Genomic DNA, 111,425 nt, shown 5'->3' on the forward strand with positions numbered 1-111,425 from the left:
CCCGAGACGCCCAGCACGATGAGCACGGCGTCGGATGCCGCGCAGATGGCGGCGACGAGGACGACGTGCTCGCGGCGGAGACCTTGGCGCAGCACGAAGAGGTTCTGCGCGCCGATCGCGACGATGAGCGAGAGGCCGAGGCCGAGGCCGGCGAAGAGGGACGGGAGCACGTCCTCGAGGCTAGGGCGGTTCTCGTGATCAGCCCAGTTCACGATTCTGACGATGCGTAAGCTGTGCTTATGGCGCGCATCCCCTTCGACCTGGCCGAGACGCTCGCCGCGGTCGTCGACGAGGGCACGCTCGATGCGGCCGCCGCCCGACTGCACGTGACGCCGTCTGCGGTGAGCCAGCGCGTCAAGGCTCTGGAGCAGCAGCTCGGGCAGGTGCTGCTCGTGCGCTCGAAACCCGCCCGGCTCACCGATGCCGGTGCGGCGGTCGTGCGCCTGTCGCGGCAGGCGGCGCTGCTCGAGCACGACACCCTCGCGCAGCTCGGCGCCGGCACGGACAGCGCGCGGGCGACCGTGTCGCTGGCCGTCAACGCCGACTCGCTCGCGACCTGGTTCCTCTCCCCGCTCGCCGCGCTGGGGGAGCGGCATCCGGTCGTCTTCGATCTGCACCGCGACGACCAGGACTTCACGGCTGGGCTGCTCACCTCGGGCACGGTGATGGCGGCGGTGACCTCGCAGGCCGCACCCGTCGCCGGGTGCCGCGTCGACGCGCTCGGGCTGATGCGGTACGAGGCGGTCGCCACGCCGGCATTCGTCTCGCGCTGGCTCGGCGGGGGAGCGACGGCCGAGGCGCTCGCGGTCGCCCCGGTGATCGACTTCGACCGCCGCGACGAGCTGCAGACCCGCTGGCTGCGTGCGCAGGGCGTCGATGCGTCGCTGCCTCCGCGTCACCGCGTTCCCGCATCGAACGACTTCGCCGCGGCGACCCGACTCGGGCTCGGGTGGGCCCTCCTGCCGGCGCTCCAGTCGGCGGATGCCCTCGCGTCAGGCGAACTCGTCACCCTCGGGGGCGCCGCGGTCGACGTCCCCCTCTACTGGCAGCAGTGGAATCTGCACTCGACCCTGCTCGACGCGGTCGCGGGGGCGGTCGTGGCCGAGGGGCGCCGCGTGCTCGGCGCCGTCAGTCGTCGCTGACCCGCAGCACGATCTTGCCGCGGGTGTGACCCTGCTCGAGCTCGGTGTGCGCGTCCTGCGCATCGCCGAGGTCGAACACGCGGTCGACGTACACCTGGATCGCGTTGGAGTCGAGCAGGCGGCCGATCGTGGCGAGCGCACCGCCGTCGGGGATCACCTTGTACGACGTCGCGCGCACCCCCGCCGCGGCGGCGGCCTCGGCGAAGCCGGGCCACGAGCCGGTGGGGACCACGATGTACAGGCCGCCCGGGCGCAGCACGCCGAGCGAGCGCGATCCGGTGTGATCGACGCCCTCGCCCACGAGGTCGATCACGACGTCGACCTCGCCGACGACCTCTTCGAAGCGCGTCGTGGTGTAGTCGACGACGACGGATGCTCCCATCTCGCGGAGCCACGCGGAGTTGCGGCCGGAGCCGGTCACCGTGACGTGGGCACCGAAGTACGCGGCGATCTGTACCGCGAAGTGGCCCACGCCGCCGCTGCCGGCGTGGATCAGCACCCGCTGACCCTCGTGCGCGTGAGCGGTCTCGACGACGAGCCCCCAGGCGGTGAGGGCGGCGAGCGGCACGCCGGCCGCCTCGACGTGCGAGAGCGAGGCGGGCTTGCGGGCGACCGACAGCGTCGGCGCGACGACGTACTCGGCGTAGCTGCCGGGGGAGCGGGGGAACGAAGCCATCCCGAACACGGGCGTGCCGGGCGGGAACGGATGCGACTCGTAGGGGCTCTTCACCACGATGCCGCTGAAGTCGTACCCGAGGGTGGCGGGGAGCGCAGACACTGCGCCGTGCACGCCCGTGCCCGAGCGGGTCTTGGCGTCGATCGGGTTGACGCCCGCGGCGACCACGCGCACGAGGAGCTCGCTCAGCACCGGCGCGGGCACCGGCACCGTCGCCTCGTGAAGGGCATCGACGCCGCCCGGCGCGTCGTAGACGATCGCGCGCATCGCTTCGGGCGGTTCGGGCATCGCGACCGGTTCGTCGGCGGTGGTCTGTGCAGATCGCAGCGGCCGGAATCTCATGGTCGCTCCCTTCCACGTGCGTGTCGTCATCGGCAGCACTCGTTGCTACGCAAACAGTCAACCGCGCGAATGTCTCGCACGTGTTACGCCGGTGCTACCGCGTGCGAAAGAGCGCCCGTCCGGTCGTCGACGAGCGCTCTTTCACGGGATGCCTGGCGTCAGATCGCCGGGTTCTCACCGGCCGTCAGGGCGTGGAGCAGTCGGGTGAGGTTGCGGATGTCGTCGATCGGCCACTCCTCCAGCGCATCCACCAGCGAACTCTCCTGCGGCGCGCGGGCGGCGGCCAGACGCTCGAGACCCACGGTCGTGGGGGAGAGCAGGCTCGATCGGCCGTCGGAGGGATCCGGTGTGCGCTCGACGAGCCCGAGCTGCTCGAGTTCGCGGACCGTTCGGCTGATCTGGCCCTTGTCCGACATGAGGGACTCGGCCAGCGCCGAGAGCGTGATCGACTCGCGCCGCACGATCGTGGTGAACACCTTGTATGCGCCCGGCAGCATGCCCGGGCTGACGCGGTGGGCGTTCTCGCTGATGATCCGGCGGAAGCGGTTGATCAGCTCGCCGAACTCCGCCTCGAGGGCGCGCACCGCGTCGGTGCGCGCCAGTCGGGTGTCGTCGGAGGCCATCGCGATCGACATTAGCGGGGTGAGACGGATGCGTCGTCAGCCGCGTCGGCGGATGCGGAGCCGGAGTCGGCCGTCATCGTGCGCACGGTGCCCGTCGCCGTCACGGCATCCATGCCCTGCGGCACGGACACGGTCGCGAGGTCCGCCTCGCTCGCACGCATCCGCTCACTGGTCGTCATGCGGGTCAGCGATGCGTTCGGGAGGAACACGATCGCGATCAGGCTGATGACGGCGAACGGCACGGCGATGAGGAACGAGTGCGAGATGCCCTGCGCGTAGATGTCCTCGAAGATCACGCGGACGACCTCGGGCATCGACGACACCTGCGGGAGCGTGCCGCTCTGGATCTGCTCCGCGATCTCGGCACCGCCGGCGCCGAGGCTCACGATGGCGGCGGTCAGCTGCTCCTTGGCGTCCGACAGCAGGTCGGTGACGCTGGATGCCAGTGCGGCGCCCATGACGGAGACGCCGATCGTACCGCCGAGGCTGCGGAAGAAGGTGACGCCCGAGCTTGCGACGCCGATCTCGCTCGGGCTCGACGTGTTCTGCACGACGAGCACGAGGTTCTGCATGGTCATGCCCACGCCCGCGCCGAGAAGGAACATGTACAGCGAGACCAGCGCGAAGTTGGTGTCGTAGTGGATCGTCGAGAGCAGGTACGAGCCTGCGATGAGGAACACGCTGCCGACGATGAGGTAGGGCTTCCAGTGCCCGAACCGCGTGATGAGCGCGCCGACGCCGATCGACGAGAGCAGCAGGCCGGCGATCATCGGGATGGTCATGAGCCCGGCCTCGGTCGGGGTGGCGCCGCGAGCGAGCTGCATGTACTGGCTGAGGAACACCGAGGCGCCGAACATCGCGATGCCGGTCGCGATCGACGCGATGACGGCGAGCGTGAACGTGCGGTTGCGGAACAGCGACAGCGGGATGAGGGGCTCCTTCGAGCGGAGCTCGACGACGATGAACAGCGCCGTGGCGACGATCGCCCCGCCGACCATGAGGATCGTCTCGGTGCTCCACCAGTCGAAGGAGTCGCCGGCGAGCGTCACCCAGATGAGCAGGAGCGACACCGCAGCCGACAGCAGGATGATGCCGATGTAGTCGATGTTCACCTTGCGCTGGACGCGAGCGGGCAGGTGGAGCGTGCGCTGCAGGATGATGAGCGCCAGGACCGCGAAGGGGATCGACACGTAGAAGTTCCAGCGCCATCCGAGGGTGTCGGTGATGAGACCGCCGAGGAGCGGGCCGCCGACTGTGGCGACCGCCATGACGGCGCCGAACAGGCCCATGTACCGGCCGCGCTCACGCGGGCTCATGATGTCGGCCATGATCACCTGGCTGAGGGCGGCGAGGCCGCCGGCGCCGAGGCCCTGCACCGCGCGCCACGCGATCATCGTTCCGGGGTCCTGTGAGAACCCGGCTGCCGCCGTCGCGAGGACGAAGATGACGATCGCGATCTGGATGAGCAGCTTGCGGTTGTACAGGTCGGAGAGCTTGCCCCAGATCGGGGTCGAGATCGCCGTGGTCAGGAGGGTCGCGGTGACGACCCAGGTGAACGCCGCCTGGTCGCCGTCGAGGTCGTGGATGATGACGGGGAGCGACGTGGAGACGACGGTCGATGCGAGCATCGACACGAACATCCCGAGGAGGAGTCCGGACAGTGCCGGGAGGACGCCCCGGCGTGGGCCGGCGGTCTCCTGCACGGGGGAAGAGGGCGTGGACATGCGGTTCCTTCGAGTGAGGATTCTGGGAGGGTGTGCGGCAACGACGGCGCAAGATGGTTGACGTGCGTCAACAGTTGAGATCGGTCAACTATATGGCAATCGTTGATGTGAGTCAACTATTCCCGCCGGTGCGAAGCCGGATCGCTGCGGGTGCTCGCCGGCGGCACGGCGCGGGCCGGCGGTACTGAGTCGGCTGGCTTCAGCCGGACGTGCTCAGTCGGCGAGCTTCAGCCGGGCGCGCTCAGTCGGCGAGCGCGAGTGCGCGGAACGGCTGGCGCGGCGCCGTGGGCTGCGGCATCCGCTCGCCCGTCGCGGGGAGGGAGCGGCCGGTGGTGCGCTGGTACAGCTCGTCGATGAGCGCCGTCGCGAGGCCGACCAGTCTGCCGATCTCGACCTCGTCGCGGTCGACCCACGCGCACCGCGGCTCGTCTCCGACCGGCACGAAGTCGTCGTGCTGCTCCCACGCCACGAGTGTGCGTTCGGCCCCCAGCACGTGCTGCTGCCACCACACCTGACGCAGATACGAGCGCGGGATGCTGCGCCACGACTTGTTCGTCGTCTTGATCTCGGCCAGGAGCACCCGCCCGCCCTCGTCGACGGCGATGCCGTCGGGCGTCGCGAGGTGGCGCTTCTCGACCACGGCGTGGAAGAGGGCGGACGAGGGCTGGATGCCGTGCGTCGCAGCCACCCAGGCGGCGATCTCGGGCTCGCGGGCGCGCCCGTGCGCGGTGAAGGCGTTGCCCGAGAACCCCGAGCCCATCAGCTTCGCGTCGGCTGCCCGGGCGATGGCGTTCTCACTGGTGAGGGTCGCGACATCCGTCGCCGTGATCCCGCGGGAGCGTGCTCGCACCCACGCCACCCGGTCGCGGGAGTCGGCGACGATGCGGGCGGCGAGCTCAGGGGAACGTGCGGCGAGCTCGGGTGTCACCGTTCGAGGGTAACCCCGCCTCCCGACGCCCACCGCAGCGACGCTCCGCAGGGGGTTGCGATCCGCGCTCACGGTGGCATCCTCGGGAACATGGACACCCTCACGAACGACGACTTCCGTGCTTTCCCCGGGGTCGACGACTGGCGTCCGCGCATCACCGGCGCGTTCGCCCTGTTCCGCACCGGCAGCTTCGCGACCGGATCGCAGCTGTTTGCGGCGATCGCCGAGCTCGCCGATGCGGCCGACCATCATCCCGATGTCGACGTGCGCTACGCGACGGTGCGGGTGCGGCTCGTCACGCACTCCGCGGGCGGTCTGACGGCGAAGGATGCCGCGCTCGCCGCGCAGATCTCCGAAGCCGCGCGCGAGCTCGACGTGCGCGCCGAGACCGAGCGGATGAACGACCTCATGTTCGCCGTCGCGACCCCCGACCCCGACGCCGTCGTGCCGTTCTGGAAGGCCGCGACCGGATTCGACGAGGTCGCCGACGGCGTGCTCTTCGACACCGACGGGCGCGGGCCGCTCATCTGGTTCCAGCATGTCGACAAGCCGCTGCGCGGGCGTTCGCACCTCGATGTCAACGCGCCGCGCGATGTGATCGAGGAGCGCCTCGAGGCGGCGGTCGCCGCCGGCGGCGTGGTCGTCGACGACTCGCACGCTCCGCGCTGGTGGACGCTGGCCGACGCCGACGGCCACCGGATCGACCTCAGCCCCTGGCGCGGCTGACGAGGACGATCGGCCCCGATTTGGCGGACGCGGGCCGGTCACGTAAACTTGTCGGAGCCAAAGACCGCCGGTCATCATCACGCGTGCAAACGTGTGAGATCGAAGCACTGCAGTTGCAGAGGCCCGCGCAGGTGTCACGAACTTCTCCCAGATTCGGGAATCCAGCTCCGTGCGCTTGCGCCGGAGCTTTTCTGTTGTCGCAGTGAAGCGACCAGATGATCACGGTGCCGAGGCGGCGCCCCGCCATCGCGGAGCGTCTCGTAGACACACTTCGCGGGATCCGTCCCGCGAGGCGACAAGGAGTGACCATGGCGCAGAAGGATGCATCGGTCGCCGAGCTCACGAAGAATTTCGAGAACTCGAACGCCGTCCTGCTTACCGAGTACCGCGGTCTGACGGTTGCCCAGCTCAAGCAGCTGCGCAACACGATCCGTCAGGACGCGGAATACGCCGTGGTGAAGAACACGCTGACCAAGATCGCCGCGAACAACGCGGGGATCACGGCGCTGGACGACGACCTCAAGGGTCCGTCGGCCATCGCATTCGTGCACGGTGACTTCGTCGCCACTGCCAAGGCTCTGCGTGACTTCGCCAAGGCCAACCCGCTTCTCGTGATCAAGGGCGGTGTTTTCGAGGGCAACGCCCTCGACGCCGCTGAGGTCGACAAGTACGCCTCGCTCGAGAGCCGTGAGGTTCTGCTGGCGAAGGCTGCGGGCATGATGAAGGCCACGATGGGCAAGGCTGCGGCCACCATCGATGCTCTTCGCGAGAAGCTCGAGACCGCCGAGGCCGCGTAAGCGTCCGGCGATTTCCTCACCACAAACCCCATCTATCTAGGAGATACATCATGGCGAAGCTCACCACTGAGGAGCTGCTTCAGCAGTTCGCCGACCTGACCCTCGTCGAGCTCAGCGAGTTCGTGAAGGCGTTCGAGGAGAAGTTCGACGTCACCGCTGCTGCTCCCGTCGCCGTTGCCGGCGCCGCGGGCGGCGCAGGCGCTGCCGAGGCCGAGGAGGAGAAGGACTCGTTCGACGTCATCCTCGAGGCTGCCGGCGACAAGAAGATCCAGGTCATCAAGACGGTCCGCGAGCTCACCTCGCTCGGCCTCGGCGAGGCGAAGGCTGTCGTCGACGGCGCTCCCAAGGCCGTGCTCGAGGGCGCGAACAAGGAGACCGCCGAGAAGGCCAAGGCCGCTCTCGAAGAGGCCGGCGCGACGGTTACCCTCAAGTAATCCCGCGCTGCATCTCGCAGCGATCCACGAAGGCCCCGCATGCTCCGGCATGCGGGGCCTTCGTCATGCCGTCACCTTCTCCGCTCACCACCAGCCGGTCGGAGATTGCGCATGCTGAGATAGCCCATTCTCACGGTCCGGTAACGGATGATCCTTGATTTTCCGGGACTGCTTGCATCGATAGCCGGTGCCTGCTAGAAAGAGAATGCGCATTCCAGAAAGCGCATTCTCACATCGAAGACGATGACCGGAGGACACACGGTGACGACGACGCACCACTCGATCAGCAGGGCCCGCACCTGCACCGGGGTGGCGACATGAGCGCTCTCGGGGAGCTCGGAAAGCTCAAGACGGCCAAGAGCGACGGCAAGAAGCAGAACAAGACGGCGTTCCTGTTCCTCCTTCCGTGGTTCATCGGGCTCGTGCTGGTCACGATCGGCCCGATGGTCGCCTCGTTCGGCCTGTCGTTCACGCGCTACAACCTGCTGAGCCCGCCCAAGTGGATCGGCTTCCAGAACTTCGCGCGCATGCTCGAGGACGAGCGGCTGTGGACGTCGCTCCAGGTGACGTTCACATACGTGTTCGTCTCGCTCCCGCTGCAGCTCGCGGTGGCGCTGTTCCTCGCCATCGTGCTCGACCGGGGTCTGCGCGGCCTGGCGTTCTACCGCTCGGTGTTCTACCTGCCGTCGCTGCTCGGTGCGAGTGTCGCGATCGCGATCCTCTGGCGCCAGATCTTCGGCACCGAGGGGCTCGTCAACCAGGTGCTCGCCGTGTTCGGGATCGAGGGGCAGGGCTGGATCTCGAGCCCCGACACCGCCCTCGGCACCCTCATGATCCTCAACGTCTGGACGTTCGGCTCTCCGATGGTGATCTTCCTCGCGGGCCTGCGTCAGATCCCGACGATGTACTACGAGGCGGCAGACGTCGACGGTGCGAGCCGGCGGCAGCAGCTCTTCCGCATCACGATCCCGCTCCTGACGCCGATCATCTTCTTCAACGCCGTCCTGCAGCTGATCGGCACGTTCCAGTCCTTCACCCAGGCGTACATCGTCTCGGGGGGCACGGGCGGGCCGGTGGATTCGACGCTCTTCTACACGCTGTACCTCTACGACCAGGGGTTCCGCAGCTACAACATGGGCTACGCCTCGGCCATGGCCTGGCTCCTGCTCGTGATCATCGGTGTTCTGACGGTCCTGATGTTCTGGACCTCGAGGTATTGGGTTTTCTACGATGACCAAGATTGACGACGCGCCCGTGTCCGCGCCCCTGGCAACCGAGACGATCGTCACCGGTCGCCGTGCCGTGCCCCGCCGACGGAGCCCGTTCCGCAAGCCCCTGGCGAGCGTGATCCGTCACGGACTGCTGATCCTGCTCGCGGTGGGCATGCTGTACCCCGTGATCTGGATGGTCGTCAGCTCGCTGCGGCCGAACGACGAGATCTTCCGCGACCCGAGCATCATCCCCGACAGCTTCGAGATCTCGAACTACACCGACGGCTGGACCGCCCTCGCGGCCCCGTTCGGCGCCTACATGTGGAACTCCGCGGTGATCGTGCTCGGCTGCATCATCGGAAACCTGGTGTCGTGCTCGATGGCGGCCTACGCGTTCGCCCGTCTGCACTTCAGCGGCAAGCGGTTCTGGTTCGCGGTGATGCTGCTGAGCATCATGCTCCCGATCCACGTGATCATCGTTCCGCAGTACGTGCTGTTCTCGCAGCTCGGGTGGGTCAACACCTTCCTGCCGCTGATCGTGCCGAAGCTCCTCGCGACCGACGCGTTCTTCATCTTCCTGATGGTGCAGTTCATCCGCGGCATCCCGAAGGAGCTCGACGAGGCAGCCCGCATCGACGGGGCCGGCCACCCGCGCATCTTCCTGCAGATCATCCTGCCGCTGATGGTGCCGGCGCTCGCGACCACCGCGATCTTCACCTTCATCTGGACGTGGAACGACTTCTTCTCGCAGCTGATCTTCCTCACCAAGCCCGAGCTGTACACCGTGCCCCTGGCGCTGCGCTCGTTCGAAGACGCGCAGAGCAGCACCAACTACGCGCAGATGTTCGCGATGAGCGTCGTCTCGCTCATCCCGATCTTCCTGATCTTCCTGTTCGGCCAGCGGTTCCTCATCAAGGGGATCGCGACCACGGGAATCAAGTGACGGCCCGTCGTCACTGAGTCCTTCGCGGGCCTCGGCCCACCCTCATCACACGCACCACCCTTCACACCCACACGACGACTTCGGTCGAAAGGAATGAAAGACATGCGACGCACCAGAAGCGCACAGCGCTGGTTGATGCTCACCTCTGTCGGCGCAGCGACGGCGCTCGCGCTGACCGCATGCGCCGGGTCAGCGGAGACCCCCAGCACTGCACCCACGCTGTCCGACGAGCCCGTGACCCTCACCTTCACCTGGTGGGGCAACGACGTGCGCCACGGCATCACGGAGGAGCTCATCGCGGCCTTCGAGGCCGAGCACGAGAACATCACCATCGAGCCGCAGTTCACCGACTGGGCCGGCTACTGGGACAAGCTGGCCACGACGGTCGCAGCCGGCGATGCGCCCGACATCATCCAGATGGATGAGAAGCAGCTGTCGACCTATGCCGCGAACGGCGTGCTCCTCGACCTCGGAACCCTCGGCGAGGGACTCCCGACGTCGGACTTCCCCGAGGCCGTGCTCGGCACGGGTGCGCTCGACGGAACGCAGTACGGGGTCCCGGTGGGCATCAACACCTACACCTACATGGCGAACGCCGACGTGCTCGCCGACCTCGGCATCGAACTCCCCGACGACGAGACGTGGACGTGGGATGACCTCAACGCGATCGCCGAAGAGGTCAGCGCGGCCGGCGGCGGAACCGTGGTCGGATCGCAGTCGTGGGGCTTCGAGGACGGCGGACTGAACAACTGGCTGCGTCAGAACGGCGAGTCGCTGTTCGCCGAGGACGGCTCGCCCGAGGTCGCTGCGACCGAGGCGACCCTCGCGGCGTGGTGGCAGAACCTGCTCGACGTGACCGAGGCGGGCGGCACCCCTGAGCCGTCTGCGACGATCGAGCGCGAGTCGGCAGGTCTGGCAGAGTCGTTCACCGCGACCAACCAGTCGGCGTTCGGTCCGTGGTGGTCGAACCAGGTGGCGGCGCTGCGTGAGGCGAGCGGTCAGAACCTCGTGCCGCTGCGCGTCCCGACCCTCGAGGGCGGCGACGACGGCGCGGCGTACTACAAGCCGTCGATGTTCTGGTCGGCCTCGGCGAAGACCGAGCACCCCGGCGAGGTCGCACTGTTCCTCGACTTCCTGGCCAACAGCGAGGAAGCGGCCGATCTGCTGCTCGCCGAGCGCGGTGTGCCCGCCAACGAGAAGATCCGCGAGTACATCACCCCCAAGCTCGACGAGGTCAACCAGGAGGTCGTGGACTTCCTCGACCTGATCGCCCCGCGCGTCGGCGACGCGCCGCCGGCCACGCCCCCGGGCGGTGGCGCGATCGAGACCATCATCGACCAGCAGACCCAGCGTGTGCTGTTCGGCGAGGCCACCCCGGAGCAGGCCGCGGCCGACTTCATCGAGGAGCTGCAGCGCGCCCTCGACGACGCCGCGATCTGAGGACCGATGGGCGGGCGGTGAGACCCCGGACGCCGCCCGCCCATCCACCAGACGCCCGGGATCGGATCGAAGTGATGAGGGGTCCGATCCCGGGTGGCACCCGAAAGGGGTGGCGCTGAATGCGCCCCCCGCGCCCCGTCACGCCCACAATTGACACAGGAAGGAGTCCCGGTTGACCGAGGTCACGTCGCGCCCCATCACGATGGCGCAGGTCGCGCAGCACGCAGGAGTCTCGCAGGCATCCGTATCGCGAGTGCTCAACGGTGTCGCCACCGTCGACCCTGCGATCGTGGCGAAGGTCAACCGCGCGGTGGCGGCGCTGAACTACTCGCCCAGTGAGGCTGCCCGCAGCCTCGTGCGGGGGAGCAGCCACACGATCGCCCTGCTCGTCCCCGACCTCGAGAACCCGCTGTTCCAGGGCGTGCTCAAGGGGCTCACCATGGCGGCAGTGCGCGAGGGCTATCGCGTGCTCGTCGCCGACAGCGCCGAGGCCGTCGGCGTCGAGGCCGAGATCGCGAGCGAGGCGCGCAGCAAGTGCGACGCCCTCGTGCTCGTCTCGCCCCGCATGCCCGATGCCGAGCTGCGCGACCTCATCCAGCGCACCGCGCCCGTGGTCGTGGTGAACCGCCGCGTCGACGCGCCGGCCGCTCAGCTGTCGGTCGACTACGTCTCGGCGGTCAAGGAGCTGGCGATGCATCTGCACGGCTTCGGCCACCGCCGCATCGCCTACGTGGCCGGCCCCGCGCTCAGCTATGCCAACGAGCAGCGGGCACTGGGCCTCGGCGAGGTGGCGCGCGAGCATCCGGAGCTGGAATTCCTCACGATTTCGGCGGGATCGAGCATGGAGGCGGGTTACGACGCCGCCGACGCCGTGCTCGAAACGGGGGCCACCGCCGCGATCGCCTTCAACGACCTCGTCGCCCTCGGGCTGCTCTCGCGCCTGCGCGAGGTCGGGGTCGGCGTCCCCGAGCAACTGTCCATCGTCGGGATCGATGACATCCCGCAGTCACGTTTTGCCGCCCCGCCGCTGACGACGATGTCGGTGCCGCGGATCGAGATCGGGCGGCAGGCTTGGAATCGCATGCGTCAAGCACTGGACGGCGAGAACGCCGACCACCCCCTCTTCTATCGTCCCGTCCTCGTTCCCCGATCGAGTTCGGGCCCCGCCTCGCACGCGAGCGGCTGGGTCGGCCCCGCCCGGCCCGTGCTCCGACTCGGCTCGACCGTCGTCGCGCAGTACGACGAAGGCACGACCGTCGACTCGGTGCTCTCGCCGCGCCCGTTCCTCGACGCGGTGATCTCGCGTCAGGGCACGCCGCTGACGGTGACCGAGCCGACGGATCACCCGCATCACCTCGGGGTGAGCCTCGCCATCGCCGATGTGAACGGCACGTCGTACTGGGGCGGCCGCACCTACGTGCGCGGCGAAGGCTCGGTCATGGTCCCCAACCACGGCCGTCAGCGTCGTGATCGGCTGCACATCGACGGGCACTCGCTCGACGAGCGCCTCAGCTGGGTGGACCACAACGGCGTCACGCAGCTCGTCGAGGTGCGTCAACTCGAGTCGGCCGAGCTCGACGGCGGCTGGGCGCTGCGCTGGCGCAGTCACCTGAAGGCGACGCTCGACGCGATCACCTTCGGATCCCCGGCCACGAACGGCCGCGAAGGCGCGGGCTACGGCGGCATCTTCTGGCGGTTCGCCCCCGAGATCGCGCGGGTGTTCAGCCCGGCCGGCGACACCGAGCGCGCCGTGCACGGAGCTGCGACCCCGTGGGTGGCGTTCACGTTCCCCGAGCGGGGGAGCACCGTCATCCTCGCGCAGGGCGGCGACGAGCAGATGCCGTGGTTCGTGCGGTTCGCCGAATACCTCGGAGCCGGGCCGTCGGTGGCGTGGGATGAGGCGCGCACCCTCCCCGAGGGCGGCGAGCTGAACCTCGAGCTCACGGCGTTCGTCCTCGATGAGGAACTCGCCGATGCCGCGGCCGTCGAGCGCGCTCTGCCGTCGCTGCGCGAGCAGTCCGGCCTGTGAGCGACCCCCTGCGGATCGGCATCGCCGGCGTGCACGGCCACGGCCGGTCGCACGTCGAGGCGGCGCTGTCGCTCGGTGACGCGGTCGACCTGGCCGCCGTCGCCGATCCCCGCGGACCGGGAGAGGTTCCGAGCACGACGCGCCATTTCGCGGATGCGGCGGCGATGATCGCCGACGAGAGCCTCGACATCGTGGTGCTGAGCACTCCGATCCCGACGCACGCCGAGCTCACCATCGCCGCGCTCGGTCGCGGCTCCCATGTGCTGCTCGAGAAGCCGCCGGTGCCGTCGGTGTCCGACCATCACGCGGTCGTCGACGCGGCGACGGCGTCGGCGCGCACGGTGCAGGTCGGCTTCCAGTCGCTCGGCAGCGACGGGGTGCAGGCGACGGTCGATGCAGCCGCGTCGGGTGTGATCGGCGATGTGGTCCACTACGGCGCCGTCGGGCTGTGGTCGCGGTCGGAGGAGTACTGGCGCCGGGCGCCGTGGGCCGGCCACCGGGTGCTCGACGGCCGCCTGGTCGCCGACGGGGCGGTGACGAACCCCCTCGCGCACGCACTGATGACGGCGCTCGCGATCGCCGGGGCGGAGCATCCGGATGCCGTCGCCGATGTCGATCTCGACCTGCGGCGCGCCAACGACATCGCGGCCGACGACACCTCGTCGCTCGTCGTGACCCTCGCCGACGGGCGACGGATCGCGGCCGGGCTAGCCGTCACCGCCCCGCGGCGCCACGAGCCGTACGTGCTCGTGCGCGGCACGCGCGGCCACCTCGTCTACCACTACACGCTCGACCTCCTCCACGTGTTCCGCGACGGCTCGGCCCTGCCGCGCACGTACGAGTTCGCGCGTCGCGGTCTGCTCGCCGACCTGGTCGCGCACGCCAGCACGGGCACGCCCGCCGCCGTTCCGATCGCCCGTACGGGAGCGTTCACGGGCATCCTCGAGGCCGTCGTCTCGGGCCCCGAGCCACTGCCGATCGCGGCATCGCTCATCACACGCGTGCAGCACGACGCGGAGTGGTTCCGCCTCGTCGACGGGGTCGGGGATGCCGTCGAGCGCGTCGCGTGGGAGGGGCGGACCTTCCGCGGCCTCGGCCTCCTCTGACGCCCTGCTGCCGTTGCAGCGACGGCTCGAGCGGGCGTGAGCGTCAGGTGCGCCGGCGCGACGCGCCGACGATGGCGGATGCCGCGTCACTGACCGCGGCGGTGGAGTTGCGCACGACGAGTCGGGGCGCCTCGAGCAGGTGCCGCGGGGGCGCGACCTCGCCGGCCAGCATGTCGAGGAGCAGTCGGGCGGCGGTGCGGCCCTGCTCGTCGGGACGCTGCTGGAGGGTCGTGAGCGCGAACATGTCGGCGTAGCTGTGGTCGTCGATGCCGACGACGCTCAGATGCTCGGGCACGCGCACGCCGAGGCGACGCGCGGCGATCATGGCGCCGACCGCGACCTCGTCGCAGACACCGACCAGCGCCGACGGGCGGGTGCGGCGATCCGCGAGCATCTCGACCGCGGCGCCGTAGCCGCCCGGGAGGCTGACCTCGCACGGGATGTGTCGTGCAGCCGCGCCGAGGCCGGCATCCGTCATCGCCGACCGGTACCCGAGCAGCCGCTCACCGTCGCCGACGCTGGTGCGCCGGCCGTCGGGGTCGCCCCCGAGGATCACGACGTCGGTGTGGCCGAGCCCGAGGAGATGCTCGGTCGCGATGCGCGCGGCGGCCCGGTCGTCGATGGAGATCGACATCGCGCCACCGTCGTGGCCGACGCTCACGATCGGGCGAGCGAACGCCGCCAGCTGCTCGCGCTCGGTCTCATCGGGCTCGACGCCGACCGCGATGAGACCGTCGAACCGCTTTCGGGCGAGGGAGTGCGCGAACATGCGGCGGCGTGAGTCGGAGCCCGGGGGAGCGCAGCACAGCACCAGGTCGTATCCGTCGGTGAGGAGGGCCGACTGGATGCCCTCGACGACGCTCGCGAAGAACCAGCGGTCCAGGGACGGGACCATCACGCCGACCGTGTTGGTTCGCCCGGTGGCAAGACTCACCGCCCACATCGTCGGCACGTAGCCGAGGGCGCTCGCTGCTGCGCGGACGCGCGCTCGCGTCTCGTCGGAGACGTACCCGCTGCCGGTCAGCGCACGCGACGCCGTGGACTTCGACACGCCCGCGCTCCGCGCCACATCGGCGATGCCCGCCATGGCGCCTCCTCCTGCTCCGCCGTCATTGGCCTGCGCATTGTGGAACCGGTTCCTTGTGCCCTGTGACAGACCTGAGCGGACCGGTGCCAGCACACAGTACCGGGTTATCGACTTGTGATCCAGGGTGATTGTGCGCGAATGGTGCATCGCCTAGCGTGTGCATGGAATCGGTTCCCGAGATCACTCGCCTGCGGAGTCCGAGCAATATGGCTCCGCACGCTCAATGAGGAGGCAGACCATGAAAGCAATGCGATCGCACCGTCGCACATCGCTCGTGCTGGGGGTGACGGCCGTCGCGGCGCTGGCGCTCGCCGGCTGCGCCGAAGGCGGAGACAGCGGCGACAGCGATTCGGTCGAAGGCGAGACCGTCGAGATCTCGGGAGGCATCACCGGGACCGAGGCGGATGCGCTGCAGTCGACGTTCGACGCGTTCACCGAAGACACCGGCATCATCGTCAAGTACACCGGCGACAAGGGCTTCGAGGGCAACATCGTCACCAAGGTCGCCGGCGGCAACGCCCCCGACATCGCAATCGTGCCGCAGCCGGGCCTTCTTCGTGCCCTCGTCGACACGGGCGAGGCCAAGCCCGCGCCCGACGGCGTGGTCGCGAACGTCGAGGCGAACTGGTCGCCGTCGTGGAAGGAGTACGGCACCGTCGACGACACGTTCTACTCGGCTCCGATGCTCGGAAACATCAAGGGCTACGTCTGGTACTCGCCCAAGAAGTTCGCCGAATGGGGCGTCGAGGTGCCGACCACCTGGGACGAGATGATGACGCTCGCGACGACCATCAGCGAGAAGACCGGCGAACCCGCGTGGTGCGCCGGCTTCGCATCGGGCGATGCGAGCGGCTGGCCGGGCACGGACTGGATCGAGGACCTCGTGCTCCGCCAGGCGGGCACCGAGGTCTACGACAGCTGGGCGGCGGGCGAGACCCCGTTCACCGACCCCGACATCGCCGAGGCCTTCGACACGGTGGGGACGATCCTGCTCGATCCCGAGATGGTCAATGCCGGATTCGGCGACGTGACGAGCATCAACTCCACGGCGTTCGCCGATGTCGCGGCGAAGGTCGCCGACGGCTCGTGCGCGCTGACCCACCAGGCGTCCTTCCTCACGGCCAACTTCCTCACCGTGCAGACGGCCGACGGAGCGACGCCCGAGGTCGAGGCCGACGGCGACGTGTACGCGTTCGTGCTCCCCGGCTTCGAAGAGGAGCTGAGCGCGGTCGAGGTCGGCGGCGAGTTCGTCACCGGCTTCTCCGACGACGCTGCGACCGTCGCGGTGCTCGAGTACATGTCGACGCCCGAGTGGGCCGACGCTCGAGTCGAACTGGGCGGGGCGATCTCGGCGAACATCAACGCCGATCCGTCCCTCGCATCGAGCCAGTTCCTCACCGACGCGATGGAGCTCCTCCAGAGCCCCGACGCCCGATTCGACGCCTCCGACCTCATGCCGGCCACGGTCGGCTCGGGATCGTTCTGGCGCGGAATGGTCAACTGGATCGACGGCCGTCCGACCGAGCAGGTGCTGGAAGACATCCAGGCCGGCTACGACGACTGAGTCCCGGCCGGCCCTCCCGCGTGCCCACGGCACACGGGAGGGCCGGCCACCCTCCGGACCACCCATCCACTCTCCTCCGTGAGCAGAAGGGCACCTCATGTCGGACACCGCAACGACGACGTCGCAGACCGACGCCGAACAGGCACCACCACCGGGCCCGCGCAAGGTCCACTCGCAGGCGACGACGCGCATCGTCGTCACGGTCGGATTCGCCGCGATCGCGGCGCTGATCATCTTCCTGCTGATGGGAACGCCGCAGCCCGACGCCCGGCCGGTGTCGCTGGGGTTCTCGCTCAACTCGTTCTTCGTCTGGATCGGCGGACTGGGCCCGATCCTGCAGATCCCGATCGTCCTGGCCGCGTTCGCCGTCGTCGTCGTGGTGCTCCTCGTGCTCGTCGAGTACGCGCCCCGCAGTGGCACGCGCTACTTCTGGCTGCGACTGATCTCGTGCTTCGCGATCCCCTTCCTCGCGATGATGCTGCTGCGGCCCTACCAGAACGCGGTGATCTACGTCATCCTGATCGCCCTGATCTCGGGCGGTCTGCTGTTCTACGCGGACTACCGCGCCCGTGAGGGGGCGGGCTACCTCTACCAGCGGTTCCTGTTCCTCACCCCGGCGCTGGTGATGCTGCTGATCGGCCTGATCTACCCGGCGATCGCGACCATCATCCAGTCGTTCTTCGACAAGACGGGCGAGGAGTTCGTCGGCCTCGAGAACTACGTCTGGGCGTTCACGAACCCCGAGGGCTTCTGGTCGGTGGTCAACTCGATCATCTGGGCGCTGTTCGCCCCGATCTTCGCGACGGTGGTCGGACTCGCCTACGCCGCGTTCATCGACCGGGCGCGCGGTGAGCGTCTACTGAAGGTGTTCGTCTTCATGCCCTTCGCGATCGCGCCGGTGAGCGCCGGGATCATCTTCAAGTTCGTCTACGACTACCGGCAGGGCGATCAGATCGGCCTCCTGAACGCGATCGTCGTCGCATTCGGCGGAGAGCCGGTGCCGTGGCTCGACACCACGCCGTTCGTCAACACGTTCCTGCTGCTGTTCGTGTTCGTGTGGGCGCAGACCGGATTCGCGATGGTCATCCTCTCGGCGGCGATCAAGGCGATCCCCGACGAGCAGCTCGAAGCCGCCCAGCTCGACGGGGCGAGCGCGTGGCAGCGGTTCCGCAACGTGACGATCCCCGGCATCCGCACCTCACTGGTCGTCGTGCTCACCACCGTCACGATCTTCGCCCTCAAGGTGTACGACATCGTCGCGGTGATGACCGGCGGCCGCTCGAACTCGAGCGTGCTCGGCTTCGAGATGGTCAACCAGCAGCAGCGGTTCCAGAGCTACGGGCACGCCGCGGCGCTGGCGGTGCTGCTGTTCATCTTCGTGTCGCCCTTGATCATCTACAACATCGTCCAACTCCGCAGGCAAAGGCAGGTGCGATGATGACCGCCACCCAAGCGATCACCACGTCGGACCCCCAGTTCGACAAGGCTGCGGCCCGCCGGGTCGCGCGCGAGACCCGCCGTCACGAGGCGCAGGCCCGCAAGCGACTGACCTCGCCCGTGGCGACGATCGTCGCGATCGCCATCGCGCTGCTGTGGACGATCCCGACACTCGGGCTCCTCATCACCTCGTTCCGCCCGGGCGCCGACTCGTCGAGCACGGGGTGGTGGACGGTGTTCACCAACCCGGACTTCACGCTCGGCAACTACCAGGAGGCGCTCACCGCGGGCGGCACGGCGCTGACGCTCGGTCAGTCGTTCCTGAACTCGCTCGCCATCACGATCCCGGCGACCCTCATCCCGATCGCGCTGGCGACGTTCGCGGCGTATGCCTTCGCGTGGATCGATTTCAAGGGGCGCACGTGGATGTTCGTGGCGATCTTCGCGCTGCAGATCGTGCCGATCCAGATGGCGCTGGTGCCGCTGCTGTCGATGTTCTCCCGTGGGCTGGAGATCGGCGAGGTCGGGATCTTCCCCGGCTTCTCGCTGCGCGACGTCGACCACAGCTTCGCGACGGTGTGGATCGCGCACTCGATCTTCGGGCTGCCGCTGGCGATCTTCCTGCTCCACAACTTCATGGCCGAGATCCCGGGCGACGTGATCGAGGCTGCGCGGGTGGACGGCGCCGGTCACGGACAGGTGTTCTTCCGCATCATCGTGCCGCTGTCGATGCCGGTGATCGCCTCGTTCGCGATCTTCCAGTTCATCTGGGTGTGGAACGACCTGCTCGTCGCGACGATATTCGCGCCGACATCGTCGCTGCCCATGACCCAGACGCTGAACTCGCTGTCGGGCTCCTGGGGCGACAGATGGTATCTGCAGTCGGCGGGCGCGTTCCTGCTGCTGATCGTGCCGCTGGTCGTCTTCTTCGCACTGCAGCGGTTCTTCGTTCGCGGACTGCTCGCCGGAGCGACGAAGGGGTGACCCAGGAGTGACGGATGCCGCGGCGTCGCGCGTGACGGATGCCGCGGCTCCGCACCTCGTGCAGACCCGCGGTCGGCAGCGGTTCAGCCGGTGCAGCCCAGGCGGGCCTGCATCGACTGCATGGCCGCGATCTCGGAGGTCTGACCGGCCTTGATCGCCTCGGCGACCTGCAGCGCCCGCTTGTCGGAGCCGAGTTCGAGCAGCGCTTCGGCCATGGGCACGGCGCCTTCGTGGTGGCGGATCATGAGCTCGAGGAAGAGGCAGTCGGCAGCCTGGCCGTCGGCCTGGGCGAGGGCATCGAGCTCGGCATCCGTGGCCATGCCCATCGCCGCTTCGGCCTCGTCGTCGGTGAGGGCCTCGTCGGTCACACCGTGATCGTGCCCGGCATCCGATGACGACATCCACTGCATCATCGGGCCGCCCTGGCGGGGGAGTCCCCACTTGACCAGCCAGTCGTACATCTCGCCGCGCTGCCCGGCCTGGCCGGTGGCGATGTCGTACGACAGTGCGCGCAGGTCCTCGTCGTCGGTCTTGCGGTAGATCTCCATCGCCATGGCGATCGCCTGGGCGTGGTGCACCTGCATGTCGCGCGAGAAGCCCGCCTCGGGCGACGTGGTGCCGGGGGTCGACGCCTCGCCCTGCGAGCCGAACGTCGAGAACCGACCCACTGCGAACGCGAGCCCGGCGATGAGCACGAGGGCGACGACGACGAGCCACCAGGTGCTGCGGCCCGTCGGCGTGGGAGTCGTCGCCGACCCGTCGGTCATGGGGAGTCCTACTGCTTGCCGGCCGCGTCGAGGCCGCCGCTGCACGCGGCGCCCGGCTCGGGGGCGTTGGTGCTCTGCCAGAACGCGGTGATGAACTCGTCGATGCGCTCGTCGTCGGCCGAGTCGACCTTGAGCTGCGCGTTCCAGGCGCTGACGGCGATGGGGGTGTCCATGCCCTCGTACGGCGAGAGGATCGTGTACGTCGACGGAAGCTTCGCGTCGAGGGCGGCGATGTCGCCCTCCGACACCTGGGCGGGGTCGTAGGTCACCCACACCGCGCCGTGCTCGAGCGAGTGCACGGCGTTCACGTTCGGAACCGGCTCGGTGTAGACGCCGCAGTTCAGCCAGATCGCGTTGTGGTCGCCGCCGGCGGGAGGCGTCTGCTCGTACGCGACGTCGCCGTCGACGTGGTTCGCCGTGTGCTCGAACGTCTCGACGCCGGTGATGGCGGAGGCGTCGCTGTCGCCGCGCTCGCGCGGCTGCGGTGCGAAGACGATCGACGCCACGATGAGGGCGACGACGAGGAGCGTGGCGGTGATGCCGACCGTCCACCAGACGATCTTGCCGCGGCGGCGCTTGGCGAGCTGGCGCTGGTACTCGGCCAGCTTCTCCTGCTTCTTCTGCTCGCGCTGCTGCTTGACGGTCAGGTTGATCGTGGCCTGCGTGGCGGGGTTGCCGCTCGCGCGCTTGTCGGACGGGCGCTGTGATGTCGGGGTCATGGTGTGATCTCGGCTCTCGGTGCCCGCACGGGGCGATGGGTCGGGTGCCCTGTCATCCTATGCGAGCGAATGCGCTTCGGGCCTGGGAGGAGGCCGAGCGGATGCCGGAGGAAAGCGGCATCCGCTACCATTGAGGCCGGACATCCGAATCGATTCGACGGTTCGCCTCTCCGCATCTCACCCCTCTTCGCCGCCGAGCGCCCGCCGACATCCGGCCCGTGGCCCGGCCGATCGCCGCTGAAACGAAACGTCTGTGCTCGATACATCACCTGTCCCCACGCGCAACTCCGAGAACCACCCCACGCCCGCTGCCGGCGAGGCACACCGCTCCACGGCGACGGGGGCGATCCGCACGCTCGGGCCGAACCCGGCCACCGCGCCGATCGTGCTCCACCCCGGCGACTCCATCTCCGGTCGTCGCCGCGTGCTCTACATCGTGCTCCTGGGCGCGCTCACCGCGCTCGGCCCCTTCACGATCGACCTCTACCTGCCGGCGTTCCCCACGCTCGAGGCCGACTTCCAGACGACGGCCGCCGCCATCCAGCTCACCCTCACCGGCACGATGCTCGGCTTCGCGCTCGGTCAGCTGATCGTCGGGCCGCTCTCCGACAAGGTCGGGCGCCGTGTGCCCCTGGTCTCGGTGACCGCGCTGCACGTGGTCGCGAGCATCGCGGCATCCCTCGCTCCGACGCTCGAGCTCCTCTCGATCGCCCGGGTGTTCCAGGGCGCGGGCGCCGCTGCCGGCGGCGTCGTGGCCGCCGCGATCGTGCGCGACCTGTTCGGCGGCCGACGACTCGTGGTGATGCTCTCGCGCCTCGCGCTCGTCTCGGGCGTCGCCCCGGTGCTCGCGCCGCTCGTCGGCTCGGCGCTCCTGCTGGTCATGCCCTGGCGTGGCGTCTTCGTCGTGCTCGCCGTGTACGGCGCGGTCATGCTCATCTCGGCGATCCTCTTCATCCCCGAGACGCTGCCGCCCGCCCGTCGCCACGACAAGGGCGCGACGACGGTGTGGCAGCGATACCGCAGCGTCTTCAGCGACCGTGTGTTCATCGGCGTGCTGATCATCGGCGGCATGACCTTCTCGGGCCTGTTCTCATACCTCTCGAGCTCGCCGTTCCTCTTCCAGGGCACATACGGATTCGACCCCCAGCAGTACGGCATCCTCTTCGCCGTGAACTCGCTCGGTGTGGTCATCGGCGTGCAGACGGCATCGCGACTTGCCGCACGATTCGGCCCGCAGTGGGTGCTGGCGTTCTCGACCGCGGTGCTCGTGGCCGCGGCATCCGCCCTCATCATCACCGACCAGCTGGGCCTCGGCCTGTGGGGCACGATCGTGCCGCTGTTCGTCTTCATGACCGCCTGCGGGTTCACCTTCCCGTGTGTGCAGGTGCTCGCGCTCGACCGCCACGGCAAGGCAGCGGGGACCGCGCAGTCGATCATCGGCGCGACCAACTTCGGTGTGGCGGGGATCATCTCTCCGCTCGTCGGCTGGATCGCCCGCGACGCCGGGATCACGGCCACCACGATGGCGACCGTGATGGTCGGCTGCGCCCTCATCGGCGTGCTCTCGCTCTGGCTGATCGTGCGCCCGCGCACGGTCGAGCGTCTCGCCCCCTGAGCCGGGTGGCTGAGGCCGGCGGTCTCGGGGTGCCGGCGGTCTGGGTACCGCCGTCGGGAGGTCAGGACGAGCGCACCGGCTGCAGCCGGAACACCCGCACGGTGCGACCCGACGCGCGCTCGTAGCCGCGGTAGCGCGGCCACTGGCGCTCGATCGCGAGCCACGCCTGTTCGCGCTCGTCGTCGGGGAGGAGCGTGGCGTGCACGTGCATCGTGCGACCGCGGACCGAGATCGTCGCGTCGGGATGCGCGAGGAGGTTCGCGGACCACGCCGGATGCCTCTCGCCGGCGAAGTTCGAGCCGGCGACGAGCGCCCGGCCGTGCCCGTCCGGCGTGTACATCAGCACCGCGTCGCGGGGCTCGCCGGACTTCGCGCCGACCGTGTGGAGCACGAGCGACGGCACGAGGATGCCGCTGACCTGCAGCCTGCCGCCCGAGAGGCGCGCGAGGATGCGCTCGAGCACAGGCAGCACGTGCGGCGCGACGCGGCGGAACACGCGCGTCTGCGTGAGCGGCGCCACCAGCGCCCGGACGACCGCGACGGTACGGGACATGGGGCCATCATGCCGTGCGCGAGCCGTGCCGGCGACCCGGGGCACGCACGGCATGATGGGGCGATGGACACGGCACAGCAGTCGCACCGACGGCGCACGATCGCGCTGATGCTGGGTGCGGGAGCTGTGCTCGTGCTGCTGGCCTGCCTTCTCGGCGCCTGGATCCTCGCCCGTGGCGACGAGCCGTTCGCCGTCGACAGCTGGTGGAACTCGCTCCTGGTCGAGGTGTCGTCGCCGGTGCTCGCGGGGTTCGCACTCGTGATGGACCGGATCGGCGGCGGCTGGATCGGCGTGCTCGCGGTGCCGATCGGCGGCGCCCTTGCCCTCATCCTGCTTCGGCGCCCCTGGTCGGCGGCGTACTTCCTCGCTGCCTCGGCGGTGTCGGCCGCGCTCGTGCAGGTGCTCAAGCACCTGTTCGGCCGGGTGCGCCCGGAGGAGATCATCGTGGTGTCGGACTACGGCTCGTACCCGTCGGGGCACGTGGCGAACGCCGCGACGATCGCGGTGGCCGCGGTGGTGATCTTCCCGCGGGCGTGGGTGGCGGTCGTCGGCGCCGCGTGGGTCGTGCTGATGGCCTTCAGCCGCACCTACGTGCACGCGCACTGGCTGAGCGACACCCTGGGCGGGGCGATCCTCGGCGCGGGTGCAGCGCTGCTTGTCGCGGCGGCGTTCGAGGTCGTGCTCGCGAAGGAGCGCGGCGAGCGGACGGATGCCGCCCGCTCGGCCCCTGGCTAGGCTGAGCGCATGACTGCGCCGACGACGCCCGATCCCGCTGTTGCCGCCGCCGAAGCCGAACTCGCGCGGCTGCGGGCAGAGGCGGAGGCTGCCGAGGCGCTGCTGAAGGCGGCGCAGGCTCGGGCCGCGCTCGCCGCCGCCGAGGCGGCCGCGGCGAAGGCCAAGGCCGGGGGTGCGCCCGCGGGCGAGGTTCCGGTCGTCGAGCCTGTCGAGGCTGTCGAGCCGCGGCCCTCGGCCGCTGCGCCCGTCGAGTCGCCTCCCGCCGCGGCACCGGTCGAGTCGCCTCCCGCAGCGTCCGTCGCGGGGCCGCTCGACGCCGACCAGGTCGCGGCAGTCGTGAAGGGCTACGCCTTCGAGGGGCTGACGGTCGACGTCGGTGCCCTCGTCAACGGCGACCCGGTCCCCGACGCGCAGGTGCGCATCCCGATCGCGATGATGAACCGTCACGGTCTCGTCGCAGGGGCGACGGGAACCGGCAAGACGCGCACGCTGCAGGGGCTCGCCGAGCAGCTCGCCGCCAAGGGCGTGCCCGTGTTCGCCGCCGACATCAAGGGCGACCTCTCCGGTGTGGCGACGCCGGGCGAGTCGAGCGACAAGCTCCTCGCGCGCACCCGCGCCATCGGGCAGGACTGGAAGCCCGAGGCATCCGTCACCGAGTACTTCGCTCTGGGCGGCGTCGGCAAAGGCGTGCCGGTACGGGCGACGGTGTCGGGGTTCGGGCCGCTGCTGCTGAGCAAGGTGCTCGGGCTCAACGAGACCCAGGAGTCGAGCCTCGGGCTGGTGTTCCACTACGCGGACAAGGCGGGGCTCGCGCTCGTCGACCTGTCGGACCTGCGTGCCGTGCTCAGCTTCCTCACCAGCGACGAGGGCAAGCCCGAGCTGAAGTCGCTGGGCGGGCTGTCGTCGGCGACCGCGGGCGTGATCCTGCGCGAGCTCATCACCTTCGCCGACCAGGGCGCCGACGTGTTCTTCGGAGAGCCCGAGTTCGAGGTCGCCGACTTCCTGCGGGTGGCCGCCGACGGACGCGGGGTGATCAGCCTGCTCGAGGTGCCGGGCGTGATCGACAAGCCGGCGCTCTTCTCGACGTTCCTCATGTACCTGCTCGCCGAGCTGTTCGAGATCCTCCCCGAGGTCGGCGACGCCGACAAGCCGAAGCTCGTGTTCTTCTTCGACGAGGCCCACCTGCTGTTCAAGGATGCGTCGAAGGAGTTCCTCTCGGCGATCGTGCAGACCGTCCGCCTCATCCGGTCGAAGGGCGTGGGCGTGTTCTTCGTGACCCAGACGCCCAAGGACGTGCCGAGCGACGTGCTCGCCCAGCTCGGCTCGCGCGTGCAGCATGCGCTCCGCGCGTTCACCCCCGACGACGCCAAGGCGCTCCGGGCCACCGTCGGCACCTACCCGAAGTCCGGCTACGACCTCGAGCGGGTGCTGCAGGAGCTCGGCACCGGCGAAGCGATCGTCACGGTGATGAGCGAGAAGGGCGCGCCGACCCCCGTGGCCTGGACGCGGCTGCGCGCGCCGCAGGGACTCATGTCGCCCACGCCCGAACCGCAGATCCATGCCGCGGTGAAGGCCTCGCCCCTTCTGGCGAAGTACGGCACGGCGATCGACCGTGAGTCGGCGCGCGAAGTGCTGACGGCGCGGATGAACGCGGCGACGGCGGCGGATGCTGCTGAGCAGGCGGCGCTCGACAAGGCCAAGGTCGACGCCGACCTCGCCAAGCAGCAGGCGGCGATCGACAAGCAGCAGGCGACCGCCGAGAGGAAGGCGCAGCAGGAGTACGAGCGGCTGCTCAAGAAGACGGCAGGCACGTCGCGCACGCCGCGCTCGGGTGCGGCGGCGAAGTCGCCGATCGAGCAGGTGCTGAACTCGAAGTCGACCCAGACCATCCTCAACGGCGTGATCCGGGGCATCTTCGGCACCGGACGCCGCTGACGGTGCGCAGGACCGTCCTCGCCGTCGCGCTGGCGGCGGCGCTCACCGCCGCGGGCGCCGGGATCGCCGTCGTGCTGTGGTCGGCCGGCGCCGAGGATCCCGCCGACGTCGTGGCGACGGCATCCGGATCTCCCACCGCCGAGCCCGTGTCGGCGTCGGACTTCTGCTACGTCGAGGCGATGATCTTCTACCGCGTCGAAGCAGAGGAGCTGGCGACCGTCGTGCTGGCGGCGGACGGCGTGGACGACGACGTGCGCGACTTCGCCGAGAAGGTCGCGGCTGCCCAGGCGACCGAGCTCGAGGGCCTGCGCGAACGGTACGTCGAGTGGGTGCCGGCGCGCCCGCTGGAGCAGACCGACGACGGAGCGTGCTCCGGTCACGGCGAGCACGCCTCGATGCCGGGCATCCCCACGCGTACTCAGCGCGGCGAGCTGTCGGCCGCGGACGGCGCGGCAGCCGAGGATCTGTTCCTCGAGCTGATCGCCGGACTGAACGCCGGCGTGCAGGATCTCGCCGCGCAGACGCTCGATGCACCGTCGCACCCGCTCGTCGCGGAGTCGGCACGACGCACCCTCGACGAGGCAGTGGCCGAAGCCGCGGTGATCGCGCAGCTGCGCGGCTGATCGCCGATCGCCGATCGCTGATCGGCTGATCGGGCGGGATGCGCCTAGCCTGGGGGCATGGCGAAGCGGCCCCCGACCACCGACATCGACGAAGCGCGGGTGCGCGTCACCGGCACGGAGAAGGTCGCCGTCGGTGTGCCTGCCGTGCTGCATGCGCTGCAGATCGCGCACGAGCAGATGGGCGTCGCGCGGTCGGTCCAGACGCTCATGCGCGTCAACCAGAAGGACGGCTTCGACTGCCCGGGCTGCGCCTGGCCAGAGGAAGACAAGCGGCACGTCGCGGAGTTCTGCGAGAACGGGGCGAAGGCCGTCGCTGAGGAGGCCACCCTGCGTCGCGTGGGCCCGGAGTTCTTCGCGGCGCACTCCGTCGACGAGCTGCGCGGGCACGACGACTGGTGGCTCGGCCAGCAGGGCAGGCTGACGCATCCGATGCTCCTCGAGGAGGGGGCATCCCACTACCGTCCCGTCGCGTGGGACGACGCGCTGCGTCTCGTCGCCGGCGAGCTGTCGGCGCTCGACGACCCGGACCAGGCGGTGTTCTACACCTCGGGCCGAACGTCGAACGAGGCGGCGTTCCTGTACCAGCTGCTGGTGCGCGGGTTCGGCACCAACAACCTGCCGGACTGCTCGAACATGTGCCACGAGTCGTCGGGTTCGGCCCTCACCGAGACCATCGGCATCGGCAAGGGAACGGTGTCGATCGACGACATCCACGAGGCCGACCTGCTGATCGTGGCGGGGCAGAACCCGGGCACGAATCACCCGCGCATGCTGTCGGCGCTCGAGAAGGCGAAGCAGCGCGGAGCGACGATCATCGCGGTAAACCCGCTTCCCGAGGCGGGGCTGATGCGGTTCGAGAACCCGCAGACGGTGCGCGGGGTGGCGTTCGGCGGCACCAAGCTCGCCGACGAGTTCGTGCAGATCCGTCTCGGCGGCGACCAGGCGCTGTTCCAGGCCATCGGCAAGCACCTGCTCGAGGCCGGCGACGACGTGCTCGACCACGAGTTCATCGCGGAGCACACGAGCGGCTTCGAGGAGTATCGGAAGGCGATGACGGATGCGCCGTGGCGCGAGTTCGTCGCGGCGACAGGCCTTCCCGAGAAGACCCTGCGGCGCGTGGGCGAGGCCGTGCGCATCTCGAAGGCGACGATCGTGTGCTGGGCGATGGGGCTCACCCAGCACAAGCACTCCGTGGCGACGCTCCGCGATGTCGTGAACGTGCTCCTGCTGCAGGGGAACATCGGCCGTCCGGGCGCCGGGGTGTGCCCGGTGCGCGGCCACTCGAACGTGCAGGGCGACCGTACGGTCGGCATCTACGAGAAGCCGTCCGAGGCGTTCCTCGCGGCGCTCGACTCCGAATTCGCGTTCACGGCGCCGCGTGCGCACGGCTTCGACACGGTCGAGGCGATCCGCGCGATGCGCGACGGGCGGGTGGGGGTGTTCCTCGGCATGGGCGGCAACTTCGTGTCGGCGACGCCCGACACCGCCGTCGTCGAGGCGGGCATGGCGCGCGTGGGGCTCACCGTGCACGTGTCGACCAAGCTCAACCGGTCGCACGTGGTCACGGGGCGCCGCGCGCTCATCCTGCCGACCCTGGGGCGCACCGACCGCGACCGGCGGGGCGGCCGCGAGCAGCGGGTCACGGTCGAGGATTCGATGGGCGCGGTCCACTCCTCGCGCGGGCGCCTCGCGCCGCCGTCGGAGGAGCTGCTCAGCGAGGTGGCCATCGTCGCGCGGCTGTGCGCGCTGCTGTTCGGCGGCGCGGCGGATGCTGCGTCGATCAACCACGGTGTGTCGCGCGCGGAGGAGATGAGGCGAGCGGAGGATGAAACTGCGGTCCCCGGTCCGCCGCCGGTCACATCACCTCCGCCCCCCAGCGCATCGGGGTCGACTGACGGGGTCGACTCCTGGCAGAACAGTGCGCACGCCGGCGACGTGGATCGCGGCCAGGCCGAGCGACCCGCCGCCGAGCAGGCGAGCGAAGCCGACCCGGCTGCGGTGAGGCATCCGTCGACCGCTCCGCAGGCGGACTGGGCCGCGCTCGAGGCGGACTACGCGCTGATCCGCTCGCACATCGAGCGGGTGATCCCCGGCTTCGACGACTATGAGGAGCGCATCGACAAGGGGCGCACCCTCCACCTGCCGAACGGACCCCGCGACGCCCGGCGGTTCGCGACGGTCGACGGGAAGGCGCGGTTCACCGTGAACCCGCTGGAGTATCCCGTGATCCCGCGCGGGCGGCTGCTGCTGCAGACGTTGCGGTCGCACGACCAGTACAACACCACGATCTATGGGAAGGACGACCGGTACCGCGGCATCCACGGCGGCCGCCGCGTCGTGCTCGCCAACGCTCGCGACATCGCCGAGCTCGGCTTCGTCGAAGGCGACGTGGTGGACCTGGTGTCGGAGTGGACCGGCGTCGACGGCGAGATCCAGGAGCGCCGGGCGGAGGGCTTCCGGCTCGTGCCGTACTCCACGCCGCGCGGCAATGCCGCCGCGTACTACCCCGAGACCAACGTGCTGGTGCCGCTGGACTCGGTAGCCGACGTCTCGGGCACGCCGACGTCGAAGTCGGTGATGGTGAGGTTGGAGCGGCGCTGAGGTCGCATCGCGCCCCGTGGTGGCGCCCGGTGGTGCCCGGTGGCGGCGGCGACGAGCGGCCGTCGCGGGTTTCGCGGGTTGGCCGCGTGCCTGATGCAGGATGAACCGTGGGCGGGCCGTCGCGTATGCGCATGATCACGCGGAGCCGGCGGGCGGGTCGTGGCATCCGTCCTGCATTAGGCACGCGCGGCCCGGCCGCCGACCTAGGCTGGACGTCATGAGCCAGCGCGCAGCCGTCATCACGGTCTCCGACCGGTCGGCCGCCGGCGAACGGGTCGACGCGAGCGGCCCGGTCGCTGTTGCAGCGCTGCGCGGGCGCGGGTTCACGTGCGACGACGCGGTCGTGGTCGCCGACGGGGCCGACAGCGTCGAACGGGCGATCTCGGCCGAGGTGCTCGCCGGTGCGAAGCTCGTCGTCACCACCGGCGGCACGGGCGTCGCCCCGCGCGATCAGACTCCCGAGGGCACCGCACGGGTCGTCACCCGCGTGGTGCCCGGCATCGCTGAGGAGCTCCGTCGACGCGGGGCCGAGGAGAAGCCCGCCGCGCTGCTCAGCCGGGGCATCGCCGGTGTCGTCGACCCGTACGGGGCGCTCGTGGTGAACCTGCCCGGCTCGCCCGGCGCCGTCGCCGACGGGATGCCGGTCGTGCTGTCGGTCGCGCGGCACGTGATCGACCAGCTCGGCGGAGGAGACCACTGATGTCGGTCCGACTCGCCGCGATCAGTTCCAAACCGCTCTCGCTCGACGCCCACCTCGCCGCCGTGGACGACCCGGCGATGGGTGCCGTCACGACGTTCGTCGGGCGCGTTCGCGATCACGATCCGGATGCCGCCGGGGCCGTCGTCGCGCTGGAGTACTCCGCGCATCCTGATGCGGAAGCAGCACTTCGGGCGATCGCGGAGCAGGCGGTCGGCGAGACGGATGCCGTCGTCGCCGTCTCGCACCGCGTCGGGAGGCTCGGCGTCGGCGACGCCGCCGTGGTGATCGCCGTAGCCGCACCGCATCGCGCCGCCGCGTTCGAGGTGTGCCGCACCGTCATCGAGACGATCAAGACCGGCCTCCCGGTGTGGAAGCGCCAGCTGGAGCAGGACGGCACCGCGACCTGGCTCGGCCTCGGGGGCTGAGCCGGAGTCGGGTCAGTCGCGATCCGCACGCCCGCGTGAGGGCCTCGGAGCGCCCGCGTCAGCCTCCGGCGAACGGCGGCAGCACGTCGACCAGGTCGTCGGCGCCGAGCATCGCCGTATCGTCGACCCGCGATCCGCCGACGAGCACTGCGCAGCGGGGGAGGATGCCGCCGAGCCCCGGGTGGTCGGCGGCCACGGCGGCGCGCAGCGCCCCGAGCGTGGTCTCGCCCCGGTGCTCGCGGTCCATGCCGGTGGCCTCCTGCGCCGCAGCGAAGTAGCGGACGACGGCCATCAGCCCTCCCAGCTCGCGGCGAGCTCGGTGATCGCGGCCGCGGCGGCACGGGTGTCGTCGGGCGTGCCGCCGGCCCTGCCGGCGACCAGTCCTGCGACGAAGGCGCTGAGCGGAGCCGCCGGCCGTGCGACGCCGATGGCCGCTTCACGCGCGAGGTCGAGGATGAGCGCGATCGGCACGTCATCGGGGCGGAGATCGAAGTGCTCGCGCAGGGCGGCTGCCCAGGCATCGAGCGCCTCCGGCGGGAGGGTGCGGGACTGCTCGCTCATCGGTGCTCCTCGGTCGCGACGCCGGCGGCGCGTGCGCGCGCCTCTTCCAGATCCTCCCACGTGTCGACATCCCGCGTGAGGGCGTCGGGCGCGGCGATGACGGCGATCGCCAGCTCGGAGACGAGCGCGCGCACGGAAGCGTCGCGGCCGCCGTCGGGGAGGTCGGATGCCGCGCGCTGGAGTGCGGCGGTGCGGTACACGCCGATCAGCCACTGCGGCCGACTCGATGCGTCGCCGAGGCAGAGGCCATCGGTGTCGGAGGGGAGGAGCACCATGTCTGCAACGAGTCGCGCCACGGCGGCGTCGACGGTGGGGAGGTCGCATGCGAGCAGCAGCGTCCACGCGGGCGCGAGCCCCGACGCCGCCCAGGCGTCGAGCGCCGTGACGGCGGCTGCGACAGGACCGCCGAACGGCGGATCCTCGCGCACCCAGTCCACGGCGAGGGCCGGGTCGAGCAGGGGCGCGGCGACGGTGATCGGGTCTGCTCCGGCACGTCGGGCGGCATCGACTGCCGCCGCGAGGAGGGTTCGGCCACCGACGTCGAACATGGGCTTGGCCGCGCCGTCGACGCGCGTGCCGCGACCGCCGGCGAGCAGGATCGCGCCGAGCGATGGATGCGACGGATTCGGCGGATGCCGTGGTCCGGTGCTCCGCCGTTCGGAGATCTCGTCCGGGCTCATGTGTTGCAGCCGTCGATCGTGACCATCGGGGTGCTCACCGCTCGTCGGGCCGGTGCCAGTCGCCGCTCTTGCCGCCGGTCTTCGCGACGATGCGCACGGACTCGATCGAGGTGCCTTTGTCGAGGCCCTTGACCATGTCGACGATGGCGAGGCCCGCGACCGACACGGCAGTGAGGGCCTCCATCTCGACGCCCGTGCGGTCGGCGGTGCGCACCGTGGCCTCGACCTCGACGCCGTCGTCCACGATGACGAGGTCGACGACGGCGCCGTGCACGCCGATGACGTGCGCGAGCGGAAGGAGCTCGGGGGTGCGCTTGGCGCCCTGGATGCCCGCGATCCGGGCGACCGCGAGCACATCGCCCTTGGGGACGGTGTCATCTCGGAGCGCTGCGACCACCTCGGGCGAGCAGCGGACGAACCCGCGCGCGGTCGCAGATCGCACCGTCGGGCTCTTCTCGGTCACGTCGACCATCCGAGCGCGTCCGGCGGAGTCGAGGTGCGTGAAGGTCATGAGATCAGCATGACATCGACGGGGTCGCCGGCGGTGACCGCGTCGACGTCGGCGGGCACGATCGCGTAGGCCTCGGCGCGGCCGAGTCCGCCGGCGAGGTGCGACCCGCCGCTCGTGGCGGGGACCGCCCGCCACACCGCAGGATCGGCGCGGTCCACGGTCACCGGAAGGTACTGACGGCGGCCCGGGGGGGTGCGCCACCCCGTCGCCGCAGGCAGACGGACGACGGGCCGCTGCAGGTCGGCGCGCCCCTGCAGGCGCAGCAGCGCCGGGCGCACGAACACCTCGAACGACACCGCGGCGCTCACGGGATTGCCGGGCAGCCCGAACAGCAGCGTGCCGCTGGGGAGCACACCGAAGCCCTGCGGCTTGCCCGGCTGCATCGCGATCCGGCGGAACGCCATCGTGCCCGCGAGCGACTGCTTGACGACCTCGTACGCCCCGGCGCTCACGCCGCCCGAGAACACCACGGCGTCGACACCGGCGGCGGTGAGCTCGGTGAGGAGGGATTCCAATGCGTCGGGTTCGTCGGGCACGCTCGCCCGGGCGATGACCTCGGCCCCCGCCTCCGCGGCGAGCCCCGCGAGCAGCAGGCTGTTCGACTCGGGGATCTGGCCGCGGTGGAGCGGCATCCCGGGCTCGACCAGCTCACTGCCGGTCGACACGACGGCCACCCGGGGTCGGTGCGAGACCGCCACGGTCGCGACTCCCGCCGCCGCCGCGGAGGCGACCTGCAACGGGCCGAGCACGATTCCGGACGGCAGCACCTCGGCGCCGCGCGCGGCGTCCTCGCCCGCGCGGCGGATGTGCGCTCCGATCCGCACCGGCGCACGCAGCACGGTGACCGTGTCGAGGGAGTCGTCGAGTCCGCCGGCGGTGTCTTCGAACGGCACGACGGCGTCGGCATCCGTCGGCAATGCCGACCCGGTCATGATCCTCGCCGCTTGGCCGGATGCGATCGGCGGATCCTCCGCCGTGCCCGCCGGGAGATCGGCGACCACCCGCAGCGACACCGGTGCGTCCGCACCCGCGGCCGCGACGTCGGCGAAGCGCACCGCGAACCCGTCCATCGCCGAGTTGTCAAACACCGGGATGTCGACGGCGGCATGAACGGCACCGTGCAGCGTGCGCCCGGCTGCCGCCGAGATCGGCACCTCTTCTGCGGGGAGTGCGACGAGCGCGTCGAGGATGGCGCCGAGGTGCTCCTCGACGGTGAGCAGCCCGCTCACGCGGGCACCGTCGCACGGTCCCAGGCGCGGATGCCCCCGGCGAGGACGGATGCGTCGACCCCGACGGCGCGCAGTGCTGAGGCGGCGCGTTGCGCGCGCACCCCGACCTCGCACACGACCACGGCCTGCTGCGCGTCCAGCCGCCGAGGATCGGCCAAGAGCGCTGCGAGCGGAATGAGCGCCGACCCGGGGATCACCCCGCGCGCCGTCTCGTGCGGCTCACGCACATCGACCAGTGCCGCCCCGGCGGCGACGGCCGTGCGCGCCTGGGCGGCGGTGAGCTCCGGCGGCTGCGTTCCCGCGGAGATCGGCGCGGCGTCCACGGCCGAGGGCGAAGGCGACGTGGCGGATGCCGGGCGAAGCGCAACCTCGGTGGTGCGGCCTCGGAGCGCGTCGATCACGAGAACGCGGCCGAACAGGGGCTCGCCGACACCGGTGAGGAGCTTGATCGCCTCCGTCGCGAGGATCGATCCGACCTGCAGGCACAGCGGACCCAGCACGCCCACGGCCGAGCACGACGGCACGTCGCCCACCGATTCGGGCGGATAGAGGTCGCGCAGCCGGATGCCTGCGCCGCCGGGCGGTGACGACCAGAACACCGTCGCCTGGGCATGGAACTCCTGCACCACGCCCCACACGAGAGGCACGCCGAGCGCCTCGCAGGCGTCGGCGACGATGCTTCGGGTCTCGAAGGTGTCACTGCCGTCGATGACCACGTGGGCGTCCGCGAGCAGCCGCTCCGCGCTGTCCGCGCCCAGTCGCTCCTGCCGAGGCACGACGACCGTCTCGGGAGACAGGCCCGCCGCCACCCGCACCGCGGAGTCGACCTTGGGTCGACCGACGTCGCCCACGCGGTGCATCACCTGGCGCTGCAGGTTGGACGCGTCGACATCGTCGTCGTCGATCACCGTGATCGTGCCGACGCCGGCTGCGGCGAGGGCGAGCACGACGGGCGATCCGAGCCCTCCGGCGCCGACCACGGCGACGCGGGATGCCGCGAGCCGCCGCTGCGCCTCGTCGCCGAATCCTGCGAGCACCGCGTGACGCGCCGTGCGCACTCGCTCCGCGTCGCTCAGAGCGCCGAGGGGCTCGACCAGTGGGGGGAAAGCCATGGGGACAGGCTACGGCCGACCGCCGGTGCCGGGTTCGTCGTCGTGATTCGCACTGCAACAATTCCGCGAAAGCGGTCGAAATGCGGCCGAAGCACCCGCATCTGCGGTGCTAGGTTGAGCGTCATGCCGAGCTACAAGATCGCCGAGGCGGCCCGCCTCCTGGGAGTGAGCGACGACACGGTGCGCCGCTGGGTCGACAGCGGCACACTGACCACGACCGGCTCCAGCCCCGCCGAGATCCCCGGCGACGCGCTTGCCGCGCGGGCGGCCGAGCTCGCCGGCGCGCCCCGCGATCCGGCAGACGTGCTCTCGAGCGCGCGCAACCGCTTCGTCGGCATCGTCACGCGCATCCAGCGCGACGGGCTGATGGCGCAGATCGACATCCAGGCGGGTCCGCACCGCGTGGTGTCGCTGATGTCGGCCGAAGGCGCCGACGAGCTCGGCTTAGAGGTCGGCTCGCTCGCCACCGCCGTCATCAAAGCCACCCACGTCATCGTCGAGACCCCGAAAGGCTGACTCCGGATGCCTCGCACCCGCCGCACCGCCCTGGCACCCCTCTCCGTGGCGATCCTCGTCGCACTGTCGCTCGCCGGATGCGCCCAGACGCCCGACGCGGCGACCGAGACCCCGGCTTCCGAGCCGACGGTCGCCGAGGAGCAGCTGACCGGCGAGCTCACGATCTACGCCGCAGCCTCGCTCGGCACCGCGTTCGACGAACTCGCCGAGCGGTTCGAGGCGCAGCATCCGTCGCTCGGGGTGCTGCCGATCTCGTACGACGGATCGAGCACCCTCGCGACGCAGCTGATCGAAGGCGCCCCCGCCGACGTCTTCGCGTCCGCCGACGAGAAGAACATGCAGAAGGTCGTCGACGCGGGTCTCATCGCCGATCCGCAGCTGTTCGCGACGAACACCCTCGTCATCGCCGTGCCCGCCGGGAACCCCGGCGAGGTCGAGGCGATCGACGACCTCGCTTCCCCCGACCTCACGGTCGTGCTGTGCGCGCCCGAGGTGCCGTGCGGGGCGGCATCCGAGACCCTGCTCGCTGCGAACGATGTCACCGTCACGCCGGCGAGTCTCGAGCAGAATGTGACCGCCGTGCTGACCAAGGTCGCCGCCGGCGAAGCCGACGCGGGGCTCGTGTACGCGACCGACGTGCGCGGCGACGACCGTGTCGAGGAGGTCGACGCCGCCGGTGCCGAAGAGGTCGTGAACCGGTACCCCGTCGCTGCCCTCACCGAGTCGTCGAACCCCGAGGCGGCCGATGCCTTCGTCGCGTTCGTGCTGGGCGATGAGGGACAGGACGTGCTGGAGAGCCTCGGCTTCGGAGCTCCATGAGCGCCGTGAGCGGCGTGGACGCCGCGGGCGCCATGCGCGGCGACGCGGCGACGCGCGCCGGGTTCGTGCCGCGGGTTCTCGCCGTGCCCGCAATCGTCGGGCTCGCCTTCCTGGTGCTTCCGCTCGCGGCGCTCGTCGCTCGCGTCGAGTGGTCGTCGCTGTGGGGCGACGTCACGTCCGACACCGCGATGTCGGCCCTCGGGCTGTCGCTGCTCACCGGTGCGATCGCCACCGCGCTGTGCATCCTGTTCGGTGTGCCGCTGGCCCTCGTCATCGCGCGCAGTGCGGCGCGGACGGCGGCGATCCTCCGCGCCGTCGTGACCGTGCCGCTGGTGCTGCCGCCCATGGTCGGCGGCGTCGCGATGCTCTTCCTGTTCGGGCGCACGAGCTGGCTCGGCGGCATCCTCGGAGAGTGGGGCATCCGTCTCCCCTTCTCGACCGCCGCGGTGGTGCTCGCTCAGGCCTTCGTCGCCCTGCCCTTCCTCGTGCTCGCCCTCGAGGGGTCGCTCCGCGCCACCGGCGTCGGGTACGAGGAGGCGGCCGCCGCACTCGGCGCCGGACGCTGGCGCATCCTCGCCCGGGTGACGCTGCCGCTCGCCGCCCCGGGCCTCGTCGCCGGGGTCGTGCTGTGCTTCGCGCGCGCCATCGGCGAGTTCGGGGCGACGGCGCTCTTCGCCGGGAACGCGCCGGGTGTGACCCAGACCATGCCGCTCGCGATCTACACCGCGTTCAACGGATCGGGGGTGTCGCAGGGCACCGCCGTCGCGCTGTCGCTGATGCTGCTCGTGACGGCGGTCGGAGTGCTGCTGCTCGTGCGCGCCTGGCGCGTGGAGACGCCTCGATGACCGGCGCGCTCGGAGAGGTGGCGCTCGACGCCCGCGTCGTCGTCGAGCGCGGCGGGTTCGGGCTCGACGCGGAGATCGCGGCGGGGCCGGGCGATGTCGTCGCGGTGATGGGGCCGTCGGGCGCCGGAAAGTCGACGCTGCTCGGCGCGCTCGCCGGTCTCGTGCGCATGGATGCCGGGTACGTGAGCGTCGGAGGTCGGATGCTGGATGCTCCGCCCGCGACCCGCACCGCGCCGGCGTCGCGGGGTGTCGTGATGCTCGGCCAGGAGGCGCGACTGTTCCCGCACCTCACCGCCCGCGACAACGTGGTGTTCGGTCTGCGTGCGCACGGGGTGTCGCGCGCCGCCGCCGATGCCACCGCCGAGGACTGGCTCGATCGCGTGGGTCTCGCCGGTTTCGGGCGCCGACGCCCCGCGCAGCTGTCGGGCGGGCAGCAGCAGCGGGTCGCCCTCGCGCGCGCGCTTGCGACGTCGCCGGCCGTGCTGCTGCTCGACGAGCCGTTCACGTCTCTCGACGCGGAGACGGCAGGAGACGTCCGCGCCCTCGTTCACGATCAGCTGGGGGCGACGGGAACCACGGCCGTGGTCGCCACCCACGACGCGGTCGACGCGGTCGCCCTGGCCTCGCAGCTGCTGGTGCTCGAGGGGGGCGCCGTCACGCAGCACGGTCCGGTGCGCGACGTGCTGGCCGCTCCGGCGACGCGGTTCGCCGCCGCCGTCGCCGGGCTCAACCGCGTGCCCGGAGACGCTCGATCGGGCGTGTGGCGTGCGGGCGGACTCGCGCTCGCGTGCGACGCCGGCGATGGCCCCGTCGCGGCGGTGTTCCGCCCGAGCGACGTCGGGCTGCTCCTCGCGGAGGCGTCGGGTCGTCCGGCGCCGGCGGCGGCGACGGATCCGGCGCCGGAGGCAGAACCCGGCGCGGAGTGGATCGCCGAGGTCGTGCGCCTCGAGCAGACGCCCGCCGGCGTGCGGATCCGAACGCGCGAGCCCGACGTCGCGGTCGACGTCGCCGCCGATCGCGTCGCCGCGCTCTCGATCGCACGGGGATCGCGCGTGCGACTGCGTGTCGCGGCATCCGTCGTCCGATTCCTGCCTGGCTCGGCGCGCACCTGACGGCGGACGATCCGCGGGCCTAGAATCGCGCGGGTGACCCGCATTCGCCCGTACCGCGCCGGAGACGAGCCGGCGCTCGCCGACATCTGCCTGAAGACCGCCGATTCCGGCGAAGATGCCACGGGTGTGCTCGACGACGACGACCTCTGGGCAGAGATCTTCGTGCTGCCCTACGTGGCGCGGCATCCGGAGTTCGCGTTCGTCGTCGAGACCGATGACGAACGGGTCGTCGGCTACATCGTCGGCGCGCCCGACACCGCCGCGTTCGAGGCGTGGTTCCGCGACGCGTGGTGGCCGCGGCACGCGGTGCGCTGGCCGCGGCCCGAGAGCGAGACGACGCGCCAGGACGGCATCCTGTCGTATGCGTACGGCCGGGGCACGGGTGCGGTGGCGTTCGCCGACGAATACCCCGCGCACCTGCACATCGACCTGCTGCCCGAGGCGCAGGGCGGGGGGTGGGGCCGCCGCCTCATCGCGACCCTCGAAGATGCGCTGCGCGAGGCCGGCGTGCCCGGTCTGCACCTCGTCGCCGGGGCGGACAACGCCGGCGCGATCGCCTTCTACCCGCGGGTGGGGTTCGCACCCCTGCCGTCGGACGAGGGGTCGCGGGCGTTCGGCACGCTCCTCTGACGGACGGATGCTCGTACCGGCCGAGCGGGGGTGGGCGACCCGGGCGAAGCCTGACGATCTCGTGGGATCCGGCCCCCGGCGCCTGAGGCGCCTGTAGCCTTCCGGGCATGGACGACCTGTCCGCACCCACGGGGCGAGAGCCTGCTCTCGTGGCCGTGCCCCGCGCCGACGGCACCCCGCGCCGAGTCCTCGTGCTCGGGGCGACCGGCTACATCGGCGGCCGTCTCGTGCCGCGTCTGCTCGCCGCCGGCTATGCCGTGCGGGTGCTCGCACGCGATGCGACGCGGGTCGCCTCGTTCGCGTGGGGCGATCGGGTCGACGTGGTCGTCGGCGACGCCGCCGATCCCGCGTCCATGGCGCAGGCGTGCGACGACGTGGACGTGCTCTACTACCTCGTGCACTCGATGTCGGCCGGCGCCGGCTTCGAGGACGCCGATCGCGCCGCGGCGCGCACCGTCGCCCGGGCGGCTGCGGAGGCATCCGTCTCGCGCATCGTCTACCTCGGCGGCCTCCACCCCTCGGCGGAGCCCCTGTCGCCGCACCTGCGCTCGCGCGTCGAGGTGGGCGAGGTGTTCCTCCACTCGCCGGTGCCGACGCTCGTGCTGCAGGCGGGCGTCGTGATCGGCTCGGGGTCGGCGTCGTTCGAGATGGTGCGCCACCTCACCGACGTGCTTCCCTACATGCCGGCACCCCGCTGGGTGCGCAACCGCATCCAGCCGATCGCGGTGCGCGACGTGCTGCACTACCTGCTGGGCGCCGGCCGTGTGCCGGCCGAGGTGAACGACGCCGTCGACATCGGCGGCCCCGACGTGCTCCGCTACGGCCAGATGATGAACGGCTACGCGGTGGAGGCGGGGCTGCGGCAGCGCCCCATCGCCGCGCTGCCGGTGCTCACGCCGCGGCTCGCGTCGCACTGGGTCAACCTCGTGACCCCCATCCCGCGCTCGATCGCGCGTCCGCTCGTGGAGTCGCTGCAGAACGAGTGCATCATGACCGACCATCGGGTCGATGCGCTCATCCCACCGCCCGCGGACGGTCTCACCCCGTACCGTCAGGCCGTGCGCCTGGCCCTCAGCCGGCTCGAGGCCGACGCGGTCGAGACGAGCTGGCTCGACGGTGAGGTGCTGGGGGTGCCGAGCTCACCGCTGCCGAGCGATCCCGACTGGGCCGGCCGCGTCGTCTTCACCGACGTGCGCGCCGTCGACACGCCCGCCTCGCCCGACGCCCTGTGGCGCGTGATCGAGGGGATCGGCGGCGAGAACGGCTGGTACTCGTCGCCGATGCTCTGGGCGGCGCGCGGCTGGATGGACCGCCTCGTCGGCGGTGTGGGGCTCGCCCGCGGGCGGCGCAGCCGCGCGCGCCTCGGCGTCGGCGACGCCCTCGACTTCTGGCGGGTGGAGGCGATCGATCCGGGGCGGATGCTGCGTCTGCGGGCTGAGATGAAGGTTCCGGGTCTGGCGTGGCTCGAGCTGCGCGCCTCGGCGCGCGGCGACGGCTCGCGCTACGACCAGCGGGCCGTGTTCTTCCCGCGAGGACTCGCCGGGAGGCTCTACTGGCTCGCGGTGCTGCCTTTCCACGGCTTCATCTTCGCGGGCATGGCGGCTCGCATCACGGCGACGGCGGAAGCCGAAGATCGCGCACCCGACGACGCTCGTGCAGCGTGAAGGCGGTGTGGCCGCCGATGACCCGGTCGTCGGTCATCACGCCACCGTCCTCGTGCCAGCCGTGACGCTCGTAGAAGTCGGCCGCCCGGGTGTTGCCCGCGAGCACCCAGAGGTGGGCGCGCGCATGGCCCGCGCGGCGCAGGCGGGCCTCGACGTCGCACATGAGGGCGTGCCCGACTCCGGTGCTCCAGTGCGCGGGCGACACGTAGAGGGCGAAGAGCTTGCCGCCACCGGGTGACGACTGATCGTCCGACGCCCCGCACGCCGCCCACCCCGCGGCGACGCCGTCGACCTCGGCGATCACATCGACCCGGCGCGGGTCCGCGTGGCCGCGGTCCCAGTTGGCGACGCGGCGGTCGCCCTCGGCCTCGGCGTCGAGCTGGTCGAGCACCGCGGAGGAGATGAGCCTCGCGTAGGCGGCGCGCCACGCGTCGACCCGGATGCGGGCGATCGTGCGCGCATCCCGCTGCTCGGCCATGCGGACGGTCACCGTCGTCATGCCACAGACGGTAGCGACTCGTCGCTCAGCCCGCGAGATGCCCGGCGTCGAGACGCACGACCCGATCGACGAGGCCGTCGGGCACCCGCACGTGCGAGATGAGCACGACCGCCTGGTCGCGGCCGACGGCGCGCAGCAGGTCGGAGAGGAGGGCGTCGGATGCGTCGGCGTCGACGCCCGCGGTCGGCTCGTCGAGCACCAGCACGGGGAACCCGCGCAGCAGCGCGCGGGCGAGCGCGATGCGCTGCGCCTGTCCGCCTGACACGAGGGCGCCGCGCTCGCCGACGCGCGCGTCGAGACCGCCGCGCTCGCGCAGCCACGGCCCGAGCCCGACGCGGTCGAGGGTCGCCTCGAGGTCGGCATCCGTCGCGTCGTCACGGGCGAACAGCAGGTTCTGGCGCACGTCCTCGTCGAAGAGCATCGGATGCTGTTCGCACAGCCCCACCGTGAGCCGGACGTCGTCTCCCGCAAGAGTGTGGGCCGAAGCCTCGCCGATGCGGTACTCGCCGTCGACCTCGAGGAAGCGCACGAGCGCGTGCGCGAGGGTGGACTTGCCCGCACCGCTCGAGCCCACGACGAGCACGCGCTCGCCGGGCCGCAGGATCAGGTCGAGATCGTGCAGTGCGGGGGAGTCGGCCCCGGGCCAGCGCACGTCTGCGCCCCGCAGACGCAGGCCGTCTCCTAGCGGGGGAGCGTCACCGGTGGGCGCGATCCGCTCGTCGACGAGGCCGTCCGGCACACCGGGGGGCACCGCCGACGCGATGCGGTCGGCGGCTCCTCGCACCTGCCGCCACGATGCCGCGGCCAACGGGACGGTGGCGAACACGTCGAAGACGGCCATCGGCACGAGCACGATCACCGCGAGCGCCGGTGCGCTGAGGGCACCGGAGTCGAGGCCGGGCACAGCGGTGAACACGGCGAGCAGCGACGCCGCGCCTGCCAGCACCGAGACGACCGCGGTCGTGCCGGCCTGCGCGCCGGCGCGGCGCACGATCGCGGTGCGCAGGGCGGTGTCTGCGGCGGTGATCCTCGCCCGGCTCGCCGCCTCGGCGCCGTATGCGGCGAGCACGTCGAGGCTGCCCAGGTGGTCGTGGATGGCATCGGCGAGTGCGGAGCGCAGCGGGGCGACCGAGCGCTCGGCGCGCGCGCCCGCGGCCCAGCCCCACGCGGTGGCGATGAGCGCGGCGACCACGAGGCACACGAGCAGCGTGAGGGCCGCAGGCCACCACACGAACGCGATCAGCACGACCGCGCCGACGGCGACCGTCGCCGACGAGACGAGGGGCTGCACCACCCGCAGCGGCAGGTTCTGGAGGTCGTCCACGTCGTCGACGAGAGCGCCGAGGACCGAGCCGCGCCGCGTTCGCTGCAGCCCGTCGGGGGCGAGGGGCACCAGGCGCCGCACGAGCGAGGAGCGGGCGGCTGCGAGTTGACGCAGGGTGGCGTCGTGCCCGGTGAGTCGCTCCAGGTAGCGGAACACCGCGCGCGAGATCGCGAAGAAGCGCACGCCCACCACGGCGAAGCTGAGGTAGAGCACGGGCGGCTGCTCGCTCGCGCGCACGATCAGCCAGGCGCTCACGGCGAGGAGGGCGACGGCGGACGCCTCCGATGCGAAGCCTGCCGCGAGAGCAGGCCAGAAGCGGCGCAGAGGCGGCAGCGCGCCGCGCAGCACGCGCCGGGTCTCGGCAGTCGGGCGCGCCGGGCTGCCTGCCGCGGCGGTCGGGCGTGCGGTCATGCCGGCACCTCCGACTGCTCGTTCGACTGCTCCTCGGTGGGTTCGAGTCGCACCACGGTGTCGGCGATCCCGCGGGCCGACGGCCGGTGCGAGACGAGGATGACCGCTGCCCCGTCGTCGGCGAGCATCCGCACCGATCGCCACAGGCGCGCCTCGGTCTCGGCGTCGAGCGCCGAACTGGGCTCATCGAGCGCGATCACGCCGGCGCGGCCGCGCAGGTGCCGGTAGAACGCCCGGGCGACGGCGACGCGCTGCGCCTGGCCTCCGGAGAGTCCCGCGCCCTGCACCCCGAGAACGAGCATGGGCGACAGATCGCCTGCGCACGCGAGATCGAGCGCCCGCTCGACGGTGGCGGAATCGGGTTCGTCGTCGCCGAGCGCGACGTTCGCGGCGATGGTGCCGCTCGTGAGACCCGGCTGCTGGCCCGACCATGCCAGCCATGACGACGACGGGATGCCGCGGACGTCGATCCCCGCGAGTTCGGCGGTTCCGCTGAACTCGGCAGAGCCCCGCAGCGCGGCGAACACGCTCGACTTGCCTGTTCCGCTCGGGCCCTCCAGGAGCGTCACCTGACCGGGAGCGACGTGGAGGCCCACCGGCGCGAGCACGCGGCCGCCCCGGCGGACGCGCACATCGTGCAGCACCAGGGGCGATGGTGCGGGGCCCGGCTCGGCAGTGGAGGGTTCGGTCGGCGCCTGAGCCCGTGCGGCATCCAGGACGGCGAAGACGTCGTCGGTCGCGGCGACGCCCTCGGATGCGGCGTGGAACTGCACGCCCACCTGCCGGATCGGCAGGTACGCCTCGGGTGCGAGGAGGAGCACGAAGAGTCCGACGGCGAGCGCCAGCGATCCGTCGATCAGCCGGAAGCCGATCGACACCGCGACGATCGCGACCGAGATCGAGGCGAGGAACTCCAGCGCGAACCCGGAGAGGAACGACACCCGCAGCACCTTCATGGTCTCGCGCCGATAGTCGTCGGTGACGTGTTCGATGGATGCCGCGGCCCGATGCTGCCGGCCGAAGACCTTCAGCGTCGACAGGCCCTGGACGGTGTCGGCGAAGCGGGCGGCGAGCCGCTGGAGCGTCTTCCACTGGCGCTGCTGAACGCTGCGGGTGGCCAGCCCGATCAGCACCATGAACACGGGGATGAGGGGCAGGGTGAGGAGCACGGTGAGCCCAGAGATCCAGTCCTGCCACCACATCACCGCGAGGATGATCGGGGTCGCGACGACGGTCTGCACGAGCTGCGGCAGGTAGCGGCCGAAGTAGGCTTCGAGGGCGTCGAGTCCGCGACCGGCGGTGACTGCGAGCTGGGCCGAGTTGCGCGTCGCGAGCCAGCCCGGTCCGAGCGCGCCGACGGCGTCGAACAGCCGCTCGCGCAGCTCCACCTGCACACGGGCGGCAGCACGCGAGGCGACCTGCTCGCGCACCCACAGCACCACCCCGCGGAGCACGACGACGGCGGCGAAAGCGGCGAGCGTCGGCGCGAGGCCGTCGAGAGGCATTCCGTCGATCGCGTCGACGATCGCGCGCGTCAGCAGCCACGCGAAGGCGATGATCAGCGTCGTCTGCGCCAGCGAGATCGCGGCCAAGGCGACGAAGTAGCCGCGGGAACCGCGCGCGTATCGCAGCAGTCGGGGATCGACCGGCTTCGCCGAGACGCGCTCGGGTGTCGACTCTTCGTGCTCGGTTCCCACAACACCTCGAGACTACCGGCGGGTGGCCGGGGATCCGGTCAGTGGACGACGGCGGCTGCCTTCTCGATGTGCGAGCGGGTGATGCGCTTGCGGAAGATCCAGTACGTCCAGCCCTGGTACAGCAGCACCAGCGGCAGGAAGATGAGCGCCGCCCACGACATGATCGTCAGCGTGTAGTCGGTGCTCGACGCGTTCTCGATCGTGAGGCTGTTCGCCAGGTCGGTGCTCGAGGGCATGACGTACGGGAACAGGGCGAACCACAGCGCGAGCACCGCCGAGACGATCGTGCCGGCACCGAATCCGAAGGCCCAGCCCTCACGGCCGCGGGCGTTCGAGATCCACGAGGCGATGAGCAGCACGGCGGCCACCGCAGCGAGGGCGGCGGTGACCACGGCGAGGTCGCGCCCCTCGGCGAAGGCCAGCAGGACCGTCCAGATCAGGAACGCGGCGGCGACCACGATGGTGACGAGGCCGGCGCGGCCGGCGAGGCGACGAGCATCCGCCGCCACCTGACCGTCGGTCTTCAGCGCCACGAAGTACACGCCGTGGGTGAAGAACAGCAGCAGCGTCGTGAGTCCGCCGAGGAGGCCATACGGGTTCAGGAGGGTCAGGAGCGACCCGGTGAACTCGTGAGCGGCATCGAGCGGAACGCCCTGCACGATGTTGGCGAACGCGACGCCCCACAGCAGGGCCGGCACGGCGGAGCCGACGACGATCATCGTGTCGAACCCCTTCTTCCAGCGCAGGGAGTCGCGCTGGTGCCGGTACTCGAACGAGACGCCGCGCAGGATGAGGGCGAGCAGGATCAGCAGCAGAGCCAGGTAGAACCCGCTGAACAGCGTCGCGTACCACTCGGGGAACGCGGCGAACAGGCACGCGCCGGCGACGATGACCCACGTCTCGTTGAGGTCCCACACCGGGCCGATGGTGTTGATCACCTGGCGTCGGCTGACGTCGTCCTTGCCGAGGAACGGCAGCGACATGCCGACGCCGAAGTCGAAGCCGTCGAGCACGAAGTAGCCGACGAAGAGGAATCCGACGATCCAGAACCAGAGGTAGGCGAGATCCATGATGTGCTCCGGAATCCTCAGTAGACCGTCGTCGGGGTGTCTGCGACCGCGCGCTCGCGCGGATCGGGGTCGTCGGGGCCGGGGAGCGGATCGGGGCCCGTCTTCGACGTCTTGATGATCAGCCCGATCTCGACGACGGCGAGCACGGCGTAGATCAGCGTGAAGGCGATCAGCGAGACGAGCACGTTCCAGCCGGGCACGCTCGGCGAGACGCCGTCTTCGGTGAGCATGAGCCCGAAGACGATCCACGGCTGGCGGCCCATCTCGGTGAAGACCCAGCCGACGAGGATCGCGAACAGCGATGCCGGCCAGGCCCAGATCGCGAGCTTCCAGGCCCACGCGGGCACGTCGCGCTTCGCCTTCTTGCGCGTCAGCCAGAGGCCGACGACCGCGGTCAGCGCGGCGACGCCGCCGAGGCCGATCATCCAGCGGAACGCCCAGTAGGTGACCCAGAGCACCGGTGCGAAGTTGCCGTCGACCTGGTCTGCGAACTGCGGGAACAGCTGCGTGGTGTACTCCGCGTTCAGGTCGTTGATGCCCTCGACGCAGCCGTCGAGCGAATGCGTCGACAGCAGCGCCAGCAGGTACGGCACGCGGATGGAGAACAGCTCACTGGTGCCGTCGGGGGTGCCGAGCGTGAAGATCGAGAACGAGGCATCCGCCCCGCAGACGGTGTCGAAGGTCGCCTCGGCTGCAGCCATCTTCATCGGCTGGGTGTCGACCATGACGAGGCTCAGTTGGTCGCCGGAGAGGGCGACGCCGGCGAAGGCGACGATCATCCCCCACAGCCCGTACTTCAGAGACGAGCGCATCATCTCGACGTTCTGCCCCCGCAGCAGGTGCCAGGCCGAGATCGAGATGATGACCCCCGCCGTCATCATGAACGCCGCGAACAGCGTGTGGGGGAGGGCTGCCAGGGCGACAGGGTTCGTCAGCACCGCGAAGAAGTCGGTCATCTCGGCGCGGGAGCCGTCCTCCGCCATCCGATAGCCGAGCGGGTTCTGCATGAAGGCGTTCGCCGCGAGGATGAAGTATGCCGAGAACCAGGCGCCGATCGTGGCTATCCAGATCGAGGCGAGGTGCAGTGCCTTGGGCAGCTTGTCCCAGCCGAAGATCCAGAGGCCGATGAACGTCGCCTCGAAGAAGAAGGCCATGAGGCCCTCGAAGGCGAGGGGAGCGCCGAAGACGTCGCCGACGAAGCGGGAGTACGCCGACCAGTTCATGCCGAACTGGAACTCCTGCACGATGCCGGTGACGACGCCCATCGCGAAGTTGATCAGGAAGATCTTGCCGAAGAAGCGCGTGAGGTGGAGCCACTTGACGTTCCCGGTGCGGAACCAGGTCGTCTGGAAGATGGCCACCGTGAGCGCCATGCCGAGCGTGAGCGGCACGAAGAGGAAGTGGTACAGCGTGGTGAGGCCGAACTGCCAACGGGCGAGCAGGAGGGGGTCCAACAGATCCACGATGCGTGCTCCGATCGCTCGAGCGGCTGTGCAGTCCGACCACAGTACCATGTGGTCGGACCACATCATCCGGCGGCCCCTGCCGGGCCGTCCCGCCCTCAGAATCCCAGGAACGGGGGCGTTTCGTACAGAGCGCGCGCCGTGAATAATCCACGCAGTGCGGGCCGCCCGTCCGGCGGTCCGGGCTACGCTCGATCCATGACGAGGCGACGGATCGGCGCGGGGGCGGGGGCATGACCGCGATCCCCGTGATGATCTCGTCGCGGATGCCGCGTGCCGCCGCCGACCCGATCGCCGCAGCGCCGGGCGATCCGCTCGTCGACACCCACGGTCGCGTCCACCGCGACCTGCGCATCTCGCTCACCGACCGCTGCTCGCTGCGCTGCACCTACTGCATGCCCGAGCAGGGCAACGAGTGGCTCGCGAAGTCGAGCATCCTGACCCTCGACGAGATCGTGCAGATCGCCCGCGTCGCAGCGGCCGACGGCGTGACCACGTTCCGCCTCACCGGCGGCGAGCCGCTGCTGCGCCAGGACATCGTCGAGGTCGTGCGCAGACTCGCGGAGATCCAGGCTCCCGGCGGCGGCCGTGTCGAGGTGGCGATGACCACCAACGGCATCCGTCTGCCCGAGGTGCTGCCCGGCCTCGTCGACGCCGGTCTGTCACGCCTGAACATCTCGATCGACACGCTCCGACGAGACCGCTTCCGCGACCTCACCCGCCGCGACCGCCTCGACGACGTGTTCGCGGGCATCGCGGCCGCCGCCGAGGCGGGGCTTCGCCCGCTCAAGCTCAACGCGGTGGCGATGCGCGACGTGAACGACGACGAACTGGTCGACCTCGTGGCGTTCGCGCTCGACCACGGCGCCGAGATGCGCTTCATCGAGCAGATGCCCCTCGACGCGGGACACACTTGGGACCGCGCCCGCATGGTCACGCAGGACGAGATCCTCGGCGCGCTCGCCGAGCGCTGGACCCTCACCCCGGTCCCCGGCCGCGGCGGCGCGCCCGCGGCGCGCTGGACCCTCGACGGCGGCCCCGGCGCCGTCGGCGTCATCGCGTCGGTGACCGCGCCGTTCTGCGGCGACTGCGACAGGCTGCGCCTCACCGCCGACGGACAGCTGCGCAACTGCCTGTTCTCGACGACCGAGTACGACCTGCTGCCGATCCTGCGCGGTGATCCGGGCGACCACGTCACGCTGATCGACCGGATGCTGCGCGCCTGCGTGCACGGTAAGCTCCCCGGTCACGCCATCAACGACCCGTCGTTCCTGCAGCCCGCGCGGGGCATGAACGCCATCGGCGGCTGAGGTGGGCAGGCTCACGGTCAACCGCCCGGTCACGCGGATCACGCTGACCGGCGACACCGCCTCGTCGCGGCGCCGCCCCGACACGCTCGTCGTCGAGGAGCCGCTCGAGATCCGCGTCGGCGGCGAGGCGCTCGCCGTGACCATGCGCACGCCCGGGCACGACGTCGAGCTCGCGACCGGCTTCCTCGTCTCCGAGGGTGTCATCGCCGCACCAGAAGACCTGCGTCAGGCGATCCACTGCGCCGGACCGTCGAGCGGACCGCCGGCAGCCGACGACGGCAACAGCTACAACGTGCTCGATGTGACCCTGGCCCCCGGCATCCCGTCGCCGCGGCCCAACCGGTCGTACTCGATGACGAGCGCCTGCGGCATCTGCGGCAAGGACTCGATCGACGAGGTGCGCACCGTGTCGCGCTTCGACCTCGGCGCCGACGCGACGACGGTGCCGGCGCACACGCTCGCCGCACTGCCCGATGTGCTCCGAGCGCAGCAGACGATCTTCGACAAGACCGGCGGGCTGCACGCCGCCGCCCTGTTCGACATCGCGACCGGAGAGCTGCTGGTGCTGCGCGAAGACGTCGGCCGGCACAACGCGGTCGACAAGGTCGTCGGCTGGGCGCTGCAGCAGGGTCGTCTGCCGCTGCGGGCGACGGTGCTCCAGGTGTCGGGCCGGGCGAGCTTCGAACTGGCGCAGAAGGCCGTGATGGCCGGCATCCCGGTCCTCTCCGCGGTGTCGGCGCCGTCGTCGCTCGCGGTCGAGCTCGCCGCGGCGTCGGGTCTCACGCTCGTCGCGTTCGTGCGTGGGGCGTCGCTGAACGTGTACACCGGAGCCGAGCGGGTGACGCTGGCGACGGATGCCATGGACGCGGGCGCATCCGCGTCGGGACGAGCCGCCGCGGGCTGATCCGCTCAGCGGCGCTCGAGCACGACGACGCACGTCGTCGGATCGCACGCGGGCTCCATGCCGGCCACGGCGAGCGGCCCGCCGGCCTCGGCGAGCACGCCCTGCATCACCCCGAGGTGCACACCGCAGACCACTGCGCGACCCTGATTCTCCGCGTGGGCGCACGGCGAAAGGTCGATCGTGAGCGCATCCGCGTCGACGAGGGGATCGAACCCCTCCTCGATGAGGTCCTCCACCAGCGCGTCGAGCTGATGCAGCGCCTCGCCGGTGAGCCCGTCGGGGGCGGTGCCCGGGATCATCCGCCGCAGCAGGTCACCCCGCACCGCCGCGTCGCGCGCCTTGCGCTGCGCGACCGGCGATGACGCCTCGGCGCCCGTGGCCGCGCTGTAGAGCACGCGCGGGCGTCCGCGCGTGGTGCGGCGCTCGGTCTCGCTCACGACGTAGCCCGCGTCGATCAGGCGCTGCAGATGCTCGCGCACCGTGTTGGCGTGCAGCCCCGTCGCCTCGCAGAGCTCGGCCACCGTCCGCCGCGGCTCGAGCTGCATGAGGTGCAGCATCTCGACGCGTGCGGTGTTGGAGATCGCGCTGTACGGCGGACGGGTCACATACCCATTATCGCGGCGGCACCGGGTGCGGGCTCAGCCGTCGACGTCAGAAGACGAACGTCTGCCCGAGGATGAGGATGACCACGAAGAACGCCACGACGATGGCGCCGATGATCGCGAGGGTCTTGCCCGAGAGCTTGGCGACGCCGAAGCCGACGAGGAACGGGATCGCGAACAGCAGCAGCGCGACGACCCACCAGAACGCGACGTAGCCGCCGCTCGAGGCCTCTTCGAGGCGTCCTCCGAACAGCTGCTGGGTGCGCGGGTGGGTCGCGAACGACACCGCGGCCGACAGCGGGAACGCGATGAACGCGAACGTGATGATCCCGATCAGCGAGCCCCACAGCGCCGGGCTGCCGCTGCCGCTGAGGACGCCGCCGCGGAGTTCGTTTTCTTGTTCAGGCATGACGATGACTCTACTGCGCGCCGGGAGCCCCGCCGATCACCCCGGGAACGGACTGTAGGCGCCGAACGTGCCGAACGTCGTCGGGCCCTCCGGTTCGGTGCTTTCGGCGCCGTGGCCGCCCACCAGCGAGCGTGAGAGCGACTCCGCGGCATGCAGCATCTCGTCGAGCGCGCGTGCGAGCGCCTCGTCGCCGAGTTCCTCGCCGGCGAGGGCCGCCCGCAGCGCCGCACGACGAACGAGCTCCTTCGCGAACGATGCGGTGACGCCCTCGGAGCGTCCGGCCGCGGCATCCAGCGCTTCGCTGCTCAGCGCGGTGTCGCGGGCGTACAGGCCGAGGAGCGCGCGTCGCGCGGCCGTGTCGGGGAGGGGCACCTCGACGGCGAGGTCCACGCGACCGGGGCGCTGGGCGAGCGCCGGCTCGAGCACGTCGGCCCGGTTGGTGGTGAGGAGGAACGCGATGTCGGCGTCGCCGGCGACGCCGTCGAGCGCATCGAGGATCTCGAACAGGAGCGGCTGCGGCCCGCCGAACATGCCGCGCTCCATCGCCACGAGGTCGACGTCCTCGAACACGAGAAGCGCGGGGGTCATGGCGCGCGCCAGACGAGCGGCCTCGGCGACGAAGCGGAGGCTGCCGCCCTGCAGGATGATCGCGGTGCGTTCGGGCGTCTCGGCGAGGAGGTGCGCGACGGTGAGGGTCTTGCCGGTTCCGGGCGGCCCGTAGACGAGCACGCCGCGCTTGAGATGCTGACCGGCGGCGCGGAGGCGCTCGGCGTGCTCGCCGATGCCGATGACATGCCCGCGGATGCTGTCGAGCACGCCCTCGGGCAGGATGACGTCGCCGCGGCCGACGTCGGGCCGGGGGAGGAAGGTGAGCTCGCCCATGCCCTGGCCGAACTCGTCGGCGGCGAAGCCGACGACGTTGCCGCGGATGACACTGCGCTCGGTCATCAGCCGATGAACCCGGGCGATGAGCTGCGTGGCGGTGTCGCGCTCGGCGGTGAACACCTCGAGGGTGACCGCCTCGCGACCGTGCATGCGCGAGGCGTTGCGCACGAGCACGGTCACGGGCGCGTCGCCGACGCGGAACAGATGGAGCCCGAACGACACCGTCTGCCGGGTGGAGTCCGGCCCCGTCGCCGTGGAGACGTACTCGACGGGCCCGGGCGCGAACGTGGTGTAGCGGTGGGCGAACAGGTTCTGGGAGTCCTCGTGGTGGCGCTCCATGCCGCCGCTGACGCCGACGAGTCTGGAATCCGGGTCTTCCGCCGCGATGATCGAGAGCGCGATGTCGACGTCGGCCAGCCGGTGTGCGCTCACCTGCTCGGTGGTCACCGGGACCGATCGCGGATCCACTCCGAGGTGCGCTCGCACCACGGCTCCGAGCGGCGTCTCGGCGGGCTCGCGGGTGTCGGGCAGCTCGTTCAGACGCTGGACGAGGCGCTGCAGATCGGTGAGCAGGGCGCGGTCGGTCGGATCCATTCCGACACCGTAGCGGGTGGCGGTGGCACGCCCTCGGCGGGTGTCGCCCAGGCCGCCCCGCGTACCCTTGAGCGGTGGCATCCGTTCTCAACATCTCGGCGTATCTGTTCTCGCGCATCGACGACCCCACTGCTCTGCGCGCGGTGCTCCTCGAACGCGCGACGGCGGCGGGCCTCAGGGGGACGATCATCCTCGCCGAGGAGGGCATCAACATGTTCCTCGCGGGCGACGCCGACGCCGTGCGCGGGTTCGTCGACACCCTCCGCGCCGAGCCTCGCTTCGCCGGCCTCTCGACGAAGGAGAGCTGGTCGGCCGACCAGCCGTTCCGCAAGATGCTCGTGAAGGTCAAGCGCGAGATCATCCGCATGGACCACCCGACGATCCGGCCCGAGGGCGCGCGCGCACCCGCCGTCGCGCCGGCGACCCTGCGGCGCTGGCTCGATCAGGGCCACGACGACGACGGTCGCGCGGTCGTCATGCTCGACACGCGCAACGCGTTCGAGGTCGACCACGGCACGTTCGCCGGTGCCGTCGATTGGCGCATCGAGAAGTTCACGCAGTTCCCGGATGCCGCTGCCGCCCACCGCGACGAGCTCGCAGGCAAGACCGTGGTGAGCTTCTGCACCGGCGGAATCCGCTGCGAGAAGGCGGCGATCCACCTGCGCGACCTCGGCGTCGAGGCGCTGCAGCTCGACGGCGGCATCCTCGGCTGGTTCGAGCACGTCGGCGGCGACCACTACGACGGCGACTGCTTCGTGTTCGACGAGCGTCGCCTGCTCGACGCCGGGCTCAGCCCGCGCCCGGCCTGAACCCGGCGTGCGAGCGGGCCTGGACCCGGGCTGAACGCCGCCGGCGAGCGGCGCTGACGTAGGCTCGACGGGTGAGTTCCCGGGCCGTCGTCGTCGGAGCGCTGGCGCTGGATGCCGCGCTCGTCACCACGTTCGCGGCGATCGGCCGCGCGAGCCACGGTGAGGCGGCGCTCGACGGACTGTGGATCACGGCCTGGCCGTTCCTGGTCGGGATGCTCGTCGGCTGGGCCGTGACACGGGCATGGCGGATGCCGGCCGCGCCGCTTCGCACCGGCATCGGCGTGTGGGCGGCGGCCGTCGTGATCGGGATGCTGCTCCGCGCCCTCACCGGCCAGGGCACCGCCGTGGCCTTCATCATCGTCGCGACGATCACCCTCGGCGTCTTCCTCGTGGGATGGCGAGCCATCGCGGCGCTGGTCTCGCATCGCCGCGCGTCGCGCGCACCCTCCTGACCTTCCGCCCGGTGCGGGTCACCACCCGCTGCGGGTGGGTGTGTGGTCGTCTCGCGCGTCGCCCGGCATCGCCATCTCGGCGCGCATCCCGAGGAGGCGCACCGCGCGCTCGGGGTCGATCTTCGCGATGAGCCCCCGGGCTTCGGCGACCACGGCCTCGCGGTCATGCGTCTCCTTCACGCGGCGTGTGAACGTCTTCGTCGTGAACGGCGCGTAGCGCACCTTGAGGGCGAGGCCGACGACCGGTCGTGCTTCGGCCTCGACGTCGCCCAGCACCTGATCGAGCAGGGTCAGAGCGGCGTGCTCGATCTCGCTGCGCGCGGTCAGATCGTGCGCGAAGGTGGTCTCGCGGCTGTGGCCGCGCGCCACCCACGGGGTGTCGTCCACCATCGACGAACCGTCGCCGCGGCCGAGCTGCCGGTACCACGGCCCCATCCGCGGGCCGAACTCGGCGACGAGGGGAGCGTCGTCGGCCGCGGCGAGTTCGGCGACGGTCGCGATGCCGAGCGTCTTGAGTCGGGTCGAGACCTTCGACCCCACGCCCCACAGCTCCCGGGTCGGACGGGCACCCATCACCGCGAGCCAATTGTCGGCCGTGAGGCGGAACACGCCCTGCGGCTTGCCGAAGCCGGTCGCGACCTTCGCGCGCACCAGGGTGTCGCCGATGCCCACGCTGCAGTGGAGCCGGGTCTGCTGGAGGACGGACTGCTGGATGCCGCGCGCCTCGGCCTCCGGGTCGCTCGCGGTGAGACCGACGAACGCCTCGTCCCAGCCGAGCACCTGCACGACAGCTCCGGGCCAGGCGCGGAGCGTCGCCATGACGGCCTCAGACGCGGCGGTGTACGCCTCGGCGTCGACGGGGAGCAGCACCGCGTCGGGCACCTTCCGCAGGGCGACGCTGAGCGGCATGCCCGAGCCCGCGCCGAACGCGCGCGCCTCATACGACGCGGTCGAGACGACGGCGCGCTCGGTGCGGTCGCCGTGCCCGCCGACGATCAGCGGCAGCCCGGCGAGCTCGGGATGCCGCAGCACCTCGACGGCGGCGATGAACTGGTCGAGATCGACGTGCAGCACCCACGGATGCCGGTCTTCGCTCATGCGCCCAGTGTCTCGGATGGCGGCGCGAGCCGGAACCCACCGGGAACCCACCGGATGGGCAGAGAACCTGCGCGTGGGCAGCAGATCGCATGCCCACGCGCAGGTTTCGTGCTCATCGGAGAGTGGAAGGCGTCAGTCGAGACCGTTCGACGCCAGCCAGTCGGCCGCGATGTCGTCGGAGGACCGCTGGTCGACCGTCGACTCGACGTTCAGGGCGACGAGGCCCTCGGGAGTGAGGGCTGCGCTCACCGCGTTGATCACATCCGCGATCTCGTCGGCGACGTCGGTGCTCACCAGCGGCACGACGTTCGATGCGAGGAAGAGGCCCTCGGGGTCCTCGAGCGTGACGAGGTTCTGGGTCTCGATCAGGGGATCGGCGCTGTACACGTTGGCGATCTGGATGTTGCCCGCGACGAGCTCGTCGACGGTGGTGTCGCCGGTCGCCTCGAAGCCGACGGTGACGCCGTAGACGTCCTCGAGCCCGGTCGGGCCGTACGGGCGCTCTTCGAGCTCGGGTGCGCCGCCGAGCACGAGACCCTCGATGCCGGCGAGGTCGCCGATCGCGGTGAGGGAGTTCTCCTCGGCGAAGTCGGCGGTGACGTTGTACGAGTCCTGGTCGGTGGCGGGCGACTGGTCGAGCACCGTCAGACCGTCGGGCAGCGCCTCCTGCAGCGCGGCGTACACGTCGTCGCTCGTGGTGGCGGTGGTCGCGGGATCGAAGGACTGCAGCAGGTTGCCGGTGTACTCAGGGAAGAGGTCGATCGATCCGTCCTCGAGCGACGGCAGGTACGCATCGCGCTGGCCGATGTTGAAGTTGCGCTCGACCTCGAACCCGGCGCCCTCGAGAGCCTGGGCGTAGATCTCGGCGATGATCTCGTTCGAGTAGTACGCCTGCGAGCCGATGACGATGGTCGACGAGCCGCCGTCGCCGCCGTCGCCGGTGTCGCCGCCGATCGGGTCGCTCGAGGCGCATCCGGCGAGGGCGAGGGCCGCGACGCCGAGTGCGGCGATCGCGGTGGTCATGCGCATTCGTGAGATGGACATGGGGCCTCCTGGTGTGGTGTGGGGTCGAGGATCAGGCTGGTGCGGGCTCGCGTTCGGCGGCGGGTGCGGCGCTGCCGGAGTGCGCGGGCTCGGTGAGCGTGCGCGGGCTTCCGTCGAAGGGTGACGGGTCGAAGCGTCGGCTGACGCCCCGCGGCACGACGGCGCGCTGCAGCAGCGCGAACAGGCCGTCGAGGATGAGTGCGAGCGCGACGACGAGGATCGATGCGCCGAGGATCTGGTCGAAGCGACGCAGCGGGATGCCCTGCAGGATGTAGTAGCCGAGCCCGCCGAGGCCGACGTAGGCGGCGATCGTGACCGTCGCGACGACCTGGAGCGTCGCCGAGCGCAGGCCGCCGATGAGGAGCGGCAGGCCGAGCGGCACCTCGATGCGCCAGAACACCTGCCATGGGGTCATCCCCATGGCGCGGCCCGCATCGATCACGTGACGGTCGATCGCCTCCACCCCCGAGTAGGCGCCGGCGAGGATCGAGGGGATCGCGAGCAGCACGAACACGATCACCGCGGCCTCGGTCTTGTGCACGACGCCGAGGATGAGCACGAGGAGCACGATGAGGCCGAACGACGGGACGGCGCGAGCCGCGCCCGACAGCGCCACGGCGAACTCGCGCCCGCGGCCGGTGTGGCCGATGGCCCAGCCGGCGGGGATCGCGATCAGCGCGGCGATCGCCACCGAGGCGAAGGTGAACGCGAGGTGCTGGGCGATGGCCTCCGGGAGGGGAAGCGACCCGGTGAGGCGCTCGGGAGAGAAGATCCACGCGAACGCGTCGATGATCGGGTTCATGCCGCTGCCCCCACGGTCTTCGCCGCCGGAGCGGGGCCGGTGGTCGCACGGGTCCACGGCATGAGCACGCGGCCGAGCAGCACGAGGAAGAGATCGATGACGAGTGCGACGACGACCACGGCGACGACGCCGGCGAGCACCTCGGGGATGATGCGTCGCTGCGAGCCGTTGGTGAAGAGGTACCCGAGGTTCTCGACGCCGATGAGGATGCCGACGGTCGCGAGCGAGATCGTCGAGACGGCCGCCACCCGCAGACCCGCGAGGGTGACGGGGCCCGAGAGCGGGAACTCCACGCGCCAGAACCTCTTCCACGCCCCGAAGCCGACCGCGGCCGCCGCCTGACGGACGGCGGGATCCGTCGACGCGAGGGCGTCGGTGACCGCGCGCGTCATGATCGCGACGGCGTAGATCGTGAGCGCGATGATCAGGTTGGTCTCCGACAGCAGCGGCACGCCGAAGAGGGTGGTGATGAGCGGGAACAGCCCGAGCGAGGGGATCGTGTAGAGCAGGCCGACCGTGGTGAGCATGGGGCCGCGCAGCCCCGTGTACCGGAACGCGAGCCAGCCGAGGGGGATCGCGAGGGCGAAGCCGAGGACGATCGCGATGAGGCTCTGCCGCAGGTGGGCGACCGTGAGCGCCCCGATCAGATCGAGGTTGTCGAGCACCCAGGTCACGTGCCGGCCCCTCTCACGCTGTGCCCGCCTCGACGGCCTCCCCGACGAGCACACCCTGCGTGCGCCCCTGCGCGTCGACGAGGACGGTGCCGCGCGGCGTGTGCTTGAGCGAGAGCGCCCGGGCCCCGCGCTCGGCGCCGATGAAGTCGGCGACGAAGTCGTCGGCGGGGTTCTCCATGATCTCGCTCGGGCTGCCGACCTGCGCGATCTGCGCGCCCGGGCGCAGGATCACCACCTGGTCGCCGAGCAGGAACGCCTCGTCGATGTCGTGGGTCACGAAGACGACGGTCTTGTCGAGGTCGCGCTGCAGGCGGATCGTCTCGGCCTGCAGTTCGCGGCGCACGATCGGGTCGACGGCGCCGAAGGGCTCGTCCATGAGGAGGATCGCCGAGTCGGCGGCGAGGCCGCGGGCGACGCCGACGCGCTGCTGCTGCCCGCCGGAGAGCTGGCTCGGGTAGCGCGACGCGAGGGAGCGGTCGAGGCCGACGAGGTCGAGCAGCTCCAGCGCCCGCTCGCGGGCGGCAGCCTTCGGCGCGCCTTTCAGGATCGGCACCGTCGCGACGTTGTCGATCACGCTGAAGTGCGGCATGAGTCCGGCGCTCTGCAGCACGTAGCCGATGCCGCGGCGCAGCTGCACCGCATCCTTGCTGGCGATGTCTTCGCCGTCGATCGTGATGCGCCCGGCGGTGGGTTCGACCAGGCGGTTGATCATGCGCAGGAGGGTGGTCTTGCCGCATCCCGACGATCCGACGAACACCGTCGTCTTGCCGGCGGGGATCGTGATCGAGAAGTCGTCGACGGCCACGGTTCCGTCAGGGAACCGCTTGGTCACAGCCTCGAACTCGATCGACATGGTCGTACCTCCTCGGGGTAACCAGCCAACCACACCCCGCGGACACCGGGGCGGGGCTCGGAGATTCCGTCCGCGCGCGGTAAGGTATGCGGCCGCGGCGCGCAAGGGCTCGACGCGCCGGACGCCGCACATCTAGCGTTGCCCCATGACCGCACGCGAATACGACCTCATCGTCATCGGCGCCGGCCCCGTGGGCGAGAACGTCGCCGACCGGGCTCGGGCGGGAGGCCTCTCGGTCGCGATCGTCGAGAGCGAACTCGTCGGCGGCGAGTGCTCGTTCTGGGCGTGCATCCCGTCGAAGGCCCTGCTGCGACCGGGGGCCGCGGTGCGCGCAGCCCGCGCCGTCGACGGGGCGAAGCAGGCGGTGACGGGCGATCTCGACGTCGCAGCCGTCCTCCGGCGGCGCGACACGTTCGTGCACGAGTGGGACGACACGTCGCAGGTCGACTGGCTGATCGACATCGGCGCCGATCTGGTGCGCGGCCACGGCCGCATCACCGGGGAGCGCGCGGTCGAGGTGACCGGCGCGGACGGGTCCGTCACCAGCCTCGTGGCGCTGCACGCGGTCGCCGTCTGCACCGGCTCGGCGGCGCTCCTCCCCGACATCCCGGGGCTCGCGGATGCCGCTGCGTGGACGAGCCGCGAGGCGACGGGCGCCCGCGAGATCCCGCCGTCGCTCGCGATCATCGGCGGGGGAGTGGTCGCCTGCGAGATGGCGACCGCGTTCTCCGACCTCGGAGCATCCGTCACCGTCCTCGCCCGATCCGGTCTGCTCGGCGGCTTGGAGCCGTTCGCCGGCGACCTGGTCACCGCAGCCCTCCGCGAGCGCGGCGTGGACGTCCGCACCGGGGTGTCGCCCGCCGAGGTGCGCCGCGACGGAGCCGGCGACGTCGTCCTCACCCTCGACGACGGCAGCGAGGTCCGTGCGGCAGAGGTGCTCGTGGCGACCGGGCGCGTTCCGCGCACCGGCGATCTCGGGCTCGACAGCATCGACATCGCGCCCGGGACCTGGCTCGACGTCGACGACACCCTGCGCGTGCGCGGCACCGACTGGCTCTACGCCGTCGGCGACAGCAACCACCGGGCGCTGCTGACACACCAGGGCAAGTACCAGGCGCGCGCCGCGGGAGACGTGATCGCCGCGCGCGCGAACGGAACGGCGACGGATGCCGCGCCCTGGGGTGCTCACGCCGCCACGGCGGACCACGACGCGGTGCCGCAGGTGGTGTTCACCGATCCGGAGGTCGCCGCCGTGGGGCTCACAGCGGATCGCGCGCGGGAGCGTGGGCTCGAGGTGCGGGTGGTCGACTACGACCTGGGCGCGGTGTCGGGGGCGAGCGAGTACGCCGACGACTACCGAGGCGGCGCGCGGATGGTGGTCGACGAGAGCCGCGGCGTGCTCGTCGGGGCGACCCTCGTCGGGCCGGATGTGGCCGAGCTGCTTCACGCGGCGACCGTCGCGATCGTCGGCGAGGTGCCGATCGGGCGGCTGTGGCATGCGGTGCCGGCGTACCCGACGATCAGCGAGGTGTGGCTCCGGCTGCTCGAGGCGTACGGGCGTCCGACCCCGTCGTGAACCTGGGCGGGATCAGCCTCCTGCCAGGTGGGTCTGCGAGAATGACAGGTCGCCTCGCCGCCGCGCGGCGCGGCATCCGCCCGTCATCCGCCCCACTTCTGGAGGACCATGTCTCCCGCAGCCCTCGCCCGCACCGTCGACCACACGCTGCTCAAGCCCGAGGCCACCACGGCGGACATCGACGCGGCCATCGCCGAGGCTGCGTCGCTCGGCGCCTACAGCGTGTGCGTCTCGCCCTCCGCGCTCCCCGTCGAGGTTCCGTCCGGGCTCAAGCTCACGGTCGTGTGCGGGTTCCCCAGCGGCAAGCACCAGCCGGAGGCGAAGGCTGCCGAGGCGCGCATCGCCGTCGCGCAGGGAGCGGACGAGATCGACATGGTGATCGACCTCGGCGCAGCCCGCGAGGGCCGGTACGACGACGTCGAGGCCGACATCCGCGCCGTGCGCGAGGCCGCGCCGCAGCCGATCGTGCTCAAGGTCATCATCGAGTCGGCTGCGCTCTCCGACGAGGCGATCGTCGGCGCGTGCCGGGCGGCCGAGGCTGCCGGGGCCGACTTCGTCAAGACCTCGACCGGATTCCACCCCGCGGGCGGTGCATCCGTCCACGCGGTCGCGCTCATGAAGCAGACCGTCGGCGACCGCCTCGAGGTGAAGGCCTCGGGCGGCATCCGCTCGCTCGCCGACGCCGAGGCGATGCTCGGAGCCGGCGCGACCCGCCTCGGCCTGTCGGCCACCCGCGCCATCCTCGACGATCAGGTGGCGCAGGGCTCGTACTGACCCGACGGCGAATGCACGGATGCCGCGGCCCTCGGGTCGCGGCATCCGTCGTCTCGTGAGTTCGCGGCGCTGCGTCAGCGCCCCGGCGGGTCAGGCCGTCGCGTCGGCCCGCTTGGGCAGCACCCATCCCGCGCGCGGGAAGTGGCAGGTGTAGCCGTTCGGGATGCGGATCAGGTAGTCCTGATGCTCGGGCTCGGCCTCCCAGAACGGGCCGGCCGGCTCGATCGTGGTGACGGCCCGGCCCGGCCACAGGCCTGAGGCGTCGACGTCGGCGATCGTGTCGCGCGCGACCTGCTCCTGCTCCGACGAGAGCGGGAAGATCGTCGAGCGGTAGCTCGAGCCGATGTCGTTGCCCTGACGGTTCAGGGTCGACGGGTCGTGGATCTGGAAGAAGAACGCGAGGATGTCGCGGTACGTGGTCTTCGCGGGGTCGAAGACGATCTCGACCGCCTCGGCGTGGCCGGGGTGGTTGCGATAGGTCGCGTGCGCGTTCTCGCCGCCGGTGTAGCCGACGCGCGTGCCGAGCACGCCGGGCTGGCGGCGGATGAGGTCTTCCATGCCCCAGAAGCAGCCGCCGGCGAGCACTGCCGTCTCGCTGCCGGGGGTCTGGGTGATGCTGCCGGTGTCGGCGGGTCCGCTGGTCATGTCGGTGTCCTTCGCTGTCTCGAGAATTATCCCAGGGTGACGGCTGAGGCGCAGGCCCTACCGTCATCCAGGGTCAACGCCCGGGGAGCCCGATTCGGTCCCGCCAAACTGGGAGCGGGCCGTGAATCGCGACGGATGCGGCGCCCGACCGTCATCGATAGCGTGGCCCCGGGCGAATGGAGCAGCGATGGACAAGGTCGATCTGAAGGCGGTCATCCCCGCCTACCGCGCACAGCGGGGTCGGTTCGAGATCGTCCAGGTGCCGCCGCTGCGCTACCTCATGATCGAGGGCGCCGGTGACCCGAACACCGCGGCTGCGTACTCGGAGGCGGTCTCGGCGCTCTATTCGGTCGCGTACAAGCTGAAGTTCCGCAGCAAGCGCGAGCTCGGGCGCGACTACGTCGTGATGCCGCTCGAGGCGCTGTGGTGGGCTGACGACATGGACGCGTTCACGGCGGCACGCGACAAGGGCCGATGGCAGTGGACGCTGCTCAATCTCGTGCCCGACTGGATCGACGCGGATCTGGTCGCCGAGACGCAGGACGCCGTCGCCCGCGCGAAGGATGCGTCGCCCGCGGTCGTCCGGCTGCGGCTGGAGGAACTCGCGGAGGGCCGCTGTGTGCAGACCCTCCACGTCGGCTCGTACGACGACGAGGCCCCGGTGCTCGCCGCGATGCACGGCGAATTCATCCCGGCAGCCGGGCTGCAGATGACGGGCCGGCACCATGAGGTGTACCTGAACGACCCCAGACGCACCGAGCCCGACAGGCTGCGCACGATTCTGCGTCAGCCTGTCGGGCCCGTGATGTAGGTGTGGGCACCCGGCCTCGGCCGGGTGCGGCGGGGTCAGTACCAGCCGGTCGACTGCGAGTGGCCCCATGCGCCGCACGGCGTGCCGTAGCGACCCTGGATGTAGCCGAGGCCCCAGCTGATCTGCGTGGCGGCGTTGGTCTGCCAGTCGGCGCCGGCCGAGCCCATCTTGCTGCCGGGGAGGGCCTGCGGGATGCCGTAGGCGCCGCTGCCGGCGTTGTACGCCGACACGTTCCAGCCCGACTCCTTGTTCCACAGCGACACGAGGCAGGAGAACTGGTCGCCGCCCCAGCCGTAGCTCGCGAGCATGCCCTTGGCGATCGACTGCGCCTCGGCGGCGCTGGTGCCGGCCGCGGCGTACGCGGGGCGCGGTGCACTGGTGGCCGTCGACGACCCCGAGGAGCTCGATGCGGCGGCGGCTTCCTGCGCGGCCTTCTCAGCGGCGGCCTTCTCAGCGGCCTCGCGTGCGGCCTTCTCGGCGGCGGCCTTCTTGGCAGCCTCCTCCTCGGCCTTGCGCTTCTTCGCGGCGTCGAGCGCGGTGCGCAGTTCGGCGACCTCGCCGTCGACCGCGGCGACGCCGGCGGTGACCTCGTCGGTCAGGCTGGGGACGAGCGGGGCGGGCAGGTCGAGCCCGTTGGTCAGGCGTGTCGCCGCGGCGGCGAGGACCGTGGTGTCGACGTCGGTGTCGTCGGTGCCGATGTCGAGTCCGGCCGATTCGATGTCGGCCTCGATCGCCGCCGCCGCCTCGACCGACGCCGTGGCCGCGTCGAGGGCGTCGTGCGCCGACGTCGAGATCGGGTCGGTCGCGTCGTCGGTCACGATGGCGGTCGGTGCGGCCGTGGTGAACGACGCGAGCGCGAAGTCGCCCAGTCCGGTCGACGCCTCGGCAGCCGACAGGGGCGACGGCACGGCGGCGCCGGCGGTCGCGAGGACGCCGACGGCGAGTGCCGAGAGGACGACGGTGGTGCGGCGTCCGGCGCGGGCGCGGGCGCGGCGGGCGCGACGATCAAGGGCAGCAGCAGAGGTGGATCGCATGAAGAGAAAACCGGTTCCGTATCGGGTGTACGCGCCTTCGGGTGGCGCTCGTGCACCCGTTCGGGCGGCACAAGGCCCCGAGTCTGCCCACCTCGTCTGGACGGTTCCGGTGCGTTACCTGAACGTTACATGTGAGCGGGGCGCGTGAAAATGCCTGATCACGCGCCCCGCTGTTCGGTCTCTCCGACCCGTTCTCAGGCTCCCGAGGAGCCTCCGGCACCCGTTCCGGCGGCCTTCGCGGCCGTCGCTGCGGCCCGCTGCTCGGCCTCGAGGCGCTCGGCCTCCTCGCCGCCGATCGCCTCGCCGCGCGCGACTAGTCCGGCCACGTCCGACAGGGGGATCTCCTTGAGGAACAGCGACAGGATGAACGCCACGGCCATGAACGGCACCAGGTACCAGAACACCGGCGCGAGGGCATCGGCGTACGCCGTCACGATCGCGTCGCGCACCGGTCCGGGCAGGTCGTTGAGGGCTGCGGGATCGATCGTCGCGGCCGCGCCCGCGGCCTGATCGGGCGAGGCGCCAGCATCGGTGAACGCGGCGAGAAGATTCTCGGTGAGGCGGCTGGTGAAGATCGCGCCGAACACCGCGATGCCGAGCGCCGCACCGGCTTCGCGGAAGTAGTTGTTCGAGCTCGTCGCCGTGCCGACCTGCGTGGCGGGCACCGAGTTCTGGGCCACCAGCACGACGACCTGCATCACGAGGCCGAGGCCGGCGCCGAAGAAGAACAGGTACACGCAGATGAGCCAGATCGGCGTCTCCGCGGTGAGTGTCGTCATCACGGCCATGGTCGCGCCGGTGATGAGCGTGCCGAGGGCCGGGAAGATGCGGTAGCGCCCGGTCTTGGTGATGAGAAGTCCCGAGACGATCGAGGTGCCCATGAGGCCCACCATCATGGGGAGCATCAGCAGACCGGATGCCGCGGCCGAGGTGCCCGACGACATCTGCAGGAACGTCGGCACGAAGCCGATGGCGGCGAACATGCCGATACCGATGACGAAGCCGATGAGCGTCGTGTTGACGAACACCGGGTTCTTGAAGAGCGACAGCGGCATCACCGGGTCGGCCGCACGCGACTCGGTGAAGACGAACAGGGCGATCGCCGCGAGCAGCCCGGCGCCCCAGGCCCACGTGACGGGGTCGTCCCAGCCGTGGTCGCGGTCGCCGCCGAAGTCGGTGAAGAAGATGAGGCACGTGGTCGCGGCCGACAGGAACAGCACGCCCAGCCAGTCGATCGGCTGCGTGGCCTTCTTGCTCGGCAGCTTCAGCGCGAACAGGGCGATGAGGAAGGCGATGATGCCGACCGGGATGTTGATGTAGAACGCCCACTGCCAGGTGAGGTGGTCGACGAAGTAGCCGCCGAGGAGGGGGCCGGCGACCGCCGACAGGCCGAAGATCGCGCCCAGGGGGCCGAGGTACTTGCCGCGCTCGGACGCGGGCACGATGTCGGCGATGATCGCCTGGGAGAGGATCATGAGTCCGCCGCCGCCGAGGCCCTGCATCGCGCGGAAGATGACGAACATCCAGAAGTCGCCGGCGAACGCGCATCCCACCGAGGCGAGCGTGAAGATCGCGATCGCGATCAGGAAGAGGTTGCGCCGTCCGAGCACGTCGCCGAACTTGCCGTAGATGGGCATGACGATCGTGGTCGCGAGGATGTACGCGCTCGTGATCCAGACCTGATGCTCGACGCCGCCGAGCTCGCCGACGAGGGTCGGCATCGCGGTGGAGACGATCGTCTGGTCGAGGCTCGACAGGAGCATGCCCGCGATCAGGGCGGAGAAGATGATCCAGATGCGTCGCTGCGTCAGCAGCATCGGACCGTCGCCGGAGGCGACGGTCGGGGTGGGGGCGGTGGCTGTCATCGGGTGCTTTCGGTGTCGTTCGGGGTCTGCGATGAGAAGAGGGCGTGGGCCGCGGCGATCTGGCGGTCGAGCGCCGCGGCGAAGGTCGTGGGGGAGTCGGGATCGAGCGAGGCCGGAACGGCGATGCGCGCGAGGTGGCCGACGATCTGCACTGCGGCGACGACGCGCGGGTCGTCAGCAGGAAGACCTTCGCGACGTGCGACGAGGGCGAAGTCCTTCACCTCGTCTGCGCGATGGCGGTCGATCATGTGGGTGACCAGGCGCGGCTCGCGCTCCGCGGCGGCCATGAGCTCGGCTGCATCCGTGTGATCGAACTCGAAGGACGTCCACCGGGCCTCGGTGAGCGCCGCGTAGTCGGAGACGAGGTTCGCCGAGAGCTCCCCGGGTGCGGTCTTCGGCCTCATCGCGACGAAGAACTCGTCGATCTCGGTCGTGTCGTGGTGCAGGGCGAAGCCGAGGACGGCGTCTTCCTTCGATGCGAAGTAGTTGAAGAAGGTGCGCCGCGAGATGCCTGCTTCGTCGCAGAGCTCCTCGACGGTGAAGCCGGTGAGTCCCGACGCCGCCGTCGCGCGGCGCGCGAGCGATACGAGGGTGCGGGTCGTCTCGGCGCGGCGGCGGTCGCGGACGCCGGTTGCACTTTCGATCACGGAGTGCATTATTGCACTATCTGCGCGATAGTGCAGAACGCGATCAGGCTGCCGGGCCGAGCCCGCCGCTCAGGCGGTCGTGGAAGGCAGCGGTGCCCGGGTTCATGCCGACGAAGTCGACGGTCGTTCCGCGTGCGGCGTACTTGGTGACGATCGCGTCGAGCGCGGCGACGGTCGAGGCATCCCACACGTGCGAACCCGTCATGTCGATGACCACCCGCGCCGGGTCGGCCGCGTAGTCGAACTGCGTCGTCAGATCGTTGCTCGACGCGAAGAACAGCTCGCCCTGCACCCGGTAGCGCGCGGTGTCGCCGTCGACGGTGCGCGTCACCGACGTGAAGTGCGCGACGCGGCGGGCGAAGAGCACCATCGCGGCGAGGACGCCGGCGATCACGCCGACCGCCAGGTTGTGCGTCCACACCGTGACCACGACGGTCAGCACCATCACGAGCGTCTCGCTGCGCGGCATCCGCCGGAGCGTCGACGGACGGATGCTGTGCCAGTCGAACGTCGAGAACGACACGAGGACCATCACCGCGACGAGCGCCGCCATCGGGATGAGTGCGACGACGTCGCCGAGCACGACGACGAGGACAAGCACCCAGACGCCGGCGAGGAACGTGGAGATGCGGGTGCGGGCGCGAGCGGTCTTCACGTTGATCATCGTCTGGCCGATCATCGCGCAGCCGCCGGTGCCGCCGAAGAAGCCGGAGACGATGTTCGCGACGCCCAGGCCCCAGGCCTCCCGGGTCTTGCGCGAGTGCGTGTCGGTGATGTCGTCGACGAGCTTGGCGGTCATGAGCGACTCGAGCAGGCCGACGAGGGCCACGGCGAACGCGGTCGGGGCGATGATCTGCAGCGTCTCCCACGTGAGAGGCACCGACGGGATGAGCAGCTCCGGCAGGCTCCGCGGCAGCTCGCCCTGGTCGCCGACGTTCGGGGCGTCGATGCCGAACAGCACGACCGCCGCCGTGAGCAGCACGATCGCCACGAGCGGCGAGGGGATCGCCCGGGTGATCTTCGGCCAGACGACGAGGATGCCGAGACCTGCGGCCACGAGCACGTACACCGCCCACGGCACGTCGATGAGCTGCGGCAGCTGCGAGACGAAGATGAGGATGGCGAGGGCGTTGACGAACCCGACCATGACGCTGCGCGGGATGAACCGCATGAGCTTCGCGACGCCGAGGACGGCCAGGAGAACCTGGATGAGTCCCGCGAGCACGACGGTGACGATGAGGTACTCGCTGCCGTGCTCGTGCACGAGCGGGGCGATCACGAGTGCGACCGCGCCGGCTGCGGCGGTGATCATCGCGGGACGGCCGCCGGTGAAGGCGATGACCACCGCGAGCACGAACGACGAGAAGAGGCCGACGCGCGGATCGACCCCCGCGACCACCGAGAAGGCGATCGCCTCGGGGATGAGGGCAAGTGCGACGACGAGCCCGGCGAGCACTTCGCGGGTGAGCAGGCGGGGGCTTCGCAGCGCCTGCAGAACGGTCGGCTCGCTGCGGTAGCGCGAAGCGCGATCGGGGGATGGGGCGACGGCTGTCATGGCGCTCCTCGATGTCGGCGGGTGGAGCGCGCCGGTGCGCCGCGCGATCGTGCGGATGCCGCTCCTGCGGCCTCGCCGATTCTACCGGCGAGGAGGCCGCGCCGGTCCGTCGGAGACGCGGCCGCCGGTGCGCCTCAGCGGAGCGCCTCGGCCTTCCCCCGCAGCACCTGCTGCTGGGCGGCGTTCGCGGTGAGGGCGGCGGCCGTGAGGAGTTCGGAGCGCGCCTCGTCGCGGCGCCCGAGCCGTGCCAGCAGCTCGCCCCGCACACTCGGCACGAGGTGCGATCCGCGGAGCGCCCCCGACGCCTCGAGCGCGTCGACGAGCGGGAGCGCGGCGGCCGGGCCGCTCGCCATCGACACGGCGACCGCATGGTTGAGCTCGACGACCGGGCTCGGGGCCACCCGGCCGAGCACCTCGTACAGCAGCACGATCTGGTCCCAGTCGGTGTCGGCGACGCTCGGCGCGATCGCGTGGCAGCCTGCGATGGCGGCCTGCAGGGCGTACGCGCCTCGGCCGGTCCGGCGTGCGGAGGCCGCGGCATCCGCTCTGCCGAGAAGGGCGACCGCACGCGCGATCTGCCCGTGGTCCCACCGAGACCGGTCCTGATCCGCCAGCAGCACCGGTTCGCCGGAGCGCGTCTCGCGTGCGGCGAAGCGGGAGCGCTGGAACTCCATCAGCGCGACGAGCGCGAGCGGCTCGGGTTCGCGGGGGAGGAGTCCCGACACGATGCGGCCGAGTCGCAGCGCCTCGTCGGCGAGGTCGGGGCGCACCCACCGGCCCCCGCCGGTCGCGGCGTACCCCTCCGTGAAGACGAGGTAGACGACGCCGAGCACGGCTCCCAGGCGCGACGGCCACTCCGACGGGTCGGGAGTCTCGAAGGGCACGTGGGCGGCGGTGAGGGACTTCTTGGCCCGCGTGATCCGCGCCTGCACCGTCGGGACGGTGGTCAGCAGCATCCGTGCGATCTCGTCGGTCGACAGGCCGGCGACGACCCGCAGCGTGAGGGCCACCTGCGACTCGCGCGACAGCGCCGGGTGGCAGGCGGTGAACACCAGGCGCAGCACGTCGTCGTCGATCGGCTCCCAGTCCTCGTCGGTCGCCTCGTCGAGGGTGTGGGCGATGGCCGCGTACCGATCGTCGAGGCGCTCGCGCCGGCGCCAGGCGTCGATCACGCGGCGCTTCGCGACCGCCGTGAGCCACGCACCCGGATTGGCGGGGATGCCGGCATCCGGCCACGACTGCAGCGCTTCGAGCACCGCCTCCTGGGCGACGTCCTCGGCGAGGCCGAGGTCGCCGGTCATCTTGGCGACGGATGCGGTGATCCGTCGTCCCTCGATGCGCCAGACGGCCTCGACCGTGCGCCGGGTGTCGCGGTCCGATGCGACGACTGCGTCCTGCTCTGCGTCCATCGCGTCGTCGACCGTGCGCCGGGTGTCGTCGATGCTCATTTTCGAAGGGTGCTCATGGTTGGAGACGTGCCCATGATCGGGCGGTGCTCAGGATGCGGCCTCGGCGGCGCGCCACTCCTTCTCCTTCTGGATGTACTCGTTGTCGGCGAAGTCGGCGAAGTCGCTCTCGTCGGTGACGCGGCGCACCTCGAGCTTGGCGCCGGGCCCGAGCGGGCAGCGCTTGGCCCACTCGAGGGCCTCCTCCGCGGTCGCGGTCTGCACGATCCAGAAGCCGTTGAACAGCTCGTGAACCTCGCCGTAGGGGCCGTCGCTGACGATCGGGGCTTCGCCCTCGAAGTCGACGACGTAGCCCGGTTCGGGTGCGAGACCGTCGCCCGCGACCAGCACGCCGGCGGTGATCATGGCCTCGTTGTACCGGCCCATCGCGTCGATGACGGCCTCGAAGTCCATCTCCTCGTAGCGGGACGCGCCCTCTGCCGTGGCCCGCATGATCAGCATGTGCTTCATCTCTTGCTCCCTGTTCGGCGGGGACTGTTTCGTCCCCTCTCACTATCGCGTCGAACGGCGCCCGACGGAATCGACATCGACGTGAAGATTCTTCTTCGGAACCTGGATGCCGGGTGTGAATAGGCGGCGGGGTCTTCCGCGCGACCGTCGTCAGCGATATATCGGTAAGTATCGCCCGGCGAAGGTCGAGCACCAGAGTGAGGAGTCGGAGCATGAACGGTCAGAACGACGACGGCCGCTTCGGGGCAGGTCACATCCCCGGAGCGAACTGGGGTGGACAGGGTCTGTGGGACGCGCTCGATCAGCTGCGGGAAGGATTCGAGCAGCGATTCGGCGGGGCGCCTGGTCCGGGCTTCGGCTCGCGAATGGGACGCGGTGACGTGCGCGCGGCGGTGCTCGCGCTCCTCGCCGAGCAGCCGATGCACGGCTACCAGATCATCCACGAGATCGAGCAGCGCAGCGGCGGCCTGTGGAAGCCGAGCCCCGGCTCGGTCTACCCGACGCTGCAGATGCTCTCTGATGAAGGCCTCATCTCCGCCGAGGAGTCGGGGGGCAAGAAGGTGTACTCGCTCACCGAGTCGGGACGCACCGAGGCCGAGGGGGCCGACCAGTCCGCGCCGTGGGAGTCGGCGGGCATGAAGGATGCCGCGCGCGCGACCGCGCTGCCCAAGGCCGGCGCCAAGCTGGCGCAGGCGGCCGCCACGGTCGGCCGCACCGGCACGAGCACCCAGGTGGCCGAGGCCGTCGCCGTGCTCGACGACGCGCGGCGCAAGCTGTACGCGATCCTCGCGCAGGAGTGACGGCCCCGGAGCGCCCCGGCGTCGGCATCATGGAGGCATGATGACCGGTGCCCGGGGCTCGCGCGCCCGCTACCGCCGCATCCTGCGGTTCGCCGGGCGGTACATGGTGCAGGCGTGGTGGTTCGAACTCGTGCTGCCGCGGGTGGGCCTGGCGTCCTTCGCCGCACGCGGTCGGACGGCGCGGTTCCAGCGGATCGCCCGCCGGTTCCACGGCCTCGCGATCGACCTCGGCGGGCTCATGATCAAGGTCGGGCAGTTCCTCTCGTCGCGCCTCGACGTGCTTCCCCCCGAGATCACCCGCGAGCTCGAAGGGCTTCAGGACGAGGTGCCCCCGGTGGAGTTCGCCGCGATCCGCGCGCTCGCCGAAGCGGAGCTCGGGATGCCGCTCGATCGGGCGTACGCCGCGTTCGATCCGGTGCCGGTCGCCGCGGCATCCCTCGGTCAGGCGCACCGGGCCCGGCTGGCCGACGCCGAGGCCGCCGACGCGGGCTTCGCCGACGTCGTCGTCAAGGTGCAGCGCCCGGGGATCGACGAGGTCGTCGCGGTCGACCTCGCGGCACTCCGCAAGGTCGCCGGGTGGCTCAACCGCGTCGGCGTGGTGCGCCAGCACGTCGACCTCCCCGAGCTCGTCGAGGAGTTCGCCGTCACGAGCGCGGAGGAGATCGACTACCTCCACGAGGCGGGCAGCGCCGAGCGCTTCCGCGAGACCTTCGCCGACGACGAGCGGGTCGCGGCGCCCGAGGTGGCGTGGGAGCGCACCACGGGGCGCGTGCTCACCTTGGAAGACGTCACGGCGATCAAGATCAACGACGTCGAGGGCCTGCGGGCCGCCGGCATCGATCCGTCGGAGGTGGCCGACCGCTTCGCATCCGTCATGTTCGACCAGCTGTTCGATCGGGGCTGGTTCCACGCCGATCCGCACCCGGGGAACATCTTCGTCACCCCGCACGACGACGGATCGTGGCACCTGACCTTCATCGACTTCGGGATGATGGGCGAGGTCCCTGATCGCCTCCGCACCGGGCTGCAGCGGGTCATCATCGCGGTCGCCTCGCGCGACGGCGCCCGGCTCATCGAGAGCATCCGCGACATCGGCGTGCTGCTGCCGAGCGCCGACACCGCCGAGCTCGAGCGCGCGATGACGGCCCTGTTCGCCCGGTTCGGCGGCATGGGGTTCGCCGAGTTGCAGAAGGTCGACGAGCGCGAGTTCCGCGACTTCGCGGCGCAGTTCGGCGACACGATGCGGGCGATGCCGTTCCAGCTGCCCGAGAACTTCCTGCTCATCGTGCGGGCGATCTCGCTCACCTCGGGCATGTGCAGTTCGCTCGATCCGCAGTTCAACGTCTGGGATGCCGTGGAGCCGTACGCGCAGCGCCTGCTGCGCGCCGAGAGCGGCAACGCCGTGCAGGCGTTCGCCCGTGAGGCGGTGGCCGTCGCCGGCATCACCGCTCGGCTGCCCCGACGTCTCGACGACCTCGTGACGCGCATCGAGGACGGACGCGTGGCCGTCGAGACACCGAAGCTGGATGCGCGCATGCGCGCGCTCGAGCGGATGGGTCGCCGAGCGGTCGCCGGGGTCGTGTTCGCCGGGATGCTCGTCGCCGGCGCCGTGCTGCACGTCGACGGCATCGTGTTCGGCGCGGTGCTGATGTGGCTGTCGACGGTGCCGGCGGCGTACGCGCTGCTGGCCGGGGTGGGGCGGCGCTGAGCCGGGCGCCGGGTCGCGGCATCCGTCCGTTCGCAGCGGGCGGTCAGTCGCCCCGCACATCGCGCACGAAGGCCTCCACGCTTGCACGCAGGGCGTCGATGCGGCGGTCGCGCGCCGCCTCGCGGTCGAACCCGGTGTAGGCGAGCGGCGGGAGCTTGCGCACGTTCTGCGAGCACTCGAAGTCCTCGCAGATGAGGGTGCCGACGGTGTCGCCGCGGCGGCCGGCGTCGCCCGCGCGCTTCGTGACGTACATCACGACGTCGTTCGGCAGGTGGATGTCGCTGCACCACGAGCACTGCGGACGCGTGCGGGGTCGTGCATCGGTGCGGCGCAGCAGCAGCGCGGCCGGTTCGCCGTCGATCGAGGCGACGAGGTACGCAACCTGCGGCAGCTTCGGGTCGCGCCAGCCGAGGTAGTCGAGGCGGTCCCAGTCCAGCGAGTCGAAGTCCGCCGGGAGGCTGAGGTTCTTGCGCTCGCTGCGCGAGGCGTTGATGAAGGAGGCGCGGATCTGGGTGTCGGTGAGAGGCTGCATGTCTGTCGGGTCTTCGGATCGGGGGGATGGCGAGTCTACGCCCCGTGGGGTGAGCGGGCGCTCTGGGGCGGATGCTGGGGGCGGGTGCCGTCCTCGGCCGGCGGACGCTAGCGTCGACCTCGAGCAGCCCGACTGATCGGAGGCATCCCCGTGACCCGTGTGATCGCGACCATGTCCATCTCCCTCGACGCCGTCGGCTCGGGGCACAACCAGACCGAGGAGCGCCCATTCGGCGACGTGGCGCCGGAAGACCTCCACCGCTGGATGTTCGACACCCCCGACGAGAGCCGGGCCGAGATCGACGCGATCGTGTCGGCGGGTGCGTACATCATGGGCCGGAACATGTTCGGTCCGGTCCGCGGGGAGTGGACGGGTGACTGGCGCGGCTGGTGGGGGCCGAACCCGCCGTACCACCGGCCGGTTTTCGTGCTGACGCACCACCCGCGGGAGTCGCTCGAGGTGGAGGGCGGCACGACGTTCCACTTCGTGACCGACGGCATCCACGCGGCACTCGAGAGGGCGAAGGATGCCGCGGGCGACGGCACCGTGCACATCGCCGGCGGCCCGACCACCGCCAACGCCTACCTGGCCGCGGGGCTCGTCGACGAACTCATGCTGCAGATCTCGCCGACCGTGATCGGGGGCGGACTGCGGCTCTTCGACGGTGTCGGGCCGTTGGAACTCGAGCAGATCTCGGTCCGTCCGGTATCGCTTGCCACCCACGTGCGGTACCGGGTGGTGCGGCCGGAGTGAGGGACTCTCGCGCGGTGCGGGCCTGGGGGGTGCGGGTCTCGCTTGCGTGGGGTAGACGAGGTCTGCGCGGTTTGAGTGAGCCGGGTCGAGCGACCGGGCCGGCCACGGTGTCGCGCCTGTGTGTCGGATGTCGGGCGTAGCCTGAGCGGATGCCGACAGCTGCCGATCCGACGTCCGCACGGGCACAGCTCTCGGCTCTGGTCGCGGCGGGTGCGGGGAGCGGCGCCGTCGGTCGCGACTGGCCCCTGCCGCGTGATGCCCGCCCTGCGGCGGTGCTGATGCTGTTCGGCGTGCTCGACGACCTGCCGAGCGATCGGGTCGGCGCCGCGCCCGTGTCGCGCGACCTCGACGTGCTCCTGCTCGCCCGCGCGTCGACGCTGCGCTCGCACGCGGGCCAGGTCGCGTTCCCAGGTGGGCGCATCGATCCCGGCGACGAGGATGCCGTCGCCGCGGCACTGCGCGAAGCCCGCGAGGAGACCGGCCTCGACCCCGCCGGTGTCGACGTGCTCGGAACCCTCGCCGCCGTGCCGTTGGACTACTCGCGGCACCTGGTCACCCCGGTCGTCGGCTGGTGGCGGCATCCGTCGCCTGTCGATGTCGTCGACGAGGCCGAGTCGTCGGCGGTGTTCCGTGCGCCGGTGGCGGACCTGCTCGATCCTTCGCGGCGCGGCGTGACGGTGCTCCGGCGGGGCGGCGACGAGTGGCGAGGGCCGGGGTTCCTGGTGCCGCATGCGACCGGCGCCCACCTGGTGTGGGGGTTCACCGCGATGCTGCTCGACGGCGTGTTCGACCGACTCGGCTGGACCGAGCCGTGGGACCGGGCGCGCGAGCTGCCGCTCGTCGGTCTCGGCGCGGTCGATCCCGAGGTGTGACGCGGGCCTGTGCGGGCCGGGCTCGGCGACGGGAGTGTCGAGGCGCGCGCACGCGGTTACGGTGTTCGGATGACGATGACGGTGCGGCCGGTCGAGCCGCGGGATGCCGAGGCCTGGGCCGAGCTGTACGCGGGGTATCGCCGGTTCTATCGGCTCGCCGAGGATGCGGGTGCTGTCGAGACGACGTGGCGCTGGGTGCGCGACGGCGAGCACGGCATGGTCGGACTCATCGCCGTCGATGGAGACGTACCGGTGGCTCTCGCCAACCTGCGCTGGTTCGCGCGCCCGTCGTCGGCGACTATGGCGCTGTATCTGGACGACCTGTTCACGGCGCCGGCGGCTCGAGGGAAGGGTGCCGGGGCTCTGCTGCTCGAGGCGGCTGCGGGTCTGGCAGCCGACGGCGGAGCGAGCGTCGTGCGATGGATCACGGCGGCCGACAATGCGACGGCGCGCTCGCTCTACGACAGCCACGCAGTGGCGACGCAGTGGGTCACCTACGACATGAAACCGAAGCCGCGGGGCTGAGGGCCGCTGAGTCGACGGCGGGGTCGACCAGGGGCGGGACCGGCCGCACCCGGATGAGAGTGAGTGTGGAAGGGTTCTGAGCATGGCTGATGATGCTGTGCCGCGCATCCCGTTCCGTCCCGTGCCGCGTGATTTCGCAGGCCATGCGATGCCGGCGACGGTGCCGCCCGGGCTGCGCCTCGAGCTGAGTCGCTCCCGTGTCGTGGACGGCAAGGAGGTCGAGCTCGAGGAGTGGATGTCGATGCTCACCCAGCGCTACGACGAATGCGTCGAGACGCTGCCGGCCGAGCGTGCGGTGTTCGAAGCGACGTTCAAGCACCGCGAAGCGGATGGTTCGCTCTGGATCTATCACCTGGCGTTGATGGGCGAAGACGGCGGCGGCTTGGACGAGTCGAATCCGGTCGACGCCGCGCATGCCGCCTACAGCCGTCGCGTCAAGGAACCCGGTTGGGAAGAGCTCGAGCCGATGTTCATGCTCACTCCGGCGCATCTGCGCGACGCCATGGAGCGGTGGGGTGGCTCTGGGCGGGTGGAGTAGTCGCGGGCTCGCGGGCCTGGCCGTCGGAGGCGGACGTGAGGTATGCACGACCGGCAGGGATGTCGGAGGTATGTTCTAAAGTCTGGGTATGGCAGACGTCGGCGAACCCACACCGGAACAGCAGGGTTCCGACCCGGGTGGTGACGACTGGGAGCGGTTCGCCGAGGACTGCCGACCCGACGCGCTCGATCTCGTCCGCGAGGTCGATGTGATGATGGCCGTCTACGCGGCGCAGCGCGCGGTGCGGGTGAATGCGATGCGACGCGAGGCTCTGGTCGACGCCGCGCACGACGGTCGCCGTCAGACCGACGTGGTCGAGCGGGCCGTGCGGCTCGAGATCGCGATGGCGCTGCGTGTCACCGAGTACGCAGCCGGGGCGCTGATCACCCGCGCCGAGGCTCTGGTGAATCGGTATCGGCCTGCGCTCGATGCCCTCTCCGAGGGGCGCATCACGGAGCGGCACTCCGACCTGCTGGTCGATGCCCTCGACGATGTCGAGCCGCAGTATCGATCGACGATCCTGCCCCGGGCGCTTGCGATCGCCGAGGCGGAGCCCGTCGGCCGGTTTCGTCGACTGCTCTCGAAGCTGATCGAGGCCGTGCGATACGAGTCGCTCGCGCAACGGCACGAAGCTGCCCTGGTGCAGCGACGGCTGGTGGTCGAGCCGGCGCCCGATGGCATGGCCTGGCTGGTGCTTCTCGCACCCGCCGTAGAGGTGCAGGCCGCCCACGGTCGGGTGACGCGCATGGCGAAGGTTCTCGCAGCTGCGGAGGGGGAGTCGCGGACGCTCGATCAGCTGCGTGCCGACATCGTCGGCGACCTGCTCGTGGACGGCGTGACCGGCGACCACCCGCGCGAGGCGTCGGGCGTTCGTGCGACGGTCTCCGTCACCGTTCCGGTGCTCTCGCTGCTCGAGGGCTGCGTGCGGATCGGCGGTGCGGCTGACGGCGACGGCGCGGCTGCGGCTGAAGCGGGCGCTGGTTCTGGTGCCGGTGCCGGTGCTGGATCGGGTGCTGGTGCCGGTGCTGGTGCTGGATCGGGTGCTGATGCCGGTGCTCGATCTGGTGCGGGCGCGGGCGATCCGAGCGGAGGCGGGGTGACGCCCGTTCCCACGTGGCACGAGCTGCCGATCGTCGAGGGCGTTGGCCCGATCCCGCTCGATCGGGCGCGGGAGCTGTGCGGAGGTGCGGAAGGCTGGATGCGGGTGCTCACGCATCCCGAGACGGGGGCTGTGCTGTCGGTCGGGCGAGAGCTCTATCGTCCGCCGCCCTCGTTGCGACGGCTGGTGCGGTGGCGAGCGGACCGATGCTTGGCTCCCGGGTGCTCGATCCCAGCGTCCCGGTGCGAGATCGACCACACGGTGGCCTGGGAGCACGGCGGCACGACATCGATCGACAATCTCGCTCCGCTGTGCCGCGGGCACCACATGGTCAAACATCACGGCGGCTGGTCGGTGCGCCAGGTCGGCGGTGCCGGCGAGCTCGAATGGACCTCACCTGCGGGGCGGGTGTACCGGGTGCAGCCCGAGCGCGCGATGCCCGTGTTCCGTCCGTCGGTCGAGCCGGCCCCGTTCTGACGTGCAGATGCGCTGCGCTCTCTGCCGCTGGGTCGCTGAGCGCCGCGCCGCCGTGGCGCCGTGCCGAGTCCGTGATGCGGCACCACCCTCAGTGCTGTGGCGCCGCCGCGCTCAATGCTGCTGCAGCACCGCCCAGGCGAGCAGGCTGTCGAGGCGCCGAACGTCTGCACCCTTCCCGAGCTTGATCTTGATGTGGCCGGCTTTCGTCCACAGCTCGATCTCGGAGTTCCAGTCGAGCTTGCCGGCGTTCTCCGACGACCACATCTCGATCGAGCGGTACGGCAGCGAATACACCTCGACCTTCTTCCCGGTGATGCCCTGGGCGTCGCGCACGATCAGCCGCTTGGTCGTGAAGGTGGCGGAGTCGCGGAACGTCTTGAACGACGCGACGGGCTGCTCGCCCTCCACGAGCAGCGGCGTCACATCGGTGGGAACGGGGATCTCCTGCTGGAGCGTCCAGGTCATGAGCAGTGCGGCTTCCATTCCGCGATCATGTCACTTCACTCGAGAACGACCAGTGTCGACGTCGCGCGCGTCATCGCGACGTATCGATCGACGGCGCCTTCGATCCCGTCGCCGAACCGTTCGGGCTCGACCAGCACGACGAGGTCGAACTCGAGCCCCTTCGCCGTCTCCGGAGTGAGCACACGCACACGTGACGAGTCGGCGACGTCGCTCCAGAAGCCGGCATCTGTCTTCGCCTCATCGAGAAGCGCAGCGGCGTCCTCGAGCACCCCGCCATCGACCGCCCCGCCATCGAGCACCCCACCATCGACCGTCCCGCAATTGAGCACCCCACCATCGACCGTCCCGCAATTGAGCACCCCGCCATCGGCAGCCAGGATCACGCACGCCACACCCTCGGCATGCGCGGCGAGCCACTCCTCGAGCACGTCCCGAAGCTCGCCGACCGTCCCGCGGCGCACCGCGATGCCGCTCGATCGGATCGAGGTGGGCACGTTCGCGTCGGGGATCGCCGCGCGGATGACCGGCTCCGCCTCGGCCATCACCTCCGCCGGCGTGCGGTAGTTCACCCGCAGTTCGGCCCGGCGAACCCGCGTGAATCCGACGCGGTCGAGGCGCTCCTCCCACGACTCGGTGAAGCCGTGGCGAGCCTGGGCGCGATCACCCACGATGGTGAAGCTCCGCGAGGGGCAGCGGGCGAGCAGCATCCGCCATTGCGCATCGGTGAGCTCCTGCGCCTCATCGACGATCACATGGGCGAACGGCCCGGCGAGCAGATCGGCATCGCGCGGTGTCAGCACAGCTTCGTCGACCAGGCTGTTGCGCAGGTCATCGCCGTCCATCCACTGCATCAGCTCGTCGCCGGCCTCCTTCAGCCGGTCGACGACCTGCGCCATGTACTCGCGTTCGGCGTCGAGCCGGGCCCGGCGCACGCGACGGTCGCGGGATGCCGCGGGGTCGCCCAGTCGCCGCCGCGCGGCATCGAGCAGCGGCAGGTCGGCGAGCGTCCACGCCGACCCCGCCGGGCGCTGCAGCGCCGCGACCTCGTCGGGGCTCAGCCACGGCGCGCACCGCCGCAGGTACGCCGGCACCGTCCAGAGGTCGGCCACGAGAACGGATGCCTCCACCAGCGGCCACGCACGCGTGAACGCGCGGCCGAGCTCCTCGTTCTGCACCAGGGCCCGGCGCAGCAGATGCGGGGCGACTGCGTCGGGGTCGACCTGATCGGCGAGGATGTCGAGCAGGCTCTCCCACACCTGATCGCGCGCATCGTTGTGGGGGAGCCCGGGCTCGGCCGACGCGAAGGACTCCGCCCAGTCCGTCGCGGTCACGAGCAGGTCCATCCACGGCGTCGCCACGACGAGATCGCGGGTCGGCGGCTCCTCGTACAGGCGCACCGCCGGCTCGATCGCGTCGACCAGCCGCGCATCCGCCTTCAGCCGCGCGATGCGCGGGTCGCCCTCCGGCGCGGCATCCGCTCCCTCGCGCACCAGGTCGCGCAGCGTGCAGGTCTGCACGCTGTCCTCGCCGAGCGCGGGCAGCACGTCGGCCACGAAGGCGAGGTACGGCTCGTGCGGCCCGACGACGAGCACGCCGCCGTGCCCTTCACCGAGCCGCGCATCGGCGTGGAGGAGATACGCGGCGCGATGCAGCGCGACCACTGTCTTGCCCGTTCCGGGACCCCCGTCGACGACCAGGGCGCCCGCCGAGTCCGCTCGGATGATCGCATCCTGATCCGCCTGGATCGTGCTCAGCACGTCGCGCATCCGGGGCGAACGGCTCGTGCCGAGGCTCGCGATGAACGCGGACTCGTCGTCGAGCGCCGTGCCCGAGGCGGCTGCCTCCGCGGTGAACGCCTCATCCCAGTAATCGCGGACGCGTCCGCCGCCCCACCGGTAGCGCCGGCGTGAGGCGAGGCCGCGCGGGTCGGCGAACGTCGCGGCGAAGTACGGCTCGGCGGCGGGGGCGCGCCAGTCCACGAGCAGGCGCCGGCCATCGGCATCCGACAGTCCGAACCGGCCGATGTAGGTCGGGGGCGACCCGTCGGCGGGAACCACGCGGCCGAGGCACGCATCGAGTCCGAACCGGCGCAGCGCCCGGATCCGCGCCGTGAGACGGTGCACCTCGAGGTCACGATCGAGGGCGAGCTGCCCACCGCGCGCCGGGGCGAGGCGCGTGACCTCCAGGCGTGCAGTCAGGTCGGCGAGCTGGGTGCGCAGCGCGACGTCGATCGCGGCGAAGTGCTCGACGTCGGCGGCGATCAGGGCGCGGTCGGCCTTCGCCGACAGGTTCGGGGGCAGGTCGAAGACGGGGGTCTCGGTCACGTGGTCCTTCTGTTCCGTCGGCCGGATCTTCCGGCCGACCTGCGATTCTGCCCCAGCAGGGGGCCCTTGCGGCAAGCCCCCCTCCTGCGCGGATAATGGAAAGGGAAGGAACACCGTCGACACCTACAAGCGCACACCGTTCCGCAGCCGCATCGATCGGATGATGGCCTGGCTCGCCCGCCGGGGCATCACGCCCGGCGGCGTCGCATCGCTCACCGTCGTGGGTCGCACGAGCGGCGAGCCGCGCACCGTTCCCGTCACGCCCATCGCGGTCGACGGCATCGACTACCTCGTCGCGCCGTATGGGCCGGTCGCCTGGGTGCACAACCTCCGGGCAGCACGTGTCGCGACGCTTCAGCAGGGTCGCCGCATGCAGCGCATCGAGGCGCGAGAGGTGACGGATGCCGCGACCGCGGCACGCGTGCTCCAGCGGTATGTGCAGAAGACGCCGGTCGTCCGTCCGGTCGTCGCCGCGGGGCCGGAGGAGCCGCTCGAGGCTTTCGAGGCCATCGTGGCGGAGCATCCGGTGTTCGCGTACGACGTCTCCGCCTGACGCACGCGTTTCGCGGAAGCCATTCCGTATCAGCGCGATCCGCGCCATGCTCTGAGGGGGAGGCGGCGCGCGCGCCGCGGGGAAGAGACGACACATCCTGGGGGATGCCATGACGTCACAGCCGAGCCTGCACGATTTCGACGACCGAACAGCCCTCGTCACCGGAGCCAGCAGCGGGGTGGGCCTGGAGATCGCGCGCGCCCTCGCGGCGGCGGGCGCCCGCGTCATCATGCCGGTCCGCTCCCGCGCTCGCGGTGACGCGGCGATCGCGCGGATCCGGGAGACGGTGCCGGATGCCGCCGTGGAGCTGCGCGATCTCGACCTGACGCGACTCGAATCGGTCGCCGCGGTCGCCGAGGAGCTGATCGCCGAAGAGGATCCGATCGACCTGCTCGTGCTCAACGCCGGCATCGTGCTCCTCGGCGATCCGGTGCGCCACGTCACACCCGACGGGTTCGAGGCCCACTTCCAGACGAACTTCCTCGGGCACTACGCCCTCACCCGCGCGCTCCTGCCTCTGCTGCGGTCGTCGCGCACGCGGGTGGCCGTGCAGTGCAGCCTCGCCGCAGCCCGCGGGCATGTGCCGTGGCGCGACCTGCAGAGCACCGAGCGGTACGCGCCGCTCCGTGCCTATGCGTCGTCGAAGATGCTGCTCGGCCTGTTCGCGGTCGAGCTCGCCCGGCGCAGCGCCGCAGATCACTGGGGGCTCGCGGTGAACCTCTGCCACCCCGGAGTCGTGCCCGACACGGGCATCGCCCCGGCGATCCGTGAGAAGCAGGGCACGGGTGCGGGGGCGCGCCTGGCGGCGCGGCTCGGCCACTCTCCGGCGTCGGCGGCGCGCACGGCCCTCGCCGCGCTGCGCGCCGAGTACGGCACCGCCGAGATCGTCGGCCCGCGCATGTTCGCCCCAGCCGGGGCATTCGGCATGAGCGGCCCGCCGCGCGAGCAGCGTCCGTTCCACACCCTCACCGACCGCTCCGATGGCGCTCGCGCGTGGGGCACGGGTGAGGCGCTCGCCGTCGGCGCTGTCGTGTGACGGCGAGGCTCCCCGACCGTGATGTGCCCGGCACCCGTGACGAGGCGCGCAGTGACACTCGGTCCGGCGGTAGCCTGCACGGGTGACCCCGCACCGGCTCACCCGTGACGAGGCGCGTCGCATCATCGTGCGCGCGCAGCTGCTCGACGCCGACCGCCCCGGCGACGTCGTCGAGGTCGCCGAGCAGATCGGGTACGTCAAGATCGACCCGACAGCGACGATCGCCCCGTGCGAGCACACCGTGCTCTGGTCGCGCATCGGCTGGTCGTACGAGCCGGGACAGCTTCAGAAGGCGGTCGAACTCGATCGGCTGCTGTTCGAATTCGACGGCGGCTTCCGCCCGATGAGCCTGCTGCCGCTCATGCGTCCGGCGATGCGGCGGTGGCCGACCCGTGAGAAGACGAAGCAGTGGCTCGAGGCGAACGACCGGTTCCGTCGCGACATCCTCGACCGCCTGAGATCGGACGGCGCGCTCCTCACCTCCGACATCCCCGACACGGCCCAGGTCAGTCGCGCGCCCGACGGATGGAGCGGGTCGAACCAGGTGCCGATCATGCTCGACTTCCTGCTGCGACAGGGCGAGGTCGCCGTCGTCGGCCGGGAGGGGAGGCGCAAGCGCTGGGATCTGGCCGAGCGGGTCTATCCGAACGACCTTCCGGAGTACGGCGACGACGAGGCCGCCCGCCTGCTCGAAGAGCGGATGCTCCGTGCCGCGGGCCTCGCGAAGCCGCACTGGTGGTGGAACGGCGCCGGCAAGACGTCGGGCGAGCCGGCAGTCGTCGAGGGGAGCACGGGGAAGTTCCGGGTCGACCCCGAAGCCCTCGCCTCTCTGCGCGAAGACGACGATGCGGGCGGCCGCGTCGCGTTCCTCAACCCGTACGACAGGCTTCTGTTCGACCGGGGGCGCCTCCGCGACCTCTTCGAGTTCGAGTACGTGCTCGAGCAGTTCAAGCCGAAACCGCAGCGCAGGTACGGCTACTTCGCGCATCCGATCCTGTCGGGCGATCGATTCGTCGGGATGCTCGAGGCCGAAGTCGACCGCGAGCGTGAGGTGCTGCGCGTCAACGCGGTGCACGAGTTCCTGCCGTTCGAACCCGAAGAGGCCGAGATGGTCCGCGCGGAGATCGACGAGCTCGCACAGTGGCTCGGGGTGGGCGTGACCGGACTGGCGTGACCGGCGGGCGTGACCGGCTGGCGTGAATGACGGGCTGGCGTGACCGGACCGGGGTGAACAGTCCACTCGAAATGGACGCCGCACGTATCTGAGTGCGCCGAGGCTGCTCCTCTTCGGGGATGGCTCGGCGCTGGACGCCGGCCTCAGGGTTCGGTCGCCGGGTCTTCGCCCCGCCGGGTCCGCTCAGAACCGCTCCCGTCCACTCTGCCTCGGGGCCCGACTCACCAAGGAACGCATATGACCATCGATCTGCTCGCCCTCACCGTCGACCAGCAGCGCGGCATCCTGCGCGACGCCCTGGGCGACCGCATCCTGTTCGCCGGCGACGCGGGGTACGACGACCAGCGCCGGCCGTGGAACACCGCCTTCGATCAGCGGCCCTTCGCCGTGGCGCGCCCCGAGAACACCGAAGACGTCGTCGACGCGGTGCGCGCCGCCGTCGCCGTCGGACTGCGCGTGGCTCCCCAGTCCACGGGGCACGGCGCGGGCGCGCTCGCCGACACCGATCTGAGCGACACGGTGCTGATGTCGCTCTCGCGGCTGCGCGGTGTGTCGATCGACCCCGCGACCAGCACGGCGACCGTCCTCGGCGGCTCCCACTGGAACGACGTGCTGCTCGTCGCCGCCCACCACGGGCTGACGGCGCTGCACGGCAGTGCCGGAGACGTGTCGGTCGCCGGATACAGCCTCAACGGCGGACTCTCGTTCTACGCACGCGCCCACGGGCTCGCCGTCAACAGCGTCCGCGCCGTGGAGCTCGTGACCGCCGACGGCGTGATCGTCCGGGCGAGCGCGACCGAGAACGCCGACCTCTTCTGGGCGGTGCGCGGCGGCTCGGGCTCGTTCGGCGTCGTCGTCTCCCTCGAGATCGAGCTGCTGCCCCTGGCCGACGTGTTCGCCGGGATGCTGCTGTGGGATGCCTCGCACACCGCGGAGGTGACGGAGGCGTGGGCGCAGTTCGCAGCATCCGCGCCCGAGTCCGCCACGACAGCTCTGCGAGTCATGAACTTCCCGCCGATGCCCGAGCTCCCGCCATTCCTGTCGGGTCGGTCGGTCGTGGTCGTCGACGGTGCGATCCTCGAATCGGATGCTGTCGCCGAGGGCATCCTCGCTCCGCTCCGCTCGCTGGCGCCCGAGATCGACACCTTCTCCCGGATCCCGGCCGCCGCCCTCGTCGCGGTGCACATGGATCCGCCCGACCCCACACCGTCGGTCAACGCGCACGTCGTGCTCAGCGGCTTCCCTGCGGATGCGGTCGACACGTTCGTCACGGTCTCGGCGACACCCGGCCTCTTCGTCACCGAGATCCGGCACATCGGCGGGGCGGCTGCACGTCCCGCGTCGCACGGGGGCGCGGTCTCGGCGATCGCCGGCGAGTTCCTGCTGCACGCCATCACGGTCGTGCCGGTGCCGCAGGCGCGGCCGGGGGCACTCGCGACCGTGCAGGCGGGAGCTGCAGCCTTCACGCCGTGGCGCACCGACGCGCTCGCCCTCACCTTCATCGACGGGGGTGCCGACCCGCGCGCCGGATTCGGCGACGCCGCCGAGCGGCTCAGCGAGCTCAAGGAGCAGTTCGATCCGGAGGATGTGTTCGCCGCCGCGCGACCGGTCTCGCGCTGACGGATCAGGCCCCGGACCCGCGACGGGTCCGGGGCCTGCGTCTGTCTACGGGCCGAGAACGGCGGAGGCTCACGCGTTGCGGAGGCTCACACGCTCCGCAGCGTCGACTCCCAGCCCAGTGACGGAGCCACGTGCTTCGCGAAGGATTCGACGACGCGGAGATTGAACTCGACACCGAGCTGGCTCGGGATGGTGAGCATCAGCGTGTCGGCGGCCGCGATCGCGGCATCCTCCTTCAGCTGCTCGACGAGCACGTCGGGCTCGGCCGCATAGGTCTTGCCGAAGGTCGAGCGCATCCCGTCGATCACGCCGATCTGATCGCCGTCCTGCCGGCCGCCGAAGTACATGTGGTCCTCCGCGGTCGTGAGCGGGAAGATCGACCTGCTCACCGACACGCGCGGCTCGCCGGCGTGCCCGGCTTCGCGCCAGGCGGAGCGGAACGCATCGATCTGCTGGGCCTGGAGCAGATCGAACGGCGTGCCGTCGGCCTCGGTGAGCAGGGTCGACGACATGAGGTTGACGCCCATGCGGCCCGCCCACTCGGCCGAGTCGCGGTTGCCCGCGCCCCACCAGACGCGCGAGCGCAAGCCGGGCGAGTGCGGCTCGATGCGCTGCAGCCCGCTCGCACCGGTGCCGAACGGGCTCGATCCATCGCGTTCTGCGAGCCCGTCGCCGGCGATCGCGCGCAGGAACAGGTCGAAGTGCTCACGGGCCAGGTCTGCGCCGCGCGGATCGCTCGACCCGGTGTAGCCGAACGCCTCGTAGCCCCGCACGACGGTCTCGGGTGACCCACGGCTGACGCCGAGCGCCAGCCTGCCGTCCGAGATGAGGTCGACGGCGGCGGCCTCCTCGGCGAGGTAGAGGGGATTCTCGTACCGCATGTCGATGACGCCGGTGCCCATCTCGATGCGCTGCGTCTTCGCCGCGATCGCGGCGAGCAGCGGCATCGGCGAGGACTGCTGGCGCGCGAAGTGGTGCACGCGGAAGTACGCGCCGTTGACGCCGAGGTCGTCCATGCCCTGGGCGAGGTCGATCGCCTGGAGCATCGAGTCGCCGGCGGTCAGCTGCCTGCCACCGCCGAGGGGGCCGTAGTGGCCGAACGAGAGGGTTCCGAATCTCTGCATGACGGACTCAACGGTACGCGGACGCTATCCATTCCGGTGAATGCATACGACTGAGGGGCAGAGGGTCCGGGGCGATGCCGCGCGGCGCCGGCCCGGCCTACGATGGCAGGAAGCCTGGTGATGGGAGGCGGAATGGTGCAGGTGCGGGTCGTCGGTATCGCGATGGACGAGAGCGGGCAGCACGTGGTGCTGCTGGGGCCGATCGACGCCCTTCCGGGGGAGGGGCGCATCCTGCCGATCTGGATCGGCTCACTGGAGGCGACGTCGATCCTCGTCGCCGTCGAGGGTGCGGACGTGCCTCGACCCATGGCGCACGACCTCATGCGCTCGCTCCTGGAGGCGATGGACGCACAGGTCGACAAGGTCGAGGTGACGCGCATCGACGATGGCACGTACTACGCCGAGATCACCGTCACGGGCCCGGCGGGGGAGCGGATCGTCGACGCGCGGCCGTCGGATGCGATCGGACTCGCAGCCCGCACCGGGGCGACGATCTGGGTCGCCGATGCCGTGCTCGCAGAGGCCGGGGTCGCCGACATCACCGTCGGCGCCGACGAGGCCGAGGCGGCGCAGGACTCCATCGCGGAGTTCCAGGAGTTCCTCAAAGACGTCGACCCCGACGACTTCCGCGGCTGACCCCCCACACCGATAGCCTCGACGGGTGACCCCTCGCACCCTCGCCCACGGCGCCGTCCTCCGACCGGCGCGACCCGGCGACGAGCCCGGCATCCTCGCCTGCATCCACGCCCTCGCGGTGTACGAACGCGAGCCCGATGCCGTCGAGAACACCGTCGAGATGATCACCGAGACGCTCTTCTCCGAGATGCCGAAGGCGTTCGGGCACGTCGTCGAGCGCGACGGGACGATCGTCGGGATCGCCCTGTGGTTCCTGACCTACTCGACCTGGACCGGCCGCCTCGGCATCTGGCTCGAGGATCTCTACGTGAACGAGGACCAGCGGGCGTACGGCTACGGCAAGGCCCTCATCTCGTCGCTGGCGGAGGTGTGCGTCGAACGCGGGTACTCGCGGCTCGAATGGACGGTGCTCGACTGGAATGCGCCCGCGATCGGGTTCTATCGCTCGATCGGCGCCGTGCCCATGGCGGAGTGGACCACGCAGCGCATGACGGGAGCGGAGCTCAACGCGCTCGCAGTGTCTGGGAGGTAGTTCAAGTTAGGTTAGGCTTGCCTACATGCCCACCACCACACGAGCATCCTGGTCCCTTGCCCTCCTCGCCGCCGCCGGCCTCGCAGTCACCGGCTGTGCCACGGCCGCCCCGGCCGACGAACCCGCCGCCGAGGCTGCACCTCAGACGGTCACCGTCGCCGACGCCCAGCCCACGCTGGTGCTCGTCGAGGAGGACGGCGAGTCCTCTTACCAGGAGGACACCGAGGTCGACCGCGGATCGGTCGAGGTGCCGTACCAGCCCGAGGCCGTCGTGACGTTCGACATCGCGACCCTGGACACGCTCGACGCGATCGGTGCGGGTGACGCGGTCGTCGGCATCCCCGACATCGCCCTCCCCGAGTACCTGTCGGAGTACGCCGACCTCCCCAAGGTCGGAACGCTGTTCGAGCCCGACTTCGAGGCCGTCGCCGAGCTCGAGCCCGACCTGATCGTCGTCGCGGCGCGCAGCACCGGTCAGTATGACGAGCTGTCGGAGATCGCCACCACGATCGACCTCACCGGCGCGTACGCCGGCACCTTCGCCCCGGCCGAGGGCCTCGAGCGTGCTGAGCAGCTCGGCGAGATCTTCGGCGCAGAGGATGCGGTGGCCGAGCGCGTCGCCGAGATCGACGAGCTCGTCACCACGGTTCAGGACGAGGCCACGGGCACTGCCCTGGTGCTGTCGGTCTCGGGCGGCGAGTACGGAGCATTCGGCGAGGGCTCGCGCTTCGGCTACTTCTTCGACGAGCTCGGCTTCGAGCCGGCCGTCGCGGCCGCCGACCTGCCCGGCGCCGAGGGTTCGTCGCACGGCGACACCGTCACGAACGAGTTCATCCTCACCGCGAACCCCGACTGGATCATCGCCTTCGATCGCGGCGCGGCCACCGGTGACGCGGCGAGCGCCGAGGAGACGCTCGACAATGAGCTCGTCGCGCAGACGACCGCCGGTGCGGAGGGCCAGATCATCTACCTCCCCGCCAGCGAGCTCTACATCGTGATCAACGGCCTCACCGCGATCGAGAACGTGCTGACCGCGGTGCACGACGGCCTGTCCGCCTGATCGAGCGCAGAGCTCTGAAGCGCTTCTCACCGACCGCGCTGATCGTCGTGGGGGTGGCCGTCGTGGCCGCCCTTGCGGCGATCTCGCTGTTCGTCGGGGTCGCCGACCTCGACGCGTTCATCCTGTTCGCGAGCCGCATCCCGCGGACCGTCGCGCTCATCCTCGCCGGTGCCGCCTTCGCGATCACCGGCCTCATCATGCAGCTCCTCACGCGCAACCGGTTCGTCGAACCGGGCACGACGGGAGCGACGGATGCCGCGAGCTTGGCTCTCCTCGCCGTGCTCATGACGACCCCGGGGCTGCCGATCTGGGCGAAGGCGATCGCGGGCACCATCGGCGCGTTCGTGGGTGTGTTCGGGTTCCTCGCGCTGGCACGCCGCATCCCGTCCCGCTCGAGCGTGCTCGTGCCGATCGTGGGCATCCTCTACGGCGGGGTCATCGGCGCCGTCACGACTTTCATCGCGTACCGCGCCGACGTGCTGCAGGAGCTCCTCAGCTGGAGCGTCGGCGACTTCTCGGGCATCCTCCGCGGGCGCTACGAGATGCTCTACCTCGCTGCAGCCGCTGCCCTCATCGCCTGGATCGCCGCCGACCGCTTCACCGTCGCGGGCCTCGGCGACGACGCGGCGCGCGGCCTCGGTCTCGACACCCGCGGCGTGATGGGCCTCGGCGTGGGGATCATCGCGATGGTCACCGGCATCATGATGGTCGTCACAGGCGCTCTGCCGTTCCTCGGCCTCATCGCCCCGAACATCGTCAGTCGGCTCATCGGCGACAACATGCGCCGCGCGGTGCCGCTCGTGGCTCTCCTCGGCGCGGCGCTCGTGCTGCTGTGCGACCTCGTGGGCCGGGTCGTGCGCTTCCCGTTCGAGATCCCGATCTCGGTGGTCATGGGTGTGGTCGGCGGCATCGTCTTCCTCTGGCTGCTGCTCGGCACGGCGTCGCCGGCGTCGGCCGCACCGCCCACCCGACGCGCGGCGCGACGAGCGAGGGCGGAGGTGGCGCGATGACCACCGCCGCATCCACCAGCCGGGTGCGCGGCATCCTGGCTTCTCCGCGCGTCCGTCTGCTCGCCCTCACCGCCGTCGCGCTGGTCGCCGTCGCCCTCTTCGTCTTCACCGACCTCCCCGGAAAGTGGGAGTACGCGCTGGGGCTGCGCTGGCGCACCGTCGCCGGCATGGTGATCGCCGCAGCCGCCGTCGGCGTCGCGACCGTGCTGTTCCAGACGATCACCGCGAACCGCATCCTCACTCCCGGGATCATGGGCTTCGACGCCGTGTTCCTGGCGATCCAGGTCGTCACCGCATTCGCCATCGGGCCGGCGCTTCTCGTGTCGGCTCCCGCCTTCGCGTCGTGGCTGGTGGAGCTCGTGCTCATGGCGGGGTCGATCTCGCTGCTGTACTGGTGGCTGTTCCTGCGCCGACGCCTCGATCTGCACGTGATCGTGCTCGCGGGCCTCGTGCTCGGGGTGCTGTTCCGCTCCGTCACCGCGTTCCTTCAGCGCCTCCTCGACCCCGACACGTTCGCGATCGTGCAGAACCTCGCTTTCGCGAGCTTCACCTCGGTCGACCGTGAGCTTCTCGTGCCCACTGCCGTGCTGGTCGCCGTCGCGATCGGCTCGCTCTGGCCGATCCGCCGCTCGCTCGACGTGCTGTCGCTGGGCGAGTCCGCCGCGATCTCGCTGGGCGTAGAGCATCGCCGCGTCGTGATGCACGTGGTGCTCGCCATCGCCGTCATGGTCGCGGCGTCGACCGCGCTCGTCGGACCCGTCACGTTCTTCGGGCTGCTCGTGGCCAACCTCGCCTACGGCGCGGTGGGGCACCGGCATCTGCGCAGCATCCCCGCCGCCATCGCCATCGGCACGATCGCCCTCGTGGGCGGTCAGTTCATCCTCGCCCGGCTCCTCGGCTTCAGCACCGAGCTGCCGGTCGTCATCGAGTTCGCCGGAGGCCTGTTCTTCATCGCGCTCGTGCTCACCGGAAGGGCCCGCTGACATGATCGAGATCGATCACATCACCAAGCGCCACGGCGCAGTGGTCGCCGTCGACGACGTCGAACTGACGATCGGCACGGGGGTGACCGCGATCATCGGTCCGAACGGGGCCGGCAAGTCGACGCTGCTCGCCGCGGTCGGGCGACTCGTCGGTGCGGATGCCGGCACCGCGCGGGTCGACGGCCTCGACGTCGTCACCACCAAGTCGCGCCTGCTCGCGCAGCGCCTCGCCATCCTCCGGCAGGACAACCACCTCGCCATCCGGCTCAGCGTGGAGGATCTCGTCGGCTACGGACGCTTCCCGCACGGCGGTTCGGGGCGCACACCCGAAGACCGCACGCACATCGAGGACGCCATCGCGCTGCTCGACCTCGAAGCGGTGCGCACCCGGTTCCTCGACGAGCTGTCGGGCGGACAGCGACAGCGGGCGTTCGTCGCGATGGCGATCGCGCAGGATGCCGACCATGTTCTGCTCGACGAGCCGCTCAACAACCTCGATCCCCGGCACAGCGTGAGCCTCATGAAGCTGCTGCGCCGCCTCGCCGCCGAGCGCGACATGACCATCGTCGTCGTGCTCCACGACATCAACGTCGCCTCCCAGTTCGCCGACGACATCATCGCGATGCGCGCCGGTCGCGTGGTCCACCACGGACCGGTCGCCGAGGTCGTGACCGAGGCGAACCTCAGCGCGCTGTACGACACCCCGGCCCGTGTGACCGAGCTCGCCGGGCGCCGGGTCGTGCTGTGGGAGTGACCGCATGCATCCTCTCTCGAATCCACGCCACCCGGGGACTCATCCACCCCACCCGACGACACCGTCTGGAGACACCGTGACCGACACGACCATCCGCACCTTCACCCTCACCCGCGCGGGCCTCGACCTGAAGTTCCGCTTCGCGCGGCTGGTCGAGCGCACCTGGCAGACCGACGAGTACGTCCGTGTGCGGCTCCGGGGCGACGACCTGACCGGCTTCGACTCGCCGGGGGCCGACGACCACTGCCGGCTGTTCTTCCCGGATCGGGCCGTCGACACGGTCGACGAGCTGCGAGCCGCACCCAGTCGCGAATACACGCCGTTCGCCTGGGGCGACGACTGGGTCGATATCGAGTTCGCCATCCACGGGGCACCCGGAGACCGGGGGATCGCCGCCGAATGGGCGGCCACCGCTCCGCTCGGCGCGGTGGCCGGCATCGGCGGCCCGCGCGGATCGATGCTCATCGACGGCCGCCCCGACGCCTGGTTCCTCGCCGGCGACGAGACGGCGGTGCCGGCGATCCGCCGGTTCGCTGCGGGAATGGATGCGGATGCCGTCGGCACGATCATTGTCGAGGTTCCGGATTCCGCTCACGAGCTCGCCGTCGACGCCCCGGCAGGAGTCGACGTCTCGTACGCCCACCGCGGCGAGGCCCTCGGCGGAACGGCGCTCGCCGCCCGGCTCGACGCACTGGGGGAGAGCGACCGCCCGGCCGGCGATGTCTTCGCGTTCATCGCGACCGAGCAGAGCATCGTCAAGCCGGGGCGTGCCCTCACCATCGACCGGTGGGGTCTCGACGCCGAGCGGATCGTCGTGAAGGGCTACTGGAAGCGCGGCGACGTGGAGTTCCACGCGCCGCACTGAGATTGACCCGTCCTTCGCGCGACCGTTCGTCGGGCGGCCGGCCGGGGCGGCTGAGGCGGTTCCGGGGCCGGGTCGGGGCGGGCCGGGTGCGGGCGCAACTACGATCGAAGCATCCCCCTGCCGTGATCCCCGAGGAGCCGATCCGTGCCCGCAGCATCCGAGTCGCTCACCCATGCCGCCGATCTGGCGGACTTCGTCGCCGCGTCGCCGTCGAGCTTCCACGCCGCCGCCGAGGTCGCGACTCGACTCGAGGCCGCCGGGTTCACCCGGCTCGAGGAGACGGATGCCTGGCCCGACGCACCGGGCGGCCGCTTCCTGGTCGTGCGCGACGGCGCCGTGATCGCCTGGGTGGTTCCGCGCGGCGCGACGGCGTCGACCGGTGTGCGCATCTTCGGCGCGCACAGCGACTCGCCGGCGTTCAAGCTGAAGCCGCAGCCCACCACCGGCAAGCTCGGCTGGCTGCAGGCCGGCGTCGAGATCTACGGCGGTCCGCTGCTGAACTCGTGGCTCGATCGCGAGCTGCGCCTCGCCGGACGCCTCGTGCTCGACGACGGCACGTCGGTGCTCGCCGCGACCGGGCCTCTGCTGCGCCTGCCGCAGCTCGCCATCCACCTCGACCGCGGGGTCAACGACGGACTCTCCCTCGACAAGCAGTCGCAGACCCAGCCCGTCTGGGGCCTCGGAGAGTCGGCATCGGCAGACATCCTCGCCGAGCTCGCCCGCGAGGCGGGAGTGGATGCCGCGCGCATCCGCGGCTACGACATCGTCACCGCCGACGCGGCGCGCGGCGCGACGTTCGGCCTCGACGACGTGTTCTTCGCCTCCGGCCGTCTCGACGACCTCGCCTCGGTGCACGCCGGGGTCGTCGCGCTCGAGCGCGCCGCCGACGGCTTCGATGCCGAGCACATCGCGATGCTCGCAGTGTTCGACCACGAAGAGGTCGGTTCGGGCACGCGCACCGGTGCGGCTGGCCCCATGCTCGCCGATGTGCTGGAGCGCATCTGGCTGTCGCTCGGCGCCGACCGCGAGCAGCAGCTGCGCGCCCTCGCGGCGTCGTGGTGCGTCTCGAGCGACGTGGGCCACTCGGTGCACCCGAACTTCGCCGACCGCCACGACCCCAACGTGCAGCCGGTGCTCGGCTCGGGCCCGATCCTCAAGATCAACGCGAACCAGCGCTACGCCACCGACGGCGCCGGTGCGGCGGCATGGAACGCCTGGTGCTCCGAGGCCGGCGTCGCCACCCAGGAGTTCGTCTCCAACAACGGCGTGCCCTGTGGGTCGACGATCGGTCCGATCACCGCGACGCGTCTCGGCATCCGCACCGTCGACGTCGGCATCCCGATCCTGTCGATGCACTCCGCCCGCGAGCTCGCCGGCGTGAGCGACCTGTGGGACCTCTCCCGTGTCGCCGAGGCGTACTTCCGCGGCTGAGTTCAGCCGGCGGTGGGCTACGCCGTTCGGTCCGCGACCAGAGCCTCGAGCGCGGCCAGCCGCCGGCTCCGATCGCCCGTGATCTCCACCACGTCGGCTTCGTCGCCCACGACGTACGGGTCCTCGATGAGGTCGAGGAGCACGTCGTTCATCGCGTCTCGCAGGGCTGGATGCTCGTCGGCGCCGGCGACGATCCCATCGGCGGCGGTCAGCGGCAGCACGACGAGGAGATCGACGTGGTTCAGCGCTTCTCGCGTGATGGCGCTTGCGCGCTCCACCAGGTCGCGCGAGCCGGATATTCCGGTCAAGTCGTCGAGCGCCAGCAGGTAGGCGAGGAAGTCGATCGGGCCGCGCTCGGCGATCAGCCTGCCATCGGACTCCGCGGGGTCGAGCCGTGCAGCCGAGATGCGCAACTGCGCGGCGAACAGAGCAGCATCCGGGGCATCCCACGATTCGTCCACGAGCTCGAACGGATCCGGCAGCACCGTGAACTCCGGGTGGCGGACGGCGAAGTCGGAGATGAGCGTGCTCTTCCCGCTGGCGTGCGTGCCCGAGACGACGATGCGCATGGCGCGACTCTATCCGCGTCCGGGGGTCCGACGGCCCGTGGCCGTTATGCGAACACCGGTGAGAGGAACCGACGTTCGTAGCGGCGGATGCACCCGGTGCGTCGTGCGAGATCGAACGCCTCCTGACACCCCGGGTCGGTCTTCGAGGCGTTCCGATAGACCTCGTACTCGGCGAGCGACGGGAAGCTGAACAAGGCGAACGCTTCGTCGCTGTCGCCCTCGCTGGGCATGAAGTAGCCGTGGTGTGTTCCGCCGAGCTTGTTGACGAGGTGGATCCACGCACGGCCGTACTCGGTGAAGTCGTCGAGCTTGTCCGGGTCGATCTCATAGCGAAGATGAACGGTGATCATCGAGGGTCCTTTGCTGTCGGGGGGTCTCAGGAGTCTTGCCTATCGGCAGGCCGCTCGATGCCGATCATCGATCCCGTGCGCGAAGTATCCGCGCCGCTGCTATCAGTGCGACGCGATGAGCGAGCCGTCGGCGCCGTACCGGCGCCACTGGCCGGAGGAGATGATGATCGGCTCTGCGGTGGGATCGCGGACGAGAAGCGCCGAGTCGTCGTCGATGAACCACACCTCCTGGCCAGAGAGTCGGGCGCCTCGCGCGAACCGTTCCTCTGCGTTCGCGGGCATCCAGTCGGCACCCAGGTGACCGGCGAAGAACCAGTCGAGCAGGGGGACTGCGGGGGCCGCGACCTCGAGTCCGAACATGTCGAGCTCGTCTTGATCGTCGAAATCCCCGGGCCACCGGTCCAGCCGACGGGCGAAGATCATCGAGCCCGCGCTCCATCCGACGTACACCTTCTCGTGGAGCAGTTCCGCGAGCACCGGTGCGAGACCGGTCGCCTGCCAGGCGTGTGCCGCCCAGAGATTACTGCCGCCGTATCCGAGGATCACGTCGGCTGAGCGCAGCCGCGACTCCACGAGGGTCGCCGGACCGGCGAAGAGCGATGCCACGTCGAACTCCGCCCACCCGAGCGATCGCAGGCTCTCGAGATGCTCGACGAGCGTGGAACTGTCGCCCGGAAAGCCGAGAATCGCGTCGATCACCACGACGACGCGGGACTCCGCGAGAGGCTTGCCGAGCAGATCGACGAGCGCGCCGCGGACGATGTCACTGGCTAGGCCGTTCGACGTGAGGAGCATTCGCATCGGCCCAGGGTAGAGCAACGCGGGGACATAGACCCGGTGGCGGGTGTGAGGCCCCCCGGCGTCAGGGCTCGATGCGGGAGTGCGCACCCAGTTGGTGCCAGGAGCGGTTGTGGTACACCAGGGCGTCGCCGGCCCCGCCCGGCTGGACGTCGCGCTCGATGTGCGACTGCAGCGCATGAGCGGCGATGACCGTGGAGGTCCCGGCATCCATGCGATCGATCACAGCGCAGCGCACCCAGGCACGCACATCGCTGTACACGGGCTCACCGGTGACCAGGCGCGACCAGCGGTGGGTCTGGGCGAAGCGATCGACCCCGTGGGCCGCACCGAGTTCGGCCACCTCGATGTCGTTCGCGTCCAGAAGGTGCACGACGACGGTCCCGGCGCGCGAAAGCACGTCGGATGCCGAGGACAGCGCTGAGATCGAGAAGATCAGCAACGGCGGCTCAGCGCTCACCGACGCGACCGACGTCGCCGTCAGCGCAACGGGACCGTCGCCCGCATCCGCCGTGATGACGGCGACGCCGCCGGGGTGCCCGCGGAACAGCGCCTTGAAATCCTCGGGTGAGAGCGACGACGAGAACCTGTGCTCCGGGATCTCGTCATTGGTCTCAGCGCCGGCCGGGGATGGCTGCGACATGTTCAGGACACCAGGCTGGGCTGCGCGACCGCCAGTTCCTCGCGAAGGATGTTCGTCCCCGCGCTCAGTGCGCTCAGCTTCTCGAATGCGACGTCCCGGGGGAACGGCGCCATGCCGCAGTTGGTGCTGGGGATGAGCTTGTCGGCGTCGACGAACTCCAAGGCCTTCCGGAGGGTGTCGGCGACCTCCTCCGGGGTCTCGATCGTCTCGTCGGCCACGTCGATGGCGCCGAGCATGATCTTCTTGCCGCGGAGGATCTCGATGAGGTCCATCGGCACATGGGAGTGCTGGCACTCCAACGAGACGATGTCGATGCTCGACCGCTGCAGGAGGGGGAACGACTCCTCGTACTGCCGCCACTGCGAGCCGAGGGTCGCTTTCCAGTCGGTGTTCGCCTTGATCCCGTAGCCGTAGCAGATGTGCACGACGGTCTCGGCTCGCAGCCCTTCCGCGGCCCTCTCCAGCGCGGCGACTCCCCAGTCCTGCACCTCGTCGAAGAAGACGTTGAACGAGGGCTCGTCGAACTGGATGATGTCGACTCCCGCCGCCTCGAGCTCCTTCGCCTCCTGATTGAGGATGGTCGCGAACTCCAACGCCAGCTTCTCGCGGCTCTTGTAGTGCGCGTCGTACAGCGTGTCGACCATCGTCATGGGCCCCGGGAGAGCCCACTTGATCGGACGATCGGTGGACGCGCGGAGGAACTTCGCGTCGTCGACGAACACGGGCCTCTCCCGCGTCACCGACCCGATGACGGTCGGCACGCTCGCGTCGTACCGATCACGGATGCGCACTGTCTGGCGATTCTCGAAGTCGACCCCGCTGAGATGTTCGATGAAGGTCGTGACGAAGTGCTGGCGGGTCTGCTCGCCGTCGCTGACGATGTCGATGCCGCGTCTGCTCTGCTCCTGGACAGCGATGCGCAGGGCATCCTGCTTGCCCTCGACCAGCGCATCACCCTCCAGCTTCCAGGGCGACCACAGGACCTCGGGCTGGGCGAGCCACGACGGCTTCGGCAGACTGCCGACGATCGAGGTCGGCAGGAGCGTGTTCATGATGGGCGATCCTCCACTGATCATGCGACGGGAGCGAGGTAGTCGGCGGCCCACCGGGCGAGCGCGTCACCGTGAGGACTGATGAAGTGCTCCTCGGTGTACTTCCCCTGCGTGATCGCGAGCCGGCTGCGCTCGGCGCGGTCGTAGGCGATGTCGGTGAGCGAGTGGTTCTGCGCTTCCAGGCTCGGCCGGTAGACGGGTGCGGCGGCGGAGTTGGCGTTGTAGACCTCCGGCCGGTAGATCTTCTGGAACGTCTCCATCGTGCTGATCGTGCCGATCAGCTGGAGGTCGGCGTAGTCATTGAGCAGGTCGCCGCGGTGGTAGAACGCGAGCGGCGCCACGCCGCCGCGCGGCATGAAGTACCGCACCCTCATCCCCATCTTCGCGAAGTACTCATCGGTGAGGGAGTACTCCTCCTGCTGATACTCGACGCCGAGCACCGGGTGCTCGTTCGCGGTGCGGTGGTAGGTCTTGCTCGTCGACACGCTGATGCAGATGACGGGCGACTGAGTGAAGCGCTCCTGGTACGCGGGCGAGTCGAGGAAATGCTGGAACAGCTTGCCGTGGAGATCGCCGAAGTCCTCCGGGACGGTGGGCTTCGTCGAATCCGCGTTCACCGCCGGAAGGCGCACGCTGAAGTCGTAGTCGCGGACATACGACGAGAAGTTGTTCCCCACGATCCCGTGGCGGCGGATGCCGGTCCACGTGTCGACGATCTGCACGTCGAGAACCTCGAGAAGCGGGAACTCCTGATCGGCACCCTCCGTGGTGAACTGGAGCGCAACCGAGACGATCTCGAGTTCGAGGGTGTAGCGGTCGCCGTTCGGGTTGTCCCACTGGGCGAGGTCGTTGAAGCGACGGTCGATCATCGTCAGGGCGTTGCGGAGATTCTGCTGACGGTGCTCGCTTCGGGCCAGGTTCGCGAAGTTCGTCGTGATGCGCGAGTCCTCAGACGGCGTGTAGTCCTCGTCGAAGCGCGTGGTGGTGATGCTGAACGTGAACGCGTCCGCCATGAGTGGCCAATCCGGGTAGGTGTCGATGGCCGGGCTCGGCCGTCGGAAGTGATGCATCCATCGTGCAGATCTCCGCCGGATATCGGGTAACTCGAGATCTCTATGCATTCATATAGGGTGTGCCTATGTCTCGGGTACCGAGCGGCGTGACGCTGCAGCAGCTGCACTACTTCGTCGAAGTCGCGGCGGAGGGTTCGATCTCTGCCGCTGCCGACCTGCTGTACGTCGCACAGCCGACGGTGTCCGCTGCGATGAAAGACCTCGAGGCCCGGGTCGGCCGCGCGCTCCTCGTCCGCTCCGCCCGTGGGGTCAGCCTCACCGCCGACGGCGCGGAGTTCCTCGGGTACGCGAGACAGGTCGTCGAGCAGGTGGCGCTGCTCGAGCAGCGCTACCTCGGCCGGCCGCCGTCGCGACGCCTGCTCGGGGTGTCGGCGCAGCACTACTCGTTCGTGGTGGACGCGTTCGTCCGGATGGTCCGCGCCACCGGGGCGGCCGAATACGAGTTCTCGCTGCGTGAGACGCGCACCTGGGACATCATCGAGGACGTGCGGACCCTGCGCAGCGAGTTGGGCATCCTCTACCGGAACGACTTCAACCGGAAGGTCATCGACAAGCTGCTCCGGGACTCCGGGCTCGCATTCCACCCGCTGTTCCTCGCCGAGCCGCACATCTTCATCTCCCGGACCAACCCCCTCGCCGCGCAGGACCGTGCGACTCTTGCCGATCTCGCGGACCTTCCGCGGCTCACCTTCGACCAGGGGGCGAACAACTCGTTCTACTTCGCCGAGGAGATCCTCTCCACCCTCTCGAGCAAGCAGGAGATCCGGGTCTCCGACCGCGCGACGATCTTCAACCTCATGATCGGACTCGACGGCTACACGATCTCGACGGGCATCATCAGCGACCAGCTCGACCCGGAGATCGTCGCCATCCCGCTCGACGTCGACGAACGCATCGAGATCGGCTGGATCGGCCACGCCTCGATTCCGCTCACCGAGCAGGCGCAGCGTTACCTCGATGAGGTGCGGGCCGTCGTCGCAGGCTTCGGCGTGGCGCTTCTCGGCTAGCAGCGCTTGCGGTGTCACCGACTGTGCGCGCGGTCTGAGACGGCTCGTGATCCCGCGAGATGCTCCGGCAGCCCTTCCGTTACAATATGACTCAGGAGTCATAACCGGGAGATGATGATGACGGATGCTGCGACCCTGGTGCGCGCGGCTCGAAAGAGCCGTGGCCTGACACAGCAGCGCCTCGCCGAGCGTACGCGCATCGATCAGGCGCGCGTGTCGCGTTCCGAGCGCGGCCGTGACGCCGAGTTCAGCACAGTCGCGCGCCTCCTCGCCGGGGCGGGTCACCGGCTGTACTCGGCACCGACCCAACGCGACGACGCCGCGACGACCGCCGCCGAGACCCGGGCGCATCTCCGCGCGGGCGACAAGGAGCGTGCCCTGCGGGCTCTCCTGCAGTTGAATGACAACCTCGTCGCCGAGCACGGACTCGTCCGCGGGGTCCTGGGGCTGGCCGAGCCGGAGCTCACACGCGACAGGGTATGGGATGCCGCGATCGCCGGTCTCGTCGCGTGGCGACTGGGGGAGGAGGGACTTCCCGCTCCCGAATGGGTGAATCACCCTGGGCGGTTCCTCGACGAGCCCCGCGGTCTCGACGTCGATCCCGCCGACCCGGTGCCGCCCCTGTCGGAGGTGCCCGACGCGTTCGCCGAGCGCGGGGTGCTTGTCTGGCGTGACACATTCGCGAGCGTCTGAGCATGGCGACGGTCCTTGACCGCGACAGCATCATCGACGGTCTCCGCGACCTCATCGCCGAACTGCGAGATGCCGGCGAAGTCGCTGGCATCCGTCTCGTCGGAGGCGCCGCCCTCGCGCTGCGCTACTTCGACCGCGCGACGACGCAGGAACTCGACCACGACGGCATCGCCATCGACGTCGCCGCGAAGGACGCGATGCTCGCCATGAAGCTTCGCGCCAATCGAGCCGGGACGCGACACGAACGACATCCGCCAGCTGCTCCGCCTCTGCGAGGTCACCACACTCGAGGACGCTGAGGAACTGTACGAGGACTTCTATCCCGGCGACGTGCTCACCGACCGAGCGGTCGGCATGGTCACGAGGATCCTCGAACTCGGTCTGCCGGACGACGTGCCGTCGCCGGGTCCTATCGATCTCTGATTGAGCGATCGGACAGGAGCGTTTGTCGCCCGCGGCCCGCGCAACGTTCACTTCAACGGGCGAGGTATCTGCGACAGACGTGTGGGTGCGGGTGCGGGCGCACCAACCACTCCACGACGCTCGTCCCGGTGCGTGACCGGCCGGCGTTCGCTCAAGGACCGGGCTGCGGGCGACCGTAGACCCGCCCGTATTTTCGTATTACGATGCCGACATGGGTGGTGAAGAGACGATCGACGGCGTTCCGGTGACGGAGGAACAGATCGCGGCGTGGGCGGCCGAGGCTGAGGCCGGCTACGACGTCGAGGTTCTCAAGCGACGCGGACGCGGGCGGCCCGGGCGCGGTGCTGAGCCGGCGCAGGTCGTTGCGCTCCGCCTGACGGCTGATGAGGTCGCGGCTCTCGACGCTCGCGCCGAGCGTGAGCACAAGACGCGCTCGGAACTCATCCGCGAAGCAATCGCCGCATACGCCGCGTGAAGGTCCACGATTCTGCGCTCAAGCACGGCGTCGCGCCGGAGGACATCATCCAGGCTGCGTCGTGGCCGCTGTGGATCGACGACCTCGACGAGGACTCGCCGGCTCGCCAACTACGGCTCGGCTTCGACTCGCAAGGACGACTGCTCGAACTCGTCGTGCTCGTCTTCGACAGCGGCAACGAACTCGTGATCCACGCCATGAAGGCCCGACCCCAGATGCTGGACCTCCTCCCGTAGACGCCAACGAGTCACACCCGACACCTGCAAAATCCACGCCCGGTGGAGGACCGGTCAGCGCGCGGTGACGAAGGTCCCCTGGTGGAAGAGCATCTGGGTTTTGCCGGAAGCCCACGTCCAGATCGACGAGTGTCGGCTGACTCGATCCGACGTGCGGATCACGAAGGTGATCAGAGCAACACCAGGAGCCAGCTCGAAAATGTCCCATCCGTCCGTGATCACCGCATCGCGGATGCCCTCGTTGGCGAGCGACTCGATGATCTCGTCGCGGGACCACCGCCTCCCTGACCGGCCGATCTCGATGAAGTCTGGATGAAGCAGTTCGCTCAGTCGTTCCGGATTCCGCCGCGCGGCCGCCGTGAGCAGCTCTTCCTCGAGCGCTCGGATCTCTGCCAGGTCCACACTCCAAGACTCGCATGCTCGCCAGCTGTCTCGCTCACGGACCGGCCAACGCACGCTCGCGACCTTGATCCGCCCCGGGCCCGGTGTTGAGAATGTCCCGATGATCGGCGCGTTCGAGCTGCACGCGCCGATCATCGGCGGTGCTCAGTCGACCCGGCCGCGGATCCAGTTCTGGCAGCACCAGATGATGTTGTAGAGGTTCCACGGAGCGACGTCGTAGGTATCCCACGTCTGACCGACGTGGGCGGTCCACTCCGGAATCCGGCCACAGCAGGTGCGATGGCCGAGCAGGGCGAAGAGGGAACGGCAGAGCAAGCGGTCCATGTGAATGGCCTTCCGTAAGCGCGGCCCCTGGGTGGGGCTAGCGTTGCCGGTTGCTCATGGGTTCAGCATAGAGCGCGATCTGGAGCGCCCGGAGAACGACCGAGCTCCGTGCGCCTTGAGAGGATCAATCGCGCAGTGGCGAGCCTGCCACCTCGAACTGAAAACCGCCGAACACGCCGGATAGGAGTGGGCGCGCTTCCGCGATGGATGCAGCGACTTCCGGCAGAGCGAGCGACGCCTGGTGGGCGGCGGAATCCTTCCAGAGCTCGATGACGAACACCGTGTCGGGTTCGGCATCGTTCGTGCCCACCTCGTACGCGATGCACCCAACTTCCGACAGACTGCTGCTTCGCCGCGTCAGATGAGCGACGAGCTCGTCGCGTTTGCCGGGGACCGCGCCCAGTGTGCCCGCGTTCGCAAAGACCATGGCGTCAACCTACAGGTGGCGCCCGACAGGCCACCGGGTTGCGGGCGGAAGCCGTTCGCTTGGATCACCACTTGGTCAAGGTTTCGCTCCCGGAGGATTCGTCGGAGAATCCATCCGGGGCCGCGATTGTCCACCCATCCGATCGCAGTATCTCTGCTGCTTCGGCAGGTAGATCCCGCACCACCGCGCGGAACTGCATCCGTCGCCAGAGCTCGCGCCCTTCATAGATGTGCTCCTCCCACCCGCTCACGTGGTCCACGCCACATTGGCGAATGAGGAACTCGACAACATCCTCGACCGATGGACGGAAGCGCTCGCCCCCGACCGGGAAGTGCAGTTCAGCGAGCGAGTGGGGCTGAGCGGCCTTCGGAAGGTTGTTGGCCATCTGTGCTCGCGCGAGTAGATGCGAGAAGGCACCCCTCTCGCCGTGAAACTGCCAGTGAGAGATCGGCACTGACCTCATGTCGGATCGGTATTCCAGCCGAGCAAGCGGTGTCTTCTCCCAGCGTGAGGAGACGACCACCCGGGAGTCGACTGTTTTCAGGAACCGTCCTGTCCTATCGAGTCGCATGAGCATGCTCAGCGACCAGGACGCGACTTCTTCTCCCGCGACGTACAACGGAAGCGGATCGGGCCTTGGCAGGTTCCCAGGGGAGTAGCCAAGGGTCGACATCACCTGGACTCGGTCGTCCATCTTGACCGCAACGACTGTCGGATCCCCAGGCAGCGTCGCGCAAAGCATCGCAGTCAGACGCCCCGCCAATTCCTCGGCCTGTCCGACTATCGGGTCGTGCGTCACGCTTCGAGGCCGAGCAGGAACGCGTATCCTCGCAGCTCGTCGACGTGCGACCACTCGACATCCACTAGTTCGCCCCGGCGCTCCCGCGCGGCGAACTCGCCATAGCTCTCCAGGTCGAGCTGATGCAGAAGATCAGCCAGACGTTGCTGTACCTCTGCCCGGTTGACTTCGATCACCGTTCCCGACATGCGAGTCACCCCATCCGCTTCGGCTTACTCCATACGTACCGCAATCACACACTAGGTCGGACTACCGACACGGATCACGACGCAGGGGATGTTCCCCGATCATTCGCTCAGCACAGCCACTGCACAATGGGGTGCGAGGAAGGACCGGCATCCGCACGCTTGAAGTTCCCCCGCTGGAGGGAGGTGGCAACGGGGCGTATCTTCTAGCCTGGCTGGATGGACATCGCCTCAATGCTGATGGGCGCATCCATCGCGTCAATCGTGTGGATCGCATTCGTGCCATGGGCAAAGCTCAAACGCCTCAAGGAGATCGAGAGGCGCGAGACCGAGTAGGCGCCGTTTGTTCAGCGACCGGTTGTGCCACGATCACGCTAGCTTCGATCCGTGCCCGCTTCCGACTACATCAAGGGACTCCGCTCACATATCGGGACCGAGTTCCTGCTCCTGCCCGGTGTCACTGCCGTCATCGCAGACGCGGACCGATTCCTGCTCGCACGGCAACGCGACTCACGCCGCTGGAGCCTCATCGGTGGAGGCATCGAACCTGGAGAGCAGCCGGAGACCGCAGTGCGGCGGGAGGTCCGTGAAGAGCTGGGGGTCGAAGCGATAACGCACGGCATCGTCGGCGTGTACGGCGGCGCGGCGTTGGAGACGGTCTACCCGAACGGGGATCGCGTCGGCTATGTCACGGTCGCCTACCGCTGCTCATTGTTCGCGGCCGACCTGACCCTGGATAGCAGCGAGCTTCTGGAAGTGCGCTGGGTCACCACCAACGAGATCCGCACGATGGACCGGCACGGTTGGATCGACGAGGTGATTGCGGACGCGACGCGGTGAAGGTCCGCGCTGCGGGCAGAGGTGCGCCGAATACCTCTCAGCCATCGAGGATTGGTACACAGCGCGGAGTCGCGTGGAGGCCAGCGAGTATCGCACGTGCGCGGGTTCCGCACCGATCCCCGACGCTTACCGTACCCATTGATGCGCGTTGAGATCGGGTGTCGCGAGCAGCCTGCTCACGAGAGCGTCGGGACCTTGGACGGAGGTGGCAGCCGTGTTTGGCGGGGAGGCAACGAGCACGGAGTGGTCCTCGGTCCAAAGGTAGCTGCGCTCCACGATCGGACGCCGGGCGCCGACGACGTACGTTCGCCCTGATCCCCATCGCTGGTCTACTCCCGTGTAGGCGCTCTCTGCCAGGTCGCCGGTAACAGGGCAAAGCTCAGATCCCCGAACCACCACGACGCGGCAGCCTCATGGAAGCAGCAACGATAAGATCACCATCGACCCCGACAAGACCTACTGGCGAAACAACGAAAAAGAGCCCGGCCGATGGCCGGGCTCCCCTTCTTGAATGTCTCCTATGTCGCGACTCAGATGTCTCCTATGTCGCGACTCATCACAATGGCGGAGGATAGGGGATTCGAACCCCTGAGAGCTTTCACTCAACACGCTTTCCAAGCGTGCGCCATAGGCCACTAGGCGAATCCTCCATGGTCCCGGAGGACCGCAGGACAGTCTACCCGAGCGCGCGCACCGTTCCCGACCGCCGAGGCCGCGGTCGCATCAGCGGCTGCGGGCCGCCGTCGCCGCGTACGTGCTTCCGGGTCGGACCAGCAGCGAGCGCGGCGCGATGAAGGCGAGGATGCGGCGCGCCGGCGGCACCGCGCCCAGCAGCTCGGTGCGCACCTCGGCCGCGGCCTCGGCGGCGCTCTCGCCGAGCCAGAAGTCGAGGCCGTGGGTGCCGGGGGCGTAGGAGGCCCGCTCGATCGCGCTCACCAGGTACCCCATCGCGGCGGCCGGGGCGCCGTGCTGCTCGACGAGCCGCGCGGCGAACGCGCGGGGCGACTCGCTCGCGGGCACGGCGATGCCCACATCGATCGCGGCATCCTGCACCAGCATCCAGGCCGCCGCGGCATCGCCGCCCGCCGCCTGCGCCGTCATCTGGCGACGCCGCACCTCGCGGATCACACCGGGCAGCGCCAGCAGCGCGAGGATCCCGACCATGACGCTCGCGAACGGGAGCGGGTTGGTCTCGGTCACGGTCGGGCCCGACACCGCCTCGTCGCGGGGGTTGAGCGGGGAGGTCGTCGGCGAACCGGCCGACGCGGACGGGGTGGGCGTCGCCCCGGACTGCGGGTCGGTCGGATCGTTCGGCTGCCCGGGCAGCGATGCGGCGGGGGAGAAGGATGTCGGCACGCCGAGACCTGCGGTCGGCTCGAACGCGACCCAGCCGACGCCGTCGAAGTACACCTCGGGCCAGGCGTGCAGGAGCGAGCTCGACACGGTGTACACGGGCTCGTCGTCGACGAGATCGCCGGTCGCGGTGCCTGGGAGGTAACCCACGACGATGCGCGAGGGCATCTCGAGGGTTCGCGCCATGAGGGCGAATGCCGAAGCGAAGTGCACGCAGTACCCCTCGCGCTGCTCGAGGAACTGCGCCACGGCCTCGGCTCCCGAGCCGTCGAAGCCGTCTTCGACGGGAGCCTGCAGCGAGTAGCGGAACTCGCCGCCGCGGAACCAGCGCTGCAGCGCGACCAGCGCGTCGTAGTCGTTCGCCGCGCCCGCGGTCACCTCGAGCGCCAGGTCGTGCACGATCGGCGGCAGGTCCGAGGGCAGCTCGGTCGTCTCGTCGCGCGCATCCGGCGTTCTCGCCTCCATGGCGCGGATCTGCTCGAGAGTCGGCCGGGGCTGCGTCGACGAGACCTCGTAGCTCTGCCCCTGCGTCGTGATCGACTGCGAGATGACTGTGCGGTTGTACGGCACGGCGGCCCAGCGCCCATCGAGTCCGGTCACCTCGACGGCGGGATACGGGATCGGCAGCCAGGTGGTCGCGAGGTTCATCACCTGCACCTTGGTGAGGTACTCGCTCGAGCGGATCTCCTCGCCGAAGGGCAGGGGGCCGAGTCCGAACTCGGCGTCGAGCGGTACGGTGCGCACCCGGTCGGGCTCCCACACACCGCCCTCGAACCGCGACAGCGTCGTCGCGCGCAGGTACGGCGGCGACGGCGCATCCGTCCGCACCTGGATCACCTCGATCTCCTGCGGACGACGCAGGTCGTCGCCGAGCTGCAGGGTGGCGTCGATGCCCGGGCCCGGTCCGCCCACCCCGCCGCGGATGGCGGGCTGCGGCAGCAGCGGCACCGCGACCACTGCGAGGATCACGGCGATCGCGCCGATCCCCACGGCCGTGGCCGGCACCCCGGCCGAGCGCTCGTCCTCGCGCTGCAGCGGCTTCTCGCGCGACCGGGTCTCGGCGCGGATGAGGAAGAGCACCGCGGTCGCGAGCAGCACGAAAGCCATCACGTCGACCTCGCCGGGAACGGCGATCGTCGGGATCAGCGACACGGCCACGATGCCGATCGATGCGAGCAGCGGCATCCGCGCGGTGACGGCGACGTGGTCGACGATGATCGCGAGCAGCCCCATGGCGCCCGTGATGAGCAGCCCGAGCTCGGCGCTCGTCTCGAGGGGCGCCGCGCCCAGCACGATCTCGCGCATCGCGTCGTCGAACATGTCGACCGCCGTGCGGACCGTCGCCGGAGTCGGGATGACCCACAGGAGCGCCGTGTCGCGGAGGAAGATGAACGTGAGGAAGCCTGCCCACACCGCCGCCTCGATGAGGCTGACGGCGACGGCAGGCAGCCGGAAGAGGCGGGCGACGAAGCCCGCCCCGATCACGAGCACCGCGATGACGATCGACCCGAGCAGCCAGCTGCCGGGGTCGACGACTCCGAGCACGGGCATGAGCGCCGTCACGAGCGCGACGAGCACCGCGACGGGCAGCACCCACTCGCCGCGGGCGGCGGCGCGTGCTGTCGCGACGCGGTCAGCCGACGACATGTCGCACCCCGCGTCCGGCGGCGCCCGACCAGGCGCGCGAGAAGTCCCCGTCGACGTCGATCGCCCCGATCCGCCATCCGGCGTCGGCCGCGCGCTCGAGTGCGTCGCCGACGGGCATCACGCTGAACAGCATGGGCAGGGTGCTGTGGTGGGCGACCGGGCCGATGGTCACGGCATCCGCGGCGTCGAATCGCCCGACCACGACGATCACCGGGCCGGTCATCACGCCGGCGAACACCCGCGGCAGCTTGCCCAGGGTGTCGTCGCGCCGAGCGGTGAGGGTCGCCACGTGAGTGAGGAAGATCTCGACCTCGTCCATGTCGCCGCCGTCGATGCGCTCGGCGAGGACCGTGCCGTCGGAGTCGAGCACCTCGACGGCGTAGCCGTCCCGCACCAGACGCGCCACCGCGGACACCGCCGCCGACACCCCGGCTTCGAAGCCCGGATCGGCGCCGGGCGCCCGCATCGCGTCCATCGACCAGCGCAGCACCCCGCGGTCGAGCACGACGCTCGCCTCGGGGGTGGACTCCTGCTCCTCCTGGCGCACCATCAGCTGGTCGCGGTGAGCCGTCGCCCGCCAATGGATGCGCCGCATCGAGTCGCCCGGCTCGTACGGGCGCGCGACGAGGTTGTCGGCGCCCTGACCGAGCTGGTTCGTGGTGGTGTGCAGCGAGCCGCCGGTCTCGCCGGCGAAGTCCGCCAGCGGCGGCAGGTCGGTGGTCGACGGCACAACCGTGACGGGCGTGCGCTCGCCGAACACGGTGGTGCGGCGGGCGAGTCCGAACGGGTCGGTCGCGCGGACGGTCAGCGGGCCCAGCGCGTGCACGCCGCGCGCGGCGCCCTGCACGGTGTAGCTGAGATCGATGATCCGCTCGTTTCGGCTGAGCCCTGAACCGAGCGCCGGGAAGACGCCCTCGGCCGACCCGCTGAGGCCTCGGGGGAGGACGTCGCGCCAGGTGCCCGGGGGAGTGGGCACCGCCGTGCGCACGCCGGCACGCACCGAGACCTGTGCCTCGCGGCCGACCGTGGCCACGTCGGGGTAGAGCGTGCGTGTCACCGTCTCGGCGTGCCGGGTGAGATAGAGCGACCCGAGGCTCGCGGCGACGGCGATCAGCAGCAGCGCGCCGAAGTAGACGAGCTCGACGAGGCCGGCCTCGTTCGCCGCGATGAAGCACGCGACCGCCAGCAGCACGGCTCCGGTGCCCCGTGCGGTGAGCGGCCACGCGCGCCTCATGGTGATCCGCCTCAGCTCTGGCGTGCGGCGATCGGCACACGCACCGTCGCCGCGATCCGGTCGAGGATCGCGCCGATCGCGTCGGCCGCCGAGCGGGCCCGCGATCCGCCGACCGACCGGGTCGGGATGAGCCGATGCGCGAACACCGGGGTGAGGAGGGCGGTGACGTCGTCGGGGATGACGAAGCCGCGGCCGTCGAGCGCCGCCCACACCTTCGCGGCGCGGACGAGCTGCAGCGTGGCGCGCGGGCTCGCGCCCAGGCGCAGTTCGGAGTGGCTGCGGGTGGCGTGCGCGAGAGCGACCGCGTAGTCCTCGATCGCCGGAGCGACGTGCACGGCGCGGGCCCAGGCGACCAGCGAGCCGACCTCGGTCGCCGTGACCACCGGCGTCACCGAGTCGAGCGGATTGACCGACTCGCGCTGGCGCAGCATGCGCGCCTCGGATTGCGCGTCGGGGTAGCCCATCGACACCCGCATCATGAACCGGTCGCGCTGCGCCTCGGGGAGGGCGTAGGTGCCCTCCATCTCGAGCGGGTTCTGCGTGGCGACCACGAGGAACGGGTCGGGGAGGAAGTGGGTCTGCCCGTCGACGGTCACCTGCCGCTCCTCCATCGCCTCGAGCAGCGCCGACTGCGTCTTGGGGGAGGAGCGGTTGATCTCGTCGGCGATCACGAGGTTCGCGAAGATCGCGCCGCGCTTGAACTCGAACTCGCGCTCGACCGGGTTGAACACCGACACCCCGGTGACGTCGCCGGGGAGCAGATCGGGGGTGAACTGGATGCGCCGCACCGTCGCGTCGACCGACGCCCCGAGCGCCCGCGCGAGCATGGTCTTGCCGACGCCGGGCACATCCTCGATGAGGAGGTGCCCTTCCGCGAGCAGGCAGACGAGGGCGCTGCGGACCGCGTCGGGCTTGCCGTCGATCACGCGGCCCACGGCGGCGAGGATCGCATCGGTGGTGCGCGCGAAGCCCTCCGCCGTCATGGCGGCATCCGTCTTCGCTGCGTCGGTCATGGCGTCCGTCACTGCAGCCTCCTGCGTCCCCGTGCGCAACCGGCCCGCATGGGTCGGCTGATGAGGCATCCTCGCCCCGGGACCGATCCTAATCGCGGTGATATCGGTTGGGTATCGGGATGCCTGCGAGAACGCTGGACATGCCCGGGCAGCCGCCGACCGGTCGAGGGGAGCCGCGAGCCGGGTTAGACTGGTGTCAGCTCTCCGCGAGGCGGCATCCAGGCCAATTCCCCCAGGACGGAAACGTAGCAAGGGTAACCGGGCTCTGCCGGGTTCGCGGAGAGTCTTACTTTTTCCCGAACGGCCCGTCCAGGACCGACCACTGCAGCAGCATGATGGTCTTCGCATCCTGGATCCGCCCGTCGCGGATCATCGCGAGCGACTCCTCGATGCCGAGTTCGACGAGCTCGATGTGCTCACCCTCCTCGGCCAGGCCGCCGCGCTCGCCGGAGCGCGCCGCCCCGTCGTAGGCGGCGGCGAAGAAGTGGAGCCGCTCGGTCACCGATCCGGGGCTCATGTACACGTCCCACACGTGCTCGAGCTCGCCCACCTCCACCCCGGTCTCCTCCATCGCCTCGCGGCGGATGGCGGTCGCCGGGTCGTCGTCGTCGAGGAGGCCGGCCGCGGTCTCGAGCAGCATCCCGTCGGGGTGCTCGTTGACGTACACCGGGTAGCGGAACTGGCGCGTGAGGAGCACGGTGCGCCGCGCCGGGTCGTAGAGGAGCACGGTCGCTCCGTTGCCGCGGTCGTACGTCTCGCGCTGCTGGGTCTCCCAGGCTCCCGACGGCCCGCGGTACTCGAGGGTGGTGCGACGCAGCACGTGCCAGGGCGCGGCGATCAGCTCCACATCCGTCACGCGGACATCGGGATTGCGGTCGAGATCGAGCCCGGTGCGGTCGAGGCCGACACGGCCCCGATGGTCGGGAACATCGACGCCCGGGCGCGGTTCGCTCATGCCTCCGACAGTAGTCCTCACCATTCTCACGGGTGCCCGCCCTGGTCCCGCCGCCCGTCGCGACCCTAGGCTGGGACCGTGGCTCACAGCATCTTCATCACGTCCGCAGAAGGCCACTCGGGTAAGTCGACGGTCGCGCTCGGGGTGCTCGACGCACTGAGCCACGCGACCGCACGGGTCGGGGTGTTCCGGGCGATCGCCCGCTCCACAGCGGAGCGCGACTACGTGCTCGAGATGCTGCTCGACCACGACGGCGTCGACCTCGAGTACGAGGAATGCGTCGGAGTCACCTACGACGACGTGCGCGCCGATCCGGATGCCGCGCTCTCGGTGATCGTCGAGCGCTACAAGGCGGTCGAGGCCCGCTGCGACGCCGTCGTCATCGTCGGAAGCGATTACACCGACGTCGGCAGCCCGGCCGAGCTCGCCTACAACGCCCGCATCGCGGCCAACCTCGGCGCACCGGTGCTGCTGGTCCTGGGCGGACGCTCGGCCGCGGCCCAGACGCTCCCCGAGCAGCTGGGGTCGTCGCTCGCCCGCACCCCCGCCGAGGTCGGCCAGATCGCCGACCTCGCCCTCGCCGAGCTCGCCCACGGGCGCGCCGAGCTGTTCGCTGTCATCGCGAACCGCACCGACCCGGAGCGCTCCGACGAGACGATCGCCGCCGTGCGGCGGGCGGTCGTGGCGGCAGGCTCCTCCGCCGAGGTGCCCGTATGGGCGATTCCGGAGGACCGCTACCTCGTTGCCCCGTCGATCCGCGGCATCATGCGCTCCGTCGACGGCGAGCTGCTCTCGGGCGACGCCGACCGGCTCACGCGCGAGGCGCTCGCCGTCGTGGTGGCCGGCATGTCGATGGTGAACGTGCTGCCGCGACTGCTCGAAGGAGCGGTGGTCGTGGTTCCCGCCGACCGCTCCGAGGTGCTCCTCGCCACGCTCCTCGCGAATGCGTCGGGCACCTTCCCGTCGATCTCGGGCATCGTGCTCAACGGCGGGTTCGACCTGCCGGAGCCGGTCACGCGCCTCCTCGACGGGCTCGGATCGAACGTGCCGATCATCACGACCGATCTCGGCACGTACGAGACCGCCGTGCGCATCATGAACACGCGCGGGCGCCTCGCGGCCGACTCGCAGCGGCGGTACGACACCGCGCTGTCGCTGTTCGAGCAGAACGTCGACACCGGCGAGCTGCTGCGCGCCTTCGGCGTCGCCCGGGCGACCGTGGTCACCCCGCTCATGTTCGAGTACCAGCTCATCGAGCGGGCGCGCGGCGACCGCAAGCGCATCGTGCTCCCCGAGGGCGACGACGACCGCGTGCTGCGGGCCGCCGCGACTGTGCTCAAGCGCGGCATCGCCGACCTCACGATCCTCGGCGAGCCGTTCGAGGTGCGGGCCCGGGCGATCGAGCTCGGCATCGACATCTCGGCGGCCGCGGTCATCTCGCCGTTCGACGCCGTGCACGTCCACCGGTTCGCAGACGAATACGCCCGCCTCCGCGCACACAAGGGGGTGACGTTCGAGAAGGCGTCCGACACGGTCACAGACGTCTCGTACTTCGGCACCCTCATGGTGCACCTGGGGCTCGCCGACGGCATGGTCTCGGGCGCTGCGCACACCACGGCGCACACGATCCGCCCGGCGTTCGAGATCATCAAGACGCGTCCCGACGTGTCGGTGGTCTCGAGCGTCTTCCTCATGGCGCTCGCCGACCGTGTGCTCGTCTACGGCGACTGCGCCGTCATCCCCGACCCGACCAGCCCGCAGCTCGCCGACATCGCGATCTCGTCTGCGGCGACCGCCGAGCAGTTCGGCATCGACCCGCGGGTGGCGATGCTCTCGTACTCGACGGGGGAGTCGGGCTCCGGCGCCGATGTCGAGAAGGTGCGGGATGCCACGGCGCTGGTGCGCGAACGCGCCCCCGAGCTGCTCGTGGAGGGCCCCATCCAGTACGACGCCGCCGCCGACGCCGCGGTCGCCGCGGCGAAGATGCCGGGATCGCAGGTCGCCGGCCGCGCGACGGTGTTCATCTTCCCTGACCTCAACACCGGCAACAACACCTACAAGGCCGTGCAGCGCTCGGCCGGCGCGGTCGCGATCGGTCCGGTGCTGCAGGGGCTGAACAAGCCGATCAACGACCTCTCGCGAGGAGCCCTGGTGGAAGACATCGTGAACACGATCGCGATCACCGCGATCCAGGCGCAGGGGATCACCGCGTGAGCATGGGCGCGAGGATCGGCTCTCGCTCGGTCGCCTGTCACACAAGCAGTGGGGAGAGGTTCACGGCATGAGCACCGTCCTGGTCGTCAACAGCGGGTCGTCGTCGTTCAAGTACCAGCTGATCGAGATGGACGGTGAGACCACGCTCGCATCGGGCCTCGTCGAGCGCATCGGCGACGCCGAGGGCCGTGCGAAGCACACGGTCTTCGCGCCGGCCGCGACCGCGGGCGAGGGGGCTGCCACCTTCACCGAGGCGACGTACAAGCGGCGTCTGCCGATCCCCGATCACACGGCGGGATTCCGCGTGATGCTCGAGGCGTTCGCCGAGAACGGCCCTGCGCTCGATGCCCATCCACCCGTCGCGGTCGGGCATCGCGTCGTGCACGGCGGCGCGCGCTTCTTCGAGCCGACCCTCGTCACCCCGCTCGTCGAGATCAACATCGACGAGCTGTCGGTGCTCGCGCCGCTGCACAACCCGGCGAACCTTGCCGGCATCGTGGCGGCGAAGAAGGCGTTCCCCGCCGTGCCGCACGTCGCGGTCTTCGACACAGCGTTCCACCAGACCCTGTCGCCTGCCGCCTACACCTACGCGATCGACGCGAAGCTCGCGGCCGACCACCGCATCCGTCGCTACGGCTTCCACGGCACCTCGCACAAGTTCGTGAGCGAGGCGGCCGCGGCCTTCGTGGGTCGTCCGGTCGCCGAGCTCAAGCAGCTCGTCTTCCACCTCGGCAACGGCGCATCGGTGACCGCGATCGACGGCGGCCGGTCGGTCGAGACGTCGATGGGGTTCACCCCGCTCGAGGGCCTCGTCATGGGCACCCGCTCCGGAGACCTCGACCCGGCGATCCTCTTCCATCTCGCCCGCCGGGAGGGCATGTCGATCGCCGATCTGGATGCGCTCCTCAACAAGCGCAGCGGACTGCTCGGCATGGCCGGCTCCAACGACCTGCGCGACATCCGCGCGGCGATCGAGAAGGGGGATGCGAGCGCCGTGCTCGCGTACGAGGTGTACGTCCACCGTCTGCGGCAGTACGCCGGCGCGTACCTCGCCCACCTCGGCGGCGCCGACGTGATCTCGTTCACCGCGGGTGTCGGCGAGAACGCCCCGCACGTGCGTGCGGCGGCGCTCGAGACCCTGGCGTTCGCGGGCGTCGAGATCGACGCCGAGCGCAACCACGCGGTCGGCCGCGGCGCGCCCGGGGCGGATGGCGGCATCCACGTCATCTCCACCGACGAGTCCCGCGTCATCGTGCTGGTGGTGCCCACCGACGAGGAGCTCGAGATCGCCCGTCAGACGCTGAGCGTCGCCTCCGCGTAACATCTCGTCGCTAGCCTGAGGGAGTGACCATGGACGCACTGCCAGACCTCGCCGCCTACGACGCCGTCCTGTTCGACCTGGACGGTGTGCTGACGCCCACCGCCGACGTGCACATGCACGCGTGGCAGTCGATGTTCGACGAACTCTTCGCCGAGTGGGAGATCACTCCGGCGTACACCGAGCGCGACTATTTCGAGCATCTCGACGGCAAGAAGCGGTACGACGGCGTGGCGAGCCTGCTGCGCTCCCGCGACGTCGAGGTGCCGTGGGGGGAGCCGTCGGATCCCGTCACCGCCGATACGGTGTGCGGCATCGGCAACCGCAAGAACGCGTACTTCGAGAAGTCGCTCCGTGAGGACGGCATCGCCGCGTATCCGGGATCGCTCGCGCTCCTCGACGTCCTCGCGGCGAAGGGCACCCCCGTCGCCGTGGTGTCGAGTTCCAAGAACGCGGAGGAGGTGCTCGGCGTCGCCGGCATCCGCGACCGCTTCCCGGTGGTGATGGACGGTGTGATCGCCGAGCGCGACCACCTCGCCTCGAAACCCGCACCCGATGTGTTCGTCGAGGCGGCGCGGATGCTGGGCGTCGACCCTGCACGCTGCGCGGCGGTCGAAGACGCGCTGAGTGGCGTGCAGTCGGCGGCGGCGGGCGGGTTCGCCCTCGTCGTCGGAGTGGACCGGGGGGCAGGGCGCGACGTGCTCACCGCCGCCGGTGCTCATGTGGTGGTGGAAGACCTGGAGGAGTTCGTCCGATGACCGATGCCGCAATGGACCGCGACCGCTTTCCGATCGATCCCTGGCGACTGGTCGAGACCTCGTTCGACATCGCCGACACCGGCGTCACCGAGACTCTGTTCGCCATCGGCAACGGCTACCTGGGGCTGCGCGGCAACCAGCCCGAGGGGCGGCACGCCCACGAGCACGGCACCTTCATCAACGGGTTCCACGAGACCTTCCCGATCCGCCACGCCGAGCAGGCGTACGGCTTCGCCGAGGTGGGCCAGACCATCATCAACGCGCCCGACGCGAAGGTGATGCGCGTCTACGTCGACGACGAGCCGCTCTCGCTCGATGTCGCCGACATGCGCGACTACGAGCGCTCGCTCGACATGCGCGACGGCGTGCTGCGCCGTCACATCGAGTGGACCACTCCGAGCGGCAAGGAGGTGCGCATCGACTACGACCGCCTCGTGTCGTTCGAGGAGAAGCACCTCGCCGTGATGCGCCTCGAGGTCACCGTGCTCAATGCCGACG

The 111,425-nt window shown here is 70.5% G+C and carries 115 protein-coding genes, 1 tRNA gene and 1 other RNA gene (2 of these 117 running past the window's edge); 62 read left to right on the forward strand and 55 right to left on the reverse strand.

Annotation, left to right across the window (positions count from 1 at the left end):
• Positions 1–170, reverse strand: the 5' end (the start) of a protein-coding gene (locus JOD63_RS02260) for a LysE/ArgO family amino acid transporter (RefSeq protein ID WP_084613825.1). It extends 541 nt beyond the left edge of the window; the window shows 170 of its 711 coding nt (coding positions 1–170); its start codon is at positions 168–170; its stop codon lies off the left edge, out of view.
• Positions 171–239: 69 nt separating this feature from the next.
• Between JOD63_RS02260 and JOD63_RS02265 the strand changes: the two genes are divergently transcribed.
• Positions 240–1,142 (forward strand): LysR family transcriptional regulator ArgP, encoded by a 903-nt coding sequence (locus JOD63_RS02265; protein ID WP_045277272.1) that lies wholly within the window; start codon positions 240–242, stop codon positions 1,140–1,142.
• Here the strand turns inward: JOD63_RS02265 and JOD63_RS02270 are convergent.
• The 4 genes from JOD63_RS02270 to JOD63_RS02285 all read right to left on the reverse strand — a co-directional run bounded on the left by JOD63_RS02270 (position 1,129) and on the right by JOD63_RS02285 (position 5,435).
• Entirely contained in the window at positions 1,129–2,160 is a 1,032-nt protein-coding gene (locus JOD63_RS02270) for an NADP-dependent oxidoreductase (protein ID WP_045277424.1), read from the reverse strand. The two genes, JOD63_RS02265 and JOD63_RS02270, sit on opposite strands and share 14 nt — an antisense overlap.
• 158 nt (positions 2,161–2,318) lie before the next feature.
• Positions 2,319–2,783, reverse strand: a complete 465-nt coding sequence (locus JOD63_RS02275) for a MarR family winged helix-turn-helix transcriptional regulator (RefSeq protein WP_245243868.1) — start codon at positions 2,781–2,783, stop codon at positions 2,319–2,321.
• Positions 2,784–2,794: 11 nt separating this feature from the next.
• Positions 2,795–4,507, reverse strand: a complete 1,713-nt coding sequence (locus JOD63_RS02280; RefSeq protein ID WP_045277274.1) for an MDR family MFS transporter — start codon at positions 4,505–4,507, stop codon at positions 2,795–2,797.
• Between the two features lie 241 nt (positions 4,508–4,748).
• The gene (locus tag JOD63_RS02285; RefSeq protein ID WP_045277275.1) at positions 4,749–5,435 is read right to left on the reverse strand and encodes a YqaJ viral recombinase family protein; all 687 of its coding nucleotides are present in this window, start codon (positions 5,433–5,435) and stop codon (positions 4,749–4,751) included.
• A 90-nt stretch (positions 5,436–5,525) separates the two neighbouring features.
• On the opposite strand from JOD63_RS02285, the gene JOD63_RS02290 reads away from it, so the two are divergent.
• The 8 genes from JOD63_RS02290 to JOD63_RS02325 all read left to right on the forward strand — a co-directional run bounded on the left by JOD63_RS02290 (position 5,526) and on the right by JOD63_RS02325 (position 14,121).
• Complete coding sequence (locus JOD63_RS02290; RefSeq protein WP_045277276.1) at positions 5,526–6,161, forward strand: VOC family protein; 636 nt, start codon at positions 5,526–5,528, stop codon at positions 6,159–6,161.
• Between the two features lie 308 nt (positions 6,162–6,469).
• Entirely contained in the window at positions 6,470–6,958 is a 489-nt protein-coding gene (rplJ, locus tag JOD63_RS02295) for a 50S ribosomal protein L10 (protein WP_045277277.1), read from the forward strand.
• Positions 6,959–7,008: 50 nt separating this feature from the next.
• A complete protein-coding gene (gene rplL, locus JOD63_RS02300; protein ID WP_045277278.1) occupies positions 7,009–7,392 on the forward strand; it encodes a 50S ribosomal protein L7/L12 in 384 nt (127 codons plus the stop codon).
• Positions 7,393–7,709: 317 nt separating this feature from the next.
• Positions 7,710–8,636 (forward strand): carbohydrate ABC transporter permease, encoded by a 927-nt coding sequence (locus JOD63_RS02305; protein ID WP_045277279.1) that lies wholly within the window; start codon positions 7,710–7,712, stop codon positions 8,634–8,636.
• A 139-nt stretch (positions 8,637–8,775) separates the two neighbouring features.
• Complete coding sequence (locus JOD63_RS02310; RefSeq protein WP_245244108.1) at positions 8,776–9,546, forward strand: carbohydrate ABC transporter permease; 771 nt, start codon at positions 8,776–8,778, stop codon at positions 9,544–9,546.
• A 102-nt stretch (positions 9,547–9,648) separates the two neighbouring features.
• Positions 9,649–10,986, forward strand: a complete 1,338-nt coding sequence (locus tag JOD63_RS02315; protein WP_052682641.1) for an ABC transporter substrate-binding protein — start codon at positions 9,649–9,651, stop codon at positions 10,984–10,986.
• A gap of 172 nt (positions 10,987–11,158) precedes the next feature.
• The gene (locus tag JOD63_RS02320) at positions 11,159–13,015 is read left to right on the forward strand and encodes a DUF6807 family protein (protein ID WP_211088030.1); all 1,857 of its coding nucleotides are present in this window, start codon (positions 11,159–11,161) and stop codon (positions 13,013–13,015) included.
• Positions 13,012–14,121 (forward strand): Gfo/Idh/MocA family protein, encoded by a 1,110-nt coding sequence (locus JOD63_RS02325; protein WP_045277281.1) that lies wholly within the window; start codon positions 13,012–13,014, stop codon positions 14,119–14,121. The genes JOD63_RS02320 and JOD63_RS02325 overlap by 4 nt, the downstream gene beginning before the upstream one ends.
• A gap of 43 nt (positions 14,122–14,164) precedes the next feature.
• On the opposite strand, the gene JOD63_RS02330 is transcribed toward JOD63_RS02325, so the two are convergent.
• Positions 14,165–15,208, reverse strand: coding sequence for a LacI family DNA-binding transcriptional regulator (locus JOD63_RS02330; RefSeq protein WP_045277282.1), 1,044 nt, complete (start codon positions 15,206–15,208; stop codon positions 14,165–14,167).
• Positions 15,209–15,446: 238 nt separating this feature from the next.
• Between JOD63_RS02330 and JOD63_RS02335 the strand changes: the two genes are divergently transcribed.
• From JOD63_RS02335 to JOD63_RS02345, 3 genes are all read left to right on the forward strand, one after another.
• Positions 15,447–16,772 carry an ABC transporter substrate-binding protein gene (locus JOD63_RS02335; protein ID WP_084613781.1) on the forward strand — a complete coding sequence of 442 codons (1,326 nt, stop codon included), beginning with the start codon at positions 15,447–15,449 and terminating at the stop codon, positions 16,770–16,772.
• A 97-nt stretch (positions 16,773–16,869) separates the two neighbouring features.
• Positions 16,870–18,210 (forward strand): carbohydrate ABC transporter permease, encoded by a 1,341-nt coding sequence (locus tag JOD63_RS02340; protein ID WP_045277284.1) that lies wholly within the window; start codon positions 16,870–16,872, stop codon positions 18,208–18,210.
• On the forward strand, positions 18,210–19,193 hold the full coding sequence (locus tag JOD63_RS02345) for a carbohydrate ABC transporter permease (RefSeq protein WP_045277427.1): 984 nt from the start codon (positions 18,210–18,212) through the stop codon (positions 19,191–19,193). The genes JOD63_RS02340 and JOD63_RS02345 overlap by 1 nt, the downstream gene beginning before the upstream one ends.
• 83 nt (positions 19,194–19,276) lie before the next feature.
• On the opposite strand, the gene JOD63_RS02350 is transcribed toward JOD63_RS02345, so the two are convergent.
• Positions 19,277–19,960, reverse strand: coding sequence for a DUF305 domain-containing protein (locus JOD63_RS02350; RefSeq protein WP_045277285.1), 684 nt, complete (start codon positions 19,958–19,960; stop codon positions 19,277–19,279).
• Positions 19,961–19,968: 8 nt separating this feature from the next.
• Entirely contained in the window at positions 19,969–20,679 is a 711-nt protein-coding gene (locus tag JOD63_RS02355) for a DUF3105 domain-containing protein (RefSeq protein WP_045277286.1), read from the reverse strand.
• 253 nt (positions 20,680–20,932) lie between these two features.
• Here JOD63_RS02355 and JOD63_RS02360 point away from each other — a divergent pair, with 253 nt between their 5' ends.
• The gene (locus JOD63_RS02360; protein WP_157004076.1) at positions 20,933–22,294 is read left to right on the forward strand and encodes a multidrug effflux MFS transporter; all 1,362 of its coding nucleotides are present in this window, start codon (positions 20,933–20,935) and stop codon (positions 22,292–22,294) included.
• A 61-nt stretch (positions 22,295–22,355) separates the two neighbouring features.
• On the opposite strand, the gene JOD63_RS02365 is transcribed toward JOD63_RS02360, so the two are convergent.
• The gene (locus JOD63_RS02365) at positions 22,356–22,847 is read right to left on the reverse strand and encodes a nitroreductase family deazaflavin-dependent oxidoreductase (RefSeq protein WP_045277287.1); all 492 of its coding nucleotides are present in this window, start codon (positions 22,845–22,847) and stop codon (positions 22,356–22,358) included.
• Positions 22,848–22,910: 63 nt separating this feature from the next.
• Here JOD63_RS02365 and JOD63_RS02370 point away from each other — a divergent pair, with 63 nt between their 5' ends.
• The 6 genes from JOD63_RS02370 to JOD63_RS02395 all read left to right on the forward strand — a co-directional run bounded on the left by JOD63_RS02370 (position 22,911) and on the right by JOD63_RS02395 (position 29,866).
• Positions 22,911–23,582 carry a phosphatase PAP2 family protein gene (locus JOD63_RS02370; protein WP_045277288.1) on the forward strand — a complete coding sequence of 224 codons (672 nt, stop codon included), beginning with the start codon at positions 22,911–22,913 and terminating at the stop codon, positions 23,580–23,582.
• 9 nt (positions 23,583–23,591) lie between these two features.
• Complete coding sequence (locus JOD63_RS02375; protein WP_045277289.1) at positions 23,592–25,517, forward strand: helicase HerA-like domain-containing protein; 1,926 nt, start codon at positions 23,592–23,594, stop codon at positions 25,515–25,517.
• 2 nt (positions 25,518–25,519) lie between these two features.
• Positions 25,520–26,140 (forward strand): DUF305 domain-containing protein, encoded by a 621-nt coding sequence (locus JOD63_RS02380; RefSeq protein WP_045277290.1) that lies wholly within the window; start codon positions 25,520–25,522, stop codon positions 26,138–26,140.
• 57 nt (positions 26,141–26,197) lie between these two features.
• On the forward strand, positions 26,198–28,741 hold the full coding sequence (locus JOD63_RS02385) for an FdhF/YdeP family oxidoreductase (RefSeq protein WP_045277291.1): 2,544 nt from the start codon (positions 26,198–26,200) through the stop codon (positions 28,739–28,741).
• Between the two features lie 217 nt (positions 28,742–28,958).
• Positions 28,959–29,441 carry a MogA/MoaB family molybdenum cofactor biosynthesis protein gene (locus JOD63_RS02390; protein ID WP_045277292.1) on the forward strand — a complete coding sequence of 161 codons (483 nt, stop codon included), beginning with the start codon at positions 28,959–28,961 and terminating at the stop codon, positions 29,439–29,441.
• A complete protein-coding gene (locus JOD63_RS02395; RefSeq protein ID WP_045277293.1) occupies positions 29,438–29,866 on the forward strand; it encodes a molybdenum cofactor biosynthesis protein MoaE in 429 nt (142 codons plus the stop codon). The genes JOD63_RS02390 and JOD63_RS02395 overlap by 4 nt, the downstream gene beginning before the upstream one ends.
• 58 nt (positions 29,867–29,924) lie before the next feature.
• Here JOD63_RS02395 and JOD63_RS02400 read toward each other — a convergent pair whose 3' ends face one another.
• Genes JOD63_RS02400 through JOD63_RS02425 form a run of 6 tightly spaced genes read right to left on the reverse strand, consistent with a single transcriptional unit; the run spans position 29,925 to position 33,959 of the window.
• Positions 29,925–30,158, reverse strand: a complete 234-nt coding sequence (locus JOD63_RS02400; RefSeq protein ID WP_045277294.1) for a MoaD/ThiS family protein — start codon at positions 30,156–30,158, stop codon at positions 29,925–29,927.
• A complete protein-coding gene (locus JOD63_RS02405) occupies positions 30,158–30,427 on the reverse strand; it encodes a DUF6457 domain-containing protein (protein WP_045277295.1) in 270 nt (89 codons plus the stop codon). Before JOD63_RS02405 ends, JOD63_RS02400 begins: the two co-directional genes overlap by 1 nt.
• The gene (mobA, locus tag JOD63_RS02410) at positions 30,424–31,107 is read right to left on the reverse strand and encodes a molybdenum cofactor guanylyltransferase (RefSeq protein WP_084613785.1); all 684 of its coding nucleotides are present in this window, start codon (positions 31,105–31,107) and stop codon (positions 30,424–30,426) included. The genes JOD63_RS02405 and mobA overlap by 4 nt, the downstream gene beginning before the upstream one ends.
• A 34-nt stretch (positions 31,108–31,141) precedes the next feature.
• A complete protein-coding gene (moaC, locus tag JOD63_RS02415; protein WP_045277296.1) occupies positions 31,142–31,618 on the reverse strand; it encodes a cyclic pyranopterin monophosphate synthase MoaC in 477 nt (158 codons plus the stop codon).
• Positions 31,615–32,847 carry a molybdopterin molybdotransferase MoeA gene (locus JOD63_RS02420; RefSeq protein WP_045277297.1) on the reverse strand — a complete coding sequence of 411 codons (1,233 nt, stop codon included), beginning with the start codon at positions 32,845–32,847 and terminating at the stop codon, positions 31,615–31,617. Before JOD63_RS02420 ends, moaC begins: the two co-directional genes overlap by 4 nt.
• The gene (locus JOD63_RS02425; protein WP_045277298.1) at positions 32,844–33,959 is read right to left on the reverse strand and encodes a ThiF family adenylyltransferase; all 1,116 of its coding nucleotides are present in this window, start codon (positions 33,957–33,959) and stop codon (positions 32,844–32,846) included. The genes JOD63_RS02420 and JOD63_RS02425 overlap by 4 nt, the downstream gene beginning before the upstream one ends.
• Positions 33,960–34,082: 123 nt before the next feature.
• Between JOD63_RS02425 and JOD63_RS02430 the strand changes: the two genes are divergently transcribed.
• The 6 genes from JOD63_RS02430 (at position 34,083) to JOD63_RS02455 (ending at position 39,545) form a co-directional block, all read left to right on the forward strand.
• Positions 34,083–34,475, forward strand: a complete 393-nt coding sequence (locus JOD63_RS02430) for a TOBE domain-containing protein (RefSeq protein ID WP_045277299.1) — start codon at positions 34,083–34,085, stop codon at positions 34,473–34,475.
• 6 nt (positions 34,476–34,481) lie between these two features.
• A complete protein-coding gene (modA, locus tag JOD63_RS02435; RefSeq protein WP_045277300.1) occupies positions 34,482–35,294 on the forward strand; it encodes a molybdate ABC transporter substrate-binding protein in 813 nt (270 codons plus the stop codon).
• Between the two features lie 32 nt (positions 35,295–35,326).
• Entirely contained in the window at positions 35,327–36,139 is an 813-nt protein-coding gene (locus tag JOD63_RS02440) for an ABC transporter permease (protein WP_045277430.1), read from the forward strand.
• Positions 36,136–37,251 carry a sulfate/molybdate ABC transporter ATP-binding protein gene (locus JOD63_RS02445; RefSeq protein ID WP_157004077.1) on the forward strand — a complete coding sequence of 372 codons (1,116 nt, stop codon included), beginning with the start codon at positions 36,136–36,138 and terminating at the stop codon, positions 37,249–37,251. The genes JOD63_RS02440 and JOD63_RS02445 overlap by 4 nt, the downstream gene beginning before the upstream one ends.
• A gap of 33 nt (positions 37,252–37,284) precedes the next feature.
• On the forward strand, positions 37,285–37,881 hold the full coding sequence (locus tag JOD63_RS02450) for a GNAT family N-acetyltransferase (RefSeq protein ID WP_045277301.1): 597 nt from the start codon (positions 37,285–37,287) through the stop codon (positions 37,879–37,881).
• A 107-nt stretch (positions 37,882–37,988) separates the two neighbouring features.
• On the forward strand, positions 37,989–39,545 hold the full coding sequence (locus JOD63_RS02455; protein WP_045277302.1) for an SDR family oxidoreductase: 1,557 nt from the start codon (positions 37,989–37,991) through the stop codon (positions 39,543–39,545).
• On the opposite strand, the gene JOD63_RS02460 is transcribed toward JOD63_RS02455, so the two are convergent.
• Genes JOD63_RS02460 through JOD63_RS02480 form a run of 5 tightly spaced genes read right to left on the reverse strand, consistent with a single transcriptional unit; the run spans position 39,490 to position 46,009 of the window.
• The gene (locus JOD63_RS02460) at positions 39,490–40,044 is read right to left on the reverse strand and encodes a GNAT family N-acetyltransferase (protein WP_052682642.1); all 555 of its coding nucleotides are present in this window, start codon (positions 40,042–40,044) and stop codon (positions 39,490–39,492) included. The two genes, JOD63_RS02455 and JOD63_RS02460, sit on opposite strands and share 56 nt — an antisense overlap.
• Positions 40,045–40,069: 25 nt before the next feature.
• Positions 40,070–41,779 carry a thiol reductant ABC exporter subunit CydC gene (cydC, locus tag JOD63_RS02465; RefSeq protein WP_045277303.1) on the reverse strand — a complete coding sequence of 570 codons (1,710 nt, stop codon included), beginning with the start codon at positions 41,777–41,779 and terminating at the stop codon, positions 40,070–40,072.
• Positions 41,776–43,476 carry a thiol reductant ABC exporter subunit CydD gene (gene cydD, locus JOD63_RS02470; RefSeq protein WP_045277304.1) on the reverse strand — a complete coding sequence of 567 codons (1,701 nt, stop codon included), beginning with the start codon at positions 43,474–43,476 and terminating at the stop codon, positions 41,776–41,778. Before cydD ends, cydC begins: the two co-directional genes overlap by 4 nt.
• Positions 43,477–43,514: 38 nt before the next feature.
• Positions 43,515–44,546, reverse strand: coding sequence for a cytochrome d ubiquinol oxidase subunit II (gene cydB, locus JOD63_RS02475; protein WP_045277305.1), 1,032 nt, complete (start codon positions 44,544–44,546; stop codon positions 43,515–43,517).
• 17 nt (positions 44,547–44,563) lie between these two features.
• Positions 44,564–46,009, reverse strand: a complete 1,446-nt coding sequence (locus tag JOD63_RS02480) for a cytochrome ubiquinol oxidase subunit I (RefSeq protein ID WP_045277433.1) — start codon at positions 46,007–46,009, stop codon at positions 44,564–44,566.
• A 233-nt stretch (positions 46,010–46,242) separates the two neighbouring features.
• Between JOD63_RS02480 and moaA the strand changes: the two genes are divergently transcribed.
• Both moaA and fdhD read left to right on the forward strand, forming a co-directional pair.
• Positions 46,243–47,319: a GTP 3',8-cyclase MoaA gene (gene moaA, locus JOD63_RS02485; protein WP_045277306.1), complete on the forward strand. Its 1,077-nt coding sequence runs from the start codon at positions 46,243–46,245 to the stop codon at positions 47,317–47,319.
• Between the two features lies 1 nt (position 47,320).
• A complete protein-coding gene (gene fdhD, locus JOD63_RS02490) occupies positions 47,321–48,223 on the forward strand; it encodes a formate dehydrogenase accessory sulfurtransferase FdhD (RefSeq protein WP_045277307.1) in 903 nt (300 codons plus the stop codon).
• Positions 48,224–48,228: 5 nt separating this feature from the next.
• On the opposite strand, the gene JOD63_RS02495 is transcribed toward fdhD, so the two are convergent.
• From JOD63_RS02495 to JOD63_RS02505, 3 genes are read right to left on the reverse strand one after another with little or no spacing between them, the layout of a single operon-like run.
• A complete protein-coding gene (locus tag JOD63_RS02495) occupies positions 48,229–48,828 on the reverse strand; it encodes a helix-turn-helix transcriptional regulator (protein ID WP_245618079.1) in 600 nt (199 codons plus the stop codon).
• A gap of 46 nt (positions 48,829–48,874) precedes the next feature.
• The gene (locus JOD63_RS02500; protein ID WP_045277308.1) at positions 48,875–49,234 is read right to left on the reverse strand and encodes a hypothetical protein; all 360 of its coding nucleotides are present in this window, start codon (positions 49,232–49,234) and stop codon (positions 48,875–48,877) included.
• 36 nt (positions 49,235–49,270) lie between these two features.
• Entirely contained in the window at positions 49,271–50,713 is a 1,443-nt protein-coding gene (locus JOD63_RS02505; RefSeq protein WP_045277309.1) for an AAA family ATPase, read from the reverse strand.
• Between the two features lie 74 nt (positions 50,714–50,787).
• Here JOD63_RS02505 and JOD63_RS02510 point away from each other — a divergent pair, with 74 nt between their 5' ends.
• Positions 50,788–51,522 (forward strand): sulfurtransferase, encoded by a 735-nt coding sequence (locus JOD63_RS02510; protein ID WP_045277310.1) that lies wholly within the window; start codon positions 50,788–50,790, stop codon positions 51,520–51,522.
• 71 nt (positions 51,523–51,593) lie between these two features.
• The gene (locus tag JOD63_RS02515) at positions 51,594–51,974 is read left to right on the forward strand and encodes a DUF3054 domain-containing protein (protein WP_045277311.1); all 381 of its coding nucleotides are present in this window, start codon (positions 51,594–51,596) and stop codon (positions 51,972–51,974) included.
• Between the two features lie 18 nt (positions 51,975–51,992).
• On the opposite strand, the gene JOD63_RS02520 is transcribed toward JOD63_RS02515, so the two are convergent.
• From JOD63_RS02520 to JOD63_RS02540, 5 genes are all read right to left on the reverse strand, one after another.
• Complete coding sequence (locus tag JOD63_RS02520) at positions 51,993–53,072, reverse strand: DNA polymerase IV (protein WP_211088031.1); 1,080 nt, start codon at positions 53,070–53,072, stop codon at positions 51,993–51,995.
• A 132-nt stretch (positions 53,073–53,204) separates the two neighbouring features.
• Positions 53,205–54,116, reverse strand: coding sequence for an ABC transporter substrate-binding protein (locus JOD63_RS02525; protein ID WP_045277312.1), 912 nt, complete (start codon positions 54,114–54,116; stop codon positions 53,205–53,207).
• A 31-nt stretch (positions 54,117–54,147) separates the two neighbouring features.
• Positions 54,148–54,918, reverse strand: coding sequence for an ABC transporter permease (locus tag JOD63_RS02530; RefSeq protein WP_084613787.1), 771 nt, complete (start codon positions 54,916–54,918; stop codon positions 54,148–54,150).
• A complete protein-coding gene (locus tag JOD63_RS02535) occupies positions 54,915–55,592 on the reverse strand; it encodes an ABC transporter permease (protein WP_045277313.1) in 678 nt (225 codons plus the stop codon). Before JOD63_RS02535 ends, JOD63_RS02530 begins: the two co-directional genes overlap by 4 nt.
• A gap of 13 nt (positions 55,593–55,605) precedes the next feature.
• Positions 55,606–56,445 carry an ABC transporter ATP-binding protein gene (locus JOD63_RS02540; RefSeq protein ID WP_045277314.1) on the reverse strand — a complete coding sequence of 280 codons (840 nt, stop codon included), beginning with the start codon at positions 56,443–56,445 and terminating at the stop codon, positions 55,606–55,608.
• A 145-nt stretch (positions 56,446–56,590) separates the two neighbouring features.
• Between JOD63_RS02540 and JOD63_RS02545 the strand changes: the two genes are divergently transcribed.
• Positions 56,591–58,021 carry a dihydrolipoyl dehydrogenase family protein gene (locus JOD63_RS02545; protein ID WP_045277315.1) on the forward strand — a complete coding sequence of 477 codons (1,431 nt, stop codon included), beginning with the start codon at positions 56,591–56,593 and terminating at the stop codon, positions 58,019–58,021.
• 108 nt (positions 58,022–58,129) lie between these two features.
• Positions 58,130–58,795 (forward strand): deoxyribose-phosphate aldolase, encoded by a 666-nt coding sequence (gene deoC / locus JOD63_RS02550; protein ID WP_045277316.1) that lies wholly within the window; start codon positions 58,130–58,132, stop codon positions 58,793–58,795.
• Positions 58,796–58,885: 90 nt separating this feature from the next.
• On the opposite strand, the gene msrA is transcribed toward deoC, so the two are convergent.
• Positions 58,886–59,440 carry a peptide-methionine (S)-S-oxide reductase MsrA gene (msrA, locus tag JOD63_RS02555; RefSeq protein WP_045277317.1) on the reverse strand — a complete coding sequence of 185 codons (555 nt, stop codon included), beginning with the start codon at positions 59,438–59,440 and terminating at the stop codon, positions 58,886–58,888.
• Positions 59,441–59,627: 187 nt separating this feature from the next.
• Here msrA and JOD63_RS02560 point away from each other — a divergent pair, with 187 nt between their 5' ends.
• Positions 59,628–60,251 carry a GyrI-like domain-containing protein gene (locus JOD63_RS02560; protein WP_045277318.1) on the forward strand — a complete coding sequence of 208 codons (624 nt, stop codon included), beginning with the start codon at positions 59,628–59,630 and terminating at the stop codon, positions 60,249–60,251.
• Positions 60,252–60,286: 35 nt separating this feature from the next.
• On the opposite strand, the gene JOD63_RS02565 is transcribed toward JOD63_RS02560, so the two are convergent.
• The 6 genes from JOD63_RS02565 to JOD63_RS02590 form a co-directional block, all read right to left on the reverse strand.
• The gene (locus JOD63_RS02565; RefSeq protein WP_045277319.1) at positions 60,287–61,285 is read right to left on the reverse strand and encodes an aggregation-promoting factor C-terminal-like domain-containing protein; all 999 of its coding nucleotides are present in this window, start codon (positions 61,283–61,285) and stop codon (positions 60,287–60,289) included.
• A 194-nt stretch (positions 61,286–61,479) separates the two neighbouring features.
• Positions 61,480–63,150 (reverse strand): MDR family MFS transporter, encoded by a 1,671-nt coding sequence (locus tag JOD63_RS02570; RefSeq protein ID WP_045277320.1) that lies wholly within the window; start codon positions 63,148–63,150, stop codon positions 61,480–61,482.
• Positions 63,147–63,797 (reverse strand): TetR/AcrR family transcriptional regulator, encoded by a 651-nt coding sequence (locus JOD63_RS02575; protein WP_045277321.1) that lies wholly within the window; start codon positions 63,795–63,797, stop codon positions 63,147–63,149. The genes JOD63_RS02570 and JOD63_RS02575 overlap by 4 nt, the downstream gene beginning before the upstream one ends.
• A gap of 43 nt (positions 63,798–63,840) precedes the next feature.
• Entirely contained in the window at positions 63,841–65,352 is a 1,512-nt protein-coding gene (locus JOD63_RS02580) for a SulP family inorganic anion transporter (protein ID WP_045277322.1), read from the reverse strand.
• 134 nt (positions 65,353–65,486) lie between these two features.
• Entirely contained in the window at positions 65,487–66,761 is a 1,275-nt protein-coding gene (locus tag JOD63_RS02585; RefSeq protein WP_045277437.1) for an RNA polymerase sigma factor, read from the reverse strand.
• Positions 66,762–66,848: 87 nt separating this feature from the next.
• Complete coding sequence (locus JOD63_RS02590) at positions 66,849–67,268, reverse strand: YciI family protein (protein ID WP_045277323.1); 420 nt, start codon at positions 67,266–67,268, stop codon at positions 66,849–66,851.
• 212 nt (positions 67,269–67,480) lie between these two features.
• Between JOD63_RS02590 and JOD63_RS02595 the strand changes: the two genes are divergently transcribed.
• Positions 67,481–68,068 (forward strand): PadR family transcriptional regulator, encoded by a 588-nt coding sequence (locus JOD63_RS02595; protein ID WP_045277324.1) that lies wholly within the window; start codon positions 67,481–67,483, stop codon positions 68,066–68,068.
• A gap of 40 nt (positions 68,069–68,108) precedes the next feature.
• Complete coding sequence (locus JOD63_RS02600; RefSeq protein ID WP_045277438.1) at positions 68,109–69,776, forward strand: ABC1 kinase family protein; 1,668 nt, start codon at positions 68,109–68,111, stop codon at positions 69,774–69,776.
• Positions 69,777–69,819: 43 nt separating this feature from the next.
• On the opposite strand, the gene JOD63_RS02605 is transcribed toward JOD63_RS02600, so the two are convergent.
• On the reverse strand, positions 69,820–70,308 hold the full coding sequence (locus tag JOD63_RS02605; protein WP_045277325.1) for an FBP domain-containing protein: 489 nt from the start codon (positions 70,306–70,308) through the stop codon (positions 69,820–69,822).
• Positions 70,309–70,479: 171 nt separating this feature from the next.
• On the opposite strand from JOD63_RS02605, the gene JOD63_RS02610 reads away from it, so the two are divergent.
• The 5 genes from JOD63_RS02610 (at position 70,480) to JOD63_RS02630 (ending at position 74,572) form a co-directional block, all read left to right on the forward strand.
• Positions 70,480–71,061: a dihydrofolate reductase family protein gene (locus tag JOD63_RS02610; protein WP_169748436.1), complete on the forward strand. Its 582-nt coding sequence runs from the start codon at positions 70,480–70,482 to the stop codon at positions 71,059–71,061.
• 149 nt (positions 71,062–71,210) lie between these two features.
• A complete protein-coding gene (locus JOD63_RS02615; protein WP_045277327.1) occupies positions 71,211–71,933 on the forward strand; it encodes an NUDIX hydrolase in 723 nt (240 codons plus the stop codon).
• Positions 71,934–72,002: 69 nt separating this feature from the next.
• Positions 72,003–72,458 carry a GNAT family N-acetyltransferase gene (locus JOD63_RS02620; protein ID WP_045277328.1) on the forward strand — a complete coding sequence of 152 codons (456 nt, stop codon included), beginning with the start codon at positions 72,003–72,005 and terminating at the stop codon, positions 72,456–72,458.
• Between the two features lie 82 nt (positions 72,459–72,540).
• Positions 72,541–72,996 carry a DUF6176 family protein gene (locus JOD63_RS02625; protein WP_084613791.1) on the forward strand — a complete coding sequence of 152 codons (456 nt, stop codon included), beginning with the start codon at positions 72,541–72,543 and terminating at the stop codon, positions 72,994–72,996.
• Between the two features lie 88 nt (positions 72,997–73,084).
• Positions 73,085–74,572 carry an HNH endonuclease signature motif containing protein gene (locus tag JOD63_RS02630; RefSeq protein WP_045277329.1) on the forward strand — a complete coding sequence of 496 codons (1,488 nt, stop codon included), beginning with the start codon at positions 73,085–73,087 and terminating at the stop codon, positions 74,570–74,572.
• A gap of 111 nt (positions 74,573–74,683) precedes the next feature.
• On the opposite strand, the gene JOD63_RS02635 is transcribed toward JOD63_RS02630, so the two are convergent.
• Both JOD63_RS02635 and helR read right to left on the reverse strand, forming a co-directional pair.
• Positions 74,684–75,055 carry a PH domain-containing protein gene (locus tag JOD63_RS02635; protein ID WP_045277330.1) on the reverse strand — a complete coding sequence of 124 codons (372 nt, stop codon included), beginning with the start codon at positions 75,053–75,055 and terminating at the stop codon, positions 74,684–74,686.
• 17 nt (positions 75,056–75,072) lie between these two features.
• Complete coding sequence (helR, locus tag JOD63_RS02640) at positions 75,073–77,361, reverse strand: RNA polymerase recycling motor ATPase HelR (protein ID WP_045277331.1); 2,289 nt, start codon at positions 77,359–77,361, stop codon at positions 75,073–75,075.
• A 163-nt stretch (positions 77,362–77,524) separates the two neighbouring features.
• On the opposite strand from helR, the gene JOD63_RS02645 reads away from it, so the two are divergent.
• The 4 genes from JOD63_RS02645 to JOD63_RS02660 all read left to right on the forward strand — a co-directional run bounded on the left by JOD63_RS02645 (position 77,525) and on the right by JOD63_RS02660 (position 81,744).
• Entirely contained in the window at positions 77,525–77,914 is a 390-nt protein-coding gene (locus JOD63_RS02645) for a nitroreductase family deazaflavin-dependent oxidoreductase (protein ID WP_052682643.1), read from the forward strand.
• A gap of 109 nt (positions 77,915–78,023) precedes the next feature.
• On the forward strand, positions 78,024–78,950 hold the full coding sequence (locus tag JOD63_RS02650; RefSeq protein ID WP_045277333.1) for an SDR family NAD(P)-dependent oxidoreductase: 927 nt from the start codon (positions 78,024–78,026) through the stop codon (positions 78,948–78,950).
• A gap of 82 nt (positions 78,951–79,032) precedes the next feature.
• Positions 79,033–80,124, forward strand: coding sequence for a DNA glycosylase AlkZ-like family protein (locus tag JOD63_RS02655; protein WP_045277334.1), 1,092 nt, complete (start codon positions 79,033–79,035; stop codon positions 80,122–80,124).
• A 237-nt stretch (positions 80,125–80,361) separates the two neighbouring features.
• A complete protein-coding gene (locus JOD63_RS02660; protein WP_045277335.1) occupies positions 80,362–81,744 on the forward strand; it encodes an FAD-binding oxidoreductase in 1,383 nt (460 codons plus the stop codon).
• A gap of 86 nt (positions 81,745–81,830) precedes the next feature.
• Here the strand turns inward: JOD63_RS02660 and JOD63_RS02665 are convergent, their stop codons facing one another.
• Positions 81,831–82,868 (reverse strand): LLM class flavin-dependent oxidoreductase, encoded by a 1,038-nt coding sequence (locus tag JOD63_RS02665; protein WP_045277336.1) that lies wholly within the window; start codon positions 82,866–82,868, stop codon positions 81,831–81,833.
• 120 nt (positions 82,869–82,988) lie between these two features.
• Here JOD63_RS02665 and JOD63_RS02670 point away from each other — a divergent pair, with 120 nt between their 5' ends.
• The 8 genes from JOD63_RS02670 (at position 82,989) to JOD63_RS02705 (ending at position 90,139) form a co-directional block, all read left to right on the forward strand.
• Positions 82,989–83,504, forward strand: coding sequence for a bifunctional nuclease family protein (locus JOD63_RS02670; RefSeq protein WP_245244134.1), 516 nt, complete (start codon positions 82,989–82,991; stop codon positions 83,502–83,504).
• Positions 83,505–83,529: 25 nt separating this feature from the next.
• Complete coding sequence (locus tag JOD63_RS02675) at positions 83,530–84,036, forward strand: GNAT family N-acetyltransferase (protein WP_045277338.1); 507 nt, start codon at positions 83,530–83,532, stop codon at positions 84,034–84,036.
• 25 nt (positions 84,037–84,061) lie between these two features.
• Positions 84,062–85,096, forward strand: a complete 1,035-nt coding sequence (locus JOD63_RS02680; protein WP_052682644.1) for a siderophore ABC transporter substrate-binding protein — start codon at positions 84,062–84,064, stop codon at positions 85,094–85,096.
• Positions 85,097–85,149: 53 nt separating this feature from the next.
• Positions 85,150–86,106 (forward strand): iron chelate uptake ABC transporter family permease subunit, encoded by a 957-nt coding sequence (locus JOD63_RS02685; protein ID WP_045277339.1) that lies wholly within the window; start codon positions 85,150–85,152, stop codon positions 86,104–86,106.
• Positions 86,103–87,089, forward strand: coding sequence for an iron chelate uptake ABC transporter family permease subunit (locus tag JOD63_RS02690; RefSeq protein WP_045277340.1), 987 nt, complete (start codon positions 86,103–86,105; stop codon positions 87,087–87,089). Before JOD63_RS02685 ends, JOD63_RS02690 begins: the two co-directional genes overlap by 4 nt.
• Before the next feature lies 1 nt (position 87,090).
• On the forward strand, positions 87,091–87,843 hold the full coding sequence (locus tag JOD63_RS02695) for an iron ABC transporter ATP-binding protein (RefSeq protein ID WP_045277341.1): 753 nt from the start codon (positions 87,091–87,093) through the stop codon (positions 87,841–87,843).
• Positions 87,844–87,919: 76 nt separating this feature from the next.
• Entirely contained in the window at positions 87,920–88,708 is a 789-nt protein-coding gene (locus tag JOD63_RS02700) for a siderophore-interacting protein (protein WP_045277342.1), read from the forward strand.
• 144 nt (positions 88,709–88,852) lie between these two features.
• Positions 88,853–90,139, forward strand: a complete 1,287-nt coding sequence (locus JOD63_RS02705) for a M18 family aminopeptidase (RefSeq protein ID WP_045277343.1) — start codon at positions 88,853–88,855, stop codon at positions 90,137–90,139.
• A 17-nt stretch (positions 90,140–90,156) separates the two neighbouring features.
• Here the strand turns inward: JOD63_RS02705 and JOD63_RS02710 are convergent, their stop codons facing one another.
• The 6 genes from JOD63_RS02710 to JOD63_RS02735 all read right to left on the reverse strand — a co-directional run bounded on the left by JOD63_RS02710 (position 90,157) and on the right by JOD63_RS02735 (position 94,564).
• Entirely contained in the window at positions 90,157–90,708 is a 552-nt protein-coding gene (locus JOD63_RS02710) for a DEAD/DEAH box helicase family protein (RefSeq protein WP_045277344.1), read from the reverse strand.
• 44 nt (positions 90,709–90,752) lie between these two features.
• Complete coding sequence (locus JOD63_RS02715) at positions 90,753–91,058, reverse strand: NIPSNAP family protein (RefSeq protein WP_045277345.1); 306 nt, start codon at positions 91,056–91,058, stop codon at positions 90,753–90,755.
• A 102-nt stretch (positions 91,059–91,160) separates the two neighbouring features.
• Entirely contained in the window at positions 91,161–91,859 is a 699-nt protein-coding gene (locus JOD63_RS02720; RefSeq protein WP_045277346.1) for a Type 1 glutamine amidotransferase-like domain-containing protein, read from the reverse strand.
• 61 nt (positions 91,860–91,920) lie between these two features.
• On the reverse strand, positions 91,921–92,499 hold the full coding sequence (locus tag JOD63_RS02725; protein ID WP_045277347.1) for a flavin reductase family protein: 579 nt from the start codon (positions 92,497–92,499) through the stop codon (positions 91,921–91,923).
• A gap of 2 nt (positions 92,500–92,501) precedes the next feature.
• Entirely contained in the window at positions 92,502–93,551 is a 1,050-nt protein-coding gene (locus tag JOD63_RS02730; protein ID WP_045277348.1) for a methionine synthase, read from the reverse strand.
• 20 nt (positions 93,552–93,571) lie between these two features.
• The gene (locus tag JOD63_RS02735) at positions 93,572–94,564 is read right to left on the reverse strand and encodes a putative oxygenase MesX (RefSeq protein ID WP_045277349.1); all 993 of its coding nucleotides are present in this window, start codon (positions 94,562–94,564) and stop codon (positions 93,572–93,574) included.
• A gap of 125 nt (positions 94,565–94,689) precedes the next feature.
• On the opposite strand from JOD63_RS02735, the gene JOD63_RS02740 reads away from it, so the two are divergent.
• The 5 genes from JOD63_RS02740 to JOD63_RS02760 all read left to right on the forward strand — a co-directional run bounded on the left by JOD63_RS02740 (position 94,690) and on the right by JOD63_RS02760 (position 97,458).
• Positions 94,690–95,631, forward strand: coding sequence for a LysR family transcriptional regulator (locus JOD63_RS02740; RefSeq protein ID WP_045277350.1), 942 nt, complete (start codon positions 94,690–94,692; stop codon positions 95,629–95,631).
• 117 nt (positions 95,632–95,748) lie between these two features.
• Complete coding sequence (locus tag JOD63_RS02745; RefSeq protein ID WP_169748437.1) at positions 95,749–96,324, forward strand: helix-turn-helix domain-containing protein; 576 nt, start codon at positions 95,749–95,751, stop codon at positions 96,322–96,324.
• 2 nt (positions 96,325–96,326) lie between these two features.
• On the forward strand, positions 96,327–96,623 hold the full coding sequence (locus JOD63_RS02750) for a hypothetical protein (RefSeq protein WP_045277351.1): 297 nt from the start codon (positions 96,327–96,329) through the stop codon (positions 96,621–96,623).
• A 335-nt stretch (positions 96,624–96,958) separates the two neighbouring features.
• Positions 96,959–97,222, forward strand: a complete 264-nt coding sequence (locus JOD63_RS02755; protein ID WP_045277352.1) for a ribbon-helix-helix domain-containing protein — start codon at positions 96,959–96,961, stop codon at positions 97,220–97,222.
• Positions 97,219–97,458 carry a hypothetical protein gene (locus JOD63_RS02760; protein WP_045277353.1) on the forward strand — a complete coding sequence of 80 codons (240 nt, stop codon included), beginning with the start codon at positions 97,219–97,221 and terminating at the stop codon, positions 97,456–97,458. Before JOD63_RS02755 ends, JOD63_RS02760 begins: the two co-directional genes overlap by 4 nt.
• A 54-nt stretch (positions 97,459–97,512) precedes the next feature.
• Here JOD63_RS02760 and JOD63_RS02765 read toward each other — a convergent pair whose 3' ends face one another.
• From JOD63_RS02765 to JOD63_RS02785, 5 genes are all read right to left on the reverse strand, one after another.
• Positions 97,513–97,860, reverse strand: a complete 348-nt coding sequence (locus tag JOD63_RS02765; RefSeq protein ID WP_052682647.1) for a nuclear transport factor 2 family protein — start codon at positions 97,858–97,860, stop codon at positions 97,513–97,515.
• Positions 97,861–98,004: 144 nt separating this feature from the next.
• A complete protein-coding gene (locus tag JOD63_RS02770; RefSeq protein WP_084613799.1) occupies positions 98,005–98,184 on the reverse strand; it encodes a hypothetical protein in 180 nt (59 codons plus the stop codon).
• 124 nt (positions 98,185–98,308) lie between these two features.
• Positions 98,309–98,611, reverse strand: coding sequence for a putative quinol monooxygenase (locus JOD63_RS02775; protein ID WP_045277354.1), 303 nt, complete (start codon positions 98,609–98,611; stop codon positions 98,309–98,311).
• 64 nt (positions 98,612–98,675) lie between these two features.
• Positions 98,676–99,410, reverse strand: a complete 735-nt coding sequence (locus JOD63_RS02780) for a hypothetical protein (protein ID WP_052682648.1) — start codon at positions 99,408–99,410, stop codon at positions 98,676–98,678.
• Complete coding sequence (locus JOD63_RS02785; protein ID WP_045277355.1) at positions 99,407–99,598, reverse strand: hypothetical protein; 192 nt, start codon at positions 99,596–99,598, stop codon at positions 99,407–99,409. Before JOD63_RS02785 ends, JOD63_RS02780 begins: the two co-directional genes overlap by 4 nt.
• Positions 99,599–99,982: 384 nt before the next feature.
• Between JOD63_RS02785 and JOD63_RS02790 the strand changes: the two genes are divergently transcribed.
• On the forward strand, positions 99,983–100,435 hold the full coding sequence (locus JOD63_RS02790) for an NUDIX domain-containing protein (protein WP_045277356.1): 453 nt from the start codon (positions 99,983–99,985) through the stop codon (positions 100,433–100,435).
• 562 nt (positions 100,436–100,997) lie between these two features.
• On the opposite strand, the gene JOD63_RS02795 is transcribed toward JOD63_RS02790, so the two are convergent.
• The 4 genes from JOD63_RS02795 to JOD63_RS02810 all read right to left on the reverse strand — a co-directional run bounded on the left by JOD63_RS02795 (position 100,998) and on the right by JOD63_RS02810 (position 105,682).
• Positions 100,998–101,085: transfer RNA gene (locus tag JOD63_RS02795), tRNA-Ser, on the reverse strand.
• Positions 101,086–101,158: 73 nt separating this feature from the next.
• On the reverse strand, positions 101,159–103,435 hold the full coding sequence (locus JOD63_RS02800) for a transglutaminase TgpA family protein (RefSeq protein ID WP_045277357.1): 2,277 nt from the start codon (positions 103,433–103,435) through the stop codon (positions 101,159–101,161).
• The gene (locus JOD63_RS02805) at positions 103,422–104,669 is read right to left on the reverse strand and encodes a DUF58 domain-containing protein (RefSeq protein WP_045277358.1); all 1,248 of its coding nucleotides are present in this window, start codon (positions 104,667–104,669) and stop codon (positions 103,422–103,424) included. Before JOD63_RS02805 ends, JOD63_RS02800 begins: the two co-directional genes overlap by 14 nt.
• Before the next feature lie 11 nt (positions 104,670–104,680).
• Entirely contained in the window at positions 104,681–105,682 is a 1,002-nt protein-coding gene (locus tag JOD63_RS02810; protein WP_045277444.1) for an AAA family ATPase, read from the reverse strand.
• A gap of 195 nt (positions 105,683–105,877) precedes the next feature.
• Between JOD63_RS02810 and ffs the strand changes: the two genes are divergently transcribed.
• An RNA gene (gene ffs, locus JOD63_RS02815) (signal recognition particle sRNA small type) lies at positions 105,878–105,974 on the forward strand.
• On the opposite strand, the gene JOD63_RS02820 is transcribed toward ffs, so the two are convergent.
• The gene (locus JOD63_RS02820) at positions 105,969–106,637 is read right to left on the reverse strand and encodes an NUDIX domain-containing protein (RefSeq protein WP_045277359.1); all 669 of its coding nucleotides are present in this window, start codon (positions 106,635–106,637) and stop codon (positions 105,969–105,971) included. The two genes, ffs and JOD63_RS02820, sit on opposite strands and share 6 nt — an antisense overlap.
• A 78-nt stretch (positions 106,638–106,715) precedes the next feature.
• On the opposite strand from JOD63_RS02820, the gene pta reads away from it, so the two are divergent.
• The 4 genes from pta to JOD63_RS02840 all read left to right on the forward strand — a co-directional run.
• On the forward strand, positions 106,716–108,851 hold the full coding sequence (gene pta / locus JOD63_RS02825) for a phosphate acetyltransferase (protein ID WP_045277360.1): 2,136 nt from the start codon (positions 106,716–106,718) through the stop codon (positions 108,849–108,851).
• A 67-nt stretch (positions 108,852–108,918) separates the two neighbouring features.
• Complete coding sequence (locus tag JOD63_RS02830) at positions 108,919–110,172, forward strand: acetate/propionate family kinase (RefSeq protein ID WP_045277361.1); 1,254 nt, start codon at positions 108,919–108,921, stop codon at positions 110,170–110,172.
• A gap of 29 nt (positions 110,173–110,201) precedes the next feature.
• On the forward strand, positions 110,202–110,927 hold the full coding sequence (locus tag JOD63_RS02835) for an HAD family hydrolase (RefSeq protein WP_045277362.1): 726 nt from the start codon (positions 110,202–110,204) through the stop codon (positions 110,925–110,927).
• An 11-nt stretch (positions 110,928–110,938) separates the two neighbouring features.
• Positions 110,939–111,425, forward strand: partial view of a glycoside hydrolase family 65 protein gene (locus tag JOD63_RS02840; protein ID WP_045277363.1) — the start only. 2,045 nt of this gene lie beyond the right edge of the window; 487 of the gene's 2,532 nt are visible here — the first part of the coding sequence; the start codon lies at positions 110,939–110,941; its stop codon lies beyond the right edge, outside the window.

This window comes from Microbacterium terrae (assembly GCF_017831975.1).
GTDB lineage: Bacteria > Actinomycetota > Actinomycetes > Actinomycetales > Microbacteriaceae > Microbacterium > Microbacterium terrae.

Coding starts and splice junctions, on each gene's coding strand:
- JOD63_RS02265 (WP_045277272.1), top strand. CDS start 240: ATGGCGCGCATCCCCTTCGACCTGGCCGAGACGCTCGCCGCGGTCGTC.
- JOD63_RS02270 (WP_045277424.1), bottom strand. CDS start 2,160: ATGAGATTCCGGCCGCTGCGATCTGCACAGACCACCGCCGACGAACCG.
- JOD63_RS02275 (WP_245243868.1), bottom strand. CDS start 2,783: ATGGCCTCCGACGACACCCGACTGGCGCGCACCGACGCGGTGCGCGCC.
- JOD63_RS02280 (WP_045277274.1), bottom strand. CDS start 4,507: ATGTCCACGCCCTCTTCCCCCGTGCAGGAGACCGCCGGCCCACGCCGG.
- JOD63_RS02290 (WP_045277276.1), top strand. CDS start 5,526: ATGGACACCCTCACGAACGACGACTTCCGTGCTTTCCCCGGGGTCGAC.
- rplJ (WP_045277277.1), top strand. CDS start 6,470: ATGGCGCAGAAGGATGCATCGGTCGCCGAGCTCACGAAGAATTTCGAG.
- rplL (WP_045277278.1), top strand. CDS start 7,009: ATGGCGAAGCTCACCACTGAGGAGCTGCTTCAGCAGTTCGCCGACCTG.
- JOD63_RS02305 (WP_045277279.1), top strand. CDS start 7,710: ATGAGCGCTCTCGGGGAGCTCGGAAAGCTCAAGACGGCCAAGAGCGAC.
- JOD63_RS02310 (WP_245244108.1), top strand. CDS start 8,776: ATGCTGTACCCCGTGATCTGGATGGTCGTCAGCTCGCTGCGGCCGAAC.
- JOD63_RS02315 (WP_052682641.1), top strand. CDS start 9,649: ATGCGACGCACCAGAAGCGCACAGCGCTGGTTGATGCTCACCTCTGTC.
- JOD63_RS02330 (WP_045277282.1), bottom strand. CDS start 15,208: ATGGCGGGCATCGCCGATGTGGCGCGGAGCGCGGGCGTGTCGAAGTCC.
- JOD63_RS02335 (WP_084613781.1), top strand. CDS start 15,447: ATGAAAGCAATGCGATCGCACCGTCGCACATCGCTCGTGCTGGGGGTG.
- JOD63_RS02340 (WP_045277284.1), top strand. CDS start 16,870: ATGTCGGACACCGCAACGACGACGTCGCAGACCGACGCCGAACAGGCA.
- JOD63_RS02345 (WP_045277427.1), top strand. CDS start 18,210: ATGACCGCCACCCAAGCGATCACCACGTCGGACCCCCAGTTCGACAAG.
- JOD63_RS02350 (WP_045277285.1), bottom strand. CDS start 19,960: ATGACCGACGGGTCGGCGACGACTCCCACGCCGACGGGCCGCAGCACC.
- JOD63_RS02355 (WP_045277286.1), bottom strand. CDS start 20,679: ATGACCCCGACATCACAGCGCCCGTCCGACAAGCGCGCGAGCGGCAAC.
- JOD63_RS02365 (WP_045277287.1), bottom strand. CDS start 22,847: ATGTCCCGTACCGTCGCGGTCGTCCGGGCGCTGGTGGCGCCGCTCACG.
- JOD63_RS02370 (WP_045277288.1), top strand. CDS start 22,911: ATGGACACGGCACAGCAGTCGCACCGACGGCGCACGATCGCGCTGATG.
- JOD63_RS02375 (WP_045277289.1), top strand. CDS start 23,592: ATGACTGCGCCGACGACGCCCGATCCCGCTGTTGCCGCCGCCGAAGCC.
- JOD63_RS02385 (WP_045277291.1), top strand. CDS start 26,198: ATGGCGAAGCGGCCCCCGACCACCGACATCGACGAAGCGCGGGTGCGC.
- JOD63_RS02390 (WP_045277292.1), top strand. CDS start 28,959: ATGAGCCAGCGCGCAGCCGTCATCACGGTCTCCGACCGGTCGGCCGCC.
- JOD63_RS02400 (WP_045277294.1), bottom strand. CDS start 30,158: ATGGCCGTCGTCCGCTACTTCGCTGCGGCGCAGGAGGCCACCGGCATG.
- JOD63_RS02405 (WP_045277295.1), bottom strand. CDS start 30,427: ATGAGCGAGCAGTCCCGCACCCTCCCGCCGGAGGCGCTCGATGCCTGG.
- mobA (WP_084613785.1), bottom strand. CDS start 31,107: ATGAGCCCGGACGAGATCTCCGAACGGCGGAGCACCGGACCACGGCAT.
- moaC (WP_045277296.1), bottom strand. CDS start 31,618: ATGACCTTCACGCACCTCGACTCCGCCGGACGCGCTCGGATGGTCGAC.
- JOD63_RS02425 (WP_045277298.1), bottom strand. CDS start 33,959: ATGGCTTTCCCCCCACTGGTCGAGCCCCTCGGCGCTCTGAGCGACGCG.
- JOD63_RS02430 (WP_045277299.1), top strand. CDS start 34,083: ATGCCGAGCTACAAGATCGCCGAGGCGGCCCGCCTCCTGGGAGTGAGC.
- modA (WP_045277300.1), top strand. CDS start 34,482: ATGCCTCGCACCCGCCGCACCGCCCTGGCACCCCTCTCCGTGGCGATC.
- JOD63_RS02440 (WP_045277430.1), top strand. CDS start 35,327: ATGCGCGGCGACGCGGCGACGCGCGCCGGGTTCGTGCCGCGGGTTCTC.
- JOD63_RS02445 (WP_157004077.1), top strand. CDS start 36,136: ATGACCGGCGCGCTCGGAGAGGTGGCGCTCGACGCCCGCGTCGTCGTC.
- JOD63_RS02455 (WP_045277302.1), top strand. CDS start 37,989: ATGGACGACCTGTCCGCACCCACGGGGCGAGAGCCTGCTCTCGTGGCC.
- JOD63_RS02460 (WP_052682642.1), bottom strand. CDS start 40,044: ATGACGACGGTGACCGTCCGCATGGCCGAGCAGCGGGATGCGCGCACG.
- cydC (WP_045277303.1), bottom strand. CDS start 41,779: ATGACCGCACGCCCGACCGCCGCGGCAGGCAGCCCGGCGCGCCCGACT.
- cydB (WP_045277305.1), bottom strand. CDS start 44,546: ATGGATCTCGCCTACCTCTGGTTCTGGATCGTCGGATTCCTCTTCGTC.
- moaA (WP_045277306.1), top strand. CDS start 46,243: ATGACCGCGATCCCCGTGATGATCTCGTCGCGGATGCCGCGTGCCGCC.
- JOD63_RS02500 (WP_045277308.1), bottom strand. CDS start 49,234: ATGCCTGAACAAGAAAACGAACTCCGCGGCGGCGTCCTCAGCGGCAGC.
- JOD63_RS02505 (WP_045277309.1), bottom strand. CDS start 50,713: ATGGATCCGACCGACCGCGCCCTGCTCACCGATCTGCAGCGCCTCGTC.
- JOD63_RS02520 (WP_211088031.1), bottom strand. CDS start 53,072: ATGAGCGAAGACCGGCATCCGTGGGTGCTGCACGTCGATCTCGACCAG.
- JOD63_RS02525 (WP_045277312.1), bottom strand. CDS start 54,116: ATGTCCATCTCACGAATGCGCATGACCACCGCGATCGCCGCACTCGGC.
- JOD63_RS02530 (WP_084613787.1), bottom strand. CDS start 54,918: ATGAACCCGATCATCGACGCGTTCGCGTGGATCTTCTCTCCCGAGCGC.
- JOD63_RS02540 (WP_045277314.1), bottom strand. CDS start 56,445: ATGTCGATCGAGTTCGAGGCTGTGACCAAGCGGTTCCCTGACGGAACC.
- JOD63_RS02545 (WP_045277315.1), top strand. CDS start 56,591: ATGACCGCACGCGAATACGACCTCATCGTCATCGGCGCCGGCCCCGTG.
- deoC (WP_045277316.1), top strand. CDS start 58,130: ATGTCTCCCGCAGCCCTCGCCCGCACCGTCGACCACACGCTGCTCAAG.
- msrA (WP_045277317.1), bottom strand. CDS start 59,440: ATGACCAGCGGACCCGCCGACACCGGCAGCATCACCCAGACCCCCGGC.
- JOD63_RS02560 (WP_045277318.1), top strand. CDS start 59,628: ATGGACAAGGTCGATCTGAAGGCGGTCATCCCCGCCTACCGCGCACAG.
- JOD63_RS02565 (WP_045277319.1), bottom strand. CDS start 61,285: ATGCGATCCACCTCTGCTGCTGCCCTTGATCGTCGCGCCCGCCGCGCC.
- JOD63_RS02570 (WP_045277320.1), bottom strand. CDS start 63,150: ATGACAGCCACCGCCCCCACCCCGACCGTCGCCTCCGGCGACGGTCCG.
- JOD63_RS02580 (WP_045277322.1), bottom strand. CDS start 65,352: ATGACAGCCGTCGCCCCATCCCCCGATCGCGCTTCGCGCTACCGCAGC.
- JOD63_RS02585 (WP_045277437.1), bottom strand. CDS start 66,761: ATGGACGCAGAGCAGGACGCAGTCGTCGCATCGGACCGCGACACCCGG.
- JOD63_RS02590 (WP_045277323.1), bottom strand. CDS start 67,268: ATGAAGCACATGCTGATCATGCGGGCCACGGCAGAGGGCGCGTCCCGC.
- JOD63_RS02595 (WP_045277324.1), top strand. CDS start 67,481: ATGAACGGTCAGAACGACGACGGCCGCTTCGGGGCAGGTCACATCCCC.
- JOD63_RS02600 (WP_045277438.1), top strand. CDS start 68,109: ATGACCGGTGCCCGGGGCTCGCGCGCCCGCTACCGCCGCATCCTGCGG.
- JOD63_RS02605 (WP_045277325.1), bottom strand. CDS start 70,308: ATGCAGCCTCTCACCGACACCCAGATCCGCGCCTCCTTCATCAACGCC.
- JOD63_RS02610 (WP_169748436.1), top strand. CDS start 70,480: ATGTCCATCTCCCTCGACGCCGTCGGCTCGGGGCACAACCAGACCGAG.
- JOD63_RS02615 (WP_045277327.1), top strand. CDS start 71,211: ATGCCGACAGCTGCCGATCCGACGTCCGCACGGGCACAGCTCTCGGCT.
- JOD63_RS02620 (WP_045277328.1), top strand. CDS start 72,003: ATGACGATGACGGTGCGGCCGGTCGAGCCGCGGGATGCCGAGGCCTGG.
- JOD63_RS02625 (WP_084613791.1), top strand. CDS start 72,541: ATGGCTGATGATGCTGTGCCGCGCATCCCGTTCCGTCCCGTGCCGCGT.
- JOD63_RS02630 (WP_045277329.1), top strand. CDS start 73,085: ATGGCAGACGTCGGCGAACCCACACCGGAACAGCAGGGTTCCGACCCG.
- JOD63_RS02635 (WP_045277330.1), bottom strand. CDS start 75,055: ATGGAAGCCGCACTGCTCATGACCTGGACGCTCCAGCAGGAGATCCCC.
- JOD63_RS02645 (WP_052682643.1), top strand. CDS start 77,525: ATGGCCTGGCTCGCCCGCCGGGGCATCACGCCCGGCGGCGTCGCATCG.
- JOD63_RS02650 (WP_045277333.1), top strand. CDS start 78,024: ATGACGTCACAGCCGAGCCTGCACGATTTCGACGACCGAACAGCCCTC.
- JOD63_RS02660 (WP_045277335.1), top strand. CDS start 80,362: ATGACCATCGATCTGCTCGCCCTCACCGTCGACCAGCAGCGCGGCATC.
- JOD63_RS02665 (WP_045277336.1), bottom strand. CDS start 82,868: ATGCAGAGATTCGGAACCCTCTCGTTCGGCCACTACGGCCCCCTCGGC.
- JOD63_RS02670 (WP_245244134.1), top strand. CDS start 82,989: ATGGGAGGCGGAATGGTGCAGGTGCGGGTCGTCGGTATCGCGATGGAC.
- JOD63_RS02680 (WP_052682644.1), top strand. CDS start 84,062: ATGCCCACCACCACACGAGCATCCTGGTCCCTTGCCCTCCTCGCCGCC.
- JOD63_RS02690 (WP_045277340.1), top strand. CDS start 86,103: ATGACCACCGCCGCATCCACCAGCCGGGTGCGCGGCATCCTGGCTTCT.
- JOD63_RS02695 (WP_045277341.1), top strand. CDS start 87,091: ATGATCGAGATCGATCACATCACCAAGCGCCACGGCGCAGTGGTCGCC.
- JOD63_RS02710 (WP_045277344.1), bottom strand. CDS start 90,708: ATGCGCATCGTCGTCTCGGGCACGCACGCCAGCGGGAAGAGCACGCTC.
- JOD63_RS02715 (WP_045277345.1), bottom strand. CDS start 91,058: ATGATCACCGTTCATCTTCGCTATGAGATCGACCCGGACAAGCTCGAC.
- JOD63_RS02720 (WP_045277346.1), bottom strand. CDS start 91,859: ATGCGAATGCTCCTCACGTCGAACGGCCTAGCCAGTGACATCGTCCGC.
- JOD63_RS02725 (WP_045277347.1), bottom strand. CDS start 92,499: ATGTCGCAGCCATCCCCGGCCGGCGCTGAGACCAATGACGAGATCCCG.
- JOD63_RS02730 (WP_045277348.1), bottom strand. CDS start 93,551: ATGAACACGCTCCTGCCGACCTCGATCGTCGGCAGTCTGCCGAAGCCG.
- JOD63_RS02735 (WP_045277349.1), bottom strand. CDS start 94,564: ATGGCGGACGCGTTCACGTTCAGCATCACCACCACGCGCTTCGACGAG.
- JOD63_RS02740 (WP_045277350.1), top strand. CDS start 94,690: ATGTCTCGGGTACCGAGCGGCGTGACGCTGCAGCAGCTGCACTACTTC.
- JOD63_RS02745 (WP_169748437.1), top strand. CDS start 95,749: ATGACGGATGCTGCGACCCTGGTGCGCGCGGCTCGAAAGAGCCGTGGC.
- JOD63_RS02750 (WP_045277351.1), top strand. CDS start 96,327: ATGGCGACGGTCCTTGACCGCGACAGCATCATCGACGGTCTCCGCGAC.
- JOD63_RS02755 (WP_045277352.1), top strand. CDS start 96,959: ATGGGTGGTGAAGAGACGATCGACGGCGTTCCGGTGACGGAGGAACAG.
- JOD63_RS02770 (WP_084613799.1), bottom strand. CDS start 98,184: ATGGACCGCTTGCTCTGCCGTTCCCTCTTCGCCCTGCTCGGCCATCGC.
- JOD63_RS02775 (WP_045277354.1), bottom strand. CDS start 98,611: ATGGTCTTTGCGAACGCGGGCACACTGGGCGCGGTCCCCGGCAAACGC.
- JOD63_RS02785 (WP_045277355.1), bottom strand. CDS start 99,598: ATGTCGGGAACGGTGATCGAAGTCAACCGGGCAGAGGTACAGCAACGT.
- JOD63_RS02800 (WP_045277357.1), bottom strand. CDS start 103,435: ATGTCGTCGGCTGACCGCGTCGCGACAGCACGCGCCGCCGCCCGCGGC.
- JOD63_RS02805 (WP_045277358.1), bottom strand. CDS start 104,669: ATGAGGCGCGCGTGGCCGCTCACCGCACGGGGCACCGGAGCCGTGCTG.
- JOD63_RS02810 (WP_045277444.1), bottom strand. CDS start 105,682: ATGACCGACGCAGCGAAGACGGATGCCGCCATGACGGCGGAGGGCTTC.
- JOD63_RS02820 (WP_045277359.1), bottom strand. CDS start 106,637: ATGAGCGAACCGCGCCCGGGCGTCGATGTTCCCGACCATCGGGGCCGT.
- JOD63_RS02830 (WP_045277361.1), top strand. CDS start 108,919: ATGAGCACCGTCCTGGTCGTCAACAGCGGGTCGTCGTCGTTCAAGTAC.
- JOD63_RS02835 (WP_045277362.1), top strand. CDS start 110,202: ATGGACGCACTGCCAGACCTCGCCGCCTACGACGCCGTCCTGTTCGAC.